The following is a 112928-nucleotide window of genomic DNA, read 5'->3' on the forward strand; positions in this document are numbered from 1 at the left end:
CCCATGATCCACATGTCGGCGCCGATGCCCGGGGAGCGGACCGCGTCCGACAGCGGGCTGTAGGCGAACCAGCCGAAGTCGGCCGCGCCCTGCGGGGTCAGGAAGCCCCCGACGGCGATGAGCGAGCCGAACAGGTACAGCCAGTAGGCGAACATGTTCAGCCGGGGGAACGCCACGTCCGGCGCGCCGATCTGCAGCGGCATGATCCAGTTCGCGAAGCCGGCGAACAACGGCGTCGCGAACATCAGCAGCATGATCGTGCCGTGCATCGTGAACGCCTGGTTGAACTGCTCGGTCGACATGATCTGCAGACCGGGCCGGGCGAGCTCGGCGCGCATGAACAGCGCCATCACGCCACCGATGACGAAGAACGCGAACGACGTCACCAGGTACAGCGTGCCGATCGTCTTGTGATCCGTGGTCGTCAGCCACTTCAGGTGCCTCATGCCCCGCCTGTGTCCGCGCCCCGCCCGGACGTCACACTTCCTTGAGGCGACGAGAATCACGGAACCGGGTGTGACGATCGGGAAGGTGCCGGACACGAACGGGACATGAGCAACGACGAGATCTTCGCCGCTGCCTATCGCGAGCACTACTGGGCGGTCAGCCGCTATGTCGCGCGGCGACTGGACGGGCGGGCCGGCGAGGTGGAGGAAGTGGTGGCGGAGGTGTTCACGGTCGCCTGGCGGCGCCGGGCCGACCTGCCCTCCTCCCCGCTGCCCTGGCTGTACGGCGTGGCACGCAACTGCCTGGCCAACGCGGTGCGCGGCCACGGACGCCGCCGCCGGCTCGTCGACCGGCTCGGCAACGACGACACCGCGCACGGACGGCACATCGCGGAAGGCCCCGATACCGAGACCCCCGGCGCCTGGGTGCACGAGGCCCTCGCCCGGCTCTCCGCGTCCGACCAGGAGGTGCTGCGTCTGACGGCGTGGGAGGAACTCGGCATCGAGGAGGTCGCGGTCGCCCTCGGCTGCGGCAAGCGGGCCGCCGCGATGCGGCTGCACCGGGCCCGCCGCCGCCTCAGAGCCGAGATCGACGGGATGCGGCTGTCGGATACAGCGGGCATGGCGGACACGGGACACGCACTGCGCGAGGGGGACCGGCGATGACCGACGTCCTCTCCACGCGGGCGCCCGCGCCGGGCGACGTCCCACGACCACAGCGCCCCACCGAGGCAGCGAACGCGCGTGCTCTGCCCGGGGCCGGGGCGGGTTGTGCCGCGTGCCTTCCGACCGGGGCCGCGGTCGGCTGTGCCGCATGCGCCGTGTCCTGGCCCGTCGCCGACCGCACCGGACGCGCCCAGTCTTGGCCCACGGCCGGGCGCGCCCAGTCCTGGGCCACGGCCTGGCGCGCCGCACGCGGCCTGGCCACGCCCCCGACCGGTGGCGGCCGTTCCCGTGCCCCGCGCTTTCTGACCGCCGCCCACATGACCGCACCTAAGGAACACGGCCATGGCTGACGAACTCGAACTGCTGCGTGGTGCCAACCCGGTGCCGTCCGACGGTCCCCACTTCGGCGACGGTCCCCTGGACCACGGTGCCGAGCGGCGGCTGGAGCGGCTGCTGCGGGAGCGGCCCTCCGGCCGTCTGCGGGACCGGCTGCTGCCGGGCGCCGGGCGTCCCCGGCTGGCCTGGGGGCTCGTCGCGACGGCGGTGGTCGCCGCCCTCGCGCTGACCCTCGTACTGAGCGGCCCGAACACCACACCGGCGGTCGCCGCACCCCGTCCGCTGGTGGTGCAGACCGGCTCCACGCCCCTGCCCCTGGACCGGCTGGCCGAGCGTGCCGAACAGGCCGCCGCCGACGGCTCGCCCCGCCTGCGCAAGGGCACGCACGTGCAGACCTGGAGCATGGGCATGTCGGACGGCAAGCCCCCGATCACCGTCCCCGAGGAGCGGATCGTGCGCTGGCGGGCCGACGGAAGCCACACGGAACTGGTCGTGGCGACCGACCCGAGGCACCCGGGCCGCCCGGTCCTCTCCGGCGCGGGCGGCGAGCCGCACCTCGTCGAGGACGGGCACGTCCTGAGCGACCAGACCTATCCGCCGAGCTGGAGCGACGCCCCGCCCCAGTCCCCGCCGCCGCGCGACCCCGACCGCCTGCGCGCCTACCTGACGGAGGTCCAGTACACGGACGCTCCGCTGACCACGCCCCAACTGCTGGACGCCGTCGAGGTGCTGCTCGACACCTGGACCCTGGGCGCCCGGGAGACCGCGACGCTCGCCCGCCTCCTGGCGGGCACGGAGGGGCTGCGGCCCGTCGGCCAGGTGACCGACCGTCTCGGGCGACGCGGACAGGCATACGTGTACGACGGCCCCGGCGCCCGCCGCATGCTGATCATGGACCCGGTCACCGGCGCCGTCCTCGGCCTGGAGAGCACCTTCAGCACCGCCGAGCCCGAGTACGGCGTCAAGAAGGGCGACGTGATGTCGTACAGCGCGTGGATGCGCTGATCACACCCCGGCCTACTCGTCCCAGGCCTGGACCAGGGTCTGTTCGGTGATCTTGCCGTCGCGCAGCGAGAGCATGGACTCGGACAGGACGCGCACGCCGTCCGCGTACTCGCAGCTCTCGCTGTACGCCGCCTCGTCGCCCTGGATGACGCACCGCTCCAGCTTGTGCGACATGTCGCGGCTGTAGACGTCCTCCAGCATCCGGCTGATCTCGTCCCGGCCGTGCAGGACCTTGGGGTGGCTGGGCTGGGTCGTGTGGTCGACGATGCGGAACTCCGCGTCGTCCGCGTAGAGCGAGAGCAGAAGATCCGGGCTCTGTCCCTCCACGCCCCGGCGCAGTGTCTCTCTGTCGAAGGCGGGGTCTGCCGCGGTTCCCATGATGACCTCCTTCGAAGGGCCGCGACCCGGTCGGGACCGGGCCGCGAGGGGCCTCTCCTGTCGAGCCTCCTCCCGTCCGGCGAGGTCGGCAAACGCAGGCAGGCAGAGCCGGGACGCTGGGCCTGACGGGTGAGCGGGCCCGCCCGCCCGTGTCCGCCGGGGACCCGCTCGCTTTGCGATCGGCATGATCTCAACACGACGTTTTGTCGCCGCCGTTGGTCTCGCCGCGGGTGTCACCGGCCTCGCCTCGCCGATGGCGAACGCGGCCGACGCGGAATCCCGGAGCCCGCTCAGCCCGGTGGCCACGCTGGACTCGCTGACCGTGAGCGACATACCCGCCGAGCACAAGGACGAGATCCCGCGGCCCTCCTCGCAGCTGGCCGGGCTCAACCGCCTCAACGACCTCAACCAGCTGAACCAGGTCGTCGGCCTGGTCTCCCCGGTCTTCGGCTTCGTTCCGAACGTCCGCCCCTGACGGCAGCGCGTGCGACGAGGGCCGCCCGGCTCGGGCGGCCCTCACGCATGCCCGCCGGCTCAGTCCGCCGTGGCCAGGAACTGGGTCGCCGCCAGCTCCGCGTAGAGCGGGTCGGCGGTCACGAGTTCGCGGTGCGTGCCGACCGCCCGGACCCGCCCGGCATCCATCACCACGATCCGGTCGGCCATCGTCACCGTGGACAGCCGGTGCGCCACCACCAGGACCGTCGTCGTCCGGGCCACGTCCGCGACGGTGTCGCGCAGCGCCGCCTCGTTCACCGCGTCCAGCTGCGAGGTCGCCTCGTCGAGCAGCAGCAGACGGGGGCGGCGCAGCAGGGCCCGGGCGATGGCGACCCGCTGACGCTCACCGCCCGACAGCTTGGTGCCACGGTGCCCGACGAGCGTGTCGAGGCCGGCCGGCAGCCGGGAGACCAGACCGTCGAGACGGGTCGTCTTCAACACCCGCGCGAGGGCGTCGTCGTCCGCCTCCGGATTGCCCAGCGTGAGATTGTCCCGCAGGGAGCCCGACAGGACCGGAGCGTCCTGCTCCACGTAGCCGATCGCGGCGCGCAGGCGCGGCAGTTCCCACTCCGCCACGTTCCGCCCGTCCAGCGCGATCTCGCCGGACTCGGGGTCGTAGAACCGCTCGATGAGGGAGAACACGGTCGTCTTGCCCGCGCCGGACGGGCCGACGAACGCCGTCATCCCCCGGGCCGGCACCTCGAACGTCACCCCGTGGTGCACGCGCGGCAGATCGTCGGCGTAGCGGAAGCGGACGTCGCGGAAGCTGACGGACGCGGGCGGCTCACCAGCGGACGGCAGCGGCGCGGAGCGCACCGGGGGCTCGGCGGGCAGGCTCAGCGCCTCCTGGATCCGGGCCAGGGCCGCGGACCCCGTCTGGTACTGCGCGACGGCGCCGATGACCTCCTGGAGCGGGGAGATCAGGAAGAAGACGTACAACAGGAACGCCACCAGCGTGGCCACGTCCACGGCGCCCGTCGCCACCCGCGCCCCGCCCACCGCGAGCACCGTCAGGAACGCGATCTGAATGGCCAGCCCCGCCGTGTTGCCCGCCACGGCCGACCACTTGGCGGCGCGCACGCTCTGCCGCCAGGACTCCTCGGCCGCCTCGTGCAGCGCCTGTTCCTCGCGGTGCTCGGCGCCGGAGGCCTTCACCGTGCGCAGCGCCCCCAGCACCCGCTCCAGCGCGGCGCCCATGACGCCCACGGCCTGCTGGGCCTGCTTGCTCGCCTTGTTGATGCGCGGCGCGATCGTCCCGATCACTGCCCCCGCGCACGCGATCACGGCCACCGTGACCCCGAGCAGCACCGGATCCACCAGCCCCATCATCACGATCGTCGCCACCAGGGTGAGGCCACCGGTGCCCAGACCGACCAGCGACTCGGTGGTGACCGTGCGCAGCAGGGTCGTGTCGGAGGTGATCCGGGCCATCAGGTCGCCGGGCTCGGTGCGGTCCACGGCCGGGATCCGCAGCCGCAGCAGATACGACGACAGGGCGCGCCGCGCGCCGAGCACGACCGACTCGGCGGTGCGCCGCAGCACGTACGAACCCAGCGCGCCCACCGCCGCGTTGGTCACGACCAGGCCCGACATCGCCAGCAGCGCGCCGGTGATCGCACGGTCGTGCGCCAGGTCGTCGATCAGGCCCCGCGCCACCAGCGGCAGCATCAGCCCGGTCGCCCCGGTGACCAGGGAGAGTACGGCACCGGCGAGCAGGGACCGGCGGTGCGGCCGGACGTATCCGAGGAGCAGCCGCCAGGCGGGCGTACCGGTCCGGGTCTCTGCGATGCTCACACGTCGCTCCTTCGGCGTCGGGCGGAGCTGTCAGGTTACGGGGCCCGTCGGGTGCGGTGCCCCGCGTTTTCGGGGAGCGCGTGAGCTGGTGATACGGCGCCTGCGGGTGGCCGATCCGCATCCCTTACCGATCAGTCGCGCGTAGGGTCGGAAGGGAAGGCATCCGGCCTACGAGCCGACGAAGGAGTCAGCATGGCGCAGGAAGTACGCGGTGTGATCGCACCGGGCAAGGACGAGCCGGTACGGATCGAGACCATCGTCGTGCCCGATCCCGGCCCGGGGGAGGCGGTCGTGCGCGTCCAGGCCTGCGGGGTGTGCCACACCGATCTGCACTACAAGCAGGGCGGCATCAGCGACGACTTCCCCTTCCTGCTCGGCCACGAGGCCGCGGGCGTGGTCGAGGCGGTCGGCGACGGCGTCACCGACGTCGAACCCGGTGACTTCGTGATCCTCAACTGGCGGGCCGTGTGCGGGAAGTGCCGGGCCTGTCTGCGCGGGCGGCCCTGGTACTGCTTCGACACCCACAACGCCCGGCAGAAGATGACCCTCACCGACGGCACCGAGTTGTCACCGGCCCTCGGCATCGGCGCCTTCGCCGAGAAGACGCTGGTCGCGGCCGGGCAGTGCACCAAGGTCGACCCGGCGGTCGCCCCGCAGGTGGCAGGGCTGCTCGGCTGCGGCGTCATGGCCGGCATCGGCGCCGCGATCAACACCGGAAACGTCGGGCGTGGCGACACGGTCGCCGTCATCGGCTGCGGAGGCGTCGGCGACGCCGCCATCGCCGGCTCGCACCTCGCCGGAGCGGCGAAGATCATCGCCGTCGACATCGACGACCGCAAGCTGGAGACCGCCCGGAGCATGGGCGCCACCCACACCGTCAACTCCCGCGAGACCGACCCGGTCGAGGCGATCCGCGAACTCACCGGCGGCTTCGGCGCCGACGTCGTCATCGAGGCCGTCGGCCGCCCGGAGACGTACAAGCAGGCCTTCTACGCCCGCGACCTCGCCGGCACGGTCGTCCTGGTCGGCGTGCCCACCCCCGAGATGAAACTCGAACTGCCGCTGCTGGACGTGTTCGGACGGGGCGGGGCGCTGAAATCGTCGTGGTACGGCGACTGCCTGCCCTCCCGCGACTTCCCCATGCTGATCGACCTGCACCTGCAAGGGCGCCTGGACCTCGGGGCGTTCGTCACCGAGACCATCCAACTCGACGAGGTGGAGAAGGCGTTCGAGCGGATGCACCACGGTGACGTGCTGCGCTCGGTGGTGGTGCTGTGATGGCCCCACGCGTCGAACACCTCGTCACCTCCGGGCAGTTCAGCCTCGACGGCGGCACCTGGGACGTCGACAACAACGTGTGGATCGTCGGCGACGACCACGAGGCGATCGTCATCGACGCCGCGCACGACGCCGACGCCATCGCCGAGGCCGTCGGAGACCGCCGGCTCACGGCCATCGTGTGCACCCACGCCCACAACGACCACATCGACGTCGCCCCCGCCCTCGCCGAGCGCACCGGGGCCACCATCTGGCTGCACCACGACGACCTGCCGCTGTGGAAGCAGACCCACCCGGACCGCGAGCCCGACGCCTGGCTGGTCGACGGCCAGGTGATCGAGGCCGGCGGCGCCGACCTGCGCGTCCTGCACACCCCGGGGCACGCGCCGGGCGCGGTGTGCCTGTACGACCCCGGGCTCGCCACCGTCTTCACCGGGGACACCCTCTTCCAGGGCGGCCCCGGCGCCACCGGCCGGTCCTTCTCGCACTTCCCGACGATCATCGACTCGATCCGCGACCGCCTCCTCACGCTGCCGCCCGGGACGAAGGTCCTCACCGGCCACGGAGACTCCACGACCATCGGCGCGGAGGCCCCGCATCTCCAGGAGTGGATCACCCGCGGCCACTGATCGCGTGTCGTCCGCAAAAGGCGACAGAAGATGTCCGGCTTACCCGTCACCCTGGAGGCGACAAGCAGCCACGGTCACGGGAGGTCGGACATGCCAGCTCCACTGAAGGGCAAGGTCGCACTGGTCGCCGGTGCGACCCGGGGCGCCGGACGAGGCATGGCGGTGGAACTCGGCGCGGCCGGTGCCACCGTCTACGTCACCGGACGCAGCACGCGCACCCGCCGCTCGGAGTACGACCGGCCCGAGACCATCGAGGACACCGCCGACCTGGTCACCGAGGCCGGCGGGCAGGGCGTCGCCGTACCCACCGACCACCTCGACCCGGCGCAGGTCCGCGCCCTCGTCGACCGGATCGCCGACGAGCAGGGCCGCCTCGACGTCCTGGTCAACGACATCTGGGGCGGCGAGAAGCTCTTCGAGTGGGAGAGCCCGCTCTGGGAGCACGACCTCGACAACGGCCTGCGCCTGCTCAGACTCGCCGTCGAGACGCACGCCATCACCAGCCACCACGCCCTGCCCCTGCTGCTGCGCAATCCCGGCGGCCTGGTCGTCGAGGTCACCGACGGCACCGCCGACTACAACAGCGACAACTACCGCGTGAACTTCTTCTACGACCTCGCGAAGACGTCCGTCCTGCGCATGGCCTTCGCCCTCGGTCACGAACTCGGCCCGCGCGGCGCCACCGCCGTCGCCCTCACCCCCGGCTGGCTGCGCTCGGAGATGATGCTCGACGGTTATGGGGTACGGGAGGACAACTGGCGCGACGCCCTGGAGCGCGTCCCCCACTTCGCCATCTCGGAGACCCCGCGCTACGTCGGCCGGGCCGTGGTCGCGCTCGCCGCCGACCCCGACGTGGCGCGCTGGAACGGCCGCTCCCTCTCCAGCGGCGGCCTGGCCCAGGAGTACGGCTTCACCGACCTCGACGGCAGCCGCCCGGACGCCTGGCGCTACCTGGTCGAGGTGCAGGACACGGGCAAGCCGGCCGACACGACCGGCTACCGCTGAGGGACCGCCGGGGCAGTACGGTCGGCGCATGACGGGCACCAGGCGCTTCGAGGGATACGGGGTTCTCATCACCGGAGGGGCACGCGGCATCGGCGCCGCCACCGCCCGCCGGTTCGCCCGGGAGGGAGCGCGGGTCCTGATCGCCGACCGCGACCCGGACCAGGCCGCTCGGACCGCGGCGGCGCTGCGGTCCGAGGGCCTGGCCGTCGAGGGGCGCGGGTGCGACGTGGCCGACCGGGGCGCGGTCGAGGCGGCCGTCGCCCACGCCGCCGACACGTTCGGTTCGCTCGACGTGCTGGTCAACAGCGCCGCCCAGTGCTCACCCGACGCACCCCGCTTCGAGGACGAACCGGACGAGTCGTGGGCGCGTGACCTCGACGTCACCCTGACCGGCGCGTACCGCTGCTGCCGTGCCGCCCTGCCGCACCTGGCGGCCTCCGGCCGCGGCGCCGTCGTCTCCATCGGCTCGGTCAACGCCCTCCAGGACTTCGGCAACCACGCCTACAGTGCCGCCAAGGCCGGCCTCGTGTCCTTGACCCGCACCCTCGCCGGGCACGCCGCGGCGCGCGGTGTCCGCGTCAACCTCGTGGCACCGGGCACCGTGCGCACCACGGCCTGGGCGGGCCGCGACGAGGACCTCGAAGCGGTACGGCCGCTCTACCCGCTGGGCCGGGTCGGCGAACCGGAGGACATCGCCGCGACCGTCGCCTTCCTCGCCTCGCCCGACGCCGCGTGGATCACCGGCACCACGCTGGTCGTCGACGGCGGTCTCACCGCGGTGAACACGGGCTTCCGCGACGCGCTGCGGGACTGACCCGCTCCTGCCGACCGCGTCGTGAAGTATGTCACCGTTTCGTCGCAGGCTGTCAGCCCGCACAACCGAACCCCCCGTGTGCCCGTCTAGCAGGCAGGGATCAGCAGACCATGCGACCACTTCCGCGAAAGGGCAGGACCAACCATGGGGGACGTACGCAGACGGGGTGCCGTCGTACTCGGGATCACCGCACTGGTGGCACCGCTCACGCTCGCGCTCGGCGCCACGCCGGCCGCGGCCGCGAGCTGCACCGCGAAGACCGGCCCGTACCAGAAGCAGGTGGAGAAGTTCCTCGGCCGCCCGGTCGACGGCAAGCAGTCCGCCGCCGACTGCAAGGCGATCCAGGCCTTCCAGACCAAGCACGGCATCTCCCCGAACGCGGGCTACGCCGGGCCCGTCACTTGGGGGGTGATGGACCTGATGCAGAAGCAGAAGGCCGTCGGGACGAACCCCAACAAGGACGGCAAGTGCCCGGTGAACAAGGGCCGGATCGCCTGCGTGAACCTGAGCCTCCAGCTGAGCTGGATCCAGGACGGCAAGAAGCTCGTCTACGGCCCCGTCCCGGTCCGCACCGGCCGCAACGGCTACGAGACACGCACCGGCCTGAAGAAGATCTACTGGCGCAACATCGACCACGTCTCGTCCATCTACGACGTGCCGATGCCCTACGCTCAGTTCTTCGACGGCGGCCAGGCCTTCCACTCGGTCGGCGTCAGCATGTGGAACCCGCCGGGCTCGCACGGCTGCGTCAACATGACCAAGACCGACGCGAAGAAGTACTGGTCGCTGCTGAAGAAGAACGACGACGTCTTCGTGTACGGCCGCAAGCCGGGCACCTGATCCTGGCACCCGGCTCGGACCTGCCCCTTACTGCGGCGCGTCCCCGAAGTCCGGGATCTCCAGCCGTACCCCGCCCTGCCGTGCGGACTCGTGCGCGATGATGCCCGGCAGGGTGTAGCGGGCGGCCACCCACGCGTTCACCGACGGCAGGGTGCGCGTGTTGACGGCGGTCACGAAGTCGTCCACCAGGAAGTGGTGGCTGCCCTCGTGGCCGTTGTGGAGGTTGTCGAACTCCCTGGGCAGCCGCGCACGGTCGTGCACGGGAGCCGATCCGGAGGTGAACGCGGCCCGCAGCTCGGGCGCGATGTGCTGGAGCGACGGGTCGTCGGGCGCCATGGTGGGCTTGGGCTCCAGCAGTTCGCTGATGTCCTTCACCCCCTGCTTGTCCTGCCAGAGGGCGACCGTGGCGAGCTGCTCCATGCTCGCCTCGGTGCCGAAGAAGCGGAAACGCGACTCCCGTATGTGCGACGGATAGCCGACCCGCCGGAACTCGTTCGTACGGAACGAGCCCCCGCCCGCGACCTCGAACAGCGCGGTGGCGTTGGAGAAGTCGTTGTCGAACTGGCTGACCTCCTTGTCGAAGACGCCGTCGCCCCGGTCGTCGACGACACCGATCGCCGACACGCTGACCGCGTGCGTCCGCCAGGCGCCCAGCACCCCGCCGACCGCGTGGGTCGGGTACAGCAGCGGGGGATAGCTGGCGGTGGCCTTCCAGTTCTCGCCGCCGCTGTACTGGTAGGCCTCGTAGAACCCGAGGTCCATGTCGTGGACGTAGTCGCCCTCGGCGTAGAACAGCCGCCCGAAGGCGCCCTCGGCGATCTGGTTGCGGGCGTGGACCGTCGCCGGGTTGTACTCGCTGGTCTCGCCCATCATGTACGTCAGCCCGGTGGCCTTGACCGTGTCGATGATCGCGGCGATCTCCTCCGTGCTGATCGCCATGGGGACCGCGGAGTACACGTGCTTGCCGGCGTTGAGGCCCTGGAGCACCAGCGGCCCGTGCGTCCAGCGCTGGGTGAAGATCGCGACGGCGTCGACGTCCTCCGATTCCAGCATGGCCTGGTACGACGGGAAGGTGCCCGTCAGCCCCTGGGCGGAGGCGAGTTGCTCGGCCCGCTCGGGCAGCAGGTCGGTGACGTAGACGGCGCTGACGCCGGGGTGGGCCTGGAACAGCGTGGCGAACTGGCCCGAGAACTGTCCGGCGCCGACGATGCCGATGGAGAACGTCATGTAAGGCGTGCCCTTCACTGGTCGGTGGTGATCACTGCGAGAGGATGAGGTTGATCTGCTCGTTGGTCTGGTCGAGGCTGCTGACCGGCTTGCCGTTGCCGTAGATGTCCTCCATCGCAGGCGACATCAGCGCCGTCATGTCCGCCGAGTAACTGGCGATCGGGTAGGAGAAGGTCCGGAAGTTCTTCTTGTCGGCCACGGGCTTCGTGAACGACGAGACGTCGATGCCCTTCTTCCGGTACGCGGCGACGGCGGCCTCGGTCCCGGCCTTCGTCGCGGGGAAGACGACGCCGTAACCGCCGACGATCTTCTGGCACTTGTCCGACGCCAGATACGCCACCCACTTCTTGGCGCCCGCCTTGTTCTTGGACGCCTTGGTGACGGAGTCGGCGAGGCCGTTCATCATGGTGGCGCGCTTGCCGGTCGGGCCGACCGGCGTCAGGGCCGTCTTGATGTCCCGGCCCTTGAAGCCCGCGTACGAGGAGATCATCCAGGCCCCGTCGAACGCGGTGGCGGCCTTGCCCGCCGCGACCTGCGTGTTCGCCTGGTTGGACTGGACGTTGTAGTCGGACAGCGGCGGCATGTAGCCCTTCTTCGCCAGGCCGAAGTACCACTTGATGACCGACTGGAAGGTCTTGCTGTCGTACTGGTACCTCGTGCCCCAGCGCGGCTTGTCCAGATAGCTCCATCCGGCGGAGGCCGCGAAGTTGCTCCACTGCGTCTGGCCGTCGCCGAATCCGCCGCCGTTGCTGGCCATGCCGTAGACCTTGACGTTGTTCTTGTCGAAGCCCGGCTCGTCGCCCCGCTTGCCGTTCCTGTCGATCGTGAGGTGGGCGATGGCCTTCTCGAAGGTGCCGCCGTCCTCCGGGTTCCACGCGAGGTTGTTCAGCTGCTCGGCGGTGAGACCCGCTTCCTTCGTCATCTTCGAGTTGTAGAACAGCGCGACGGTGTCCCAGTCCTTCGGGGCGCCGTAGCGGTGGCCGTCCTTCCCGATCCAGTTGGCGGCGAGGCCCGGCTGGTAGTCGGAGTTCTCGATGCCGAGGTCGTCGAGCGGTTCCAGGACCTTCAGGTCGGCGTACTGGCCGAAGTTCTGGATGTGGTCGGTGAACACGTCCGGCTGGGTGCCGGCGATGAACCCGGCGGTGAGCTTGGTCCAGTAGTCACTCCAGCCCAACTGGGTGATCTTGACGTTCAGTCCGGGGTTCTCCTTCTCGAACCCCTTGGCGCAGGCCTGGTAGGCGGGCAGCTGGTTGGCGTCCCACAGCCAGTACGTGACGGTGTGCGCGGAGGACCCGGCGGCACCGCCCTGTGCGCATCCGCTGACCAGGGACAGCGCCAGCGCTCCGGTCGCCGCGACGAGCGTACGCAGACGAATTCGCATCACAGTCCCCTTACTTGATCCCGGTGAAGCCGATGGAGCTGACGATGCGGCGCGCGAAGCAGGCGAACAGCACCAGCATCGGCAGCGCGGCGATCAGCGTCGCCGCCATGAGCCCCGACCAGTCGACGCCGGTCGCCGGGGTCTGCGCCCGGAAGATCGCCAGTGCCACGGTCAGCACCCGCGAGCTGTCGCTGTAGGAGACCATCAGCGGCCAGAAGTAGTCGTTCCAGGAGGTGATGTACGTCAGCACGCCCAGCGTGACGATCGGCGTGGACGCCATCGGCAGCACCACCCGGAAGAAGATCTTGATCTTCCCGGCGCCGTCGAGCAGCGCGGCTTCCTCGACCTCCTGCGGGATGTTCATGAAGAACTGCCGCAGGAAGAACACCGCGAACGGCGCCATGAACATGGTGGGCAGCGCGATGCCGAGGAGGGTGTCCACCAGGTGCAGTTGCTTGATGAGCACGAAGTTCGGCAGCAGGGTGAAGATGGTGGGCACCATCATCCCGGCCAGGAACAGGCCGAACACCTTGTCCCTCCCGCGCCAGCGCAGCCGTGAGAAGGCGTACGCGGCCATCGCGGAGAAGAAGAGCTGACATCCGGTGATCAGGGTGGAGACCAGCACCGAGTTGAGCAGATAGCGCCAGAAGTCGAGCCCGCCGCCGGCACCGCCCTGTTTGACGGCCTCCTCGGCCGACTGCATGCCCAGGGCGCGTTCGAAGCCGCTCGTGGTGAGGTCCACGGGCAGGGGGTTGGTCGGATCGGCGTTGAGCCCCGCGTTCGTGGACAGCGCGGTGCGCAGGATCCAGTAGAACGGCAGCAGGGTGATGAGGACGATCAGCCCCATCACGGTCCAGGCGGCGGCCCGCCCGAAGGGGAACCTGCGCCGGACCGGTCGCAGGGTCGTCGACGTCGTTGTCGTCACGGCAGCCATACCGGTGTCTCCTTTCCGTCAGCCGAGGTCGGTCCGGCCGGCTCGGGTGAGCCGGTACTGGAGGACGGTGATCGCGCTCAGCACGACCAGCAGGGCGACGGACATGGCCGAGGCGTAGCCGAACTGGAAGCGCCCGAAGGCCGAGCCGTAGATGTAGTACTGGAGCACGTTGGTCGCGTTCGCCGGACCGCCCGCGGTGGTCACGGCCACGGTGTCGAACACCTGGAACGACCCGATCACCGTCATGATCAGCACGACGGCGAGCACCGGCCGCAGCAGCGGCATGGTGATCCGCCAGAACATCCGCCACTCGCTCGCGCCGTCGACCCTGGCCGCCTCGTACATGTCGTTCGGGATCGCCTGGAGGCCGGCGAACAGCAGCAGCGCGGTGTAGCCGACGTGCCGCCACACGTTGATGAGCGCGATCGTCGGGATCGCCCAGGTCTCGTCGGCGAGGAACGGGATGCGGTCGGCGCCGAGGGCGCTGATGATCTCGTTGCCGATGCCGAGCTGGGTGTCGAGGATCCAGAGCCAGACCAGACCGGCGACGACGTTCGACATCAGGTACGGCGTGAGCACGATGCCGCGCAGCATCGCCGACTGGGTCAGCCGCTGGAGGAGGACGGCGATGGCGAGCGCGGCGACCGTCTGCACGCCGATGTTGATGACGACGTACTCGACGGTGACCGTCAACGAGTCCCAGAAGATGGGGTCGTTGACCATGCGGACGTAGTTGTCCAGGCCCACCCACTCCGCCGGTGTCAGCAGGTTGAAGCGGGTGAAGCTGAGATAGATGCCCCGGAGCGTCGGCCAGAGCAGGAAGACGACGAAGCCGAGCAGCGCCGGCGCGATGAAGAGCGCGGCCAGCCGTCCGTCACCCCGGTTCTCGCCCACGTCGGTCCGTCGGGTCCTGGGCTTGCTGTGGGCCTCCGCCGCGCCGCCCACGGGCAGACGCGACGGAGGGCTGCTGGAGGCGATGGTCATCGGGAGACTCCCTCGCTGCGGCGGCTCGTCCTCTGGCGGGACTTACTTTTGGTGCGAAACAATTGCTGCGTCAAGAGGGGTGCAAACATCTTTTCGCAGGGACCATCATCGACTTAGAGTGGTCATGTTGGTTTCAGTGCGAAAGAAAAGGGCGAGGGGAGTCGCACGGACATGACCGCAGGCATCGCCAGCTGGCCGCCGCTGAGCCCAGGGGAGCGCTCGGTGGCCATCGAGGTGCTCGTGCACGGCCCGCTGTCGCGCACCGAGCTCGCCCGCAGGCTGGGACTGTCGGCCGGCAGCCTCACCCGGCTGACCAAGCCGCTGATCGAGTCCGGCCTGCTGGTGGAGGTGGCCGAGGCGGGCGTGCCGGCGGAGGCGCGCCAGGGCCGCCCCTCGACGCCGCTGGACGTCGTCGCCGACTCCTGGTCCTTCCTCGGCTTCAAGATCACCGAGGACATGGTCTACGGCGTCGTCACCACGCTCAGAAGCGACATCGTCGCCCGCCACGACCGCCCGCTCACCACCCACGACCCCGCCGAAGTCGCCGACGTGCTCGGGGAGATGACCGCCGAGCTGATCCGCGACCACCCCCGGCTCGCCGGGATCGGTATCGGTGTCGGCGGTTTCGTCCAGGACCGCGCTGTCGTCGGGGAGTCGCCCTTCCTGCTGTGGCGGGACGTGCCCCTGGCCGAGCTCGTCGAGGAGCGCACCGGGCTGCCCGTGGTCGTGGAGAACGACGTCGCCGCCCTGGTCGAGTCCGAGACCTGGTTCGGTGCCGGACGCGGCCTGGACCGCTTCGTCGTCCTCACCATCGGCGCCGGGATCGGCTACGGCCTCGTCCTGGGCGGCAAGCGCGTGGCCTACGCCGAGGAGGACCGAGGCTTCGGCCGGCACTGGATCGTCGACCCCAACGGCCCGCTCACCCCGGACGGCCGGCGCGGCAGTGCCGTCTCGCTGCTGACCATCCCCAACATCCGCTACCAGGTTGTGGCCGCCACCGGCCGCGACCGGACCTACGAGGAGATCCTCGCGGCGGCCGCCGCCGGGGACCCGATGCCCGCCCGGGTCGTCGACGAGGCGGCCAGGGCGCTGGGCACGCTCGTCGCGCAGATCTCCAACTTCGTGATGCCGCAGAAGATCCTGCTCGCGGGGGAGGGGGTCGGGCTGATGGACGTGGCCGGCAAGACGGTCGAGGACACCGTCCGCGACAACCGGCATCCCCTGGCCGCCCCGGTCGAACTGGAGACGAAGGTGTCCGATTTTCACGACTGGGCGCGCGGCGCGGCCGTGCTGGCCATCAAGGTGCTGGTGCTGGGATCGGCCGAAGTGTGAACAGGCTCACGTTTACTGGGAGATGGACGTGATCAGTAACACTGTCCGGAATGACCGTTTACCTCACGATTACTCACATCGTCTTCACCTGCGGCGACGTATGCTTCACAGCATGTCCACCACTGTTGAATCCTCTTCCCAGCGCACGGCTGACGAGGTCAACGAGGAGATCCGGGCCCTGTGGCGCCGGTCGGGCGGGACACTGAGTGTCGAGCAGCGCGAGGAATACCAGCGGCTCGTCCTGGAGTGGGCCGCCGCGGCCCCGCAGTCCGCGCCCGCGGCCTGAGCGTCAGGCCGCTGACGCATCGGACCCTCGTCTTAGGGCACCCCTGATCCAATGGGTGCCCTTCTCGCACTTTCCTCGGCCGTCGTCTACGGCATCGTCGACTTCGCCGGCGGCCTGCTGTCCCGGCACGTCCATCACGCCGCCGTCACCTTCTTCGGCCAGCTCGGCGGACTGCTGCTCGCCTGCGCCGCCGCGCTCCTCATCCCCGCCGACGCCGTCCACACCGCCGACCTGCTGTGGGGCGCGCTGTCCGGCGTCGGCAGCGGCGTCGCCATGCGGTTCCTCAACCGGGGCCTGAGCCGCGGCGCGATGAGCGTCGTGGTGCCCGTGAGCGCCGTCACCGGTGTCGCGCTGTCCGTGCTGTGCGGGGTGCTCGTCCTCGGCGACCGCCCCGGGGTCCTGGCCTGGCTGGGCATCGCCGTCACGGTGCCCGCGCTGTGGTTCGTCTCCGGAGGCGGAGGCGGAGGCGGGGGCGGCGCGGGCAAGGGGACGGCGGACGGACTGCTCGCCAGCGCGGGCGTGGCCGTGCAGTACCTCGCCCTCGGCCAGGCGGCCTCCGCGAGCGGGCTGTGGCCCGTCGCCGCGGGCCGTGTCGCCGCGGTCCTCGTGCTTCTTCCGGACGCCGCCCGCCACGCCCGCCGGCTGAAGCTGCCGCCGGGTCGCTGCGTCCAAGCCCTCCTCATCGGGGCCGGCGCGGCCCTCGGCCTCGTGCTGTATCTGCTCGCCGCGCAGCGCCAGTTGCTCGCCGTCGCCGTCGTCCTCGCGTCCCTCTACCCCGCCCTGCCCGTCATCCTCGGCCTCGCCCTCCTGCACGAACGGATCAGCCGGCGCCAGGCGCTGGGGCTGCTGGGAGCGGGGGCGGCGACGGTCCTGCTCACGCTGGGGTGAGCAGGACCGTCGCCGGCGTCCGGCCGCACGCACGCGCATCAGCCCCAAGTAGCCGAGTAGTACTGCCGATACGCCTTGCGGTCCTGCTCCGCGCGGATCCACCGGGTCGCCACCAGGGCGACGAGGCTGCCCGCGATGACGAGCAGGCCGGGGCCGACGTTGCGCGGGTCGGTGAGACGGGTCAGCAGGCCCGACACGTCCTCGCCCGACACCGGCGCCGACGAGCCGGGCGAGGCGGCGCCCTGCGAGGCCGACGGCGCGGGGGAGGCGCCGGTGCCGGCACCGGCCTGCTTGGCCACGATCAGCTTGACGCCCAGCTCGGTCAGCGCCTTCGTCACCGGCTGGAAGAACGTCGTACCGCCCGCCGTGCAGTCCCCGCTGCCGCCCGACGTCACACCGAGCGCGACGCCGTCGGCGAACATCGGGCCGCCGCTGTCGCCGGGTTCGGCGCACACGTTCGTCTCGATGAGGCCGGTGACCGTGCCCTCGGGGTAGTTGACCGTCGCGTTCAGCGCGGTCACCTCCCCCTCGCGCAGCCCGCTCGTGCTGCCGCTGCGGAAGATCTTCTGCCCGACCTCGGCATCGGCCACGCCCGTGATCCGCACACCCTTGCCGTCACCGACCGCCACGACGTCCGCACCCTCGCCCGCGCGGCCGCTGTCGTACTTCACCAGGGAGTAGTCGTCACCGGGGAAGCTCCCCTTGAGTGACGAGCCGACCTGCTCCCGGCCCCGGTCGTCGGCGAACCAGATGGAACCGTCGGGCCCGCAGTGCCCGGCCGTGAGGATGTAGTCGGTCGTCCCGTCGGTCACGTTGAAGCCCGCCGAACAGCGCCCGGCCGTCGACAGGATCGGCTGCGCGCCGTTGATCCGCGTCGTGAACGTGCCCTCGGTGCGCTCCATGCGCACGAAGCCGCCGATGCCCTCCGCGACATCGGTCAGCCGCGACCAGTCGGAGGCGGAGACGGTGCTGTCGCCCCGGACCACCACCTCGTTGCTCTTGTAGTCCAGGGCCCAGGCGGTACCGGGCACCCGGGGCGCCGAACGCAGCGTCTTCGCGGCCGACTTGAGGTCGCTCATGCTGTGGCGCACCATCTTCGCCCGCGCACCGGCGCGCTCGACCTCGTCGGCCGCCTTCTCGTCCGTGACCGCGACGACCGGCCGGCCCGCGGAGTCGACCCAGCTGCCCGCCGTGCGGGAGGTGCCGAGCCGGGACACGAGATCGGTGCCCATGCTCGTGGCCGGCCGCGCGGAGTACGGGACGCCGATCGACGGGTCGGGGGGCTCGCTCGCCACGGCGCGTGTGACCATCGTTCCTCCGAGGAGGAGTCCGCCGACGGCCGCCAGCCGTGTCACTCGCCGGACGACCCGTCGTCGTGCGTGCCTCATGCATGGCTCCCGAACCCGAACATCACGATGTGAACACCGCGGGGCATTCCTTGAGTCGAGTGCCCTCTTCCCATACGGGGCGCAGCCGTGCCGTGTTCAGCGCACGCGTGATCTCTTCACCGCCGGCCGGCGGCGGGAACGATCGGACCCGGGTCCGCCGGGGCGGCGAGCAGGGCCCGGCTGCGCACGTCGCCCCAGACCGAGGCCGGGTCGACGTAGGGCCGCAGCAGGGCGGTGAGGGCGGGGTCCCCGCGACCGTTGAGCTCGTCGGAGGCGATCTTGCGGGCGATCCCGGCGAGGAAGTCCGCCACCTGCACACGCGTGTCCTCGCGCGCGACGACCAGCCGCAGCCCGGCCAGGCCGACCCCCGCCTGCCGGGCCGTCTCCTCGATCCAGGCGATGCGGTCCGGCGTCAGCATGTTCTGCCGGTCGTGCACCAGACGGACCGGCCGCCCGTCGCCGCTCCACAGCGCGGCCGTCCGGACGATCGCCGGAAGCAGCGGGTTGAGCACCGGGATCAGGGGCGGCCCGTCCAGGAACGCCGCCCGATAGGACACCGCGCGGGCCCGGGTCGCGGCCAGCCGCTCCAGGATCGCTGTCGCGTCCGAGCCCGGTCGGGCCCGCCGCAGGGCGTCGACCGCGCCGTAGAAGACCTCCACGGGAGCGCCCGGCTCGGCGTTGTTACGGACCCGCAGCAGCTGGTTGGCCGCCTCCAGGAACGCCCGCCAGCCGTCCTCCCCGAAAGCCCGGCGGCCCTCCCGGAACAGGGCGACGGCCGCGCTCGGGTCGCCCAGCAGCAGACCGACGGCCCGGTCCACCACGAAGAAGGACTTCTCCATCAGATGCACCCGCGCCCGCTCGTGGATCGGCCCGTCGGGCGCGAGCAGCCACTCCAGCACCGCGCGGTGTTTCTCCCGCAGCAGGTGGTTCGCCTTGTACTCCTCGGCCGGCGAGCGGATCCGGTCCCGGATCTCCCGCACGGCCGCCGCTGCCGTCGCCATGGACAGCGACGTGCTGGCGTGCGCGAACACGTCCGTGTTCCCGCCGGTGAGGTTCTCGCCGTCCGACCCCGACTCGTCGCAGGCGATCTCCAGGAAGGGGCCTTCGGCCCCTCCCCGCTCCCCGTCCTCACGATTCCCGCTCACTGCACAGCCCCCTATCGTGTGCCCATGACCAGGATCCCGCACGAGACGTCCGGTGAACCGAATCCCCTGCAGGCTCTCACTCTCGACCATCTCCGCCGCCGTACGAGCATGAAGTGGCGCACCTTTCCGGAGGACGTACTGCCGGTCTGGGTGGCCGAGATGGACGTACCGCTGGCCGAACCCGTCGTACACGCCGTCACCGACGCGCTCCGCCTCGGCGACACCGGCTACCCCGCCGGCACGGCGTACGCGGAGGCACTGGCCGCCTTCGCCGAGAAGCGGTGGAACTGGGACGGGCTCGCCGTGGAGCGCACCGCGGTCGTGCCGGACGTCATGCTGGGCGTCGTCGAGATGCTCAAGCTGGTCACCGGGGACGGGGACGCGGTGGTCGTGAACCCGCCGGTGTACCCGCCGTTCTACCAGTTCGTCGAGCACATGGACCGGCGCGTGGTCCAGGCCCCGCTCGGCGCGGACGGGCGCATCGACCTCGGCGTCCTGGAGGAGACCTTCCGCCAGGTGGTCGCGGGTGGAGCACGGGCCGCCTACCTGCTGTGCAGCCCCCACAACCCGACCGGCACGGTGCACACCGCCGAGGAGCTGTCCGCCGTCGCCGCACTCGCCGAGCGGTACGGCGTCCGCGTCGTCGCCGACGAGATCCACGCGCCGCTCGTGGTCGGCCGCACCGACTTCGTGCCGTACCTCAGCGTGCCCGGTGCCGAGCGCGGACTGTCGCTGATGTCCGCCTCGAAGGGGTGGAACCTGGCCGGGCTCAAGGCCGCCCTCGCCATCGCCGGGCCCGGGGCCGGCGCCGACCTGGCCCGGATGCCCGAGGAGGTCGGGCACGGCCCGAGCCACATCGGCGTCATCGCCCACACCGCCGCCCTGCGCGACGGCGTCACCTGGCTGGACGCCCTGCTGTCCGGCCTCGACGCCAACCGGCGGCTGCTCGCGGACCTGCTGGCCGAGCAGCTGCCCGAGATCCGCTACCGCCCCGGCGACGCCACCTACCTGGCCTGGCTCGACTGCCGTGCCCTCGGCCTCGGCGACGACCCGGCGGACACCTTCCTGCACCGCGGCCGGGTGGCCCTCAACTCCGGCCTCCCCTTCGGCACGGGCGGCGCCGGACACGTCCGCTTCAACCTGGCGACCTCGCCCGAGGTGATCGGGGAGGCGGTACGGAGAATGGCCGCCGCGCTGCACTGAGAGCCGGGGGCACGCCGCGCGGGACGCCTCGTAGACTGCCCGCCATGGACGACAGTGCGCCGGCCGACCTGGACGACCTGGGCGCGGGCAAGTACCTGCTGATCACCAGCTACCGCAGGAACGGTACGCCGGTCGCCACCCCGGTCTGGGTGGTGCGCGACGGTGACGCGCTCGGCGCCTGGACGCCGGCCGAATCCTGGAAGGTCAAGCGGATCCGCAACCGCGCCGACGTCCTGGTCGGCCCCTGCGACCTGCGCGGCAACCCCACCGGCGAGCAGCTGCCCGCGACGGCGGAGATCTGCGACGCGGCGACCACCGCCCGCTACCGGCAGCTGATCGCCCGCAAGTACGGCATCACCGGCCGGCTCACCCTGCTCGGCAGCCGGCTGCGCCGTGGCCTGGACGGCACGGTGGGCATCCGCCTCACTCTGACGCGCTGACCCCGGCTCGGGCGCCCGACTTCCCGCGCTGACCCGGCATCGGCGCGCGCGATTCCCGCCCCGCCTGCCCGGCCCACCCGCGGCGACGCCGTACGAGACGATGCCGTACGGGACTCCGGTTTCGCCGCACGCGCTCTGTCGTGTTGTCCCCGGTTCGCTGCACGCGCGCTGACGCGCTGCACGCGCGCTGACGCGCTGCACGCGCGCTGACGCGCTGCACGCGCGCTGACGCGCTGCACGCGCGCTGACGCGCTGCTCCCGGTTTCGCCGCACGCGCCCTGACCCGCCTTCCCCGGCTTCGGCACCCGCGCCCTGACCCGCCTTCCTCGACTTCCGCACCCCCGCCCTGTCGCGCTGACAGCCGCTTCGGCGCACTGCCGGGAAGCGCTTTCCGTGTCGGGGGAGTGGACGGCCCGCCTCCGGGACAGACCACCTGTCATGAGCCGAAATCCCGTCCTGCGCGCAGCCGTCGTCGGCACGGGCCACCGGGCCCAGCTGTTCACCCGGGGTCTCGCCGAACGCCCCGGCCACCTCGTGGCCGCGCTGTGCGATCCCAGCCCGACCCGGATGGCCTTCCACAACCGGCTGCTGGCCGGAGCCGGCGCTCCGGCGGCCACCGAGTGGGAGCCCGACCGCTTCACCGACCTGCTCGCCGAGGAGGGCATCGACGAGGTCGTCGTCACCACCGTCGACGCCGAGCACGACCGCTACATCGTCCCGGCCCTGAAGGCGGGCTGCCGCGTCGTCACCGAGAAGCCGATGACCGTCGACGCCGATCGCTGCGCCCGCATTCTCGACGCCGTCCGCGAGACCGGCAGCTCTCTGACCGTCGCCTTCAACTACCGCTTCAACCCCGTGCACGAGAAGGTCCGCGCCCTGCTCGCCGACGGGGCGATCGGCGAGACGCTCTCCGTCCACTTCGAGTGGCTGCTCGACGTACGGCACGGCGCCGACTACTTCCGCCGCTGGCACCGGGAGAAGCACAACAGCGGCGGCCTGATGGTGCACAAGTCCTCGCACCACTTCGACCTGGTGAACTGGTGGCTCGCCGACGAGCCCCGGGAGGTCTTCGGCTACGGGCGGCTCGGCTTCTACGGCCGTGAGGCGGGGGAGCGGCACGGACTGCGCCGGGAGTACGACCGCGCCCACGGCGCCGACGGGGCCGCCGACGACCCTTTCGCCCTGGACCTCGCGGCCAACGACACCCTGCGCGCCCTCTACCTGGACGCCGAGCGCGACGACGGCTATCTGCGCGACCGGAACGTCTTCGACGGGCCGATCACCATCGAGGACGACATGTCCGTCCTGGTGCGCTACGCGCGCGGCGCGACGATGACCTACCACCTGACCGCCTACTCCCCGTGGGAGGGCTACCGGGTGATGTTCAACGGCAGTGCGGGCCGGCTGGAGCTGGAGGTCGAGGAGAGCCGCTGGCAGCCGCCCCTGACCCGGATCACCTCGGCCGCGGGTGCCCTGCACGGGGACACGGCGGCGGAGCACGCGGGCGGCGCCCGCCTCACCCTGCGCCCGCTGTGGCAGCCCCCGGTGGACGTGCCGCTCGCGGTCGCCCACGAGGCGCACGGCGGCGGCGACCCGCGCATGCTCGACGCGCTGTTCGGCCCCGCCGAGCCCACCCGCCCGGCCGACACCGGGGCGGCGGCCCACCCGACGGCCACCGAACGCGACGGGGCACTCGCCCTGGCGGTCGGTCTCGCGGCCAACCGCAGCTTCGAGACGGGAGGACCCGTGCGCACCGGAGAACTGCTCCCCGGGATCCGGTGACCGGACCGTCCGTCAGCGCCAGGCCCGGTACGGCTCGTCCAGCAGCTGGAAGACCGGCTCGCCCCGTACCGGGTCCTTGGCCGTGGACAGCCGCACCCGGTCCCCGCTGTGGATGCCGATGGGCGGACCCATCACCCGGCCGCGCACGATGAACCCCTCGGACATCTCGATCAGGGACACGTTGCGCGCCGCGGGCGTGTTGCGGTGCACCACCGTCGAGTGACGCACCGTGCCCGTGCCCTCGCTGCGCTCCGTCCGCAGCTCGCTGCCGCGGCAGACCGGACACAGCACCCGGTGGTACATCGCGGTGCCGCACCAGGTGCAGCGCTGGTAGAGGATGGCCTCGGTGTCCGGGCCCTTCGGGTCGAGCAGACCCGTCGGGGAGCCGGCTGCCTGCTGAGTGACGGTTCCTGAGTGGTGGTACACGCTGGTCAACTCCCTGCACTCGGCCGGAATCCCGTGTGCGCGGTCACCCGCGCACACGTGTGCCCGGTTCGCCGTGCCACCGCGCACGCAGCACAGAGTATGGCACTCAGTGCCACTCGTAAAGGCACTCCGTTCCCTCAATGTGCGGAGGTCGTCAGCCGCGCCCCAGCGTCGACTCGATCTCCTGCACGACCCGCCACAACGGCGCGTCGCGCCGCGAGACGACGACCACCACGTCCTCGGGCTGCTCCCCGGCCGGGGGCACCGGCGTGCCGCCGAACGCGGACTGCACGTACGCCAGCGCGTGGTCCACCGCGGCGTTCGCCTCGCCCTGCCCGTCCGAACGCAGCCAGGAGCGCAGCGCGTTGTTGTGCGCCGCGACCACAGCCGCCGCGATCACATCGGCGTGCAGGGTCCCGTCCCGGCGGGCCGCGAAACGCCGGCGCAGATACTCGGCGAGGGCGCGCTCGTAGCGCCACACCACCGACAGTTCGTAGGCGCGCAGCCCCGGGACCTTCTTGGTGAGGCGGTAGCGCTGTACGGAGAACGTCGGGTTCTCGGCGTACATCCGCAGCACGAGCCGGGCCGCGTCGCAGACCCGCCGCACGGGTTCCTCGTCGCCGGTGCCCGCCGCCAGGAAGGCCTTCATGTCGGCCAGGCACCGCTCGTGGTCCGGGAAGACCACGTCCTCCTTGGAGGGGAAGTAGCGGAAGAAGGAACGCCGGCCGACCCCGGCCAGCGCCACGATGTCGTCGATGGTGGTCTGCTCGTAACCCCGTTCGAGGAACAGCTGGAAGGCTGCCGCCACCAGGGCGTCCCGCATGGGCGGCTTTCCGGTCCCGGCGTCGGCTTTCTCGGAGCTCATGAGCGGGAACGTAGCACCCGGAAGCGTACGCATGGCACTCAGTGCACTCATGGGGAGGAACCGAGTTCCCTCTGAACCCGTGGCGCGGCAGCCGCGTATCTAGCGGCAGGACGATCCCCGAAGACGGGCGCCCCCGAGCCCGGACGGAAGGAGAGCAGCGTGTCGACACCGTCCGAGCCCCGGCAGCCGCACGACGGCCCGGCCCTCGAACCCATCCGCGTCCTGCGGCCCCGCCGCACCGACGCACTCGCGGAACTGATGCGGGAGTACCGCGAGGAGCTCGGCTCCGCACGGGACGGCGACGAGCCCGGCGGCCATGCACCCGGCGGCCATGCAGCCGGCAGCTACGGCTCCAGCGGCTATGGGTCGTCCAGCGGCTTCAAACCCGGCCGCCACGCGCCCGGTGGCTACGAGTCCGTCGTACTGCCCCGGCGGCCGGCCGGCTCCGAGGACCGGACAGAAGAACTCCCGCCGCTCACCAGCGAGAAGGGGTACGGCCGTGCCGTGCCCGGATCAGGACTGCGCCGGGCAGCCGTCGCGGTGGCCGTCGTCGCCGCGGCGGTCCTGGGCTTCGGCGGTGCCGCCCTCCTGCTCCCCGGCGAGAACACCGACGACAAGGCGGCCCCCGCGCCCCGCCCCACCGCGTCCGCCCCTGCCGCTGCTCAGACCCCCACGCCCACCCCGCCCCCCGCCGCCGACCCCGACGGCCCCGGCACCCTCCGCGAGGGAGCCACCGGCCCCGAGGTGACCGAGCTCCAACAGCGCCTCCTGCGCATCCCGGACGTCTACCGGGACGGCGCCACCAACGGCCGCTACGACCCCACATTGACCGCGGCGGTCGCCCGATTCCAGCTCTGGTACGGCATCCGCGGCGACGAAACCGGCGTCTACGGCAACGACACCCGCCTCGCCCTGGAGTCCCGCACGGCGCCCGGCACCGGCTGACCGCCTCCTCGGGAGGGCACCCCGGATGGCAACCGCACCCACGGCATGGTGAGGTGATGGGTGGTGAGGAGACGATGGCCGCGCGGGTCGAGGGAGTGGTGTGGGCATGGCGGGCATGGACGCGTTCATCGGGCGGCTGGACCCCGACATGTGCGTCGTCACGGCCGTCGCGGGCGGTGAACGGGCAGGGTGTCTGGTCGGATTCGCCTCGCAGTGCTCGATCCGTCCCGTGCGGTTCGTCGTGTGGCTGTCCGAGGTGAACCACACCTTCCGGGTGGCCCGGGACGCCGACGTGCTCGCGGTGCACCTGCTCGCCCGTGAACAGCACGGCATCGCGGAGCGGTTCGGCGGCCGGACCGGCGACCGGACGGACAAGTTCGAGGGCATCCCGCTGCGGGAGGCCTACGGCGGGGCCGTCGTGCTGGCGGACGCGCCGGCCTGGTTCGTCGGCCGGATCGTGACGCGCGCGGGCGGCGGCGACCACATCGGCTTCGTCCTCGAGCCGGTCGAGTGGGGCGGGGACGAGACGTACGACGGGCCGTTGCTGCGCCTCTCCGGCGCCCACACCATCGAGCCCGGTCACCCGGTCGACTGAGCCGCGCCCCGCCTCCCGAAGCCGCTATGCCTCCAGAACCCTCGGCACCCGGACGTCCACGACACACACGTCGTCCCGCCGCTCGTCCGGCAGCATCCGCGCGAGCAACGGCCCCAGGGCCGCGGGCCCGTCCGCGTGCGAGGAGGCCACCGCCTCGGCGAGACGTTCCAGACCCCGGTCGATGCTCTCCGGGGGGTGCTCGACCAGACCGTCGGTGAAAAGGATGAGCCGGTCGCCCGGCTCGAGACGGCACTCCGCCTCCTCGAAGACCGGCGCCGTGGTCGCGCCGAGCAGCATGCCCTTGGGGCGGCTCAGATACCGCGCCTCGCCGTCCCGCAGGAGCAGGGGCGGGGGATGCCCCGCCTGGGCCCAGACCAGACGGCGCTGCCCGGGGTCGTAGCGGGCCAGCACCATGGTGGCCGTCGCGTGGGAATCGCGGGAGTGCAGCAGCAGCGTGTTCAGCCGGGTCAGCGCGCCGGTCAGCGAGGAACCCGTGATGACCATGCCCTTCGCGGTGAAGCGGAGCTGGGCCATCGTTGCGACGGCGTCGACGCCGTGCCCGGCGACGTCGCCGACCACCAGCAGCGCGTCCCGGTCGGGCAGTTCCACGGCGCTGAACCAGTCACCGCCGACGTGCACACCCGACTGCGCGGGCAGATACGCGACCTCGACGCGCAGCCCCGCCAGGTGGACGGGCCGGTTGGCCAGCGGCAGCAGCGCGTGCTGGAGCCGGGACGCCAGGGTCCGCTCGGCTTGGAGCACGTCGTGCTGCGTGAGGATCGCCTGCTCACTCTCGACCAGGGCCAGCTCCGCCCGCCGCCTGGCCGTCATGTCCTGGACGACACCGTGCACCTCGACGGGCGTGCCGTGCGTGTCGGCCACGGCCTCGGCCACGAGCCGCAGATGCCGGATGCCGCCGCTCGTCCTGATGCGGAAGGGCAGGTCGAACGCCCGCCCCCGCTGGACGAGGTCGCGGACGGCGCGGGTCAGCGCGGGCGCGTCCTCGGGCAGCGCGAGTTCCGGCATCCCGGCGAGCCGCACCGGGCCCTGCGCGGGGTCCCGGCCGAAGATGGAGAACACCTGGGTCGACCAGGAGGCCTCCTGCGTGGCCAGGTTCCAGTTCGCCCAGCCGAGGTTGCCCAGCCGCTGGAGATCCGCCAGCCGCTGCTCCTGCCGGTCGGAGGAGCCGTGCCGGATCCAGGTGACGACGAGCGCGTCGTCCAGCCGCGCCGCCCGCGCCGAGTACGTGGACAGCGCCGCGATGCCCGCCACGACCTCCTCGTGCGCGAACGGTTCACTCTCGAACGGCTCCCCGGTGGCCAGGGTGCGCAGGCAGCCCTGCCACAGCGGCTCCTCCGTCAGGGCGGGGCGGAACTCCAGCAGCCGCCGGCCGGCCAGCTCCTCACCGGGGCGCCCCAGCAGGTCGCCCGCCCGCGCGGTCGCCGCCTCGACCCGGAAGTCCTCGGTCTCGCCCGACGGGGCCCGCAGCGGGCTGAGCAGCATCGCCGCGATCGGCAGCGCGTCGAACAAGGTCTGGACCGCGTCCGTGGCGGCGTCGCCGGCCCGCTCGGGCGGTGCGTCGAAGGCGCGCAGCCGGCCGGCGCACAGCCCGGTGACGCCCCGCAGATGGGCGCGGTCGCGGGGCGTGAACGACCCGGCGCGGACGCGCAGCACGCCGATGCAGACCTCGGCCGAGCCCGCCGTGCGCACGGGCAGCCAGGCGCGCGACCGCCACCGCTCGGGCGGGTCACCGATCAGCAGTTCCCGCCGCTCATGCGTGGCGACGTCCTCCAGCCAGCACGGTTCGCCCGTCCGCAGCGCGTCCAGCGCCGCGATCCCGCTCAACGGCGGCACCCGGCTCCACTGGGTGGCCAGCTGGTCGTCGATGCCGGCGTGCCCGATCAGTTCGAGTCCGCCGTCGGGCCTGCGGGCGTAGATCATGACGGCGTCGGCCGCCATGTCGGGCGCGAGATGCTCCAGCAGGCACCGGGCCAGGTCGGGCGGTGTCGTCACCCGAACGAGGGCCTGCCCGAGGCGGGCCAGGGCGGCGGAGACGTCGTCCGGCGCGGATGTCTCCACCAGGGCGGCGGAGCCGGGGCCGGGGGCGTCGGAGCCGAGGGGCCCGGTCGCCTCGCCGGGACCGGGCGCTGTGGGTGCCAGAGAGCCGAGCGTGATCCAGCACTCCTCCAGCAGGGTGTGGCGCGCCGCCTTGGCCCGCTGGAGCAACCGCTCGTCCGCCGCGTCCGCGGAACACCCGGTCAGCGCCATCACGGCGCCCTTGGCCCGCTCGACGACAGCCGACGTCGCCGCCTGGTCACGCAGCCGGTCCAGTTCGGCGCGCTGCCGGGCGACGATCTTGGCCAGTTCGACCAGGTCCGGTGCGGCACCGGGCTCCGCCGGTGTCACGGGCTCGCTCGTCACGCGTTGAGCATCGCATACCCGGCCCTGTTCGAAGACTGCCTTGTGCGCACGGGCAGCTCCCGATTCCCGGAGGCCACGCCGGTCACATCAGTCCCCTGAGCGTTCAGGGGTCTTCGCGTGGATACAGCCACAGCCGCAGCAGCCGGCTGAGCCTCGGCATCACCAGATAGGTCAGCACCGGCAGCAGCACCAGCGGGAACACGGCGGCCCGCAGCGGCAGCGGCCAGCCGGTGGTGTGCGGCGTCACCAGCCACTGGATGAGCAGGGTGAAGGGATACGCGCCCAGGAACGTCGTGAGGACCATCTTCCACCGGGGCGGGGCCTGCACGGTGGTGCCGGGCAGGCTGAACCAGGTCTCCATCCCGGTCGTCGACTGGCGCTCGCTGCTGACCTCGGTGGCGATGTCCTCGATCCGCCGGTGCCAGTGTGCGCGCTCCTCGGACTCCAGCCAGGCGGCGAGCCGGTGCTGGTCGGACCAGCGCAGCACGGCGTGGTAGCGGTGGCCGTCCTCGGGCGTGAGCCAGGAGACGCCCTCGTTGCCCGGGAACTGTCTGGCGCAGCGGGTGATGCCGCGCGTCCACTCCTCGAACTGTTGCTCCCGGCCGGGACGCACCTGCCAGGTCAGAACCGTCGTCACCGGCTCGGCGCGCCGGATTTCGGTGGTGCTCATCCCTCTGCGGGTGCCACGCCTGACACGGGTCATGCCCCGGGGCTCACGGCTGGCGGTTGGCCTCCACCAGCGCCGTGGTGACCGCACGCACGCTGCGCGCGATGTGCTGCAACTGCATGACCTCGGCCGCGTACAGCTTGATCGTGTGCTCGATGACGCCCTCGTGCAGGCCGAGCCCCGGCAGGTCGGCGCGGGCGGTCTGGAGGGCGGTGCGGGCCACCCTGAGTTCCTGCTGGACCTGGATCTGGGCGTGCCGGGCGAGCAGGACGGGGTGGCGGACGAACACGGGGTAGCCGGCGTAGCGCGCGGGCACCAGCTCGCGCAGCCACTTGGCCGCCGAGCGCTCCCAGTCGTAGCTCCCGGGGGTCTTGACCTGGCAGGGCCAGTCCGGGCTGATGCGCGTGGTCGTCAGGGGCATGATCATCGCTTCCGGGTGTGCGGCGTCGTGAGGGTGGACGACGGGTCGTGTCGGCCCCGGCCTAGGGGATGACCGGGGCCGCCACGGACACCCGGGACGCCGAAGCGGGTAGGAGCCGGCCCCTCGGGTGCGGAACGGATCCGGAAGGGCCGGGTCGCGATCCGTGTGCAGTATTTATATATGCCATCCGGTTTTCAAGCCGCATGAAAACATTCATGCGCGCTTTGTTGTGGACCGCCGCTCAGTCCCGGAGGAAGAAGTGATGCTGGTCGGCGACCTGCTCGTACTCCTCGAGCCGGGCCTGCGTCCGCTCCGGGTCCGCGTCCGTCATTGCTTGGAGCAGCGCCGAGCACATCACGCCCGGGGCGGCGTAGGAGTCGAAGACCAGACGCGACCCGGTCCCGATGGCGAAGACGACGTCCGCCTCGTCCGCGAGCGGACCCAGCGCCAAGTCGGTGATCAGGGCGACCTTGAGCCCGGCGCCCCGTGCGACCCGGACGGCCGTCAGGGTCTCCTGGGCGTGCCGGGGCATGGAGAACGCCAGCACCCAGGTGCCGCCCGCCTCGCGTGACTGCAGCAGCGCGTCGTAGGCGACGCTGCCGCCCCGCGTCACGAGCCGTACGTCCGGGTGGATCCGGCGGGCGGCGTAGGCGAAGTACTCGGCCAGCGAGACGGAGATGCGCAGACCGAGGACCGTCAGCGGGGCCGAGGACGACAGTTTGCGGCCGATGTCGATGACCAGGTTCGGGTCGGCGAAGTCCCGCCGCAGGTTCTCCAGGTTCTCGATCTCGGCGTCGACCGCCGCCTGCAGCTCGTTGCCCCGGATCTCCTCGGCCGGTCCGCCGCCCGCGAGGGTGCCGAGCGCGATCGACTGGAGCTTCTCCCGCAGCGCCGGATAGCCGCTGAAGCCGACCGCCGACGCGAACCGCGTCACCGAGGGCTGGCTCACGCCGACCCGGTCCGCGAGATCCGTGATGGACAGGAACGCCGCCTCGGTGATGTTCTCGATCAGGTACTGGGCGATGCGCCGCTGGCCCGGGGACAGCCGGGGCCGGTCGAAGAGCGCTCTGAGCTGGGCGGACGGGGAGACCTCCGCTTCCGGGGCGGCCTTCCCCGAGGTGATCGCGGATGCCTGTGCGCGTGCCTGCTGCGGCGATGGCACCGGTTCGCCTCCTTCGTCTCCCAGGGACGTTCAACATAGCTCACGCACCGTGGTGACCAGGGCTTCTTCGCACAGCAATGAGGTACCCGGCAGGTGGGATAGCCGGGCGCCGGGCGGGAACCCGCCGCGGCAGAAGATCCCGACACGACGGACGAGGAGCCGATGTCATGACCGTCCCCGAGGAGAACCGGCCCAAGACGGAGACCACGGACGAGGTGCTGGAACAGCAGGACGAGAACCGGTCCCGGCCGACGGGCGCGAGCGGCCGCACGATGCGCGAGGCCCTGGAGGAGGCCGAGGTACGGCCCGACGACTACGACGAGCATTAGCGCTCCCCAGGCCACCGCAACCGCACCGACGACGCTTCCGGCAGGTGAGACGGCATGGGCGCACTGAGTGCGCTGGAGGAAACACTGGAAAACCGATGGGAGGCCCTGTGGGCCCGGGTCCTCGACAAGGAGCCGGTCGAGGTCCTCGACGCCCTGCGGCACGAGTGCGACGACAACGCCGTGGTGTGCCGGGCGGGCCGGGTCATGGTCCCCAACGCCTACGACGTGGAGCTGGCCGACGAGGTGCACGACCAACTGACGCGCCACGGCACCAACGTGGGACAGGCGCTCACCGACAGCCTGTCCCGCCACGCGGAACGCAAGGGCTACGAGTTCGCGGGCCCGCTCGCGGTACACGTCGCGAGGTGCCCGGACGTGCCCAACGGCCGCTACCGCGTGGCCAGTCGCGTGATGCAGCACGTGAGCACGGACGGCTTCTTCCACGCGACTCATTGACCCGCACACGACACACTGGTCGAGGGCTCAACGGCGATAGATCGTGATCGAGTGCCCGACATCGTCGACCGGGCGGCTGCCGCCGATCAACTCGGCCAGCCGCCCGGTCGCCTTCGCGGCCGCGGAGTCCGACACCGCCAGCACCCCCCGCACGTCGCCGACCGGCACCTCGCGAGGATCACCGGCCCGGATGCCGTAGAAGGACGGCACCCCGCTGCCCTTGTACACCAGCCACACCCGCTCACCGCGGTACCGCTCGCGCAGCCGCTCCGCCAGCCGCCCCAGATCCTGCCCCCAGTCCACGTTGGAGTCGTGCAGGAACTCCCGCGTCCTGCCCGGCCCGCCGAACGCCTCGTTCGAGTACGGCAGGTAATAGGGGTATGTACGCAGCGAACTGGCCGCGACGAACGCCACCAGCACCCCCACCCCGACCGAGATCCACCGCCACCTGGCCACCAGAACGCACCCGGCCGCCACCGCGAGGAACAGCGGCAGGAAGACGGCGTACCGGGTGCCGAAGTCCCGCGCCCCCTGCATGGCCGCCGCCAGCAGCACGAGAGACGGGGCCAGCACATACGGCGCGGCCGGCCGCAGGCGGCGCACGGCGAGCACGACGACCGCCCCGGCGGCCCACAGCGCGAGCATCCCGAGGGGCGTCTTCACCAGTAGCGCGGCCGGCAGGTAGTACCAGAGCGAGCCCGAGTACAGCCGGCCGAACAGAAAGCCCTGCCACGGACGGTTCTCCAGCCCGAACTGCACCCGCATCCCGTCCCGGTACGCCTCCGGGAACGGCAGGAGCTGAACCAGCAGCCCCCGCAGCCCGTGCACCACCGGGACATGCTGCTCCGGAGTCCAGCGCAGCCGCGGATCGACCATCAGATACGCGGCCCACACGACCGCGATCGCCGCCAGAGCCACCACGCCCGCCCCGGCGGCCGCACGCGCGAGGCGCCGGCCTCCCGCGGACGCGTGCCACACCGACACGGCGGCCAGGGCCATGAGCACCGGCAGGGCCGGGAGAGTGCTCATCTTCGTGGCCAGGGCCGCCCCCAGCGCCAGCCCCGCGAGCGGCACGTACAGCCGGGGCCGGCGGCGCGCCCGCCACAGCAGCCACGCCGCTGTCAGCACGAACCCGGCGGCCGGCACGTCGAGCGTGGCGAGGGAGCCGTGCGCGATGACGTCGGGGGAGAAGCAGTAGAGGGCGAGCGCGGCCAAAGCCCCGGCCGGCCCGGCCAGTTCACGGGCGAAGACGAAGACGACCAGCCCGAACAGCAGCGTCAGCGCGATCACGGGGAGGCGGGCCCACAGCATCAGCCGCCAGGGGTCGTTGCCCGTCTCGTAGAGCAGGTGCCGCCCCACCGCGCCCTGGTCACCGGTGAAGGAGGCGTCGACGCGCGGATCCGCGAGGGCCACCCCGGCGCCGATGAGGAGCTTGCCGAGCGGCGGGTGCTCGGGGTTGTGGCGCAGCCGGTGCTCGTGCGTGTACTCGGCGGCGGCGCCCACGTACACCGGTTCGTCGATCGTCGGGGTCTGCCGCACGGCGGTGCTGACCATGGCGAAGGCCATCACCGTGAGCAGCACGGACACCAGGAGCGGCAGCGCCCACCGTCTGCCGGACCGCGGGGCGGCCCCCGCCGGCGCCGGCGGGGGGAGCGACAGCGGCCGGGGGACGGCGGGAGCGGTCCGGAGGGCCCTCATGGACCCACTCTGCACCAGCCCCCGCCGCCCGGGGTGTCACCGCTTCACGAGTCGCACCGACAGACCGTCAGCGGTGTGAACGGGCACGGCCCGCAGCGTCGTCGAGTCCAGCTCGACGCGGTCGAACCGGCCGCGCAGCGCCGGAGCCGACAGGACCGGGACGGTGCTCCCCGCGACCGGCGGCCGCTCGGCGTCGAGCCGCAGCGACAGCACGCTGCCCCGGCCCAGCAGCACGCGCCGGCTCACCGAGAGCGCCGGGCCGTGGTTCTGGCGCAGCGTCAGCTCCAGTGCCGACTCGCCCTCCTGGACGTACGAGCCGCGCACCCGCAGGACCTTCTCCGCGCGCAGCGTGCCGCCCGTGACCCGGACGTCACCCTGTCCCAGGGCGTTCGGGGACGCGGCGACCAGCGTGCCGTCCTCGACGACGGTCCCGCCGTGGTACCGGTTGTGTCCGGTCAGGGTGAGCGTGCCCGTGCCGCGCTTGGCCAGGCCGCCGTCGCCCTCGATGTCGTTGCGCCAGCTGTCGGCCGCGTGGAAGCCACCGGCCGCCGCGTCCAGCGTCACCGTGACGTCGGTGTCGAAGGCGCCGTACCCGTCCGCCGCCGCGAACAGGTTCAGCCGGCCCCACTGCTCGAAGCCGTCCAGCAGGACGTACCCGGAGGGCAGCGCGGTCGTGCGCAGCACCTCGCGGCGCTGGGCCGCGTTCAGGTACGGCAGCCGCGTCTCCAGCAGGACCTCCGCGCCCTTCGGCACGGTGAGCGGGTCCTTGCGGCCGCGGCGGGGCAGGACGTACGTCAACCGGTGCCCGACCACCCGGGCGTTGGCCTCGCGGTCGGCGTAGGCGTCGTCGGCGTCCGAGTGGGCGTAGGCGTACAGCGTGTCCGCCGTCGTGCCGGTCTTCTCGGTGAAGTAGGCGAGGGCCTGGGCGCGTGCCGCCGCCTTGAGCTCCGCGTTCGCCGGGTCGGCCAGCGTCGCCGCGGTCAGGGCGGTCGCCATGATCCGGCCGCCGATGACGTCGACGGTGGAGTGCATGCCCGACATGATCCGGGTGTGGCTGAGCTCGAACGCCCGCGTCACCAGCTCCTGGAAACGCTCGGGCACCGCGTACGCGTAGGCCAGACCGGCCAGATGGAAGGCGTTGGTGTGGCCGCTCGGGAAACCGCCGTCCTCCTCGGGGTCCTCGGAGCGCTGGCGCAGCAACTGCGGGGCAACGACCACGTCCGAGTCGTACACCGGGTAGCCGAGCGCGTCCTTCTTCCCGGTGTCGACGACCTCGCTGTCCTCGTTCATCCGCCACGGACGCGGGTACTGGAAGGCGAACTTGGCCGGGTTGCCCGAGGCGAACGGTCCGCGCACCGTGTCGACCAGCTTGGCCACCTTGCCGAGCTCCGAGTCGTAGGAGCCCGCGCCGAGCGCGGATCCGGCCGGGGCGTCGGCGGGCAGGGTGTCGCTGATCTTCCCCGGGGGCGTGCCGTCCGGGGCGCTGGTGATCGACGTGACCGCCTTGGCGCCGGACGTGTACAGGCCGGCGAGGGGGCCCAGGCCATCGATCATGGCGTAGCTCTGGTGCCGACGGTCGTAGAGGAAGGCCTCCTTCGCCTGCGCCTCGGTGCGGGACGTCGTGATCCGGGCGCAGTAGCGCATGTTGGCCCGCAGCACCTCGCGGTCCAGGACGCGGCCGGTGTCCCAGGCGCCGCCCGTCTTCCACACCTTGGCCATGCCGCCCAGGATCCGGACGACGGCGTTGGTCTCCGGGGTCTGGTTCGCGACGACGTTCGACTTGTAGTCGTCGACGAACGCGGCGGGGCCCGTGGCGGCCTTCGCGTCGGCGGCGGCGAGCCACGTGGCGAAGGTGGGCGCGGCCAGCAGACCGGCCGAGGCGCCGAGGGAGGTCTTGAGGAAACCGCGCCGGTCGACGGACGCGGTGGTGGACTGCCCGGCTGGTGACGGCATGCTGTGCCTCTCCTGAGTTCTGCGAGGGGGTCTGCGCCGGCGTTCCGCGGCGCGCTCTCCGGCCGTACGGCCGGGCCTTGCAAAGATCCACGGCCGTGCGGCCGGGGGACGAGCGATCCACGACCGTGCGGCCGGGGACGAGCGAAGACCTACGGCCGCACGGCCGGAGATCAGTGAAGATCTACGGCCGTGCGGTGACCCTGCGGGGAGGGATCGGCCACGAGCCGGTGTCCGGAGCGTGAACGGCACCCGCCCGGCTCACCGCAGCGAACGGGCCAGCGCCACCGCGCCCTCGACCGGCGGCACGCGCAGCGGCTGCGGCCTGGCCGCGGGCAGGGATTCGGCGAGCGCGGAGGTGAACGCCTCGTACAGCGCGGGCTGCGCGAGGACCGTGCCGCCCGCCACCACCACGTCGTCCACCGGGACCCCTCGTGCGGCGAGCCGTACGACGAGTGCGGCGAGTGCCCGGCCGCCGTCGGCGATCACGGCCCGGGCGAGCGGTGAGCCCGCCTCGGCGGCGGCGAACACCGCGGGGGAGTGCCGGCCCCATTCGCCGGAGATGTCGGTGGCGGCCTCGAGCGCGGCGCCGAGCGCGGGCACCTCGGCCACGCCGAAGGCCGCGACCAGACCGGTCGCGAGTGCGTCGGGCTCCTCACCGCGGTCGTGCGCCGCCCAGACGGCCCGTGCGGCCTCGCGGACGAGTCCGGCCGCGCCGCCCTCGTCGCCGAGCACCGCGCCCCAGCCGCCGACCTGGACCGGACCGCCGTCGGGCAGCCGCCCCACCGCGACCGAACCGGTGCCGGCGACCAGTCCGACGCCCTTGTCCAGCCCGGCGGCGGGAACGAGCAGCTCGGCATCGCCCACGACCAGCACGGGCACCCCGAGCCGCTCCTGAAGCGCGGTCCGGATGGCTTCGCACTGGAGTGCCGTCTCGCAGGCGTGGCCGCCCACGGCGACGGCGGACGGGCGTGCGTCCGCCGGCAGGGCGTCGCGGACCAGCGCGGCCAGCCGGCCGGCCGCGGACCCGGGGTCGTGCGGACGCCAGCCCGCACTGCTGCACACACGGTCGACGACGCGTTCGCCGCCCGCGAGGGCACGCAGATGCGTCTTCGTTCCGCCCACGTCGATACCGACCACGTAAGGCGTGGAGTCCTGCACGGGTCCTCTTTCGTCGTTGCGCGGTCACGGCGACGGCAGGCGAACCGCGCGTCGGACCAAGGCAGTTGAAGAGGTAGGGAAGCCCCGGGACGGGCTTCTGCGGGCCACGGCAGGCGAGTACCGTGGAGTTCGTTAGGAAGTTAACTAACGAAGTAGGGTGCGCGTCAAGAGGCACGGAATCCCGGTGCCGCGCGACCTCTGCCGCCGCCCTGCACGGCCGCAGCACGACCTGGGGAGACCATGCGCCTGAGTGAGAGTGCCCGTGTGGTGTTCGACGTACTGGCCGGGACGGGCACGGCCACCCGCCCCCAGCTGGCGGCCGGTGCGGGCCTGTCCAAGCCGACCGTCTCCTCCGCCGTGGCCGAACTCGAAGCCGTCGAGCTCGCCGCCCACTCCGGCAGGGCCTCCGGCGGCACCGGCCGCAGCGCCGCGATCTACCGGCTCGGACCGGCCGCCGGCGCCGTGCTCGCCGTCGACCTGGGACCCGCCGTGACCCGGGTGCGCGGCTGCGCCCTGGACGGCACCCTGCTCGCCGAGGGCACCGGCTCCCGGCCGGAGGCCGCCGACACCGTCCGCAAGGTCCTCGACGCCCTGCCCGCCGGGGCCCCGCTGCGGGCCGTCGTGGTCGCCGTCGGTGACGTCCCCATACGGGACCGCGCCGGGGAGCGGCCCGCGACCGCCAAGGCCGGACCCGTCTTCGACGCCATGGCCGTCGCCCTGCCCGAGGGCGTCCCCGTCCACCTGGAGAACAACGTCAACTGCGCCGCCCTCGCCGAGCTCCACGAGGGCGCCGCCGTCGGCCGCGACACCTTCGGCTACCTGCGCATCGGCGTCGGCATCGGTCTCGCCGTCGTCATCGGCGGCCGGGTGCTGCGCGGTGCGAACGGGGCCGCCGGTGAGGTGGCCCGGCTGCCCTACCCCTGGGACGACGACCGCGCCCCGCGCCACGAGGGCCTGGAGCAGCGCATGGGCTCGCGCACCCTGCTGCGCCGTGCGGCCGAGGCCTGGCAGGACGGTGACGGGCCCCGCCCGCGCACCGCCGAGCGGCTCCTCGCCCTGGCCGGGCAGGGGCATGCCACGGCCGGCGCCGTGGTCGCCTCGCACGCCGCCGACGTGGGCCGGCTCGCCGCCGCCGTCGCCGCCGTACTGGACCCCGGACTGATCGTCCTGGGCGGCGGCACCGGAGCGGATCCGCAGCTCCTGCCCGGGGTACGGGCCGAGCTGGCCCGGCTGAGCTGGCCCACCGAGGTGGTCAGCAGCGTGGTGGGCGACACCGGCACCGTGGCGGGCGCCAGCAGGCTCGCGGTCGCCCATGGAATTCAAACCGTGACCGGAGCCGTGCGGGCGAAGCATTGACGGCTGCGCCATCGGTCTGCCAATGTCCGGACAAGCGCTTTCTAGTCGGCCGGGACGCCGACTCCGGGTAAGCCTCCCGCCCGTACGAGAAGTACGGCAGCCGCACGAGGGCGAGCTTGTGCGACGACGGCCGTCATGGCCGGGGACCACCCGTGAAGGCGACGCGGCCGGGCGAGGCCGCGCCCCCGGGAAGCGAAAACCTCCTGCAAACTGCACCTGTGCCGCCTCGGCTGGCGCCGTGCTTCTTCCGCTACGAGAAAAGGGATCGAAGATGATCACTGTGGGTGTGCGGCGCTCCCGCCGACTCGGCCGCGGCGGCATACGCCGCGTGGTTCCCCTGGCTGCCGTGGCCACGGCAGGTGCCCTGCTGCTCTCCGCCTGCGGGTCGGGAGAATCCGGCTCGGGCGGGACCTCCAAGTCGCTGACGTTCTGGATCTCCACGGTTCCGGGGCAGGACGCGGGCTGGAAGAAGATGGTGACGCAGTACAAGAAGGAAACCGGCGTCAAGGTCAACCTCGTCAACATCCCCTACGACGGCTACGACGCGAAGCTGCGCAACGCCGCGCAGGCGAACTCCCTGCCCGACGTGGCGGCCGTGCCGAAGCTCGACCCGATCTGGGCGAACAAGCTGATCGACCTCGGCCCCATCGCCGACAACAAGAACAACAAGATCAACAAGAACTTCGTCGCCAAGGACTCGTCCGGGAAGGTGCTGTCCATCCCCTCGGACATCACCGCGTCCGGTCTGTTCATCAACAAGTCGCTGTTCAAGAAGGCAGGCGTCTCCTTCCCGGCCTCGCCCGAGAAGACCTGGACCTGGACCGAATTCCTCAAGGCGGCGGACCAGGTCCGGGAGAAGACGGGCGCCAAGTACTCCCTCACCTTCGACCAGTCGCCGTCCCGGCTCCGTGCCATGGTGTACGAGCTCGGTGGGAAGTACGTCCACGCGGATTCCTCCGGAAAGTTCTCGGTGGACGCCGCGACCAGGAAGGCCGTGAAGCGCTTCGTCGCGATGAACGACGACAAGACCATGCCGAAGTCGGTGTGGACCAGCGGAGCCGACCCGTCGGCCATGTTCCAGAGCGGTGACGTGGTCGCCTACTGGTCCGGCGTGTGGCAGGTGCCCGCCTTCGCGGAGAGCATCAAGAAGTTCGAGTGGGCGAGCGTCCCGACTCCCGCCGAGCCGGTGCAGGCCAGCGACGTCAACAGCGGCGGCATGATGGTCGGGTTCAACAACAACGGAGCCGCGGCCACCGCCACGGAGAAGTTCATGTCCTGGCTGTACGAGCCGGCTCACTACCAGGCGCTGTGCGAGGCGTCCGGGTTCCTGCCCGTCGAGACCGGTCTGAGCCCGAAGTACCCCTTCAAGTCCGAGGCGGCGCAGGCGGCGTTCAAGCTGTACAACGAGTCGATCCCGCTGTACGCCCCGATCTCCGGCTACTTCAACACCGCGCAGACGAACTGGGTGCTGAAGGGCAAGAGCCTCACCGAGGACCCGACCAAGACGGAGCTCGGCAAGGCGATCAACGGCCAGCAGTCGGCCGACAAGGCGCTGGACAACATCGTGGCCGGCTACAACCAGCAGGTCGGCGGCTGAGCGCAGGCCGGCGGGCCCGGGCGGCGGGTCGAGACACCGCCGCCCGGCCCGGGGACCCACGCGACGCCGGGCTCATGGCCTGAGCCCACAGGAACCCATTCCACCAGCACGGAGTCAGGAAGATGACCAAACGCGCCCCGGACGTGTCCGCGAGCCCGCCCAGGAGACGCAGTAAGTACACCCTTGCGCCGCTCGTCCTCATCGCGGCCAACGTCGTGCTCTTCGCGCTGTTCTTCCTCTGGCCGGCCGTGATCGGGCTCGTCTACTCCTTCACGAACTACACCGGCGTGGGGGCGTTCCAGTTCATCGGACTGGACAACTACCAGCGCCTGTTCGAGGACTCCATCTTCTTCGACGCGCTGACCCGGACGCTGCTGTACACCGTCCTCTTCGTTCCGCTGAACTTCGTGTTCTCGCTGCTCATCGCCAACGTGCTGGTGAGCAAGCACGCCAAGGGCGTGTCGGTCGCCCGCGTCTTCTTCTTCATCCCGTGGCTGCTGTCGCCCATCGTCGTGGGTGTCCTGTGGCGGTGGCTGTTCGGTGAGAACTTCGGACTGGTCAACTACCTCATCGAGAAGGTCGGCGGAAGTGCCGTTCCGTGGCAGTCGAACGCGGACCTGTCGCTGCTGGTGGTGGTCGTCGCGGCATCCTGGGCCTGGACGGGCTTCTCGATGCTGCTGTTCATCGCGGCGATCAAGAACGTGCCGGTGTCGTACTACGAGGCGGCATCGCTCGACGGCGCCGGTCCGTGGCGCCAGTTCGTCAGCATCACACTGCCGAGCATCGCGCCCACGTCCTTCATCGTCATCCTGCTCAACACGATCCACGCGATGAAGGAATATCCGCTGTTCGCCTCCCTCAACAACGGCGGACCCGGGACGTCGAACAACCTGCTTGTCCAGTACATCTACCAGACCGGCTTCAAATCGGGCCAGATCGGCTACGCGAGTGCCGCGTCGTTCGTGCTCATGCTCATCCTGATGGCCGTCGCGATCATCCAGCTGGTCGTCAACCGGCGGGTGGAGAACCGATGACAACCACAGACATGCCACGCAAGGCCGACGCCGGGCCCGGACGGGCGGTTCCCAAGAAGCGGGCGCGCGGCGCGGCGAGCGGTGGGCTTCGGCGCGCGGTGCCCGCGACGACACTGCTGTGGGTCCTGGCGGTCATCTACGGGTTTCCGGTGCTGTGGTTCGTCCTCAGCTCCTTCAAACCGGCGGGAGACTTGTTCTCCTCCCTGACACTGTTTCCGGACGACCCCACCCTGTCGGGCTACAAGGCAGCGTGGGACGGCGCCAACTTCTCCCAGTACTTCATCAACACGGCCATCGTGTGTGTGATCTCAACGATCCTCACGGTGGGAGTCAGCTGCTGCACCGGCTACGCGCTGGCCAAGTACGACAACAAGTGGCTCAAGGTCTTCTTCGTCGGCATCCTGGCCACCACGATGCTGCCGTCCGAGGTCATGCTCGCCCCGCAGTTCCTGGTGGTCCGCGACCTCGGCCTCTACAACTCGCTCGCCGGCATCATCCTCCCGGCCGTGCTCACCGCGACCGGGTGCTTCATGTTCCGCCAGTTCTTCCTGACGGTCCCCGACGAGCTCATCGAGGCCGCCCGCATCGACGGGGCGCGTGAGCTGTCGATCTTCCTGCGGATCATGGTGCCGATCTCCCGGCCCATCATGCTGACCCTCGCCATCCTGTCCTTCCAGTGGCGGTGGAACGACTACATCTGGCCGCTGCTGATGCTCAACGACCCCAGCAAGTTCACCGTGCAGATCGGCATCCAGAGCCTCGTCGGCGCGCAGAACATCAACTGGTCGGTGGTGCTCGGCGGATCGGTCATCTCCATGATCCCCTTGATCGTCGTCTTCCTGGTGTTCCAGCGTTACGTCATGAACGCCGACATCAACGCCGGACTGAAGGACTGACCAACCCGTGTACCTCCCTCACCAGCGCGGCCCGTTGCACGACCTCCCCGACACCCCGGAGGCGTACGACGCCGTCCTCGCCGACGTCACCGAGCAGGCCCTGGCCCGCATGACGCCGGAGGGCAACCTCGAACACCCGGACTGTGTCGACGACATCGGCGACACGTCCCTCGGCGTCACCTCGCTGCTGGCCCTCGCCTGGCAGCGCACGAAGGACCCCCGCCTGCCGGAGGCGGTACGCCGCAGCCTCGCCTTCCACCTGGACGAGCGGGTCTACACCGAGGACAACCCGGGCTACCCCAACCTCCGGGTGCGCGACTCGGGCCTGCCGTACGCCCGTTACACCCTGGCGGCGGGAGCCCACCCCATCGGTGACTGGCCGAGCACCGTGTGGGCGCTGCTCCAGGCCGTCAACGTCCTGGACGCGGCGGAGGGCCTCGTCGACGACGCACAGCGCGCCCGGCTCCTCGAAGTGGCGCACGGCTACTGGCGCTGGCTCACGGAGGCGACCTTCTTCAACCCGCAGGAGGCCGGCAACCAGGCGATCGGCTGCATCGTCGGCGGCCTGATGCTGGCCCGGCACCTGCCGCCCGCCGAGGGCGACCCGGTGCGCCGGGAAGCCCTGCGGCTGTACGAGGACGAGATCCGCGCCCACCGCGTCCGCGACCGCGGTGCGCTCCTGCCGCCCGAGCACGGCGGCGCCTACGACAACAACTACGGACCGATCTCCCTGTCCTTCCTCGCCCAGGCCCACCGGGTCAGCGGCGAGGAGGTCTTCGCCGAGGACGGCGACGCACTCGCCCGCTACATCGACGCCCGCCTCACGAACGGCGGCTTCGACAACGGCGGCCCGCGCTACAGCGAGCAGCACTCCGCCTTCGAGTCGGTGCTGGGCCTGCGTTACTTCAGCGCCCGCATCGGCGCCGACCTGGGCCGCTACCGGGGCGACAGCCGCTGGGCGCGGCACGCCCGCAAGGCGGACGGCGGCGTCGACGGCCACTTCGCGTGGATGCTGGTCTGGCAGATCCAGGACACCACCCGCTGGCACCGCGCCGCGTCGCCGGCTCCGGTCCGGCACCAACTGCGCGCGGGCACGGTGTCGGTGGCCTTCGACGACCGCATGACCCCGTCGCTGGTCGAGGCGGCCGGCACGTACTACCTGCCGGCCGTGGTGAATCGCCAGCACGGCTTCGGGCCGGTGGCGGACGGCTTCCTGCTGTGCCGCCCGATGGGCGAGGTCCGCGTCCGGGACGTGAGCGGCGGCGGACTGGCGGCGAAGCTGGTCACCAAGCCGGTCGTCGGCCGCGACCACGTCCTGCGGCACGTGCGGTCCCTGTACGTCACGGACGGCACGAGCCTGTGGACCACGGTCGCGGTGGAACGGCTCCCGGGCACGCCGTACCTGCTCGCCGGCCTGCCGTACGCCGCCGACGACGGCGACCGGGTGCGCAGGACCGCCGAGCCCCGGGTGACGTCGGCGGGCACACTGCGGCTGACTCACCCGGGCCCGGACGACCCGCACCACTTCGACGCCCGCGCGGACACCACCCAGGAGCAGGCCGCCTTCGCCCTGGCCCTCGACCCGCGCGGCTACGGCAACCCCGACGAGGGCTGGCGCCACCTGGTCGCCTCGACCGCCCTGGAGGCCGGACCGGCCCCCGGCGCCCCCGAGGACCTGCACGTCTTCGCGGTCCGCTACGGCCCGGGCGACGATGAGTTCACACCGGCGTTCGAGCGCGCGGGCACGGCCCTCGTGGTCCGCACCGAGGCGTTCACGGCGGTGGTCGGCGAGGCGGCGGGCGACGCGAACGCCGAACCGGAGCTGACGCTGTCCCGTGGAACGGACGCCTGAGAGCGGTTCCTTCGGAAGGTCACCGGGCGGACGAGGCGGGCCCCCTACGCGCCGGGGGCGAGGTGCGCGACGTCCGGTGCCTGAGCGGCGAGTTCGCTGAGGGGCTCACCGCTGAGCCGGCACACCTTCCACTCCTCCAGGAGTTCCACCCCGAGCGACGTGTAGAAGTCGATCGCCGGTGTGTTCCAGGCCAGGACCCACCACTCGAAGCGGTCGTAGCCGCCCCGCCGGCAGGTCGCGGCGAGGGCGGCGAGGAGGGCCTTCCCGTGTCCCGCGCCGCGCGCCCCCAGCCGTACGTAGAGGTCTTCCAGGTGCATGCCGCGCGTGCCCGTCCAGGTAGAGAAGCGCGGGAACCACAGGGCGTAGCCCACGGTCTCACCCGTGCCGTCGTCCTCGGCGATCAGCGCGTGGGCGGCCGGGTGCTCACCGAACAGCGCCTCACGCAGTTGCTCGTCGGTGGCCCGGGCCTGCTCGGCGGCCCGTTCGTACGCGGCGAGTTCGCGGATCATGGACCGGATCTCGGGGACGTCGTTCACGGTGGCGGACCTGATCATGCGACCGATCATGCCTCATCGCCGGGCGGCCGTTGAATTCATGCCCGCACGCGCGGCAGTGCCGACTCCGGCACCACCAGGTCGGCCCGCTCCCGGGTCGTCGCGACCAGTTCGGCGTTGCGCTGGTCCGAGCGCAGCACCCACGCCACGGCCTCCTCGTGCCCCTTGCCGAACTCCTCGTGCCGGGCGATCAGCCGCCGCAGCCGCTCCGGCTCGGGAAGTTCGCAGAACCACACGTCGTCGAGCTCGGGGCGGACCCGGGCCCAGGCGCCGGTCTCCAGCAGGAGGTAGTTGCCCTCGGTCACGACGAGCCGGGCCGCCGGGGGCACCGGGATCGCCCCCGCGACCGGCTGCTCCAGGACGCGTTCGAAGTCGGGCGCGTACACCACGTCGTCCGTCTCCACCCGCAGCCGCCGCAACAGCGCCGCGTACCCCGCCGCGTCGAAGGTGTCCGGCGCGCCCTTGCGGTCGCGGCGGCCGAGTCGTTCCAGTTCGGCGTCGGCGAGATGGAAGCCGTCCATGGGGACGTGCGCCACCCACGGGTCGCCGGATCCGTTCAGTTCCCGCACCAGCCGCTCCGCGAGCGTCGACTTGCCCGCGCCGGGGCTGCCGGCGATACCGAGGATCGCGCGCCGGCCTTCCCGGGGCAGGACCCGGGCGCGGCGGACGAGGTCGTCGAAGGTCAGCGGCACACAGCAGAGTCTGTCATCCCTCGGAGTGTGGCGTGCGCCACTCACTGGACATCGCCGGCCGGGGAACCGGACCTGTATGACGCAGCTCGGTCTTCCCGAAGACATCCACGCCTGCCTCTTCGACCTCGACGGTGTCGTCACCAAGACGGCCGTCGTGCACGCGGCCGCCTGGAAGGAGATGTTCGACGCGTTCCTGCGCGAGCGCGACGGCGCGGACTTCCGGCCGTTCGACGCGTCCGACTACGACGAGTACGTCGACGGCCGGCCACGCGCCGACGGCGTGCGCACCTTCCTCGCCTCCCGCGGCATCGACCTGCCCGACGGCGACCCGGACGACCCACCCGGCGCGCAGACCGTGCACGGGCTCGGCAACCGCAAGAACGAGCTGGTCCTGGAGAAGATCCGCACCGAAGGCGTCGAGGCCTACGACGGCACCCTGCGCTACCTGGAGGCGGTCCGCGCCCACGGGCTGAGCACCGCGATCGTCTCCTCCAGCGCCAACTGCCGTGACGTGCTGCGCTCGATCGGCGCCGAGCACTTCTTCGACGTCCGCATCGACGGCGTGGTGGCCGCCGAGCGCGAGCTGCCCGGCAAACCGCACCCCGACACGTTCCTGGCCGCCGCCGAGGACCTCGGCATCGAACCGGCCGGAGCAGCCGTCTTCGAGGACGCCCTGGCCGGCATGGACGCGGGCCGCGCGGGCCGGTTCGGATACGTCGTCGGCGTCGACCGCGTCGGACAGACAGACGCGCTGTACGCACACGGCGCCGACGTCGTGGTGAAGGACCTCGCCGAACTCGGGGGCACGCAGTGATCACACAGCGGGCGTACACCGTCGAACCCTGGGCGGTGCGCGAGACGGAGCTCAACCTCGACCTGCTGGCCCAGAGCGAGTCCGTGTTCGCCCTGTCCAACGGCCACGTCGGCTGGCGCGGCAACCTCGACGAGGGCGAACCGCACGGCCTGCCCGGCTCCTACCTCAACGGCGTCCACGAACTGCACCCGCTGCCGTACGCCGAGGCCGGCTACGGCTATCCCGAGTCCGGCCAGACGTCCATCGACGTCACGAACGGCAAGGTGCTGCGCCTGCTGGTCGACGACGAGCCGTTCGACCTGCGCTACGGCCGCCTCGTCGCCCACGAGCGGACCCTGGACCTGCGGCGCGGCGTGCTGGAACGCGTCTGCGAGTGGACCTCCCCGGCCGGCTCGACGGTCCGGGTGCGCTCCACGCGGCTGGTGTCCCTGACCCAGCGGGCGATCGCCGCCGTGGCCTACGAGGTGGAGCCCGTCGACAGCCGTACCCGCGTGGTCGTCCAGTCGGAACTCGTCGCCAACGAGAGCCTGCCCGAGCCGGACGGCGACCCGCGCACCGCACGGGCGCTGAAGTCGCCGCTGGAACCGGAGGAGGACCTCGCCTCGGGCAGCAGGCTGCGCCTGGTCCACCGCACCCGGCGCAGCGGCCTGCGCGTGGCCGTGGCCGCCGACCACCTCGTCACCGGCCCGGAACGGACCACCACCAGCAGCGAGAGCAACGTGGACGTGGCCCGACTGACCATCACCTCCGTCCTGGAACCGGGGGAGCGGCTGCGGGTGGAGAAGCTCGTCGCGCACGGCTGGTCCAGCGCGCGCTCCCGGCCCGCGATGAGCGACCAGGTCGAGGCGGCCCTCGCGGCGGCCGCGCAGAGCGGCTGGTGGGGACTCCTGAAGGACCAGCGGGCCTACCTCGACCACTTCTGGGCGCGCGCCGACGTCGAGGTCGACGGCGACGAGGAGATCCAGCAGGCCGTCCGCTTCGCCCTCTTCCACGTCCTGCAGGCCGGCGCCCGCGCCGAACAGCGCGCGATCCCCGCCAAGGGACTCACCGGCTCCGGCTACGACGGCCACGCCTTCTGGGACACCGAGGCGTTCGTGCTGCCGGTGCTGACCTACACCGCGCCGGCCGCGGCCGCCGAGGCCCTGCGCTGGCGCCTGGACACCCTGCCCGCCGCCCGGGAGCGCGCGGCCCAGCTCGGCCTGCGCGGAGCCGCGTTCCCCTGGCGCACCATCGAGGGCTCGGAAGGCTCCGCGTACTGGCCGGCCGGCACCGCCGCCTTCCACGTCGGCGCCGACATCGCGGACGCCGTCGTGCGGTACGTGGCGGCCACCGGCGACGAGGAGTTCGAGCGCGAGGTCGGTGTGGAACTGCTGGTGGAGACCGCCCGCCTGTGGCGCTCCCTCGGTCACCACGACGACCGGGGCGTCTTCCACATCGACGGCGTCACCGGACCGGACGAGTACAGCGCGATCGCCGACGACAACACGTACACCAACCTCATGGCCCGGGCGAACCTGCTGGCCGCCGCCGACGCCTGCAAACGCCACCCCGACGAGGCGGCCCGGCTCGGCGCCGACGAGGAGGAGCGGGCCGCCTGGCGGGACGCCGCCGAGGCCGTGCACGTCCCCTACAACCAGGAACTCGGCGTGCACGAACAGCACGCCGGCTTCACCCGCTACCAGCGCTGGGACTTCGACCGCACCGGCCCGGACCAGTACCCGCTGATGCTGCACTTCCCGTACTTCGACCTGTACCGCAAGCAGGTCATCAAGCAGGCGGACCTGGTGCTGGCGATGTACACCTGCGGCGGCTTCTTCGAGGAGTACTTCGACGAGGAGCAGATCGCCCGCAACTTCGCCTACTACGAGCCGCTGACCGTACGGGACTCCTCCCTGTCGGCCTGCGTCCAGGCCGTCATGGCCGCCCGGACCGGCCACCTGGACCTGGCCTGCGCCTACACGGCCGAGGCCGCGCTGATGGACCTGGGGGACCTGGAGCACAACACCCGCGACGGACTGCACATCGCCTCGCTGGCCGGCACCTGGATGGCGCTGGTCGCCGGGTTCGGCGGTATGCGGTGCGCCGACGGCGGCCTGCGGTTCGCGCCGCGCCTGCCCGAGCGGTACAGCCGGCTGGCCTTCTCGGTGGGGTTCCTCGGCCGGTGCCTGCGGGTGGAGCTGACCGCCGGGCAGGCCACGTACACCCTGCGCTCGGGCCCGCCCCTGACGATCCGCCACCACGGCAGCGAGGTGACGGTGAGTGAGGACGCCCCCGTCACCCGCCCGGTTCCCCCCGCGCCCCGGCGTCCGGCCCCGCATCAGCCACCGCACCGCGCCCCGAACACCCGCTGACCTCCGGATCGCGTCATGCACTTGGCCGAATTCCGGTCTGCAGGTCTCCACCCCGCGGGTTAGCTTGGCCATGTTTTCCGATCATCGAACCTCCGCCTTCGGCCCGCTGGCCCTGGAGGTCGCAGCCGGCCTACGCGCGTAGGGGTAAGGGGTGGACGATGTCCGACGGAGCGAACGCCATTCTTGTTCGCAGACGAAGACGCACACAGACGGCCGCGTCGGCCACCGGCCGCAGGAGCCGCGTCGACGGACCGCTCGCCGCGGTGGCCGCCGTCTTCACCGTCGCGCAACTCGTCCTCGTCCGGCCCGTCCTCGGCCTCGGCTGGGACGAGATCGTGTACGTCAGCCAGGTCACCTCACACACCCCGGCGGCCTTCTTCAGTGCGCCGCGCTCCCGGGGCGTCTCCCTGCTCGTGGCGCCGATCGCGTCCTGGTCGTCGTCCACGCCGCTGCTGCGCGTCTACCTCGCCCTGCTGTCCGGCCTCGCCCTCTACCTGGCCCTGCGCGCCTGGCGGGGCCTGTTCCCGACCCGGGTCCTCGTCGTCGGCGGCGCCCTCTTCGCCTCCCTGTGGGTGACCCTCTTCTACGGTCCGCAGGCCATGCCCAACTACTGGGTCGCGATCGGCGCCCTGATCACCGTGGGCTGCTTCCTGCGGGCCCGGGCGGACCGTTCCGCCCGGGCGGCGCTGTGGGGCATCGCGGCGGGCGCCGCCCTCATGGCGTGGATGCGGCCCACCGACGCGGTCTGGGTGACCGTGCCGCTGCTCGTCCTCACCCTGGTCCGCCGCCACTGGCGGCTCCTTCTCGCGCTCGTGGCGGGCCTCGCGGCCGGCGCCGTCGAGTGGGTGATCGAGGCCTACCTCGGCCACGGCGGCCTCGGACAGCGGCTGTCGGACGCCTCCCGCATCCAGGGCGGGCTGGGCTGGCAGATCGCCGTCGACGACCAGTTGCGCAGCCTGGGCGGGCGGGCCCTGTGCAGGCCGTGCACCGTGCCGATGCCCAACCCCGTGGTCACCGTCTGGTGGTTCGCCCTGCCCGTCCTGGCGGGACTCGGCCTGCTCGTCGCGGCCCGGGCCCGGCGCCTGGGACGGACCCTGATCCCCCTGGCCTGCGCCGCCACGGCCGCACTGCCGTACCTGTTCATGATCGGCTACGCGGCACCCCGCTTCCTCCAGCCGGCCTACGCGCTGCTGGCGATCCCGGTCGCCGACGCCCTGTGGCACCTGGTCAGAACCCCTGGCCGGAAGTGGCGGCCGGTGGCCGCCACGCTGGTCGCGCTCGGACTGGCCGGGCATCTGGCGGTGCAGATCGCCGTCCTGGAAGGCGCCGTGTCCCGCAACACCGAGAGCCGCCGCGACTGGGACCGCACCGCCGAAGAGCTGCACCGCCTCGGCGTCCGTCCGCCCTGCCTGCTCACCGGCCACGAGGCCATCCCGATCGGGTACTACACCGGCTGCTCCTCGGGCGCGACCTCCGGCCACAACGAGAACACCACGGTGGCGGACATCCTGCGCACCGCGGACCGCCTGCCGGTCGCCCACATCACACCGGCCGGCGGCACCCCGCCCCGCTACGCCCGCACCTGGCCCGTCCACCGGATCTCGGACCTGGACGTGCGCGTCGCACCGCCGGCGCCGGGGAACAGCGGCCGCTGAGGCATCAACTCGCGTTTCCCGCCCACGTGGTCCAGGTAGGAGTCGGAAGACGAGGGTCACGACGAGGGGGGAACGCCATGACGGGGATCGACCACGAAGGCCGGCTGGGGGAGGAGTTCTTCACACCGGGCTCCTCGTCCTTCACCGAGTTCCTGGCGGCCCACCGCCCGGAACTGCTGGGCACCCGCCGGGTCCTCCCGGACGGCGTCCGCGCCGAGGGCGCCCCGCACGGCACGACCGTGCTGGCCCTCACCTTCGGCGACGGCGTGCTGATCGCGGGCGACCGGCGGGCGACGATGGGCAACCTGATCGCCCAGCGGGACCTGGAGAAGGTGCACCCCGCCGACGACCACACCGCCGTGGCCTTCGCCGGTTCCGTCGGGCTCGCCCTCGACCTGGTGAAGCTCTACCAGGTCGAGCTGACGCACTTCGAGAAGGTCGAGGGCATCCCCATGACCCTCGCCGCGAAGGCGACCCGGCTGGCCACGATGATCCGGGGCAATCTGGGCCAGGCCATGCAGGGCCTCGCCGTCGTCCCGCTGCTCGCCGGCTACGACCCCGCGGCTCCCGAGGGCGGGCGCGGCCGCATCTTCGGCTTCGACGTCGCCGGCGGCCGTTACGAGAAGTTCGGCTTCCACGCCGAGGGATCCGGATCGCCGTACGCCAGGGGCGCCTTGAAGAAGCTGTTCCGCCCCGGCATGACCCGGCGCGAGGCCGCCCTGGCCGCGCTCCAGGCGCTCTACGACGCGGCCGACGACGACTCCGCGACCGGCGGCCCGGACCTCACCCGCCGCATCTATCCCGTCGTGTCCGTCATCACCGAGGACGGCTTCGAGCGGCTGCCGGAGACGGAGACGGAGGAGCTCAGCCGCGAGATGGTCGAGCAGCGCCGCGGCCGGCCGGACGGACCGAACGCCGCCGTGTGATGCCCCCGGCCGCGGGGCGCCCGGCTCGACGGACCCTTCGGTCCCGCGGAGTTTTCGGTTCCATGGACAAGACCTGTCGCGGCCTTTACTGCACATGGATTGCAGGTACCGGAGGATGGCGCGAGGCTGTTCCCCGCAGCCGTCCGTCCGACAGAAAGACCATCCTCCCGATGACGGCCGCCCCTGAGTCCACTCCACCCCTCCCCGCCCCGGCTGCGGCCCAGCGCACGGCCCGGCACCGCGTCCGTACCTCCATGACGCGGCAGGAGTGGACCAGGGTCGGGGGGATGGCCGCCGTCATCGTCGCCCTGCACGTGATCGGCTGGGTCACCCTCGTCGCGATCGTCGCCCCCGAGCACCATGCCATCGGCACGCAGACCTTCGGCGTCGGCGTCGGCGTCACCGCGTACACGCTCGGCATGCGGCACGCCTTCGACGCCGACCACATCGCCGCCATCGACAACACCACCCGCAAGCTGATGGGCGAGGGGCAGCGGCCACTGTCGGTCGGCTTCTGGTTCTCCCTCGGCCACTCCAGCGTCGTCTTCGTCCTGGCCTTCCTGCTCACCCTCGGCGTGAAAACCCTGGCCGGACCGGTCCGCGACGGCGGCTCCTCGCTGCACGACGTCACCGGGCTGATCGGCACGACCGTCTCCGGGACGTTCCTCTACCTCATCGCGGCCGTCAACCTCGTCATCCTCGCCGGCATCTGGAAGGTCTTCCGCCGGATGCGCTCGGGCCACTACGACGAGGCCGCCCTGGAGGAACAGCTGAACAACCGCGGCTTCATGAACCGTCTCCTGGGCCGTGTCATGAAGTCGGTCTCCAAGCCCGGGCAGATGTACCCGTTGGGCCTCCTCTTCGGCCTCGGCTTCGACACCGCCACCGAGATCGCCCTGCTGGTGCTGGCCGGCTCCGGCGCCGCGTCCGGTCTGCCCTGGTACGCGATCCTGTGCCTGCCCGTCCTCTTCGCCGCCGGGATGTGCCTCCTCGACACCATCGACGGCTCGTTCATGAACATCGCCTACGGCTGGGCCTTCTCCAAGCCGGTCCGCAAGGTCTACTACAACCTCACGATCACCGGCCTGTCCGTCGCCGTGGCCCTGCTCATCGGGACCGTCGAACTCCTCGGTCTGCTCGTGACGCGGCTCGGCCTGCACGGCCCCTTCTGGAACTGGATCTCCGGCCTCGACCTCAACGTCCTGGGATACGTCGTCGTGGCGCTGTTCGTCGCCACGTGGGTCGTCGCGCTGCTGGTGTGGAGGCTCGGGCGCATCGAGGACAAGTGGACGGGTGGCCTGGCCCGGCCGGAGCGGGAAGGTTAGAGCCCGCGTAACGGGAAACGCGGAACGGGCACATGAGACAGACGAACGAGTCGACGCAGCGCGACAGGGAGGCAGAAGTGATGGGCACGGAACCGATGCGCCCCGAGCCGATGGCGGACGACGCGTACCAGCCCACCGGGAGCAACGAGGAGCAGGAGGACGCCGCGCCTCTGGACCTCCAGGACGCCGTCGACGAACGGACCTACGACGACACCCTCGACGAGGGCTACTCCCCGCCGGAGAAGCCGCTCGGCGTCACCAAGCGCGGCACGACCGCCGCCGAGCAGCACGAGGGCGAGACGCTCGACGACCGCCTCTCTCAGGAGGTCCCCGACGTGTCCGCCGAGCCCGTGGGGGACGGCGTGGGCGACACCCCCGACGGCGACGGCGAGCCGGTCGACCCCGAGGCGGGCACCGCCCGTGCGGGACGCCTGGTCGCCCCGGACGAGGGCGCCCACCCGGACACGACGAAGGAGACCGTCGCGACGGACATCGGCATCGACGGGGGTGCGGCCGGTGCGGAGGAGGCGGCGGTCCACGTGGTGGAGGACGACAGCGCCCTCCCGGAGGACGACGCCAGGGCGTGACCTCTGGCCGGGGGACTACGGCAGCAGCTTCTCCAGCGCGGCCGGGCCCTCCGCGGCCAGCTTGCGCCTGGCCCATTCCAGGGTGCGCGGGGTGAGGTCCTTGCCCGAGGCGAGGACGAGGTCCTCCGGCGACACGTCGGTGCCGGTGCGGGCGTGGAGCAGGCGGTCCGGGGTGGTGCGGTCCTCGGGCGGCCGGGACGCTTCGGGCTGTGAAGTCGACATGTTCTCTGCTCCTAGGGTCCGGATCGCTGGTGCGGCCCCGGTGCTGAAAAACGGGCCCAGGACCACCATTCAACGCGAGAGCCCACAGTGCATCCGGAGAGCCCGGCCCCCGACCCCGCAACCTCCGCGGCCGGCCGGCCGCGGAGCCTGCTGAGAGCCCTGCGCACCTCGGCGGACAGTCGGCCGCAGGGCTGCTGAGAGCCCTGCGGCAAGCGCGCCGGGCGCCGCCCGTCACCTCGCCAGGCAGCTTGCCGCAAGCGCGCAGGAAGCTTGCGGGAACCGGCCGCAAGCTCGCAGGAAGCCGACTGTTACCAGCAGGACCACCGGCCTCCCGGGCCCCGTTCACGCGCCTGCCGGGTCTCCCGCAGCTCCCGCTGGCGGCCTCCCGGCCTCCCGGCCTCTGGCTCCCTTGGCCTGCTGGGTCCCTGGACCCCCGCCCCTCCGTGGCAGGCCGGCCTCTGAGCCTCCCGGCCTGTGCCCGCCAACCCCACCTGTCCCGCCGGGCCCATCGGCCTCCGGCTCCCAGGCTCACAAGCCTGTCGGCTCCTTCGGCCCTCAGCCCTCCCGACCTCCGAGCCTGCCGGCCCCCTGCCCTGCCGGTCCCCGCCCACCTGCCCCGCCGCTCGCCGGCCCGCGCCCTGCCGGCCGGCCCGCTGGCCCCCGGTCAGCCAGTGGCCCGGAGCTGCCGGCCCGCCGGGCATCGAAACCTCCCGGCCCGGGAGCCCCCGAGCCCCCGCCGCCGTCAGGGCCCGCCCCGCGGACGGGGCGCGAGCACGAGCATCGTGACGTCGTCCCGCACATCCGGGCAGTGCCGGACGAGGTCGGTCAGCACCCGCTCCGCCAGCGCCGCCGGGTCATCGTCCGCGAGGCCCGGCAACCGCTCGGCGAGGGGATAGAAGACCCCGCCCGCGTCCCGGGCCTCGGTGACACCGTCGGACGCGAGGAACAGCCGGTCCCCGGGCCGCAGCCGCACCGAGACGACCTTCGCCGCAGTGGCCTCGGCCAGGCCCAGTCCCAGCGGCGTGCACGGCTCGACGTCCAGCTCGACGACCTGTCCGTCCCGCAGCAGCAACGGCCCGGGCTGCCCGCACGCCACGATCCGCACGACACGCGCGTCGGCGGAGAAGTCCATCAGCACAGCCGTCGCGAACAGCTCGGCATGCGGCTCGGCCGCGGAGTCCACCACCAGCCTCCGGTCGAGCCGGGCCGCCACCGCCTCCGGGTCCGGCTGGTCCAGCACCGCCTCCCGGAACGCCCCCAGCAGCGACGCGACCGTGGCCACCGCCGACAACCCGTGCCCCTGCACATCGCCCATGACCGCCCGGACGCCGTAGGGGCCCGCGCGTACGTCGAAGAAGTCGCCCCCGACCAGCGTCCCGCTCTGCGCGGCCCGGTACAGCCCCGCACACCGCACAGGCCCGACCCGTTCCGGCAGCGGCGGCACCACGGCTCGCTGCGCGGCCTCGGCGACGGCCCGCTCGGTGACCAGCTGCGCGTCACGCCTGCTGCGCACGTACGACAGCAGCACGCTCAGCACCGCGACGAAGCACACGGTCAGCAGATCGGTGCTGCCGGGGTCGTTCAGCCGGAACACCGGCACCGTCAGCACGACCACCGCCAGCGCGCCGAGCACCGCCGTCACGAGCGGACCGTGCGCCAGCACGGCCAGCGGCGGGATCGCACCCAGCAGGAATCCGATGTCGAGCGGTCCCGGACTGATCAGCTCAGCCGCGCAGACGACCGCCAGCAGTACGGACGGCAGCAACCGCGCCCAGACCGGCGGCGGCGCGCCCCGCAGCCAGCCCCGCCGGTCCAGGTCCCGGTCGCGGCCCCGGTCCCGGTCCAGTTCTTGGTCCCGGCCTCGGCCCCTGTCCCGGCGCGGCAGCCGGGCGTGCGCACCACTCACACCACCACGCTGCTACGCCCCACCCGGCACCGCACTCCGGGCCCGCGCCGAAAGGGCCTGCCGCCCCGCTAGAACGGCGTCAGCGTCAGCCGCAGGCCCGTCGGCGCCGTGTCCTGGATGTACGAGGCGAAGTCGGCCACGTCGTCGAAGGCGAAGCCGTACGCCTTGCCGTCCTGCGTGGCCGCGTGCATGGCCTTGGCGTAGTGGTTGGTGAGGCCGGCCCGGTAGAAGGACGCGGCGTCGGCCGTCGGCTGGGCCGCGGAGCTCACCAGCGTCGAGCGGTTGAACCCGGCGCCCAGGATCGCGGCGACCGGCCCCGTCGTCCCGTCGTTGGGCGCGGCGAGGGCACCGTCGCAGAACAGCACGTCCCGGGTGGACGGCTTGCCGAAGGAGACCCCGGCGGGCCCGGTGAACGACAGCCGCTCACCGCGCACCCGCCCGGTGAACGTACCGGCGTTGGTGGTCACCCTGAGGTCCTTGCCGGTGTACGTGCTCCACACCTCGTCGATGTAGGGCGCGAAATAGTCCGCGTCGAACAGACCGGCGTCCAGGCCGTGCCCGGGGGCGATGATCCGCGTGTCGTCCACGACGAGCCGCGCGAACTCCGGGACTTCCCGCACGGCGGCGAACGCGGCCGCCCGGCCTCCCTCGCGCAGCGTGCCCGTCGTCTGGTCCTTCGCGCCGGTCAGCCGGATGCTCAGCGGCACGCTGAACATGTCGACCATCGTGGTGTTGCAGAACATCCCCGACGCGTTGTACGTGAACTCGGCACAGTCGTGCAGCACCCCGTAGTTGGGGTCGGACGCCACCCAGCCGGCGGGGTACTGGAGCGCCGGCCGGCCCGCCCCGTCCGCGACGACCTTGAACTTGAGCTTCGCGCCCAGCGACACATAGATCCGGCCCGACATGTACGGCAGGGACAGCCGCGTCTCGCCGCCGCCGGCCAGGGAGATCGCGTAGTCGGTGAAGCCGTCGGGCCCGTTGTCCGACAGGGCCACCGGGGCCAGCGTGCCCTCCGGCGTCAGACGTACCTGCCGGCCGTCCGCGTTGCCGACGACGTAGACGTGGACGCTCGCGTTGCCGAAGGACCCGCTGTTGTTGACGAGTGTCAGCGGGAGGGGAGCCGCCGCCTTGGGCGCGGCCTTGTTTCCGGTCGTGCCGGTCGTGCTCCCGGTCGTCTCCGCGAGGGCGTGGGGAGCCAGTGCGGCGACGGCCGGAGCGGCGACCACCGCACCGCCGAGACCGGCGAGGAGCGTACGGCGGGTGAACGGGCGTCGGTGACGAGGAGTCATGTGGGGGGTCTCCTTGTGATGTGTTCCTGAGTGTCTTGAGAGCGCTCTCACGTCGATTCGTGTGACGGATGCTACGGAGGGGCCGTGCCCTCGCCAACCCGTCCGTCCCGCAGAAATCCCTTGCTGAAGCCGCCACTTGGGGACATCGTTGATCGCTTAACCGGCTCTTAGGGGTCACTTAAGGCACCTAGGAAAAGCGATGGACGGGGAATTCCGTGACCGATGTGGTCATCCGCGCGCTCGACGCGAGCGACGCCGAGCTCTTCGACACCCTGCCCGATCCGCTGGGCGCCCGTGAGGGCCACCGGCTGACCCGGCATCGTCCCGACTGGAAGCGGGTGGCCCTGCGCGACGGCAGGGTCGTGGCCCGCGGCGCCTGGTGGGGCGGCCCCGACGACACCGAGCCCGTCAACCTCAACTGGTTCGACGTGGCGGAAGGCGAGGAGGCAGCGGGCGCTGCCCTCCTGCGCTCCGCTCCCTGGCAGGTGGAACTGGAACTGAACCTGCCCGCGGGCTGGCGCGACGACCCGGCTCTGCGCAGCGCGGCCGAGACCCGTGTCGCCGCCGCACGGAAGGCCGGCTACGACCTTCTGGTGGAACGCCTGCTGTACCGGTGGACGCCCGACCGCGGTCTGCCCGAGCGGCCCGGCCGCCTGGTCTTCCGCGCCGAACCGGACGACGCCGTGTTCTTCGACGCGCTGCGCCGCATCCACTCCGTCACGCTGGACGCCCACGCGCTGAAAGCCGTCGAGCAGGGCGGACTCGACCAGGCGGCCCAGGAGGAACTCGACTTCTTCCACTGGTGCCCCTCACCCCGCGCGTGGTGGCAGGTCGCCTCCACACGGCAGGGCGAACCGGTCGGCATCCACATCCCGGCCCGCAACCCGTCGGGCCCGTGCATCGGCTTCATCGGGGTCCTGCCCGATCAGCGGGGCCGCGGCTACGCCTACGACCTGCTGGCCGAGTGCACCCACTTCCTGGCCGAGCGCGGCGCCGAGTTCATCGCGGCAGCGACGGACCAGGGCAACGTCCCCATGGCCGCGAACTTCACCAAGGCTGGTTTCCCGGTGGTCAGGGAACGACTCAACTTCGCACCGGCGTAGGAACCCGAACCTGCACCAGGACTAACGCGCGCCGTCGTTCAACAGGTCGTCGGCCGCCGTCAGGATCTCCGTGACCCGCAGGCCGAACGCCGCGTCGCACGCGTGCGGGCGGCCGGTCCGAGCCGCGGCGAGCAGGGCGTCCGCGGCCCGCGTCAACGCGGGGACCGCTCCGTCGGAGCTCTCCGGCAGGACCGCGACCCCGGCCTCCCCGAAGAGTTCCACGGCGGCACCGGACGCGGCGGGCGGCGCCGTCAGACTCAGGGTGAGCGTGCTGGACGCACCGCCGCTGTGGTCGAGGACGACATGGGCCGTGTCCCCGGGGCCGTACGCCGCCGCCGTCACGCGTCGTACGTCGCCGAGGACCGGCAGCAGAACGGACAGGGCGTGCGGCCCGACGTCCCACAGGGCGCCCTTCTCCCGCCGCCACGGCGTGGCGAACGGGCTCTCGCCGCTGAACACCGCCCCGAGCCACTGCGCACGCCCCGTGAACCAGCCCGGCACCGCCGCCTGTTCGGTGATCCACGCCGCCGGCTCGGGCTGGAAGCGGGTCGTGAAGAACACGACGGAGGCGACCCCCGCCTCCGCGACGGCCTCGACCACCGCCCGACCCTGCTCCACAGTCGCCGCCAGGGGCTTGTCGAGCAGCAGATGACACCCGGCCCGCGCCGCCCGCGCGGCGAGGCCGGCCTGCACCTCGGGAGGCAGTGCCACGGCGACCGCGTCCGCGTCGGCGAACAGCGCGTCCGCGTCGTCGTAGGCCCGGACGCCGTGCCGCTCCGCCAGCTCCTTCGCCGCCTCGGGGCGGCGTCCCCACACACCCGCGAAGTCGAGCTCGTCGTGCCCGCTGAGGGCGGGTGCGTGGGCCAGCTGCGCCCATGGGCCGGTGCCGAGCAGTCCTATGCGCATGCCGTCGCCTCTCCACGGTGCCGTGACGGCCGACGGCCGTTCCTCGGCCGCCCGCTCGCCGAAGAGCGTGTCACACGGAACCGGCCGCGGGGAGGCCAGGCCTCCTCGCATTTCAGTCGCCGGGAAGCGACTGTTCAGCCCAGATGGTCTTGCCGTTGGTCATCTGACGGGATCCCCAGCCCTGGGTGAGCTGAGCGACGAGCAGCAACCCGCGTCCTCCTTCGTCGAAGGTGTGGGCCCGGCGCAGATGGGGCGCGGTGCTGCTGCCGTCGGACACTTCGCAGATGAGGGTGCGGTCGTAGATCAGTCTGAGTTCGATGGGAGGCCGGCCGTACCGGATGGCGTTGGTGACCAGCTCGCTGACCACCAACTCCGTGACGAACACGGCATCGTCCAAGCCCCACTCCGACAGTTGCCGGCAGGCGGTCTTGCGCACATCCGCGACGGCGGCGGGGTCCGGCGACACCGGCCAGGTCGCCACGTGCGAGGCGTCGAGGGCTCGGGTGCGGGCCACGAGGAGCGCCACATCGTCGGACGGGCGATCCGCGATCAGGGTGCTCAACAGGGCGTCGCACACGGCCTCCAGATCCTGAGCCGGTCGCTCCAGCACCTCGCGCATGGCGGCGATCCCCTCGTCGACGTCCCGGCCGCGGACCTCGACGAGCCCGTCCGTGTAGAGGACGAGGAGGCTGCCCTCCGCCAGCTCCAGCTCCGTCGACTCGAAGGGCAGGCCGCCCAGGCCGAGGGGAGGGCCTGCCGGGACCTCGAGGAACTCGACCGTGCCGTCGGGCGCCACGAGGGCCGGCCCGGGGTGGCCCGCGCGGGCGATCGTGCAGCGGCGCGAGACGGGGTCGTAGACGGCGTAGAGACACGTAGCGCCGACGTCGCCGTCGAGCGGGGCCATGGTGTCGCCGCCGCCGGCGGCGTGGTTGACCAGGTCGTCGAGGTGGGTCAGCAACTCGTCGGGGGGAAGGTCGACATCGGCCAGCGTGCGTACGGCGGTGCGCAGCCGCCCCATGGTCGCCGAGGCCTGGATGCCGTGGCCCACGACGTCACCGACGACCAGGGCGACCCGGGCACCGGAGAGCGGAATGACGTCGAACCAGTCGCCGCCGACACCGGCCCGGGTGCTGGCGGGCTGGTATCGGGAGGCGACATCGAGAGCCGCCTGCTCGGGCAGACGCTGCGGCAGCAGGCTGCTCTGCAACGTGAGGGAGGTGTCGCGTTCGCGGGTGTACCGCCGGGCGTTGTCGATGCACACGGCGGCGCGAGCGGTGATCTCCTGGCCCAGCAGCAGGTCGTCCTGCTGGAAGCGCTGGGGTCGGCGATGGCGGGAGAACGTGGCCACGCCCAACGTGAGGCCACGCGCACGCATGGGCACCGCCAGCACCGAGTGGAACCCGAACCGCCGCATGCGTTCGGCCCGGTCCGGGGCCGTCCGGTCCAGATCCTCCAGGGCGGCGGGCGTGACGTGCTCGATGAGTGGCCGCCCGGCGGCCAGGCACTCCGCCGCGGTGGAGCCTTCGGGGTAGGGCGCCACGGTCCCGAACGGCACCACGGCTTCGGGGCAGCCCTCCAGCACCGACTGACAGGCGACCCGGCGGAGCATCACCGGACCGTGCGGAGAACCCTGCGGCGGATCCTCGCCCCCCTCGATCGCCGGCAGGAGATCGACCGTGACGAAGTCCGCGAACCGCGGGACGGCCACGTCGGCGAGTTCCTGGGCGGTACGGGGCAGATCCAGGGTGCTGCCGATCCGCACGCTGGCGTCGTTGACCAGAACCAGTCGCTGCCGTGCGAGGTGCTGCTCCGTCACGTCGTGTGCCGACAGCAGGACACCTTCGAGCCGGCCGTCGGAGCCCCGTACGGGGACGAGGGACACCGACCACACGCTCTCCCGTTCGTGGCCGGCGAGGTGCAGGGCGGCTCCGAGTTCCTGGAGGCACCCGGTCTCCAGCGCGGTGCGCATGCCCTGCTCGGCCCGTTCGCTCTCCGGGTCGAGGACGATCTCCGTGACCCGCAGGCCGCGCATCTCCTGCTCGGACAGCCCCAGCACACGTTCCATGTCCGCGTTCGCCCATCGCAACCGCAGTCCGGTGTCGTACAGGGCCATGGCATAGGGAGCCTGGGCGAAACTGCGCCGCACGAACGCATCGTCCTCAGGCGTCGGTGCCGGTCGGGCCACCGGTGCCACCAGCAGCCAGTCGCCCCCGTCGGCCGTCCGGTGATGGGCCAGCAGCCCGACGGTGAGGTGGTGGCCGTCCCGGTGCAGCAGCGTGGCCGTCCCGCTCCACCTGCGCAGGCCGGCCAGCGAGTCCACCACGTCGGCCGGAGCGGCGTCCGCGAGAAGCGCGGCCGCCTTCCGGCCGACCATCTCGGGGGCCCCGTACCCGAGCAGCCGCCGCGCCCCTTCGTTCCACGCGGTCACGACACCGAGGTCATCGACGACGACCCTGGCCGTCGCCGCACCGTCGAAACGCTCCTGCGACCCGGCGCCCGGGCCGTCGTCCGAGGCGGACGCGGATCCGGTCATGACGTCATCTGCCCTCAATCCCGCCCTGGCGGCCTTTCTGCCCAGGAGCGCCTGCGCCGGAGGTGCGTCGCACCTTCACTATTACGACACTAGACAACAAGAGTGACAGACAGGCGTGTATCGGTCCTCATGTCAGGACGGCGGCACCGATCCCGGACGGAGGGCGGCACCCATGGAGGGCAACGGCACGAGGTGGCCGGACCCGGCCGAATGGACCGGGAAGATCTACAGCGCGGGCTGGTGCGTGTCCGACGGCGGCACTCGCCAGGTGATCGAACCGGCCACGGGAGATGTGCTGGCCGAGGTCGGCGTCGCCTCCTCCGCGGACGTCGCCCGGGCCGGCGCACGGGCCGCCCGAGCCGCCGGAGACTGGGCCGCGGCAGCTCCTTCCGACCGCATCGACGTCCTGCTGCGCGCAGCCTCCGCGCTGCGTGAGCACAGCGCCGCATTCCGCGACTGGATCGTCCGGGAGTCGGCCGGCGTCCCCGCCAAGGGTGACTACGAGATCACCGCCGCCCTCGCCCAGCTGACGCACGCCGTGGGACTCGCGTCCCTGCCCAGGGGCGAGGTCCTGGCCCCGCAGGCCCCGGGCGGAACGAGTCTGGCGTGGCGGGTGCCCCTCGGCGTCATCGGCGTCATCAACCCATGGAACGCGCCGCTCCTGTTCGCCGTGCGCGCGCTGGCGCCCGCACTGGCGCTGGGCAACACCGTGCTGCTCAAGCCCGACCCCCTCACCCCGGTGTCCGGGGGCGTCCTCGTCGCGCGGCTCTTCGAGGATGCCGGACTGCCCGACGGGGTGCTGCACGTCCTGCCCGGCGGCGCGCAGACCGGGCAGGCGGTCGCGGCGGATCCTCATGTCGCCATGGTCGCCTTCACCGGCTCCGCCGAAGTCGGACGCCTCGTGGCCCGGGTGGCGGGCGAGGGGCTGAAGCGGGTCGCCCTGGAGCTCGGCGGCAAGAACTCGCTCGTGGTGCTCGAGGACGCCGATGTGGACGCGGCCGCCCTGGCCGGAGCCGTGAGCACCTTCGGATACCAGGGACAGGCGTGCGTCGCCGCCGGCCGCCACCTGGTCCATGCCGACCTGGTCGAGGCGTACACCGAGGCGCTGGTCGGACACGCGCGCACCCTGCGCGTCGGCGACCCTCGCGTGGCGGGCGTCAGCCTCGGCCCGATCATCAGCGAGCGGCTGGCCACCAGGATCGAGCACATCGTCGACGAGAGCGTGGCCGGCGGGGCGCGGGTACTCACGGGCGGCCGCCGCGACGGACTCTTCTACCCACCCACCGTCCTGGACCGCGTCGACCGGGCCATGCCCGCGTTCACCGAGGAGATCTTCGGTCCCGTCGCCCCCGTCATTCCCTTCCACAGCGAGGAAGAAGCCGTCGAGATCGCCAACGACACCGCCTACGGCCTGACGGCCGCCGTGCACTCGGGATCCGTACCCAGGGCGACCGCCGTCGCCGAGCGACTGCGCACCGGCATGGTCCACATCAACGACGTCTCCGCCAAGGACGCCGCGAACGCCCCCTTCGGGGGCATGGGCATCTCCGGCAACGGCTCCCGCATCGGCGGCACGGCCAGTCTGGAGGAGTTCACCCAGTGGCGCTGGATGACGGCGCCCGGGCCGGTGTGACCTCGCACGAACGGCGGCCCGGAACAAGAAGGGCAAGGCCCGAATGAAGAAAGGCAAGGAGTCCTCTCCTTGCCACTCTCAAGCTATAACACACAGGGGGTCTTGCGGCAAGGCCCCCCGTCTGCCGCAAACTGTCCGGCCTAGGCCCAGGACCTGCGGAAACGGGAGCATGACGTGACCCCCCTGACCACGAGCGCGTTCGACCTTCCCGACCGCCTCTCGCACAAAGCCGACCCGGCGCTGATCGCCGGGGACGAGCGGCACTTCGCCGCCGTCGCCGACTGCCTGGAGCAATCGATCGCCGAACTGTCCGAGCGTCTCGAAGCCGAACGCAAGGCCCCCGGCGGCAAGGGACGGCAGGCCATGGACCGGGACGCCGAGATCTACCGGCTGACCGCCCGCCTGCGCGCACTGCGCCGCTTCGGACTCGACCTGTGCCTCGGGCACATGGTCGCCACCGACGGCCCCGAGCCCGTGTACGTGGGACGGCTCGGCCTGACGGACCGTGAGGGGCGCCGCCTGCTGGTCGACTGGCGATCCCCCGCGGCCGAGCCGTTCTTCGGGGCCACCCACGCCAACCCGATGGGGCTCGCCAGCCGTCGACGCTACCGCTGGACCGGCGGCCGGGTCAGCGACTACTGGGACGAGGTGTTCACCGCCGACGCCTTCGACGGGCACGCCGCGCTCGACGACCAGTCCGCCTTCATCGCCAGCCTGGGCACCAACCGCTCGCCCCGGATGCGGGACGTGCTCGGCACCATCCAGGCCGACCAGGACGCCATCATCCGCGCCGGTTCGCGCGGCGCCCTCGTCGTCGACGGCGGGCCGGGCACCGGCAAGACCGTCGTCGCCCTGCACCGTTCCGCCTACCTCCTCTACTCCGACCCGCGCCTCGGGCAGCACCGCCGGGGCGGCGTGCTGTTCGTCGGCCCGCACCGGCCCTACCTGTCCTACGTGTCCGACGTCCTGCCCAGCCTCGGCGAGGAGGGCGTGCAGACCTGCATCCTGCGGGACCTCGTCGACGAGGGAGCGACGGCGGGGGAGGAGACCGACCCGGACGTGGCCCGGCTGAAGTCGTCCGCGGACATGGTGCGCGCGATCGAGAAGGCCGTCCGGTTCTACGAGGAACCGCCCACCGAGGCCATGACGGTCACGACCCACTGGTCCGACATCCACCTGAGCACCGCCGACTGGGCGGTGGCGTTCGAGGCGGCGGAACCCGGCACACCGCACAACGAGGCCCGCGACCAGGTCTGGGATGAGCTGCTCACCATCCTGGTGGACAAGCACGAGGGCGAGGTCTCCGAGACCCTGCTGCGCAAGTCCCTGGCACAGGACCGGGAGCTGCTCACGGCCTTCAACCGGGCCTGGCCGATCCTGGAGGCGACCGACCTCGTCGGCGACCTCTGGTCGGTACCGGCCTACCTGCGGATGTGCGCTCCCTGGCTCAGCCGCGACGAGGTGCGCACGCTGCAACGCGCGCAGCCCCAGGCCTGGACGGTGTCCGACCTGCCGCTGCTGGACGCGGCCCGGCAGCGGCTCGGCGACCCGGAGGCGTCCCGCCGCGCGCGCCGGAGGGAGGCCGCCGTCGCCGCCCAGCGCGAGCGCATGTCCGACGTCATCGACGACCTGCTTCAGGCCCACAGCTACGACGACGGCGAAGGCGTCCTGGTCATGCTGCACGGGCAGGACATGCGCAACTCCTTGGTGGACGAGAGCGCCCTGCCCACCGCCGACCCGGACCGGCTCGCCGGACCGTTCGTGCACATCGTCGTGGACGAGGCGCAGGAACTGACCGACGCGGAGTGGCAGATGCTGCTGCAGCGCTGCCCGTCCCGCAGCTTCACCATCGTCGGGGACCGGGCACAGGCCCGGCACGGCTTCACGGAGTCGTGGCGGGAACGGCTGGAGCGGGTCGGGTTCGACCGGGTCGACCTGGCCTCGCTGAGCATCAACTACCGGACGCCGGCGGAGATCATGGCGGAGGCCGAGCCGGTCATCCGGGCCGTGCTGCCGGACGCCAACGTACCGACGTCGATCCGCAGCGGCGGCGTTCCCGTCGCGTACGGGCCGGTCTCGGAGCTGAGCTCGGTCCTCGACACCTGGCTGGCCGCACATGCCGACGGGATCGCCTGTGTCATCGGCGATCCCGCCTTCCGCCCGGCGTCCTCCCGCGTGCGGTCGCTGACTCCGGAGCTGTCGAAGGGACTGGAGTTCGACCTGGTCGTCCTCGTCGCCCCGCAGGACTTCGGCACGGGCATCGAGGGAGCGGTCGACCACTATGTCGCGATGACCCGGGCGACCCAGCAGCTCGTCGTCCTCACGAGTTCCTGAGACGGGTTCCGGCCGGGACCCTCCCGCAGTTGGGGCCCCGGCCGGAGGTTCGAGGACGCCTCTCAGGCGGCGAGTTCCTTGCGGATGCGGTCCAGCATGAACGCCGACGACTCCCGGGCCCGTTCCTCCCAGGCGAAGACACAGGACGTGGCGACACCGTCGAAGCCCAGCTCGCGCAGCGTGCCGAAGAAGGCGTCCCAGTCCACTTCGCCCTGGCCGATGTCCAGGTGCTGGTGGATACGGGCCGGGGTGCCCGGGGGGTTGAGGATGTAGCGCAGGCCGGACGAGCCCTTGTGATTGAAGGAGTCCGCGATGTGCACGTGCTGGAGCTTGTCACCGGCGTAGCGCATCATCGCCGCGATGTCGGCGCCGACCTCGTCAGGCCCGGAGAGGTGGAAGGAGTGCGGGGCGCAGTAGAGGTAGTTCACCCACGGCTTGTTGATCGCGCGGACGAGATCGACGGCGGGGGTGTTCTCCTCGCAGAAGTCGTCCGGGTGCGCCTCCAGGTTCAGAGCGATGCCTTCGCGCTCGAACATCGGCAGCAGTTCCTCCAGCGAGCGCCAGAAGGCGGCCTCGCTCTCGGCGGCGCGCTCGGGCCGGCCGTTGAACTCCGAGTTCATCAGCGGGCATTCGAGCTCGACGGTGATCTCGATCATCCGCTTCCAGTAGCGTACGGCGGCCTGCCGCTCGGTCTCGTCCGGCGAGGACCACTTGTACAGCGGCAGCACCGAGGACAGGTGCACACCGTGCCGGCGCAGCGACTGCTTCAGCTCCGCCACCCGCGCGTCGTCAGCACGTGGGTGCAGGAAGAACGGCATGAAGTCCGCGCGCGGCGACAACTCGATGTACTCGTAGCCGAGTTCGGCCACCGTGCGCACCATGTCGTCGATCGGCAGGGAGCGGAACATATAGGGGTCGAGGGCGATCTTCACGCGGTCCCTCCGTAGAACGCGGGGCGGGGCTTCATGTCGGTGGTGACTCTCTCGCCGCCGGCCTCCAGGGACCGGACGGCCGCGTCGGTGATGACGGTGGCGGCGTAACCGTCCCAGGAGGACGGGCCGGTGGGCTCGGCGCCGGCGGCCACCGAGGCGACCCACTCGCGGAACTCGGTGTCGAAGGCCTCCGCGAACCGGTCCTTCCAGTCCTGGAGGACACCCGTGCCGTGCCGGGCGGCGGTGCGGACCCCGACGGCCGCCGGGTCGGGCAGCCGCACCAGGCCGTCCTCGCCGACGACCTCGCACTGGATGTCGTAGCCGTACTGGCAGTTGACGAAGACCTCCAGGTCGATCCGGACGCCCTCGGACGTCTCGAAGACCATGATCTGAGGGTCCTTGAGGTGCGCGAAGCGCTTGCTCGTGGCGCGCGGGGTGACCACCTGCGCGGAGACGATCTCGTCGTCGAGCAGCCAGCGCAGCACGTCGATCTCGTGCACGGCGGTGTCCTGGGCGGCCATGGCGGAGTGGTACGACTCCGGCACGGTCGGGTTGCGGTGGGCGCAGTGCACGATCAGCGGGGCCCCGAGCGAGCCGGTCGACAGGACCTCCTTCATCTGGCGGTAGCCGGCGTCGAAGCGGCGCATGAAGCCGACCTGCACCAGGCGGCGGCCGTGCGCCCGCTCGGCCTCCACGATCCGCAGACAGTCCACGGCGGTCGTGGCGAGGGGCTTCTCGCAGAACACCGGCTTGCCGGCCGCGATCGCGCCCAGGACGTGCTCGGCGTGGGTGGGCCCCCAGGAGGTGACGAGCACGGCGTCCACGTCGGGGGAGGCGATCAGCTCCGCGCCGGTGGGCAGCGCGATGGCACCCACCCGGGCCGCCACCTCGGAGGCGCGCCCGGCGTCGATGTCGGTCACGGCCGTGACGGCGGCCCCGGTGACGACCTCGGTGAGCCGCCGGATGTGGTCCTGGCCGATCATTCCGGCGCCGATGACGCCTACACGTACGGTCATGGTCGTTCCTTCGAGGGGAGGGTCAGGAGAAGCGGGTGCGCAGTTCGGCTTCGAGGGTTTCGAGGGTGCGGCCCTTGGTCTCGGGGACGTAGCGCTTGACGAAGGCGAGCGACAGCAAGCCCGCCACCACGAACAGGAAGAAGGTGTTGGAGATCCCGATCCCGGAGACCAGGGACGGGAAGACCAGCCCGATCACGAAGTTGGTCAGCCACAGCACCACGGCCGCGACGCCCATGCCGAAGCCGCGCATCCGCATCGGGAAGATCTCCGACAGCATCAGCCAGGTCACCGGCGAGATCGCGCCCTGCTGGAAGGCGAGGAACGTGACCGTCATGGCGAGCACCGCGAACGCCCGCGCGTCACCCGAGGGAAGCACCAGGGAGAAGACGCCGATCAGCAACAGGGCGGTGGTCGTACCGGCCTGACCGGTCATCAGCATCGGGCGGCGCGGTACCCGGCCCAGCAGCCAGATGCCGACGAAGGTGGCCAGCACCGAGATCACACCGTTGGCGATGTTCGCCGTCAGCGCGCTGTCGGCGGCGAAACCGGCGTCGGTGAGGATCTGCGTCCCGTAGTACATGATCGTGTTGACGCCGGTGATCTGCTGCACGATCGCGATGCCGAACCCGACGAACATCAGCTTGCGCACCCACGGCGTGCTCTTCATGTCCTGCCAGCCGCCGAGCTTGGCCTGCTCGTCCTTGACGGCGAGCGCGGACACCTCCTTCAGCTCGGCCTCGGCCCGGGCCTGGGACCGCACCTGCCTGAGGACGTCGAGGGCCTCCCCGAAGCGGCTCTGGGAGGCCAGCCAGCGCGGGCTCTCCGGCATCACCAGCATGCCGAACCAGAGCACCACCGCCGGCACCGTCGCGATGACCAGCATCCAGCGCCACACGCCACCGGACTCGCCGCCGACCTGGGCGATGATCGCGTTGAACGTGAAGGCCAGCAGCTGACCGCTGACGATCATCAGCTCGTTGCGGGTCACGAGGGCACCGCGCCGCTCGGCGGGCGACACCTCCGCGAGATACACCGGCACGGTCACCGACGCGCCGCCGACCGCGAGGCCGAGCACGAACCGCGCCACGATCATCACCTCGGTCGTCGGGGCGAGCGTGCAGCCGAGCGCGCCGACGAAGAACAGCACGGCCAGCAGCAGGATGTTGCGCCGCCTGCCGCGCGCGTCCGACAACCGGCCGCCGGTCACCGCGCCCAGCGCGGCACCCAGCAGCAGCGAGCTGGTGACCATGCCCTCGGTGACCGGGGTCAGACCGAGGTCCTCGGTCATGTAGGGCAGGGCGCCGTTGATGACGCCGGTGTCGTAGCCGAAGAGCAGACCACCGAACGTGGCGATGATCGTGATCAGCCTCAGCCGCCGCCTGACCGCCGGGGGAGCATCGTCCGCGACGGCGGTGGCGGGGGGCGGGACGGGGGCCGGTGTCGTGTCGTCCGTGACGTCCATGGGCCGTTCCTTACCTGTCGATGTTCGGGCGCCGGGTACCCGACAGTCCGCAGCCGGCCAGGTGTTCACGGGTGCTGACCGCGATCGGCAGCGGCACCCCGGGAGCACACGGGTACAGGTCCTGCTCGACGATCACGAACAACTCGGCGTCGAGCTTGGCGAGTTCGCCCACCACGTCGGCCGGCTTCGGCACCCCGGCCGGCGGTGACACGCACACTCCCCGCTTTACGGCCTCGCCGAAGGACAGGTCCTCGGCCGCGACCTGCGCCAGGATCTCCGGGTCCATCTGCTTGATGTGCACGTAGCCGACCCGCTCACCGAAACGGCGGATCAGATCGAGGTTGTCCCCGCCGCCGTAGGCGACGTGCCCCGTGTCCAGGCAGAGGTTGGTGTAACGGCTGTCGGACTCGTTGAGCAGCCGCTCGATCTCCGGCTGGGTCTGGATGTGGCTGTCGGCGTGCGGGTGGACGACCAGCCGTACGTCGTACTCCTCCAGCAGCAGCCGGCCCAGCCGGTCGGCGGCCCGGCCGAACCCGGCCCACTGCTCGGCGGTCAGCTCGGGCGACTCGGTGAACGCACCCGTCTTCTCGTCCCGGTACATCGGCGGGATGAAGACGAGGTGGTGTGCCCCGGCTGCGGCGGTCAGCTCGGCGACCTGCCGGACATGGGCGAGCATCTCGTCCCACGCCTCGGGCCGGTGCAGTGCGCCGAACGCGGTGCCGCCGGAGACCTTCAGCCCGCGGGCGTCCAGCTCGGCCTTCAGTCGCCGCGGGTCGGTGGGGAGGTAGCCGTACGGGCCGAGCTCCAGCCACTCGTACCCGGCCTGGACGAGCTCGTCGAGGAAGCGGGTGTACGACACCTGGTGCTCGTCGTCGGGGAACCACACGCCCCAGGAGTCGGGGGCGGAGCCGAGGCACAGGTTGCCGACGGTCGTACGCAGCGGGGCTGGCACCGTTGCCATGGTGAGAGTCCTTCGGGGAGCGGAAGGGGGCGTGACACTGATGCGCTCTACTAGCGCGCTCTAGTTCGAGTACGATGACCCCTGTCCAAATGTCATGTCAATAGGTTGTTGCCGGGAGATTGCCGAGTCCTGGTACGGGCCCCGTGCGGGGCACCCGTAAGGTGGTCGGCGTCGGAGGGTGGGTTCACACGTGGATGCATCGGGCAGGCAGCGGCCCACGATGGCGGACGTCGCCGAGAAGGCGGGTGTGTCCCGCGCGCTCGTCTCGATCATTTTCCGCAACCAGGCGGGGGCCAGCCAGGAGACCCGGGAACGGGTCCTGCGCGTCGCCGACGAGATCGGTTACCGGCCCGACAGTGCGGCCCGCCTGCTGGCCCGGGGCCGCAGCCGCACGCTCGGCGTGATGTTCACCGTGCACCAGACCTTCCACACGGACCTCATCACCGGCATCTACCCCGAGGCCGAGCGGCTCGGTTACGACGTCCTGCTCTCCGGTGCCACCCACGGCCGCAGCGAGGCGAAGGCGGTCGAGGCGCTGCTCAGCCACCGTTGCGAGGCGGTGATCCTGCTCGGCCCGGACGCCGACCCCGCCTACGTCGCCGGACTCGGACAGCGCACGGTCACCGTCTCGATCAGCCGCCGGGTGCCCCAGGCCCATGTCGACTTCGTGCACTCCGCCGAGGGCAAGGGCGTCCGGCAGGCCATGGACCACCTGGTGGAGCTCGGGCACCGCCGGATCGTGCACATCGACGGCGGGCGCGGCCCCGGGTCGGCGGAGCGGCGGCGTGCCTACCGCGCCGCGATGCGCCGCCACGGACTGCAGGACCGGGCGCGGGTGATCCCCGGCGAGCACACCGAGGAGTCCGGCATCGAGACCGGGCGGCTGCTGCTGGCCGAACGCGACGGCGGGCGGCCGCTGCCGACGGCGGTCCTCGCCGGCAACGACCGCTGCGCGATGGGGCTGCTGATGGCCCTCACCCGGGCGGGCATCGAGGTCCCGCGCGACCTGTCCGTCGTCGGCTACGACGACAGCCACCTCTCCCATCTGATGCCGATCGGTCTGACCACCGTCCGCCAGGACGCGGTCCTCATGGCCGAGCACGCGGTCCGCTTCGCCGTCGAACGGCTGGAGAACGGGGAACTGCCGCCGAGGGAGGCGGTGCTGGACCCCAAGCTGGTGGTGCGGGGAACGAGCGGGCCTGCCCCGGCGGACACCCCTTAGGTTCTGTCCGCCTAGCGCGTGCCCTTCTTGGCGAACTCGGCGACGCTGTCGACGTTGTCCTTCGTGACGAAGGCCGGCCCGGTGAGCACGGGAGCGGTGCTGCCGCCGCTGAAGTTGCCGTTCGTCCTGTAGAGCCACAGCCCGTCGACGGCGAGGTAGCCCTGGAGGTAGGGCTGCTGGTCGACGGCGAACTGGATGTCCCCGCCCTGGATGGCGGCGACGAGGTCCTTGTTGAGGTCGAAGGTGGCGATCTCGGCCTTGCTGCCCGCGTCCTTGACCGACTGCACGGCGGTCATGGCGATCGGGGCGCCCAGCGTGACCACCTGGTCGATGCTGGAGTCCTTCTGGAGCTTGGCCGTCAGGGTCGACTTCACGGAGGGCATGTCGGTGCCGTTGACGTACAGGTTCTCCGTCGTGCCCTTGAAGCCCTTCTTCAGGCCGGCGCAGCGCGCCTCCAGGGCGACCTGGCCCTGCTCCTGGATCACGCAGACGGCGTGCTTGGCGCCCTGCTGGTTGAGGCGCTCGCCGAAGGCCTGGCCGGCGATGTTCTCGTCCTGGCCGAAGTACTCGAGCATGCCGAGTTCCTTCCAGTTGTCCAGGCCGGAGTTGAAGCCGACGACGGGGATGCCGGCCGCCTTGGCCTTGGCCACGACCGCCTTCATGGCGTCGGGCTTGGCGGCGGTGAGCGCGATGCCGTCGACCTTCTGGTCGATGGCGTTCTGCACCAGGTTGGCCTGGTTTCCGGCGACCGGGTCGCTGGAGTAGACGAGCTTGATGTTGTCCTTCGCGGCCGCCGCCTGGGCGCCCTTGCGGATCAGGTCCCAGAAGGTGTCGCCGGGTGCCGCGTGCGTGACCATCGCGACGGTCATCCGCGGGGTGGTGGCCTTGCCCGCGGCGGCGTCGGTGCCGCCGGACTCGGACTTCTTCCCGCCGGAGCCGCTGGAGCAGCCGGCGGCGAGCAGGGCGCCCACGAGGACGGCGGTGGTCAGGGCGGCGGATCTGTGGTGTCTGCGCATGTCGGGTGCACCTCGGTGTGCTGGGGAGAGCGGGCCGTGCCCGGTCCGGGAGGCAACTAGAGCGCGTCACTAGCGCGCTCTAGTGGCAGGTACTATGCGGGCGCCTCCGGGCGATGTCAACAGCTTTGTCAGGACGTACCAACAAACGTGACGTTCCGGCGAACCGGACGTTCCGACCGGACGTTCCGACCGACCGGACGCTCCGGCACGGCGGGGCCGCCCGCACACACCGGCAGTGCACGGTGTGTGCGGGCGGCCCCGCGCTGTGGACGGTCCTTGACCGTCCGGTCGGTTCGGCTCAGCTCTCCGATCCGCTGATGTTGACCATCCAGGGAACGCCGAAGCGGTCGGTGCACATGCCGAACACGTCGCCCCACATCTGCTTCTCCAGCGGCACCGACACCGAGCCGCCCTCGGAGAGCTTCTCCCAGTAGCCGCGCAGCTCGGCGTCGTCGTCGCCGCTCAGGCTCACCGAGAAGGGCTGGCCCGGCGCGGACTCCATGCCCGGCGGGTTGTCGGCCCCCATCAGGGTGAAGCCGGTGGGGGTCTCCAGCATGCCGTGCATGATCTTGTCGGCGTTCGGGTCGTCCCCATGGCCGAAGTCGCCGTAGGTGTTGAGGGACAGGGTGCCTCCGAAGACCTCCTGGTAGAACTCCAACGCCTGCCGGGCGTCTCCGTTGAAGGACAGGTACGGGTTGAGACGCGAGACCATGGAAACCTCCGTGACGGGGCCGTTGTCATGGGACGGCGCTGCAGGCTCACGCCTCGTCGGACGACCCGTTGTTCCAGTCGTACGGGCCGCCGCCACGCCACTCGATCAGCTCGGTGTCGTCGACGGCCGTGTCGGTGGTGGGCAGGCCCTCGCGGTGCAGCAGGTCCAGCACGTCGAAGAGGCTGTAGGCGACGCCCATGCGCTCGCCGTGGATGGTCACCAGCCGTCCGCCGTCCGGCGCGGGCGGCTGCACGACCACAGGGGGTTGACCGTCCATAGCCCCACCATGCTCCCGAAACCGCCGGTTCGCAGCTCGACTGGCCCATAAGGGGTCCTGGTGCGGCGCCGGGCCCTGTGCGCCGGTGACAAGGCAGGATCCGGAAACTGAGTTCTCATCAGCACCCCCTGAGGGACCTCGCGCCGCAGCCCTAGCGTCCGTGGCATGGACATGAACCGTACGAGAAGAGGGAAGTGGCGCGGCGCCGCACTGGCGGTGCTGCTGACCGCAGGGACGCTCACGGCCGCCGCTCCGGGCGCCCGGGCCGACGGCGCGCGGACCGAGACGCCGGTCGCGTCGACGTCGCCGGTGACCGGGGTGACGGAGTCGGTGGTGCGGGTGAAGGTGCCGCTGCCGGAGTCGGCCGGGCCGCGTCCGGCCGCCTGCGACTGGCTGTCGTACCTGCGCTACCGCTCCGCCGACGGTCCGGCCGCCTCGGCCGACGCGGACCGGATCCTCGTCGCCCAGCCCGGCATCCTGGAAGGAGCCGGGGCGTTCGACAGCGTGGCCCGCAACACCGTGGCGCGCGCCGCCGAGCAGGGCCTGCACATCGAGTTCTGGGCGCTGGACCGGCGCTCCAACTGCCTGGAGGACCGTACCGGCATCGCCTCCGGCGACCAGCACACCGCCGTCGACTACTACTACCGCGGCAAGCAGGTCGACGGCCGGACCTTCGGCGGCTACGCCCGCAACGCGGAACTGGGGTGGATGGCGAAGCTCGGGATCGAGCAGACCGTACGCGACCAGTACGACCTGCTCACCGCCGAGTTGCCCTCCCAGGCGCAGCGCAAGCGGAAGGTGCTGTGCGGCGGGCACTCGCTGGGCGGCGTGATCACCGGGTACTTCGCCGCCGCCGACTTCGACGGTGACCGGGCGACCACGGCGGACGCCGGCTATAACCAGTGCGCCGGCTACTTCGCCCTCGACACGACCGTCTCCACCTCGCTCGCCGACCTCAGCGGCAGCCTGCCGGACGACACCAACCTGCCCGACATCGGCCTCGGTTACGGCGTGGTGCAGGCCGGGCTCGACACCGGGGTGCTGCCCCGCACCCTGTCCGCGCCGGTGCTGCTCAACCCCGAGACCATGACCCTGCTCGGCATCGCCGGGATGGGTGCCCTGAAGGACCCGGACGCCGAGGCCGACCTGCCCCGGTACCTGCCCTCCAACCTCAACATCGAGGCCACCCACCGCTTCCTGTTCTCCAAGGACACCGCCGCCTTCCTCACCGGCAAGCCCGCGGTGAAGGACTTCCGCCTCACCAACGGGGCGGTGCTCGGGGCACTGCTGGACGACAACTCCGTGCCGCTGGCGTTCCTCCAGACCAGCCTCGGCTTCTTCGACGGCGGGCCGATCGCCGACAAGAGCTTCCCCGTGGCCAACGGCGGTGACCAGCAGCCCGGGCTGTACGGCACCGCGTACAAGGCCATCCCGGACCGGCCGCAGGGACCGCTCTACACCTGGCGCAATTACGACCGCGTCGGAGACCCGGACGACCCCGGCCACCGGTCGGCCGACGGCACCCCCTTCACCGGCCCCGGCGAGGAGGTCACCGACGTGCGGCAACTGGCCCGCAGCCTGGCCGAGCAGCCGCTGGACTTCACCGAGCAGTACTTCCCGACCAAGCTGGTCACCGACATCCAGATGGCCGGCTCGCCCCAGGTCAAGAAGCTCGTCGTCCACCCCGGCGGGCTCACCGCCAACCCGGTGCTCACCGTCCTCGCCGGTGAGGGACTCCTGGCCGGCCGGGTCCCGGCCGAGCTCCACCCCGTGGTCGCCGACGGCTACCAGCACCTCGACGTCCTGACCGCCGCGCCCATCCAGAACAACGGCCGGCCCGAGATCGTCTCCACCAGTCTCGCCGGGTTCGCGCGGTCGCCGCGCTGACCCTCCGCTGTCGCACGCAAGGGGCCCGGGAGGAGATCCTCCCGGGCCCTTCGGCGTGCTGCCGGGGTCAGAGCCTGCCCGCGGCGAACGCAGCCGCTTCGTCCGCGTTGTCGCGGTAGCTCAGGTGCGCCCCGGTGTTGCCGCCGCCGCTCTCGCAGACCGGGTCACCCTTGGCGCAGATGTCCAGGGTGCGGCTCTGGTACGTGCCGGTGACGCTCTTGCCGATGGCGCGGATCGGGTTGCCGAACAGCAGCACCGCGGCGACCTTCGGTTCGACCGCCGCGGGCAGCGTGGCCACGATCGGGCTGCCGACCACCGCGCCCGCGCTGCTGATGCCGATCGAGTTGTCGACGACGTTCGCGCCCTGCGAATAGCCGACGAGAACGAACCGCTGATTCGGGCAGGCGGCGGCTTGGCTCTGCACGTGGTTCACCAGGTCCCTGTTGCCCTGCGCGGCAGACGTCAGGGAAAGATTGGCGGGGTAGTCCACGGCGTAGCTGGACAGGCTTTTGCCCGTCACTTTCTTCTTCAGTTCGGAAAACACCGGGTCGCCGACGATGAAGCCGAGCGTGCCCGGCTCGAAGGTGCCGCGCGCCGAGACGACCTCGACGTCCGAGCAGGCCGCGGCTGCTGCCGGGGCCGAGGTCGTGGCCGGGGGCGTGGCTGTGGCCGAGGGAGCCGAGAGAGTGGCCAGACCGGCCCCGCCGGCCAGCGAGAGCGCGGCGAGACACAAACGGATACGCATGGGGAATCCTCCGCGGGTGAGGCGCATGGAACGCCTGCGAAAAAGGACGGCCCGAACGTATTCGCTGTGTCTCCCGAAGTGTTATGGACGGGATTATGGAATCGCCGCGGTTTTTTATCACCGATTGAGTACGTCGCCGATTGTGCAGCGGTATTCAGTTCTGTGGTGTGCGCAATGACTCCGCACGCAACGCGAGAATCAGGTCGAGGCGGGTTTCCGGCTCGTGCAGGGCGTCGCCGAAGAGCTTCTCCAGCTGGCGCAGGCGGTAGCGGACCGTCTGCGGGTGGATGTGAAGCCGCGTGGCGACGTCCGGCACGTTGCTGCCGCTGAGCAGCCACGCCAGCAGCGTCTCGGCGAGCCTGTCGCGCTGCCCGGCCGAGACGGTGTCGAGCGGCGCGAGAACCCGCGCCTGGAGCCGTTCCAGCAGCGGCTCGTCGCCGTACAGCAGCAGCGTCGACAGATGGTCGGCGCAGCGCACCACGCCCTGGCGGGGCAGAACTCCGCGTCCCATCAGCCCGAGCGCCCGGGTGGCGAGCCGCAGCGACTGCGCGGCCTCGGTGACCGCGACCGTCGGGCCGATCGCGGCGGGCCGGCCGCGCAGCGCGAGCGTGAACGCCCGGCCGAAGCGGCCGGAGCCGTCCGGGTCGGGCACCAGCATGCGCGGCGGCCGGGACTCCATGTCCACCAGCGCGCCCACCGCGGCCAGCGGCCGGTCCTCCTCCCGCCGGTCCGGCGCCGCCGCGAGCGCCACGACCGCGACCGTCCGGGGCACCGGCCAGCGCGCGCCGTGCGCCAGGTCCTGCACGGCTTCGAGTGCCACCGGCCCGTCCTCCAGCAGCAGGTCGAGCAGCCGCCTGCGGCGCCGCTCCAGCTCGTCCGAGCTGCGCAGCTGCGCCTCCGCGTAACCGGCCGCTGCCGCCTGGGCGACCTCGTGCACGGTCCGGAACGCCAGCTCGCCGAGCGCCGCGACGACCGCGGAGTCCAGGCCGAGTTCCTCCGCCGTCCGGCCCATCAGCCGCCAGGCGTGCAGCCCCCCGACCCGCAGCGCGGACTGCAACGCGTCCAGGCTGCGGCCCTCCAGGGCCTCGCCGCGTCCCAGTTCGTAGTACGTCGCCGCGATCGCGCCCCCGTCGTCGCGCGGGTCGGCGATGTGGTCGACGAACAGGGTGAGCGCCTGCACCACCCCGGCCCGCAGGTTCCTGCCGTACGCCCCGTCGGCGGGCCGCGCGTACTCGGGAACCTGACGGCGGACCTCCTCCTCCACCTGGTCGGCGACGGCCGCCAGCTGGGCGCGCAGCAGCTCCGCCAGCTCGGGCGGCATCGGTGGCATACCGGGGCGGTCCGGCACGCCGTGCGGGGCGGGCACAGCCATCACGGACACTCCTTTCGACCGGAAGCGGCTCGCCCGCGGACTGTGACCGCTGGGACGAGAGGGAAGTCCTGTGTTGGACGGACGACCCCTGCGCTCCGTTCCGTGCCCCGACGGCACCCCCGTCACTCCGGCACGCCCAGCGTCTGGGCGAGCATCGGCCACGCGGCGGTGAACTCCCGCTTCCAGTAAGGCCAGTCGTGTCCTCCTCCCGAGTACAGGTGCGTGGTGGCCCGGATGCCGAGGCGGGCGAGCGTGCCGGCGAAGCCCTGCGCCGAGGGCCACAGGGCGCTCTCCAGGACCCCGGGCAGCGGATCGCCGCCGCTGCCGCCGCCCACTCCGCTGCCCTGCGAGACGTACAGGGCGGTGCCGCGCAGCCCTGTGGCGCGGGCCCGCGGGTTGAAGTCCCGCCAGGTCAGCAGGTTCAGCAGCGGATGACCCCACAGGGATGCGGCCGGCAGGTTCTCTCGGGCCACGATGGCGTCCATGATGGCGGGAACGCCGGGGGCGGTGGTGTCGAGGATGCCGCTGAACGAGGCCGCGGCCTTGAACGCCCCGGGGTGGCGGGCGGCGTGGGCCATCGCGCCGTAGCCACCCGTGGAGACCCCGGCGACCGCCCGTACCCCGGAGGCCCGGTAGTCCCGGGCGAGCAGCGCCGGCACTTCCTTGACCTGGAACGTCTCGTAATCGGGGCCGTCGCGCCAGACGCTGGGGATGCCGGTGGGGCCCGCGTCCGGCATCGCCACGATCAGGTCGCGGCCCTCGGTGAAGGCCTCGATGTCGGTCTCCCGGGTCCAGGACGTGTAGTCGTCATGGGCACCGTGCAGCAGGTAGAGCACGGGATACGTCCGCTCCGGCCGCGCACCGAAGTCCGACGGCAGGATCAGCCGGACCGGCGCGCTGCGGCCGAGCGCGGCGGAGGGCACGGACACGTCCAGCGTGCGCGGTCCGAGCCGGGTGGCGGCCGCGGCACGGGCCGTGCCGCCCGCGGCCCCGAACAAGGCGGCGAGGCCGGCGGCGGCCGTCGCTCTGGCTACAGTGCGCCGGGACACTCCGGCAACGGGCTTCGGCGGCAGGTCGGGCATGGCGGCTCCTCGGTCGGCGGTTCAGGGGGCCCGTTCGGCGAGCACCCGGCTCAGGTGGGCGGCGATCTCGTCGACGTGCGGCGGATCGAGCAGCGACAGATGGTGACCGGGCACCGGCACGACCTCCAGGCGCGGGCACACCTCGTCCCAGCCCAGCGCCTCGTCGTCGCGTTCGTACGCCGGGTCGCGCACCGTGTGGGGCGCGGGCTCGGTGGCGCGGTAGAGCACGACCGGCCCGTCGTGGCCGCCGGGACGGTGCGCCTCCCCGATGCCCATGTCCAGGTAGGAGGCGCGCTGGTGCTCCAGCGCCGCGGGCGGCACCTCGGCGGCCTCGCGCAGCGCCCGCAGCACGGTGTCGATGCGCTCCCGGTCGTCGTCCATGGCCACGAGCTCGTCGTACGGCAGCTCCAGGCGCACCCCGTAGGCGTCGGCGACGTGGTCGGCGAAGCCCTCGAAATGCGCCCGGATCCGGTCGGCGCGCGTCAGACCGGGCCGGGGGAGGGGGCGTACGGAATCGAGGAGCACGACCAGCGGCACGTCCCGTCCTGCGGCGGTCAGCTGCCGCGCGGTCTCCTGGGCGACGAACCCGCCGAAGGACCAACCGCCCAGCAGGCAGGGCCCGTCGGGGTAGGCGGCGGCGATCGCCTCGGCGTACCGCCGCGCCTTCTCCGGCACGGTCCGGGCCTCCTCGATCCGCTCCAGCCCGTACACCGGCCGGTCCGCGCCGAGCCGTTCCGCGAGCGTCCGGTAGACGGTGACCGGGCCGCCCGCGGCGTGCACGAGGAACAGCGGGGGCCGGGAACCGGTGGCACGCAGGGGGCGCAGCGGGGTGTTCTCGCGGGGGAGGGCGTGCCGGATCCGGGCGGCGGCGTCCTCGACCGTGGCGGCGGTGAACAGGTCGCGCAGGGGCAGTTCGACGCCGAACTCGCGCTCCACGGCCGTGCGGACGCGGACGGCCATCAGCGAGTCCAGGCCCAGATCGGCCAGGGCGGTGCCCGGGGTGACACGGGCGGGCGGGTGGCCGCTGACGGCGGCGATGTGGTGGGTCAGCCGGGCCAGGACGGACACTTCGGCGGGCGGTTCCTCCGGCTCCGTCTCCGGCACCGGCTCGGTGCGGGCCCGGCCGTCCGTCCACCAGTGCCGTACGTGCCGCCACCGGGGCACCGGCAGGTCGACGACCCGGCCGGGCGGCGCGGGCAGCCGCAGGCCCGCCACGTACAGGGCGCCCAGCTGCCCGGCGAACGCCTCCGCCCCGTCGCCGTCGCGGCGCAGGGTGGCCAGGGCGAGGGCATCGGGCACGGTGTCGGCGACGGGCCCGGTCAGCACCGGGTGCGGCGAGATCTCGACGAACGCGGTGTGGCCGTCGGCCGCGGCCGCTGCCAGCGCCCGGTCCAGGCGGACGGGCCGCCTGAGGTTGGCCGCCCAGTGGGCCGCGTCGAACACGCAGTCGCCGCGCGGGTCGTCGAGGACGGTCGAGTACACCGGGACACGCGGCCGCCGGCCCCGGACGCCGGACAGCGCCTCGGCGAGCTCCGGCAGCAGCGGGTCCACCTGGGGCGAGTGCCCGGCGCCGACGACCCGCATGGCCCGTGCCGCCCGGCCCTGCCCTTCCAGCCGGCGCACGAGCCCGGCCACTGCGGCCTCCTCACCCGTGACGACCTTCTGCCGGGGCGAGGAGTGCACGGCGACGTGCACCCCCGGGAAGTCCCGCTCCAGGGACTCCAGTTCGGTGTCGTCCAAGTCCACGACGGCCATCGCGCCCCCGCTCAGCCCGCTCAGCAATCGGGCCCGTACGGCGATGACACGCGCCCCGTCCGCCACGTCCAGCGCGCCCGCACACACCGCCGCCGCGACCTCGCCCATGGAGTGGCCGATCACGGCGGTGGGTTCGACCCCGTACGCACGCCACAGCTCGGCGAGGGCCAGCTGAAGGCCGAACAGCACGGGCTGGGCGACGTCCAGGCGGTCGAGACCGGCCCCGGAGGACAGGTGGTCGTACAGGGACAGGCCGCACTCGGGGGCGAGTTGCGGATCGAGTTTCTCCACGGCGGCGGCGAACGCGGGTTCCTCGGCCAGAAGTCTGCGCCCCATGCCCGGCCACTGGCTGCCGTAGCCGGAGAAGACCCACACCGGGCCGTGCCCCACCCGGTCGTGCTCCCCGGTCGCCACCCGTGCGTCCGGGCGTCCCGCCGCCAACGAGCCCAGGGCATCGGCGAGTTCGGCGCGATGCCGGGCGACCACGGCGGCACGTACCGGACCGCGGCCGGTGCGCCCGGCCAGGGTCCGGGCCACGTCCGCGGGGTGCGCGGTGCTCTCGCGCAGCCAGTCGGCGAGCCTGCCCGCCGTGTCGCGGACGCGCCCGGCGTCGAGGTCGGACAGCACATGCAGACGGGCGGTGGGCTCCTCGGCCGGCCGTACGGGGACCAGGCCGGGCGGCCCCTCCTCCAGCACCACATGCGCGTTGGTGCCGCCGAAGCCGAACCCGGAGACGCCCGCGAGGGCGGTGCCGCCGTAGCGCGGCCAGGGCTCCGGCTCGGTCACCACTCGCAGCCGCTCGTCGGCGAGGGACGTGCCCTGCGCGCAGTGCAGGGACGGCGGAATGCTGTCGTGGTGCAGGGCCAGCACGGTCTTCACCAGGCCCGCGATGCCCGCGGCGGACTCCAGATGCCCGAGGTTGCCCTTGACGGAGCCCAGCAGCAGCGGCTGGTCCGGGTCCCGGCCCGCGCCGAGCACCGCGCCCAGCGCGCCCGCCTCGATCGGGTCGCCCAGCGGGGTGCCGGTGCCGTGCGCCTCCACGTAGTCGACCTGCGCCGCGGCGAGCCCCGCCCGCGCGTACGCGCGCTCCAGCAGCGCCTGCTGGGCGGCCGGGTTGGGCGCCATCAGGCCGTTGGAGCGGCCGTCGGAGTTGACGGCGGTGGCCCGGATGACGGCCAGCACGCGGTCGCCGTCCCGCTCGGCGTCGGACAGCCGCTTCAGGATCACGGCCGCGCAGCCCTCGCCGCGCCCGATGCCGTCGGCCGCCGCCGAGAACGGCTTGCACCGCCCGTCCGGCGCGAGCGCGCCCGCCCTGCGGAAGGCGACGGTGACGGACGGCGACAGCAGCACGTTCACCCCGGCGGCGATCGCGAGGTCGCTCTCGCCCGTGCGCAGGCTGACGCAGGCGTGGTGCACGGCGACCAGCGAGGACGAGCAGGCCGTGTCGACGGCGAGGCTCGGGCCCCGCGTGTCCAGGACGTAGGAGAGCCGTCCGGCGGTGACGCTCAGGGCGCCCCCGGCCGGCGCCCAGGGATCGACGGCGGCCGGATCGGCGCCCGTGAGCTGCCCGTACTCGGGGGCCGACACCCCGACGAACACCCCGGTGGCCGTGCCCGCCAGGGACCCGGCCGGCACGGCGGCGTGGTCGAGCGACTCGTGGACGACCTCCAGCAGGATCCGCTGCTGGGGGTCCATCACCGCCGCCTCGCGCGGGGTGATGCGGAAGAAGTCCGCGTCGAACCCGGCGATGTCGTCGAGATAGCCGCCGTACGGATGCGCGTCGGCGGGCGGGAAGGCGGTGAAGTCGCGCCAGCGGTCCTCCGGGACGCGCCGGATCGCGTCGACGCCCTCGCTCAGCAGCCGCCAGTAGTCGCCCGGGCCGTGCACCCCGCCGGGCAGCCGGCAGCCGACCCCGACGACGGCGACCGGCTCGGCCGTCCCGCCCGCCAGTCCGGCGCGCGGGGCCGGTGCCGCCTCGGGCGCTCCCGGGCTTCCCGGGGCCTGCGTGCCGCACAGCCGTGCCACCAGGGCCTGACCGGTGGGCGTCTCCCACAGCAGCGTCGTCGGCAGCTCCCGGCCCGTTGCCCGGGACAGTTCACCGGCCAGGGCGACGGCGTCCCGCGAGGACATGCCGAGGTCGGCGAGCGGCCGGTCCATCGGAACGTTCTCGGGTGAGGCGCCGTACCAGAGCGCCACCCGTTCGGCGATCAGCCGGCGCAGCGCGCCCTCGTCGATTGGGCTCATCCCGCGGTACCCGCCGTCGCGGCAGGGGCCTGCCCGCCGTACGCGCCCTCCAGATACCGGGCCCGGGTCAGGGCCCGGGAGACCTTCCCGCTGGAGGTACGCGGCACCGTGCCCGGCGGCACCAGGACGACGTCGGCGAGCCGCAGGCCGTGCCGGGCGGAGACGGCGCCCCGCACGGCCCGCGCCATGGCCGGCACGTCGAGCTCGGCGAGCCGCACGGTCCGCGCGTGCTCCGCCACGATCACCACCCGCTCACCGGCGCCGCCCGGCACGGCGAACGCCGCGAGCCGGTCCCGGCGCACCGCCGGGTCCGCGTCCTGGGCCGTCGCCTCGACGTCCTGCGGATAGTGGTTGCGGCCGTCGACGATGATCAGATCCTTCAGCCGCCCCGTGACGACCAGTTGCCCCTCCAGCACCGTCCCCAGATCGCCGGTCCGCAGCCAACCGCCCGGAGCGGCCTCGGCGTCCGCGAACGTGGCGCCGAACACGTCCCCCGGACCCCGGTTCCAGTAGCCCCGGCCGACATTCGGCCCCTGCACCCAGATCTCGCCGACCTCGCCCTCCGACAGCAGGGCTCGCGTCACCGGGTCGGCGATACGGACCCGCTGGCCCGCCGGAGTGCCACAGCCCGCCAGCAGCACCGCCCGGGGATCGTCCGCCCGGGCCGGCAGGGCCTTCCCGGCGGCCAGGGCGTCACGGTCGAGCGCGAACCGGCCGATCGGCTCACCCGGCCGGGCCGCGCAGACGAACACGGTGGCCTCGGCCAGGCCGTACGACGGGCAGTGGGTCTCCGGTGCCAGGCCCTGAGCGGCGAACGCGGCGTGGAAACGGTCGGCCGTGCCCGGGCGGACCGGCTCACTGCCGTTGATCAGCGCCGTGACCCGGTCCAGCCGCAGCCCCTCCTTCTGGTCGTCGGAGACGCTCGCGGCGCAGTAGTCGTAGGCGAAGTTGGGCGCGGCGCTCACCGCGTTCGGGTGCGCGGTGAGCAGCCGCAGCCAGCGCACCGGCTCCTGTAGGAAGGCGGCCGGGTCCATCAGCACCGACAGCGCCCCTCGTGTCACCGGGGCCGCGACGCTGAGCACCAGCCCCATGTCGTGGTAGAGCGGCAGCCAGCCCACGCAGGTCACCGGGCGGGTGTCGGCACCGTAGGCGGCGAGTGCCTGGCGGGCGTTGGCGACGACGTTGCCGTGGCTGATCTCCACACCGGCCGGGGCCCGGGTCGAACCGGAGGTGTACTGGAGATAGGCGATCGCCCCGGCGTCCGGCGGGACGGGCCGCCAGTCCCCGGCGGCGTCGTCGGGCACCTGGTCCGCGACCACGATCCGCGGTCCGTCGGGGCCGAGGAAGTCACGCACCTCGTCCCGGCAGCGGCTCGTGGTCACGACGGCCGAGCACCGCGCGTCGGCCAGCACACCCGCGAGCCGGTCCGCGTGCCCGGGCAGGCCCGGCGGATACAGCGGCACGGCGACCAGCCCGGCGGCCAGGGCGGCGAGGAAGGCGGTCACGTACTCCGTGCCCTGCGGGCACAGCAGCGCGACCCGGTCTCCCGGGCCGGCCTGGTCGGCGAGCCGTGCGGCCAGCGCCCGCACTCGTACGTCCAGACGGCGCCAGGTCAGGGTGCGGTGGACGCCGCGCGAGTGCGGTGCCGGGTGCTCGACGAAGGTGAACGCCCTGCGGTCCGGAGTGTTTTCGGCCCAGTGCCGGACGTACTCCAGCAGCGTCGGGCACACGGGCGCGAGCGGGGGGCGGCGGCTGTCCATCAGGCGGGGCTCCTCACGGCGCGGATCGGCCTAGGGGTCGCAAAGGGGGAGATGGGGCGGCTAGAGGGGGAGAGGGGGCGGCTAGAGGGGGATGTTGCCGTGCCGGCGTTCCGGCATCGGCGCGCGTTTGCCGCGCAGGGCGCGCAGCGCGCGGCAGACCTGCTCCCGGGTCTCGCGCGGCGCGATGACGGCGTCGACATAGCCGCGCTCGGCGGCGAGATAGGGCGTGCCGTGGGTGCGCTCGTAGGTGCTGAGCAGGCGGGCGCGCAGCGCCTCGGGGTCGTCGGCCGCGGCGAGTTCCCGCCGGTGCAGCACGCCGACGGCCCCCTCGGCGCCCATGACGGCGATACGGGCGGTGGGCCAGGCGAGGTTCACGTCGGCGCCCAGGTGCTTGGAGCCCATCACCGCGTATCCGCCGCCGTACGCCTTGCGCACCACGACCGTGACCTTGGGGACGGTGGCCTCGGCGTAGGCGTACAGCAGTTTCGCCCCGCGCCGGATGATGCCGGCCTGCTCCTGCCGTACCCCGGACAGATACCCGGGTACGTCGGCGAAGGTCAGCAGCGGGATGCCGAACGCGTCGCAGAACCGCACGAACCGCGCCGCCTTCTCCGAGGCGTCGATGTCGAGGACCCCGGCGGCGTGCAGCGGCTGGTTGGCGACGACACCCACCGAGCGGCCCTCGATCCGGGCCAGGGCGCAGATGATGTTCGGTGCGAACAGCTCCTGCACCTGGAGGAGTTCGCCGTCGTCGACGACCGCGTGCAGGACCGCCCGCATGTCGTACGCCTCGCCCAGCCGGTCCGGGACGACCTCGTCGAGGCCGGCGCCGGGCGGCGGGTGCCCGGGGGCGTATTCCGGGGGCCGTTCCAGGTTGTTGGCCGGGAGGTACGACAGCAGGTCGCGCACGGTGTCGAGGGCGTCCTCCTCGTCGGCGGCCAGGAAGTGGGCGTTGCCGTTGACGGTGTTGCTGGTGCGGGCGCCGCCCAGCTCCTCGGCCGTGGTGCGTTCACCGGTGACCGTCTCGATGACGTCGGGGCCGGTGACGAACATGTGCGAGGCGCCGTCCACCATCACGGTGAAGTCGGTGATCGCCGGTGAGTACGCGGCGCCGCCCGCGCACGGCCCGAGGACGACCGAGATCTGCGGGATCACCCCGGACGCCTTGACGTTGCGGCGCACCAGCTCGGCGTAGAGGGCGAGCGAGGCGACACCCTCCTGGATACGGGCCCCGCCCGAGTCGTTGAGGCCGATCACCGGGCAGCCGGTCTTCAGGGCCAGCTCCATCAGCGCCACGGTCTTCTCGCCGAAGGCCTCGCCCATGCTGCCGCCGAACACCGTGGAGTCCTGGGCGAACACACACACCGGGCGGTCGTCGACCGTGCCGTACCCGGTGACCACGCCGTCGCCGTAGGGGCGGCGGGCGTCCTCCCCGGAGTGCCGGGCCCGGACGAACAGGCCGGTCTCCGTGAAGGAGTCCTTGTCCACGAGCCGTTCGATCCGCTCCCGGGCCGAGAACTCCCCGCGTCTGCGCGGTGCGTCCGGGGCCACCGCCTGCTCCCTGCGGCGTTCCAGGCCCGCGACGCGCTCCGCGGTGCTCCCGGGCATGTGCGCCGCCGTTTCCCCCCGACCGGATGCTGTCACCTCTGTGCTCACAACCACCTCCGAAGCGGTTCTCGAATATGGCAGCGAGGCGGGGGAGTGCCGGGCGGATCGCCGGTCTGTGTGGGGGAATTGAGTCCTCCGGTGCGGGCTTTCATCCCCGCGTGACAAGGGACCGCCGACCCGGCCGCACAGGGGCGTACGCGATTCAGCTGCCCGAGTGCTGAATGCGTTCTCCTTCTTCTATTGGACCTTGGGGCCGTTCGGTGTCCAGGCTGGAGTGCACCATCGCCAGACAGCCTCAGCGACAGCCGGAAGAGGTCACGAGCACATGCACACCCGCCGCATCGGTGATGTCGACGTCAGCGCGATCGGCCTGGGCGCGATGCCCATGTCCATCGAGGGACGACCCGACGAGGAACGCTCCCTCGCCACCATCCACGCCGCGCTCGACGCCGGCGTGACCCTGATCGACACCGCGGACGCCTACCACCGGGACGCCGACGAGGTCGGTCACAACGAGACCCTGATAGCCAAGGCCCTCGCCTCCCACGACCGTGGCGGCGACGTCCTGGTCGCCACCAAGGGCGGCCATCTGCGCCCCGGTGACGGCAGCTGGACGCTGGACGGCAGCCCCCGCCACCTCAAGGAGGCCTGCGAAGCGTCCCTGCGCAGGCTCGGCGTCGAGGCCATCGGGCTCTACCAGTTCCACCGCCCCGACCCGCGCGTCCCCTACGCCGAGTCCGTCGGCGCGATCCGGGACCTGCTGGACGAGGGCAAGATCCGCATGGCCGGCATCTCCAACGCGAACCCCGAGCAGATCCGGCAGGCCAATGACATCCTCGGTGGCCGTCTGGTCTCCGTGCAGAACCAGTTCTCCCCGGCCTTCCGCTCCAGCGAGCCGGAACTGGACCTGTGCGACGAACTCGGCATCGCGTTCCTGCCGTGGAGCCCCCTCGGCGGGATCTCCCGGGCCGGCGAACTCGGCTCGGGGCACGCGGCGTTCGCCCGGGTCGCCGAGGCTCACGGGGTGAGCCCGCAGCGGGTGTGCCTGGCGTGGATGCTCGCCAAGTCGCCCGTGGTGGTCCCCATCCCGGGGGCCAGCCGCCCCGAGACCATCCGCGACTCGCTCGCCGCGGCCGATCTCTCCCTGACGCCGGAGGAACTGGGGGAGCTGGACGCGGCCTGAGCGGACCCCGATCCGAGATCAGAGACGATCAATTTTTCGTCACATCCGCCCCTGGTGAGAAAAACGTGTGAATGTTTCCGCGTGGTTCGGGCATACGCAGCGAAAACAGAGAGAGGGGCGCTACGTGCTCGTACCGGACCGGAAGGTCGTCAGGGAGTTGCTGACGCGGTACGCGTCGCTGAGGATCGCTCAGGCGGAGAGGCACGTGCCGACGGCGGCACGCGAGCTTGAGGACGTCAGCTACACGCTGTGCGTGATGATGGGAACATCCGACATCACGGACGCCATCGCCAAGGCCGACGCCCTGCTGCTCACCAAGGAGCGGTCCGAGGAAGCGGACGCGGACGGGGAGAACGGGCTGACGCTGGTCGGCTGACATCTCGTGGGCCCCGGTCATGAACCGGGCAGCGCCCCGGCGGCCTGTGAACGGGCCGCCGGGGCGTTCGGCTTCCCGTTCGCCGTCCCGTTCGCCGTCCCGTTCGTCGTCCTGTTCGTCTTTCCGTGGAACGCCGTGCGATACGCGTACGGCGTCGTGCCCACCACCTTGCGGAACCGTTCCCGGAACGCCGTCGGCGAGCCGAACCCCGCCTGCCGCGCGATCCGTTCCACGGAGTGGTCGGTGTTCTCCAGCAGGTACTGGGCGCGCCGCACCCGCGCCCGCAGCAGCCACTGCAACGGCGTGGTCCCGGTCTGCTCGCGGAAGCGGCGGCTGAACGTCCGCTCGCTCATCCCGGCCCGCTCCGCCAGCGCGCTCAGCGTCACCTCGTGCGCGAGGTTGTCCTCGATCCACTCCAGCAGCGGCTCCAGCGCCGACCCCCGGGGTACCGGCGGGTGCTCGTGCACGATGAACTGGGCCTGCCCGCCCTCCCGTTCCAGCGGCATGACCGACATCCGGGCGATGTTCGCCGCGACGGCCGAGCCCAGGTCCCGCCGGATCATGTGCAGACACAGATCCAGCGCGGCGGCCGCACCGGCCGAGGTGAGGATCTGCCCGTTGTCGACGTACAGCACGTCCGGTTCCACCTCGACCCGGGGGAAACGGCGGGCCAGCTCGCCCGCGGCCACCCAGTGCGTGGTGGCGCGCAGCCCGTCCAGCAGCCCGGCCTCCGCCAGCACGAAGGCGCCCACGCACACGGACGCGATCCGGGTACCGGCCTCGGCGGCCTGCCGCAGGGCCTCCAGGACCCGGGCGGAGGGTGGCGGGGCCTCGGGGGAGCAGCCCGGCACGATGATCGTGTCGGCCTCCGCCAGCGCCTCAAGACCCCGGTCGATGCGCAGGGTGAAACCGCCGTCCGCACGCACCTCCGGAGTCTCGGCACACAACCGGACCCGGTAGGCCGGCCGCCCGTCCGGCATATGGGTCCAGGCGAACGTCTGCTGGGGGGCCGCCATGTCGAACGGCACCACTCGGTCGAGAACCAGGATCGCCACGGAGTGCATGACCGCCACCCTAGGTGCATTCCCGCCAGGCGCACGAACCGCCCGGGCGCCGGCCCACGGCACAAGGGCGCAGGTCACACGAGTTGGCGGGAATCCGTTGGAAGCTGTCGTTCCAGCCCATGGGCGATCATCCCCGGGCTCCCTAACGTGGGCTCGCCACCGTCGAACGCACCACGGAAAGAGTCCCGGTGACCAAGATCCTGCTGTCCCTGCACGTACTGGCCGCCATCGTCGCCATCGGTCCCGTGACCGTCGCGGCCAGCATGTTCCCGCCCGCGGCACGCCGCGCCGTCCCCGCGGGCGGCCACGCCCCGGACCCGTCGGCGGTGAGCGCGGTCGCGCTGCTGCACCGCATCTGCCGCGTCTATGCCGGTATCGGACTGAGCGTCCCGCTCCTCGGGTTCGCCACCGGTGCCGCGATGGGTGTCCTGGGCAGCGGATGGCTCGTGACGTCCATCGCACTGACGGCCGCCGCGGCGGGCATCCTGGTCGCCTTCGTCCTGCCCCGTCAGGAGGAACTCCTCGGTCAACTGAACGGCGAACAGGCCACCGAGCACCGAAGCACCGTTCAACTCGCCATGTTCACCGGCATCTTCAACCTCCTGTGGGCGACGGTCACCGTCCTGATGATCGTCCGGCCTGGCTCCACGACGGGAGCCTGAGCCCCGGCCGGCCGCATGTCACCGATGTCCGGTCTGCGTCAAGTCCACCCGGGTAATTCACACTCCGGGACACCTGTCCGCCTACACTCGGCTCTCTCGCCCCCGCTCGGGGCCGACGAGCAGAAAGGCGCGTTGACGGGTGTTCCAGGATTCCCCCATCTACGACCGACTCATCGCGGAGTGCGGCGATGTGCCCACACAGGTTCGCCGCGAGGCCGAACGCGTGAGCAGGGAACTGGAGCTGGTCATGCGGCCCGCACAGTCCCCCGGCTACGACCGCCCGCACTCCCCGGGCACCGGATGGCAGCGTACGGCCATGCTGCCCGGGCCGCGGCCGCAGTGAACCAGGACCGGTGGACGGCCGGCCCGGTTCTCAACAGGCCGTCCGATTCGCGCCGTTGACGCGCGACGGACCCTCGGGGACGGGGCGGGCCAGCCACTCGGCGATGGTGCGGGCGATCGGCTGGCCCGTCTCCACCTCGACGAACCCGAACTGTCCCGACTGGTTGCACTCCAGGAACCACCAGGTCCCGTCCGCGTCCTCGACGAAGTCGAAGGCGCCGTATGCCAGTTCGGCCTCCCGTAGATAGCTCAGGACGCCCGGCGTGATGCACGACGGCACGTCGGTGGGCCGCCACGGCTCGCCGGGCGCGGCGAACCGCACGTCCACCTCGTCGGGGTCCGCGTCCGGGGCCGCGGCCTTGCGGGCCGCCAGCATCCGGTCGCCCACCACGGTGAGACGGATGTCGGCCTGCTTGGAGATCCGCCGCTGGAACAGCGTCGGCCCGAACGCGACGGCGGAGAAGTCCGTGTCCGGCGCGACCCGGCTGGTCGGCACGGCCCGGGGCGGGTCCTGCGGATGCGCGCCCGACACCGGCTTGACCACCAGGTCCGGGTAGCGCTCGGAGAACTCGCGGGCGGCGCGCGGGAAGGTCGTGATCAGCGTCGCCGGCACGGGCAGGCCGCACCGCTGGGCGAGGCGCAGCTGCCAGGGCTTGTGCCGGGCCCGGCGGGCCGCGTCGGGGTGGTTCATCCAGCGCGCGTCCGAGCCCCGCAGCATCCCGTAGAGAGCCTGGGCGGCCTCCTCGGTCAGCCATGCGGACGGCTGGGCCGCCCGCACCGCCGGTGTGCCCGGCCGGCGGACCCATACCGATCGCAGCCCGCCGATGCTCACCAGCCGCCCCCCGGCGGACAGGTGGCCGCGGAAGCGACCGTGGACGTACTCCCCGGACAGCGAGACACCGCCGGTCAGATCGGCGGGGTCGACGCGGACCACCGGAATCCCGGCCGCGTTCAGGTGGACGACCACCATGTCCGCGGTCACGTCCTCCTCACAGGTGAGGATCAATACCGTCATCTTCGGCGGCCCGCGGTCAGTCGTCGAAGTGCGTCTTGGAGCCGGCGGTGGACGTCGTGGTGCCGACCTCCCTCAACAGAGCGAAGTCGGAGGCGGCCACCCGGCCGTCGTGGAGCACGTTCAACTGCTGTCCGGCGTCGTACACGTACGGAATGGCAGCTTCCAACTCCACTGCCGGGCGCGCGTAGTTGAGCGCGAACGGTTGCATCGTCTCTCCCTCGTCGGTGCTGCGCCGATCGAGCCGGATCCAGGGGCACGGCCACCCGGTCCGCCGACTCGTTTCGGCTCCCAGAGACTTATACGAATCGAACGGGTGGTTGGTTTCCTTACTTTCCGTAGTCATTGGGCCGGTTGGCGGTCCGGCCGGTCTGCCGACTCGCGCTCCCGCTCGCCGAGGGAGCCGCGGACGGTGCGCAGAGCGAGCAGCAGGACGCCGATGTCGTCCAGGTACACCGGATCGGGCAGCACGTCGACGGGCAGCACCACATAGAGAACCGCGCCCCAGAAGACCCAGCGCGGACCCGTGGGCAGCCCCGCGCGACGCAACTCGCGCCGGGTCCTGACCAGTCGCACGAGAATGCCGACGGCGAACACGAGAACGACGGCCGCGACAATCGCGGCCAGGGTGATCACCGTTGTGGTCGTATCCACGGGCTGCCCTCCTCCTGGCGTCCGCGACACGGGGTGTCCCTTCCTGGATTCCCGTTTCCGGCGGCTGTATTGCGGCCGGGGCCCGACATGTCGGCGCGTCGGCGGATTTTCCGTACCGCCGCACGTGCGGGTGGTCATCCCGGTGGCTCACCCGAGTGGCACGGTGTGACGGGGGCGCCTAGTAATGGTCGGCGTAACGTCGCTCGTCACACGACGGGGGCGCAGGAGCGGCCGCACTCTTCCCCAGGGAGGCGAGTATGACCACCTGCTCTTCATCACCCCGCTCGAACGAACCTGCCATACCGAACGAGCCGAACGGGTCCGCCCAGCCGTCCGCCGAGACCACCGTCGCCACCGGCACGTACCAGGTGGAGCAGACGAGCAGGCAGCCCGCCGCCGGTTCGCACGAGAGGTACGGTTCCTCCGACCGGCCGCCCGAGCCCGGCGCCCTCGGCGACCACCCGGGTACGAGCGCCCGCCCCGCCGCCCCGGACCGGCCTGCCGCCCCGGACTCTGACGAAGCGGACATGAGCTTCGCGTCGCCCTACGCGACCGGCTGGGACCAGCCGGACCGGGCGCACGCGCGCGCTGCCGCCCCCGGCTCCGGCCGGCCGGGCGAGGCGCAGGCCGCTGCCCCCGGCTCCGACCAGCCGGGCGAGGCGCAGGCGCCGGCCGCTGCCCCCGGCCTGGACCCGGCGGACCCGGCGCCCCGGCCCGCCGACCCCGGCTCGCGCCCCGCGACCGACTGGTCCGCCGCCCCGGCCCTGGGCGACGCGCCCCGTAGTCCGCTCCCTCCGGCTCCCACCCGGCGGTCGAGCCCTCCGCCGCGCCGGGCCAGGACCGGACGGACCCCGCGCAGGCACACCCCGCCCCGCCCGCACAGGACTGGCTGGATCCGGCCGAGGCACGGCCTGCCGCTCACGCCCCGGACCGTACGGACCAGGCACCGGCCGGGCCCGCCGCCCCCGGCCCGGACGAGGCCGTGCGGTCTCCCGAGCCCGAGCCGGGCGACCCCGCCGCGTCCGCCGCGTCCGGCCAGGACGAGACCGACCAGGCGGGCGCCCGGCCGTTCGTCATCCGCTCCCTCGACGACAACCCGGTGGAGCTCCGGCCCGGCACCGCGCAGGGCGTCGCGGTGCCGTACGGCGACGCCGTCAGCGACCTGGTGCACGCCGCCGTGGCGGACCGGCCCGTGGAGGAGGTCGTCGCCCTCATCACCTCGCCGGAGGAGTCGCCCGACCACGCGGAGGCGAAGGTCGACGCGCTCCGCCCGGCCGGAGTGGACCGGCCCGTGGAGGACGTCTCCCGGCTGATCGCCCTGCTGACGAAGCCGCCGCGCGACGCCGACTGCGCGGACGAGGCCATCCGGGCCGCGGCCGCCCACCGCCCGGTGGAGGAGGTGACCCGGTTCGTGACCCTCCCGCACAAGGAGCCGCAGATGCCCCACGTCCGCGAGGAGGCGCTCCGGGCAGCCGCCACCCGCCGGTCCGTCGGGGAGCTGGTCGAGCTGATCAACCGCCTGGGCCTCGAGCGTCCGGACCGCAACGGCCGCCTGCCGGCCGGGACATCGCGTCCGGACGACGCAACCGGGAAAGCCGAGAAGCCCGGCCGTCCCGGCAAGCGCCGTGCGGCACGCCCGACCTCGGCCCCTGAGACCCGCGTGACCCGTGAGACCCGCCGGACGCTCGACGACTCGCCTGCGGACCGCGTCCGTGCGACGGACCGGCTCGCCAGGTCCGCGTCGTGGTCGGGCTGGCTCGCCGCCCTGGCGCCGGCCCTGTGCGCGGTGGCCCACTTCCCGCTGCAACGCGGCGGAGCGTCCCTGCGCCTGCACGCGTTCGGCCTCGGACTGTCGGTGCCGTGCACGGTCCTGGCCCTGCTGCCGGCGCTGCGCCCCGTCGCGGTGGTGCTGGCCGGCGCGGTGATGGTGCCCACGGTGCTGGCCGCGGCCCAGGCGTACGGGAATTCCTTCCCCTGGGCGTCCCTGTCCCGGGCCGTGGACCTCGCCCTCGCCCCGCCGTGGCTCGCCGCCGCGTCCGCCGTCTGCGCGCCACTGCTGGCCCTCGTCGCGCTGGTCTTCCGTATGGTGGCGCCTCTAGCGGGCCGGCAGTGGGCGCCCGCAACCACGCCCGAGGCACGCCAGACGGCGGAGTGACGCCACGGCGTGTGGCCAACTGGCCCTAGACGCCCCGCACCGGACCGGATCCGCCCCCTGCGGAGCCGGTCCGGGCGTCGTTCGCCGTCCGGCCGTCGAGCAGTCCGGCCAGGACCCGGTCGGGCGTCAGCGGGAGTTCGCGCAAGCGGACGCCGGTGGCGTGGTGGACCGCGTTGCCGATCGCCGCGGCCGTCCCGACGATGCCGATCTCCCCGATCCCCTTGCTGCCCATGGGGTTGAGACGGGAGTCGTCCTCGTCCAGCCAGTGCGCCTCGATCTCGGCGACGTCGGCGTGCACCGGCACGTGGTACGACGCCAGATCCGACTCCGTGAAGTCACCGAACGCGTCGTCCATCGTGCTGCCTTCGGTCAGCGCCATACCGAGACCCATCGTCATGCCGCCGACGAACTGGGAGCGTGCCGTACGGGCGTTGAGGATGCGCCCTGCGGCGTACACCCCGAGCAGCCGGCCGACCCGGACCTCGCCCGTGACCGTGTCCACGGCGACCTCGGCGAAGTGTGCCCCGAAGGCGTGCCGCGCCCAGTCGCTCTCGGCGTCCGCCGTGCCCGTCGTGTCCGCGCGGGCGTCGAGGCCCTGCTCGGGCAGCGGCCCCGGGTGCTCCGCCAGCCGGCGCGCCAGCCGGACACCGGCCTCGTGGACCGCCCAGCCCCAGGAGGCGGTGCCGGAGGAGCCGCCGGCCAGCGGCGCCGGCGGGAGTTCGGTGCTGCCGACCTCGATCCGCACCCGCTCCAGCGGCACTCCGAGGGCGTCGGCACCGATCTGCGCGAGCACGGTCCGGGCGCCCGTACCGATGTCCGTGGCGTTGATCCGCAGCAGGAACGTTCCGTCGGGCAGTGCGCGGGCCGACGCCGTGGCGGGCGACGCCATGACGGGATACGTCGCCGCCGCCACGCCCGTGCCCAGCAGCAGGGACCCGTCCCGGCGGGAGCCCGGCCGGGGATCGCGCCCGCCCCATCCGAAGCGGCGGGCGCCCTCGCGCAGACACTCCACCAGATGCCTGCTGCTGAATGGCCTGCCGCTGTCGGGTTCGACGTCCGGTTCGTTGCGGACGCGCAGTTCGATCGGGTCCATGCCCAGCTCGGAGGCGAGTTCGTCCATGGCGGACTCCAGCGCGTACATGCCCGGTGCCTCGCCCGGCGCCCGCATCCACGACGGCGAGGGCACGTCCAGCGCCGCCACCCGGTGCTCCGTACGGCTGTGGGGCGACACGTACATCACCCGCGCCGGGACCGCCGCCTGCTCCACGAACTCCTTGATCCGGGAGGTGTGCGTCGTCACTTCATGCACGAGGGAGGTGAGGAGTCCGTCGGCGTCGGCGCCGAGCCGCAGCCGGTGCAGGGTGGGCGCACGATGCCCGACGACGGCGGGCAGGTACCGGCGGGGCAGTGCCACCGTGACCGCCCGGCCGGTCTGCCGTGCCGCCATCGCGGCGAGCACCACGTCCGGCCGTGGCGTGCCCTTGGAACCAAAGCCGCCGCCGACGTGCTCGGCGGTGACGACGACCCGCTCCTCGGGAACGCCGAACAGCCCGGCGAGCACGCCCCGCACGGCACCGGCGCCCTGACTGGAGGTGTGCACGGTGAGCCGTCCGTCGTCCCAGCGGGCGGTGCTGGCGTGCGGCTCCATGGGGTGGTTGTGCAACGGCGGCACCCGGTAGGCGACATCGACCCGGACGGCCGAGGACCCGAACGCCCCGTCGGCATCGCCCCGTTCGCGGACGGCCGGATAGTCGGCGTTGGCGTCGTCGGGGACGTACACACCAGGGTGCGATGCCGTGAGGGTCACATCATGTTCCTCGGCGGCGTAGTCCACACGGACCGCGTCGGCACCGGCCCGCGCCGCCTCCAGGGTCTCGGCCACCACCAAGGCCACGAACCAGCCGCGGTGCGGAACCCGGGGGTTCTGGAGCACGGCGAGCGTGGCGTCGTCCGGCTCGGCGAGCCGCGGCGCGTTCTCGTGGGTGAGGACGGCGAGCACCCCGGGCACGGCCAGGGCGGCCGCCGTGTCGACGCCGGTCACCCGGCCCCGGGCGACGGCCGCCGGCACGGGCCAGGCCTGGGCCAGGCCGGGGTAGTGGTACTCGGCGGCGTAGCGGGCGGTGCCGCCGACCTTCTCCCGTCCCTCCCGGCGCTCGGCGGGGGCTCCCAGGCTGCCGGTCATGAAGTCCTCCTCGCCGGCGCCGCGTCCGCGAGCCGGGACAGCACGTCCAGGGCGATCCCCCGGGCCAGCGGCACCTTGTAGGCGTTGTCGCGCAGCGGCTGCGCCGCGGACAGTTCCAGGTCGACGGCGTGCTCGAACGCGGCGGCGGTCGGAGCAGCGCCCAGCAGCGCCACCTCCGCCCGCCGGGCCCGCCACGGCCGGTGCGCCAGCGCCCCGAACGCGAGCCCCACCTGGCCGACCACACCGTCCGACACCCGCAGCACGGCCGCGACGGACGCGAGCGCGAAGGCGTACGAGGCGCGGTCGCGGGCCTTGCGGTACGCCGACGGCAGCCCGGCCGTCGCGGCGGGCAGCACCACGCCGGTGACGAGCTCGCCGGGCCGGATCTCGGTGTCCTGCTCCGGCCGGTCCCCGGGCAGCCGGTGGAAGTCCGCCGCCGCGACACTCCGGGCGCCCTCGGGACCGCACAGCTCGACACGCCCGTCCAGAGCGGCCAGCGCCACCGCCATGTCCGACGGATGAGTGGCGATGCAGTGCGCGGAGTGTCCGAGCACCGCGTGATCACGATGGACGCCGTCCCGCGCGCCGCAGCCGCTGCCCGGCTCCCGCTTGTTGCACGGCTTCGACAGGTCTTGGAAGTACGGGCACCGGGTCCGCTGGAGCAGGTTGCCGCCGGTCGTCGCCGCGTTGCGCAACTGCCCCGACGCCCCCGCGAGCACCGCCTGCGACAGCACCGGGTACCGGTCGCGCACCAGCGGATGGGCCGCGAGGTCGCTGTTGCGGACCGTCGCCCCGATCCGCAGCGCACCGTCCGGCAGCTCCTCCACCGCGTCCAGCGGCAGCCGGGTGACGTCGACGAGGGCGGCGGGCCGTTCGACGCCGAGCTTCATGAGATCGACGAGGTTGGTGCCGCCGCCGAGATAACGGGCGCCGGCGTGGGAGGCGTACGCGGAGGTCGCCTCCTCGACGCTCCCGGCGCGGACATAGGCGAACTCCTTCACGGGATCACGTCCTCCACGGCCTCGGCGATCCGCGGATACGCACCGCACCGGCACAGGTTGCCGCTCAGCCGCTCCCGGATCTCCGCCCGGTCCAGCGGCACCGGCCCGGCCGAGGGCGTCGCCGGGTCGGTGACGTGCGAGGGGTGACCGGCCGCCGCCTCGGCGAGCATGCCCACCGCGGAGCAGATCTGGCCCGGGGTGCAGTAGCCGCACTGGAAGGCGTCACGTTCCAGGAAGGCCCGTTGCAGCGGGTGCGGTCCCTCCCCGTCGCCGGAGAGGCCCTCGACGGTCGTGACCTCACAGCCGTCCAGGGCGACCGCGAAGAGCAGACAGCTGTTGACGCGCCGCCCGTCCACCAGGACGGTGCAGGCGCCGCACTGGCCGTGGTCGCAGCCCTTCTTGGCGCCCGTGAGATCCAGGTCCTCCCGCAGGAGGTCCAGCAGGACCCGCCGGTGGTCGACGGTGAGGGCGTGGGGTTTGCCGTTGACGCGGAGCGTCGTCTCCGAGTGGTGCTGGTCGTTGCCCATGGCGTGGAGGACCTTCCCGGACGGACCGTACTGCCGTAGGGAACCGCGTATCCACCAGACCACGACTGACACGTGCGCCCCGTCAGGACGGGCCTCTAGCCCTCGTCCCGGGACGGGGCCACGGGACGCTGGCCCTTGCCCTTGAAGCGTTCGAACGTACGGGTGAGCTGTTGCAGCGGAGACGCCAGGGGAGTGTCGGAGGGCCGTTGCCGTACGGGAGCTGCCCCGGCGGACTCCTGGTAGGCGGCCAGGGCCTCGTGGGCGCGTTCGGCGGCCTCCCGGTACAGGTCCCGTGACTTCGTCATGGCCTCCAGCGCCTCGGCGTACATGGCCACCAGCCCGCGCTGGCGCTCCAGCTCCTCCTGGAGGGTCAGCAGGTGCCAGTCCTCCCGCAGCGCGGTGAGGGCGTCCTCGGCTCCCTCGGGCAGCGGTCTCGGCAGCGCGGCGTACCGCGTCACCGCGTCGACGAGGTCGGTGGGCTCCGAGCCGTCCAGGAAGACCGCGCGGACGGAGAAGTCCTCGGCGACGTAGCCCTCCGGCGCCGGGGTGCCGGGCAGCACCGCGGCACCACCGCGCGGCACCTGGACCCCCAGGTCGCGCAGGGCCCAGTTGAGGCCCCGGTGCTGCTGGGGTGCGGCGCGGTGCTCCACCACACGGTGCCGCAGGCTCGGCGGGAGCCACCGCGCCACCGGCAACCGGCCCCGCTCGTCGGTGGTCATCGCCTCGTGGACGACCACGTGGATGTGCCACCCGCCGCGCACCGCGTTCCTGAACAGGCGGCGCGAGTCCTTGTCGTCTTGGGGGAGTGGATTGACTTTCCGCAGGGACAGCTCCGCGGCGCCGTCCCGGTCCCAGGCGAGGTCCGGCTCCTCCGGCCAGAACAGCGCGGCGGGCGACGGCCAGTCGTTGTTCCACGGCCGCTCGGCCTCCGCGACCAGGATCCACTCCTGCCCGCCGTCCGGCCCGGGCGTCACGCCGATCCGGGCCCGCACGGTCACCGTCTCCTCCACCCGCCAGCGGGCCTCGAAGACCCGCTCGGCCGGGGCCTCCTCGGTCCCGGCATCGGTCCGGGCCTCGGTGTCGGCCTCGGTCCCGGCTTCGGTTCCGGTTTCGGGCAACTCGAGGAAGTCGTCGATGGCCCGACTTCGCTTGCGCTGCTCCAGCGAGCGCCGGAGCACGTCTTCCGCGGCGCCTTCGGCATGGCGGCCGCGAGCCAGCCACACCGTGGCGGGAGTCATGGGGCGGACGGTGGGGGAAGTCGGCATGGGTCCAACTGTGAACGGGGGCAGGGGCTCCCGCCAGTATCGTCTCCGCAGGCCGACGGGCATAACCCGGGGTCACACACGGGGCAGCGCCCTGCCGCACCCGGCGGCGCCAGGGGGCAGCACCGGGTGCTCGGAGGCACGCGGCGCGCACGGGGTGTGCGCGCCGCGCGCACACCGGCGGATCACACTCGTGGCCCCACCGGCACCAGATCCCGACAATGGTCCGCACGAGCAGGGCCCGCCCACCATCCGCATCGGGGCGGGTCCTGCTCGCCGGCCGCCTCGCTCGCCCTCGCCACCGTCAGGGCGTCACGGCCGAAACCCCGGGCCCCGTCACCGGTTTCGTGCGAAGATCTTCTCGCCCTATCGGGCTCCACCCTGCCGCAGCGACGATTCCTCGGAGAGCCCATGCGCCGCGCCTCCCTCCTCTCCGCCGCTGTCCTCCTGCTCTGCACCGCCTGTTCCGGCGGTCCGGACAAGGACTCGGGGGAGAGCGCGAAGAAGACCGTGGATCACGGGGCGGCCGTGCGTGCCGCGATCGAGAGGACGAGCGCGGACAGCGCCCGCGTGGACGAGAAGATCGAACTACGATCCGCCGACAGCCCCACGACGTACGTGTTCACGATCGCCGGCGCCTTCGACCTGGCGGATGACAGGGGCCGGCTGACGGTGGAGCTCGAGGACAGCGGCATGGACCCCGTCGAGGAGGTCTTCGTCGGCGACACCGTCTATGTGCGGGGCTCGCGGGCGGTGGGCGGGAGCGAGTGGGCCTCGGCCGTCCGGAGCGAGGCCCTGACCCGCTATTTCCTGCGGGCGCCGCTGAACGACCCCGAGCACCTGCTCCGCCAGACGAAGGCGATGCGGCAGGTGTCGAACGAGGGCGAGGAGCAGGTGAACGGCGCCCCCGCGGTGCACTACCGGGGCACGATCGACCACGCCACCGCGACGCTCCGGATGACGGCGGAGACGCAAAAGGGGCTGGACGACCTGCGCGAGAAGCTGGGTGACGACATGCCCGTCTTCGCGGACGTGTGGGTCGACGGGAAGGGGCGCGCCGTCCAGGCCCGGCTGTCCTGCTTCGGCGGTGTGAAGGCCATGACGACGATGACGCTGTCGGACTTCGGGACGTCGGTGAAGGCCGAGGCACCGTCCGCCGAGCAGGTCGTCCCCGTGACAGCGGGCGAGGACGTCCTGCTGGCCTGAGCGCGCCGGGCCGTTGCGTCCCGTCGGCTTCAGCCGAGGTCGGTGGCGGGCTCGGTCGCGTAGCGGCTCATCGTGTCGATGTTGGCCTGCGGCGTCAGCGGCCGGCCGTCGGCGAGCGCCTCCTGGAGGTCCCGGAAGTACTGCACGTACAGGTCGGGGGTGAAGGTGCTGAGCATGACGGCGGGTTGGTCGGTCAGGTTGGCGAAGGTGTGCGGGGTACCGGGCGGGACCATCACGAGCGTGCCCGTGGTGGCGTCGTGGTCCCTGTCCCCAACGGTGAATCGTACGGTGCCGCCGAGGCCTGGATTCGGTTCAGGTCGCCGTGGATCAGGTCCGGCCGCCCGCCCCGGGACACCACGGCCGAGATCCGTTCCGGCCGTTCAGCGGCGGCCGGCAAGACCGCCGCCGCGGCTGTCTCGGCGCCGAACAGGCACACCGGGAGGTTCGCCGTGTCCGGCCGCTGTTTCAGCCAGTCGATGGCGGACACCAGCCGCCGGGCGAGGAACGGGATGTCGAAGCGGTGCCGGGCCGAGCGCGCGTCGTCCCGCTTCTCGCGTGCGGTGAGGACCCGCCGGCCTTGGTGTCTCGGGGCGAGCCCGCCCACCGGGGCGGGCTCGGCGGTGTGGACAGGGCGTGGGTCAGCTGGTGATCTCGATACGCCGCGGCCTGGCCTTCTCCGCCTTCGGGACGTTGACGGTGAGCACGCCGTCGGTGAGTTCGGCGGTGATGTGCTGTTCGTCGGTGTCCTGAGGCAGCGTCACCCGGTGGTCGAACCCGCCGGTGCGCCGGGTGTGGCTGCGGAGCACGCCGGTGCGTTCCCTCTCCTTGATCTCGCCGTGCACGGCGAGATCGCCGGCGTTCAGCTCGACGGTGATGTCGTCCTTCTTCACTCAGGGCAGCTCGATTTCGACGACGTAGGCGTCGTCGGTCTCCTCCAGGTCGGCCAGCGGCGCCCAGGTCTCACTGAGCAGGCCGCCACCGCCCGGAGCTGCGGACTGCCACAGCTGCCGCATCCGCTGATACAGGTCCTGGAACTCCCTGAAGGGAACAGGACGGCCGCGCCGTTAGCGGCCGCCGACCCTGCGGTGTAGCGTCGATATTCAGCAGTCGTGGTTCCGAAGTCCCGTCGCCCGTGATCACGATCATGGGCGTTCTCGCTGTTCAGCGCCTCTCCGGACCAGGGCGATCACCTCCCGGGCCCGCACAGTGCGAGCCGGGTTTCCGCGAAGGAGCAGGCCATGGCCAAGGGCACCGTGAAGTGGTTCAACAGCGAAAAGGGCTTCGGCTTCATCGAGCAGGAGGGCGGCGGACCCGACGTCTTCGCCCACTACTCCAACATTGCCGCTCAGGGCTTCCGTGAGCTGCACGAGGGGCAGAAGGTCGAGTTCGACGTCACGCAGGGCCAGAAGGGACCGCAGGCCGAGAACATCCGACCGGCGTAACCACAGCGCACCATCGGCGCTTGGGGGAGACACACTCCCGGTCACCAGTGCGCTGTCACCGAGGCCATGCCTGCACCGTCTGGAGGTGCTTGCCCGGTCAGGGAGAAGGTGTTAAATCAGGTGTTGGCACTCTCCGGTCGAGAGTGCCAACGGCTGGGTCGGGTGGCGGGCTCGTGCGGAGGCCGCAACGTCGCCTGGACAAGAAGTGGGGCGCCCCCACGATCACCAACGACGGTGTGTCCATCGCCAAGGAGATCGAACTCGAGGACCCGTACGAGGAGATCGGCGCCTAGCTGGTCAAGGAAGTCGCCAAGAAGACGGACGACGTCGCCGGTGACGGTACGACCACCGCGACCGTTCTCGCCCAGGCCCTGGTCAAGGAAGGCCTGCGCAACGTAGCCGCCGGCGCCAACCCGATGGCCCTCAAGCGCGGCATCGAACTCGCCGTCGAGCGGGTCAGCGGCGAACTGCTCGCGCAGGCCAAGGAGTTGGAGACCAAGGAGGAGATCGCCAACACCGCGGCGGTGTCGGCGGGCGGCGACCGGGTCATCGGAGACATGATCGCCGAGGCCATGGACAAGGTCGGCAAGGAAGGCGTCATCACCGTCGAGGAGCCCAACACCTTCGGTCTGGAGCTGGAGCTCACCGAGGGCATGCGCTTCGACAAGGGGTACATCTCGCCGTACTTCGTCACCGACCCCGAGCGCATGGAAGCGGTCCTGGAAGACCCGTACATCCTGCTCGTCGGCTCCAAGGTCACCGCCGTCAAGGACCTGCTGCCACTGCTGGAGCAGGTCATGAAGGAGAGCCGGCCGCTGCTGGTCATCGCCGAGGACGCCGAGGGCGAGGCCCTGGCGACCCTGGTCGTCAACAAGATCCGCGGCACCTTCAAGTCCGTCGCCGTCAAGGCCCCGGGCTTCGGCGACCGTCGCAAGGCCATGCTCGGTGACATGGCGGTCCTGACCGGCGCGACCGTGATCTCGGAAGAGGTGGGCCTGAAGCTGGAGAACGCCACGCTCGACGTGCTGGGCGGGCACGCAAGGTGGTCGTGACCAAGGACGACACGACCATCGTGGAGGGTGCCGGTGACGGCAGGGCGATCGAGGGCCGGGTGCACCAGATCCGCGCCGAGATCGAGCGCACGGACTCCGACTACGACCGCGAGAAGCTCCCCGAGCGCCTGGCGAAGATGGCCGGTGGTGTCGCGGTCATCAAGGTTGGCGCCGCCACGGAAGTGGAGCTGAAGGAGCGCAAGCACCGCATCGAGGACGCGGTCCGCAACGCCAAGGCGGCCGTCGAGGAGGGCATCGTGCCCGGCGGCGGGGTGGCGCTGCTGCATGCGGCCGAGACCGCGTTCGACAAGCTGGACGTGGAGGGCGAGGAGGCCACCGGCGTGGAGATGGTGCGCCGGGCGCTGAGCGCCCCGCTGCGTCAGATCGCCGCCAACGCCGGGCTGGAAGGCGGCGTGGTGGTGGAGAAGGTGCGCTCTCTGCCGCAGGGCCGCGGCTTGAACGCCGCGACCGGCGAGGTACGTCGACATGCTGGCCGAGGGCATCATCGACCCGGCGAAGGTGACCCGCTCCGCCCTGCTGCCTCCATCGCGGGCTTGTTCCTCACCACCGAGGCGGTCGTCGCCGACCAGCCGGAGGAGGAGAAGGAACCGGCGACCGTGGGAGCCGGCGCCGACTTCTGACAATGCCGGGCGCGGCCGCGCCCGGCATCATCGAGCCAGGACTGCCCAGGGGGAACGGCTTCGGCCGTTCCCCCTGGGCAGCAACGCGTGTTGTGGCAGGTGGCGGGATCATCGGCAGTCCTGGCCGCCGGACCGGCCTGACCGTCGGCCCTGGCTCGTCCGCCACCTGGCCGCGGCTGCAAGCTCGCGGACGCCGTCGGCCGACGACTGCAGCCCCGCGCGAACGCACCTGGACCTCTTGTTACTGCACCGGCGTCTGGTCCGCGACGACGCACTCGGCACGCCCCGGGCGCCCAGCGAGACAGCCAGACGATAGATCCACATAATTTTTCTCGCAATATGTGTTAACAGTAGCGCTGTCTTCTGATAATAATTCCGACATCGATACTGCGCCCCACACCCCAGGGACGAGTTCACCCCCGATGGGCCGCTGTTCCCCACGCATGGCGCGCGGCGCCGCCGTGGGAGCCCCTGCGCCGTTTCCCACCCCACCCGCACGAGAGGTCCCCGACCCATGCGATCGACCAGACATGCCCTCATCGCCGGCGCCGCCGCGACCGCCCTCCTCGCCACCGCCTGTTCCGGAGCCGGAGCCGGCGGATCCTCGGGCGGCGGCCAGAGCATCAACGTGCTGATGGTCGGCAACCCGCAGATGGAGGACATCGCGAAGCTGACGAAGGACAGCTTCACGAAGGAGACCGGCATCAAGGTCAACTTCACGGTGCTGCCCGAGAACGAGCTGCGCGACAAGGTCACCCAGGACATCGCCACCCAGGCCGGCCAGTACGACGTCGCCACCATCGGCGCCTACGAGGTGCCCATCTGGGAGAAGAACGGCTGGCTGCACGAGCTCGGCTCTTACGCCGACAAGGACAAGAGCTTCGACGAGGCCGACCTGCTCAAGCCGATGGTGCAGTCGCTGTCCGGATCGGACGGCAAGCTCTACGCCCTGCCGTTCTACGGCGAGTCGTCCTTCCTCATGTACCGCAAGGACGTCTTCGCCGAGAAGGGCCTGACGATGCCCGAGCACCCCACCTGGCAGCAGGTCGCCGACCTCGCGGCCAAGGCCGACGGCGCCGATCCGGGCATGAAGGGCATCTGCCTGCGCGGTCTGCCCGGCTGGGGCGAGCTCGGTGCGCCACTGACCAGCATGGTCAACACCTTCGGCGGCACCTGGTTCACCAAGGACTGGAAGCCCCAGGTCAACACTGGCGGCTTCAAGGAGGCCACGAAGTTCTACGTCGACCTGGTGCGCAAGCACGGCGAGGCGGGCGCACCGCAGGCCGGGTTCACCGAGTGCCTCAACGGGATGAGCCAGGGCAAGGTCGCCATGTGGTACGACGCCACCAGCGCGGCCGGTTCCCTGGAGGACCCGAGCAGCAGCAAGGCCGCGGGCAAGATCGGCTACGCCTACGCGCCCACGGTCAGGACCAAGAGCAGCGGCTGGCTGTGGGCCTGGGCGTGGGCGATGCCGAAGACCACCAAGAAGGCCGACGCCGCATCGAAGTTCATGCTCTGGGCGTCCAGCAAGAAGTACGAGAAGTTCGTCGGCGAGAAGCTGGGCTGGGCACGGGTGCCCGCCGGCAAGCGGGCCAGCACGTACGACATCCCCCAGTACAAGAAGGCCGCCGCCTCCTTCGGTGACATCACCCTGAAGTCCATCCAGCAGGCCGACCCGTCCGACCCCGGCACCCAGCCACGGCCCACCGTGGGCATCCAGTTCGTCGCCATCCCCGAGTTCCAGGACCTCGGCACCAAGGTGACACAGGAGATCTCCGCCGCCATCGCAGGCAAGACCAGCGTGGACAAGGCCCTCGACGACGGCCAGAAGCTCGCGGAGGACGTCGCCGAGAACCACCGCTGAGCCACACCGCCCCGGCCGGCCGCACCGTCGGCCGGGGCGCCGTCCCCGCACACGCACCGCCTCGGCGGAGGAAAGCCACGCCCATGACCACGCTCGCCCATCCCCCGAAGAAGACCATGCGTCCACCGGCCCACCGCGGCCCCAAGTCCCCAGCCGGCCGCAAGTGGCGCCGACGCTTCCCGCTGCTGCCGGCGCTGATCTTCACCATCGTCGTCACGCAGCTGCCGTTCGTGGCTACCCTGGTCATCTCGACGTTCCAGTGGAACATCCTTCGGCCGGACGACCGTCACTTCACCGGTCTGTCCAACTACACGTTCGTCTTCACCGACGAGCGGCTGCGTTCCGCGGTGGTCAACACCGTGGTGCTCACCGCGTCCGTCGTCATCCTCAGCGTGCTGCTCGGACTCGGCCTGGCCCTGCTGCTCGACCGCCGCTTCCTCGGCCGCGGTCTGGCGCGCACCCTGCTCATCGCCCCGTTCCTGGTGATGCCCGTCGCGGCCGCGCTGCTGTGGAAGCACGCCCTCTACAACCCCGACTACGGGCTCCTCAACGGCATCCTCAACGCCGTGTACCGCCTGTTCGGCGCGGACAACGGCCCCACCGTCGACTGGATCTCCACCTTCCCCATGCCGGCCCTGGTCATCGCGCTGGTGTGGCAGTGGACGCCGTTCATGATGCTCATCCTGCTGGCCGGCCTGCAGGCCCAGCCCGGTGACGTCCTGGAGGCCGCCCGCGTCGACGGGGCCTCCGCGCTGCAGACCTTCCGCCACATCACGCTTCCCCACCTGCGGCAGTACATCGAGCTGGGCATCGTGCTCGGCGCCATCTTCGTGGTGCAGACCTTCGACGCGGTCTTCACCATCACCCAGGGCGGCCCCGGCTCCCAGACCACCAACCTGCCCTACGAGATCTACCTGACCATGTTCCGCAAGTTCGAGTACGGCCAGGCCGCGGCCGCCGGCGTCGTCGTGGTGATCGGCTCGATCGTCATCGCCACGTTCGCCCTGCGGGTCGTCGCCTCCCTGTTCCGTGAGGAGGCGTCCCGATGAGCGCCCACGCAGCCACCCCCGCGACCTTCGTACAGCGGCTCCGCCGCCGTAGGCAGGACCTCGACCCCGGGCAGTCCCCGCGCCTGTCGCCGCTGTGGACCTTCGCCGCCTGGCTGGCCACCCTGGCCTTCTTCGCGCCGGTTGCCTGGATGGTGCTCACCGCCTTCCACCAGGAGGCCGACGCGGCGACCAACCCACCCAGCCTGCTGGCGCCGCTCACCCTGGACCAGTTCTCACTCCTTCTGGAGCGGGACATCACCCCGTACCTGCTCAACTCGGCCATGGCCAGCGTCTTCTCCACCCTGCTGGTCCTCGCCCTGGCGGTGCCGGCGGCCTACGCGCTGTCCATCAAGCCGGTCGAGAAGTGGACCGACGTGATGTTCTTCTTCCTGTCCACGAAGTTCCTGCCGCTCATCGCGGCGCTGCTGCCGATCTACATGATCGTCAAGGACATCGGCATGCTCGACAACATCTGGACGCTGGTCCTCCTCTACACCGCGATGAACCTGCCGATCGCCGTGTGGATGATGCGCTCGTTCCTCGCCGAGGTGCCCAAGGAGATCCTGGAGGCCGCCGAGGTCGACGGCGCCGGACTGCCCACCGTGCTGCTGCGCGTCGTGGCGCCGGTCGCCATGCCGGGACTCGCCGCCACCTCGCTGATCTGCTTCATCTTCAGCTGGAACGAGTTCATGTTCGCGGTCAACCTCACCGCCACCCAGGCGTCCACCGCACCGGTGTTCCTCGTCGGCTTCATCACCAACGAAGGCCTCTTCCTGGCCCGGCTGTGCGCGGCGGCCACGCTGGTCTCCCTGCCCGTGCTCATCGCCGGTTTCGCCGCCCAGGACAAGCTGGTGCGCGGCCTGTCGCTGGGAGCGGTCAAATGAGGGCCGCCGCCGACTGCGTGGCCCTTCTCGACGGCGTACCCGCCACCGCCGTCCAGGACGCCCTCGGTGCCGCCGACCCCTTCGCCACCGCCTGAACGCCCCGAGCCGAACGGAACCCTCCATCATGACCGAGCAGATCCGCCGCGTCCTCGTCCGCTCCCTCGACGACATCACCATCGAGCACGTGCCCGCCCCCGCCCCAGGGGAGGGCGAACTGCTGGTGCGCACCACGGTTGTCGGCGTCTGCGGCTCCGACACCCACGCCGCGGCCGGCCACCACCCCTTCATCGACCTGCCCTACCGCCCCGGCCACGAAGCGGTCGGCGTCGTGGCCGCCGCGGGGCGCGGAGCCGAGGAGTTCACCCCGGGCGACCGGGTGATCGTCGAACCCAACCTGTACTGCGGCCGGTGCGCCCAGTGCCGTTCCGGCCGCTACAACATCTGCGAGGAACTCAAGGTCTTCGGCTGCCAGACCCCCGGCGCCATGGCCGACGTGTTCACCATCCCCGCCGGCCGCGTCCACCGCGTCCCCGACGGCATGACGGACCTCCAGGCCGCCCTCGTCGAACCGTTGGCCACCCCCGTGCACGCCGTGGCCAAGGCCGGCGACCTCACCGGCCGCACGGTCGCCGTCCTCGGCGCCGGCCCCATCGGACTGTTCACCCTCATCGCCGGCCGGCACGCGGGCGCCGCCCGGATCGTCGTCACCGACCTGCTGGAAGGCAAGCGGAAACGCGCGCTGCGCCTCGGCGCCGACGCCGCCCTGCCCGCCGACGCCCCCGGCCTGGTCGACCGGGCCCACGCGGCGCTCGACGGCCCGGCCGACGTCGTCTTCGACTGCGTGACCCGCGAACAGTCCATGGCGCAGGCCACCGACCTGGTCGCCAAGGGCGGTCACATCGTCGTGGTGGGGGTGGGCGCCGCCGGCGCCACCCCGATCCGCCTGGACCTGATCCAGGACCGGGAGATCCGCGTCGAGGGCACCTTGATGTACACCGCCGACGACTACCGCACCGCCATGTCCCTCATCGCGTCGGGCGCCGTCCAGACCGCCGAGATCGTCACCGCCACCTACCCCCTGGACGACGCGGCCAAGGCGTTCACCGCCTCCGTCGACCCGGAGCAGGTCAAGGTGCTGGTCACCGTGGAAGGTCCGTAACCGTCCGTGTCGTACCTGATACTCGCCGCCGCGCGGGCGGCCCCGGGGCCGGGGACCGGACAGCCCCCGGCCCTCGCTGCCCCGTGTGCGAAACTGCGAGACCGGAGCCACCCGGAAGGAGGGGCGCAGTGACCGCCCGTACGCGACTGTCGCAGGCCGCCGTCGAGGAGCGCCGGCAGGCCGTCCTGCGCTACGTCGCCGACCACGGCGAGACCCGCATCGACGACCTCGCCCGGCACTTCGACGTCAGCTTGATGACGATGCACCGGGACCTGGACGACCTCGCCGGGCGCCACCTGCTGAGCAAGGAGCGCGGACGGGCCGTCGCCTTTCCCGCCCTCACCATGGAGACCGCCACCCGCTTCCGGGAGAACAGCGCCCTGGAGGCCAAGAACGCGCTGTGCGCGGCCGTCGCCGACCGGATCAGGCCGGGCAGCACCCTGCTCATGGACGACTCGACGACCCTGTTCCCCCTCGTGCCCAGGCTGGCCGAGCTGGACCAGCTGCACGTCGTCACCAACTCGGTCGGCCTCGCCCAGCGCCTCGGGTCCGCGCCGACCGTGCATGTCACCCTGCTGGGCGGCCACTACCGCGGCGACTTCAACTCGTGCACCGGTCCCGCGGTCACCCGCGCGCTGTCCCAACTCCACGCGGACCTCGCCTTGATGTCCGCCACCGCTGTCCTGGACGGCCGCCTCTTCCACCCCTTGAACGACTACGTCGAGGTCAAGCTGGCCATGCTCGCCGCCGCCGAGCAGGCACTGCTCCTGGTGGACCACTCGAAATTCGGCAAGACCGCCACCTACGCCTACGGCACCGCGGCCGACTACCACGCCGTCATCACCGACACCGGCACCCCCGAACCAGAACTCGCGGCCATCCGAGACCTCCACGTCCCCGTCGAGACCGTCGCATCCGAAGAGCAGCCCACCCCGTGATAGAGACCCTGTTCAAAACGCCCAGCGCCTACCGCCCCACGGACGCCGAGATGGCCGCACCCGTGCCACCGGTCGAAGCCGTCCTGTTCGACTTCAGCAACACCATCTTCCAGATGATCGACCTGGAGACGTGGCTGCGCCGGGTCGGCGCGGCTTCCGGCCGCCTCGCCCGACTCGACGAGCCGGGTGTGCTGGCAGAGACCTCGCAGCAGTTGCACACTGCCTTCCGGCTGCCCGCTGTCGTCGCCCTGCAGGAGGGCCGGGACCTCTCCTCCGAACGGCACCGCCGTGCCATGCGGGGATGGTGGGAACGAGTGGACTTCCTGCGCGGCGTGGAGGACACGGCCTACCGGGAGCTCATCGCGGCGGATGCCTGGATCCCCTACCCCGACACCGAAGCGGTGCTGCGCGCCCTGCGTGACCGCGGACTACGGATCGGCATCGTGAGCGACTTCGCCTGGGACCTGCGCACCCACCTCGCATACCACGGCCTGGGCACCCTGATCGACACGTGCGTCATCTCCTACGAACACGCCCGCGAAAAGCCCGACCCGCAGCTGTTCCTGAAGGCCTGCGCCGACCTCGGCGCCGACCCCCGCGCCACGCTCATGGTCGGCGACAACCCCGTACGCGACGGTGGCGCGACCGCCTGTGGCCTGCGCACCTACATCCTGCCCGCCGAACACCGCACGGGTGACCGCGGCCTGACGGACGTGCTCCGCCTCGTGGCCTGACGACGGCCGGGACAGACCGGTGGATGTGTTCACGCTGTGGATCCTGGCCACGGCCGGTGTCGTGTCGTGGGGCGCATCTGAGCGTTTGCTCGTTGAGTGAGCGTAACTCGATCCGTAGCCGGTAGGCGGCCGTGATGCCTGCATCCCTCGTCGACGGCCGATGCCCGGAGACCGGGCATTCTTGCGGGCGACCCGCAGGATCAACCGGACGTTGCTGCCCGTCGTCGATTCGGCCCGCCGCGAGGTGCGGCAGCTGGTCTTCACCCAGCAGGTGATGGCCGAAGTGATGCGGCTGTACTCGATGGCGTGGGCCGTTCCCCGGGTCGCCAGGAAGGACGATCATGTCGGCGAGGTGCCGGTGCCGGCCGGGACCACGCTGGTCATCTCCCCGTATCTCACCCACCGGCTCGCCGAGTTCTGGCCCGACCGCTGCGGTTCGATCCCCACCGGTTCGACAAGCCCGCCGTACGCGCGCGGCACTCCATGGCTTACCTGCCCTTCGGGGACGGCGCCCACCAGTGCGTGGGCCAGGCGTTCTTCACCATGGAGTCGGTGCTCGTCCTGGCCACCGTGCTGAGCCGCTATGACGTGCAGGTGCACGGCAATCCCCGCCCACGTCTGGGCCGTGGCCCTGGCCGCCGCGCGACCGCCTCGGCCTCACACTGACCCCGCGCAGCCGGTGAGAACCGCCCCTCTCCCGCACCGCCCCAGGAACCCGGTGACGACCGGGACCGCTGACGCCCCGTCGCGCCGGCTGGACGGCCTTCCCGTTCCGCCTGGACGGCTGCACGTTCGCCGAGTGTCGTCCTGCGGGTGAGGTCGTCATCCCGGTCGCCGGCCTGCGCCCGGCCTTGCGTGCTGCGCCGCTTCCTGTTCGATTCCGTCCGACTCTGATCACCTCTCGCTCACTTCCGGCACATTCCCCTGGAAAATGCCAAAGCCTTCACCTGGGCCGAGCACGTTCCGTAGTGTCGTGCTCACGTTCGCGGGAACGGCCGTGCAGGGGAGGGGGATTCGGCGTGCCCGGAATCGACGAGAGTCTGCTGGAGGCCATGCGGCTGCCCGGTGCGCGAGGGGCGGCGGTGGTCGACTGGATCAGTGGTCTCGCCCTGGGCGCGGTGGGTGACGCACCGGGCGGTGACCTGGAGGCGGCGGCCGCGGAGACCGCCGAACTCGCCCGTCTGGCCACGGAGAGCGGCGTGCTCGCCCCGGCCGGCGGCGACGCGGGCGGAGCGTCCGGCAAGGAACCACCCGTACAGGACCTGATCATCACGAACACCGACGCGTACCACCTGCTCAGGTTCGTCACCACGACCTTCGACAGCACCGTGTTCCTGCACTTATGGCTCGACCGCGGCGAGGGCAACCTCGCCCTGGCCCGCCTCCGGCTCGCCGAGATGGCGGACAGACTGGTGCTCGGATGATCACGCCGACCCGGACCGCACGCATGGACGAACCGGCCTCGGCCCTGCTCGGCACCCTCGCCGCCCAGGGCGCGAGCGGCGCCCTCTCCACCGAGGCGGGGATCGTCTACCTGGCCGCGGGACACGTCGTCCATGTCGAATCCGCCCTCACCCCCGACCTCGGCGATCTGCTCACCCACAGCGGCGCGCTCGCCCCGGACGGCTGGTGGGAGGCCATCGACGAGGCCGGCCGCGAGTGCCGCGTCGGCCGTCGGCTGGTGGACAACGGCCACCTCGCCGCGGGCGCGCTCGAACTGTGCCACTTGGGCGCCCTCTTCGACGCGGCGTACTTCGTCCTCGCCCACGACGGACCGGCCCTCCGCTTCCGCCCCGGAGCCGCGCACTGGCTCGGCGCGGTCCGTCCCGTGCCGGTGGACAGCGTCCTGCGCGAGTCGAGACGCCGCCGTGAACTGCTGCACCGCATATGGCCCGAGCCCGCCGTCGACCTCGCCCCGCTCGCCCGCGTCCCCGACGCCGGAACCGACCCGGCTGACCTGCCGGCCCGCCGCAGCCGCACCCTCGCCCAGGTCGACGGTGTCCGCACCGCCGCCCAGATCGCCACCGCCCTCGCCAGCCGCACCTTCCACACCCTCGTGGAACTCCGCCGCCTGGCCGCCGCCGGGCTGGTCGTGCCCAAAGTCCCCGTCCCTGCTCCAGCTTCTGCCCCCGCCCCCGCCCCCGCACCCGTGTCCGCCGAGCCGGGCCCCGCGCCTCGTCCCACGGCACCGGACGAGCCCGACACCGCACTGCTGCGACGGCTCCTGCACGCCTTGGAGGCACTGTGATCCGCGCGCGACGACAGCGTGCCGAAAGGAGACTGCTCATGGCCGTCGAGACCGACGTCCTCGACGAACTGCGTCGGCTCCGCACCCGCATACCCCGCCTGACCGGTTCGCTCGCGGCCACCGTCGACGGACTCGTCCTCGCCCACGACGTCCCGGACACCGAACCGGAGGGACTCGCGGCGCTCACCGCCGCCGCCCTCGGCGTCGCCCACCGTATGACCGACGCCGCGGCCCGCGGCGACTTCCGCGAACTGCTGGTGCGCGGCTCCGGAGGCTACGTCGCCACCTACGCGGCCGGGACGACCGCCGTCCTCACCCTCCTCGCCGAGGACCGCGTCAACGTCGGCCGCCTCCACCTGGAGGGCCGGCGCGCCGGCGCCCGGATCGCCGACCTGGTGGCCACGCACGTCGAGCCGGGCACCGGCCGCCACGCCGACCGGCCCGCGCCCGCCGAACACCTCGCGGCGGCGCCCCCGGTCACGGCCCGCCCCATCGGCACCCTCCCGGTACGCACGCCGCAGCGGCCCACCCACCAGCCGCGCCCGCAGACCGGCATCTGAGCCACCCGAGCCACCCGACCAACTGAGCCACCCGCCCCACTGAACCACCCGAACCACCGCAATCACCGACCCACCGAAGAAACACCGGACGAAAGGAACCGCTCGCATGGCCAACACGGAGACCGCGCTGAAGGAATGCCTGAGCTCCATCGACGGAGCGACGGCCGTGGCACTCGTCGACTACACCAGCGGCATGGCGCTCGGCACCCTCGGCGGCACCAAGGACTTCAACCTGGAAGTCGCCGCCGCCGGCAACACCGACGTCGTACGGGCCAAGCTGCGCACCATGGAACTCCTGGGCCTGAAGGAGGAGATCGAGGACATCCTGATCACCCTGAACTCCCAGTACCACCTCATCCGCCTGCTCAAGGGCCGCGGCGGCAGCGGACTGTTCCTCTACCTCGTGCTCGACGCGAGCCGAGCGAACCTGGCGATGGCCCGCCACCAGCTCCGCCGGATCGAAACCGACCTGGAGGTCTGAGCCGGCACCACCGGACGGGAGCCCTCCGCCGCGGACACGTCGTGGAGGGCCCCGGCATGCCGGGAGACGGGCCTACGGTGGGTCCCATGACGGCACCCCTGGACGTGCTCGTGGTGGGCGCGGGCCCGACCGGACTCGCACTCGCGACCCAGCTCCGCGCGTACGACACTCCGTTCCGGATCGTCGACCGTTCACTGGACCGTGCGCGGGAGTCACGCGCCCCCGCCATCCAGCCCCGCACCCTGGAAATGCTGGCCGGGTTCGGCGTGACGGACGAACTGGTCGACAGGGGGAACGCGGCGGTCCGGCTGCACCTGCACCTCCCCGGACGGGTGCTGCACCTGCCGGTGTTCGACGTCGGCTGCGACGACACGCCCTATCCCTTCCTGCTCTTCCTCCCGCAGTCGGAGACGGAGGCGGTCCTCACGGCCGGTCTCGCCGCACGGGACGTCACCGTCGAGCGGGGCACGGAGCTGGTGAGCGCCGAGGCGGACGGCGAGTTCGTCACCTGCCGCCTGCGCCACGGGGAGGACGGCGAGGAAACGGTGCGGGCCCGCTACGTCGTCGGCTGCGACGGCGCTCACAGCACCGTGCGCGACCAGGCGGGCATCGCGTTCGAGGGATACGCCTACCCGCAGACGTTCCTGCTGGCCGACCTGGAGGTCGACGGACTGGAGCCGGGCGCCGCGCACACCTTCATGACCGCCTCCGGCCTGCTGTTCTTCTTCCCGCTCGGCACCCCGGCCACCTGGCGGATGATCGCCACGCACCCGCCGGGAGCCCGGTCCGACGACGTGCCCCTGGCCCTCCTCCAGCAGATCGCCGACGACTGGACGACCGACCGGCTGACCCTGCGGGACCCGGTCTGGACGACGACCTTCCGCATCCACAACCGCGGCGCCGCCCACTACCGCAAGGACCCCTTCTTCCTCGCCGGAGACGCCGCGCACATCCACAGCCCGGCCGGGGGACAGGGCATGAACACCGGCATCCAGGACGCGCTCAACCTGGGCTGGAAACTCGCCCTCGTCTGCCGCGGCGCGGCGCCGGAGGGCCTGCTGGAGACGTACGAGGCGGAGCGGGCCCCGGTCGGCCACCGCGTACGGCGCCTCACCGACCGCGCCTTCACCGTCGGCACGAGCAGCCACCCGGCCCTACGGCTGGCCCGCACCCACCTCGCCCCGCTCTTCGCTCCGCTGCTCCTGCGGGTGACCGGCCCCCGCGCACGCCTCTTCCGCACGGTGTCCGAACTCGGCATCCACTACCGTCGCGGCCCCCTCTCCACCACCGGCCCGGCCCGGCCGGCGCGCGGCCCCCGGGCGGGAGACCGGCTCCCCGATGTCCCACGCGGCCTCCAGCAGCGGACCGCCGGCCCGGGCCACCACCTCCTGCTCACCGGCGCCTGGCCCGGGATGCCGCCGCTGCACGACCTGGTCGGCGTCCACCGCCTCGGCACGGAAAGTCCCTGGCCCGGCACCACCCACGCCCTGGTGCGACCCGACGGATACGTGGGTTATGTCGCCCGAGGCACCGACCTCACGGGCTTGCACACCTACCTCGACCGCTGGCTGCCCGGCTCGAAAACCTAGGCGGGAAGACCCTTCAGCCACTCGATCAGCAGCCGGTTGATCTCGACGGGACGCTCCTGCTGGAGGAAGTGCCCGCAGCCGTCGAGGATGTGAGAAGCCGTCAGTCCGGGCAACGTGGTCGGGTACGCCGCGATCGCGTCGGACAGCCAGGTCGTGGACGCGTCCAGACCGCCGCCGATGAACAGCGACGGCTGCGTGACGGGGGCGCCGGCGAAGTCCGCCAGGTCCTGCCAGTCCCGGTCCATGTTCCGGTAGCGGTTCAGGGCGCCGGTCATGCCCGTGCGTTCGAACTCCCCGGCGTAGAGGTCGAGATCGGCCTCGCTCAGCCAGTGCGGCAGCCGGCCGACGGGGAAGCGGTCGCGCAGCCGGCCTCCGCGCGCCACGAAATGCGGGTCGGCCTCCGGCATGGTGTCCGGGGACAGTGCCGCGTAGAAGCCCCCGAGCCAGCCGCGCACATCGGGCTCGATCTCCGCCTCGGCCCGGCCGGGCTCCTGGAAGTAGGAGACGTAGAACTCCTCCTCGCCGCCCATCCGCGCGAAGACCTCGCTGGGCCTGGGCCCGCCGGGCGGGGTGTACGGCACGCTCAGCAGCGCGACCGCGCGGAACATCTCCGGCCGGACCAGCGCGGACGTCGCGGCGATGGTCGCGCCCCAGTCGTGCCCCACGAGCACCGCGGACCGCTCGCCCAGCGCCTCCACGACGGCGACGTTGTCGGCCACCAGCTCGAGCATCCGGTAGGCGTCCACCTCCGCGGGCCGGGACGAGCGCCCGTAGCCGCGCACGTCGACGGCCACCGCGCGGTAGCCCGCGGCGGCCAGGGCCGGCAGCTGGTGACGCCAGGCGTACCAGGACTCGGGGAATCCGTGCAGGAGCAGGACCAGTGGCCCGTCACCCTGCTCGACGAGGTGAAGGCGGCCGGCCGGTGAAGGCACCAGGCGATGGGTGTGGTCGACGGCGGACGTCTGCGGCATGGATCCTCCCGCGTTCCGGAAAGGGGCGCTCGGTCCACCGATCATGCAGCGCCCGCCGCGACGCACACCAAGCCTGTTGCCGGTTCGGCAAACGGCTCAGCCGTGGTACGTGATGTACCCGTTGCCGTCCGGGTCGGAGCCGCTCTTGGTGTACGAGTGCACGTCGGCGCGGCTGCCGGACGGCTTGTACACGTAGATCGTGTCCTTGTCGTTGTTCCACATGAAGTTGCAGTTGTCGCGGTACACGACGTTGTTCGTGTCGGAGTCGGTCCCGTTGCCGCCGCGCAGCTTGACGTAGT

General features: G+C 72.0%; 106 protein-coding genes and 2 pseudogenes (1 of these 108 running past the window's edge). 55 read left to right on the forward strand and 53 right to left on the reverse strand.

Annotation, left to right across the window (positions count from 1 at the left end):
• A partial coding sequence (locus tag ABZ192_RS14600; protein WP_356924853.1) for a cbb3-type cytochrome c oxidase subunit I occupies positions 1–446 on the reverse strand: 446 nt, incomplete at its 3' end.
• A gap of 105 nt (positions 447–551) precedes the next feature.
• On the opposite strand from ABZ192_RS14600, the gene ABZ192_RS14605 reads away from it, so the two are divergent.
• A complete protein-coding gene (locus tag ABZ192_RS14605) occupies positions 552–1112 on the forward strand; it encodes a sigma-70 family RNA polymerase sigma factor (RefSeq protein WP_356924854.1) in 561 nt (186 codons plus the stop codon).
• Between the two features lie 342 nt (positions 1113–1454).
• Positions 1455–2453: a CU044_5270 family protein gene (locus ABZ192_RS14610; protein ID WP_356924855.1), complete on the forward strand. Its 999-nt coding sequence runs from the start codon at positions 1455–1457 to the stop codon at positions 2451–2453.
• Positions 2454–2465: 12 nt separating this feature from the next.
• Here the strand turns inward: ABZ192_RS14610 and ABZ192_RS14615 are convergent, their stop codons facing one another.
• Entirely contained in the window at positions 2466–2831 is a 366-nt protein-coding gene (locus ABZ192_RS14615; RefSeq protein WP_356924856.1) for a nuclear transport factor 2 family protein, read from the reverse strand.
• Between the two features lie 184 nt (positions 2832–3015).
• Between ABZ192_RS14615 and ABZ192_RS14620 the strand changes: the two genes are divergently transcribed.
• A complete protein-coding gene (locus tag ABZ192_RS14620; protein ID WP_356924857.1) occupies positions 3016–3306 on the forward strand; it encodes a hypothetical protein in 291 nt (96 codons plus the stop codon).
• A 59-nt stretch (positions 3307–3365) separates the two neighbouring features.
• Here ABZ192_RS14620 and ABZ192_RS14625 read toward each other — a convergent pair whose 3' ends face one another.
• Positions 3366–5120 (reverse strand): ABC transporter ATP-binding protein, encoded by a 1755-nt coding sequence (locus ABZ192_RS14625; protein ID WP_356924858.1) that lies wholly within the window; start codon positions 5118–5120, stop codon positions 3366–3368.
• A gap of 192 nt (positions 5121–5312) precedes the next feature.
• On the opposite strand from ABZ192_RS14625, the gene ABZ192_RS14630 reads away from it, so the two are divergent.
• From ABZ192_RS14630 to ABZ192_RS14650, 5 genes are all read left to right on the forward strand, one after another.
• A complete protein-coding gene (locus ABZ192_RS14630) occupies positions 5313–6398 on the forward strand; it encodes an S-(hydroxymethyl)mycothiol dehydrogenase (protein WP_356924859.1) in 1086 nt (361 codons plus the stop codon).
• The gene (locus tag ABZ192_RS14635; RefSeq protein WP_356924860.1) at positions 6398–7027 is read left to right on the forward strand and encodes an MBL fold metallo-hydrolase; all 630 of its coding nucleotides are present in this window, start codon (positions 6398–6400) and stop codon (positions 7025–7027) included. The genes ABZ192_RS14630 and ABZ192_RS14635 overlap by 1 nt, the downstream gene beginning before the upstream one ends.
• Before the next feature lie 90 nt (positions 7028–7117).
• Complete coding sequence (locus ABZ192_RS14640) at positions 7118–8032, forward strand: SDR family oxidoreductase (RefSeq protein ID WP_356924862.1); 915 nt, start codon at positions 7118–7120, stop codon at positions 8030–8032.
• A gap of 28 nt (positions 8033–8060) precedes the next feature.
• Positions 8061–8846 (forward strand): SDR family NAD(P)-dependent oxidoreductase, encoded by a 786-nt coding sequence (locus ABZ192_RS14645; RefSeq protein WP_356924863.1) that lies wholly within the window; start codon positions 8061–8063, stop codon positions 8844–8846.
• A gap of 144 nt (positions 8847–8990) precedes the next feature.
• Positions 8991–9686: a L,D-transpeptidase gene (locus tag ABZ192_RS14650; RefSeq protein WP_356924864.1), complete on the forward strand. Its 696-nt coding sequence runs from the start codon at positions 8991–8993 to the stop codon at positions 9684–9686.
• A gap of 27 nt (positions 9687–9713) precedes the next feature.
• Here ABZ192_RS14650 and ABZ192_RS14655 read toward each other — a convergent pair whose 3' ends face one another.
• Genes ABZ192_RS14655 through ABZ192_RS14670 form a run of 4 tightly spaced genes read right to left on the reverse strand, consistent with a single transcriptional unit; the run spans position 9714 to position 14212 of the window.
• On the reverse strand, positions 9714–10913 hold the full coding sequence (locus ABZ192_RS14655) for a Gfo/Idh/MocA family oxidoreductase (RefSeq protein WP_356924865.1): 1200 nt from the start codon (positions 10911–10913) through the stop codon (positions 9714–9716).
• 31 nt (positions 10914–10944) lie between these two features.
• Complete coding sequence (locus ABZ192_RS14660) at positions 10945–12294, reverse strand: sugar ABC transporter substrate-binding protein (protein WP_356924866.1); 1350 nt, start codon at positions 12292–12294, stop codon at positions 10945–10947.
• A gap of 10 nt (positions 12295–12304) precedes the next feature.
• Positions 12305–13228: a carbohydrate ABC transporter permease gene (locus tag ABZ192_RS14665; protein WP_354742750.1), complete on the reverse strand. Its 924-nt coding sequence runs from the start codon at positions 13226–13228 to the stop codon at positions 12305–12307.
• Between the two features lie 18 nt (positions 13229–13246).
• Positions 13247–14212 carry a sugar ABC transporter permease gene (locus tag ABZ192_RS14670; RefSeq protein WP_356924867.1) on the reverse strand — a complete coding sequence of 322 codons (966 nt, stop codon included), beginning with the start codon at positions 14210–14212 and terminating at the stop codon, positions 13247–13249.
• Positions 14213–14383: 171 nt separating this feature from the next.
• Here ABZ192_RS14670 and ABZ192_RS14675 point away from each other — a divergent pair, with 171 nt between their 5' ends.
• The 3 genes from ABZ192_RS14675 to ABZ192_RS14685 all read left to right on the forward strand — a co-directional run bounded on the left by ABZ192_RS14675 (position 14384) and on the right by ABZ192_RS14685 (position 16718).
• Positions 14384–15544 (forward strand): ROK family transcriptional regulator, encoded by a 1161-nt coding sequence (locus tag ABZ192_RS14675; RefSeq protein ID WP_356924868.1) that lies wholly within the window; start codon positions 14384–14386, stop codon positions 15542–15544.
• A 100-nt stretch (positions 15545–15644) separates the two neighbouring features.
• Positions 15645–15830, forward strand: coding sequence for a hypothetical protein (locus ABZ192_RS14680; protein ID WP_037667954.1), 186 nt, complete (start codon positions 15645–15647; stop codon positions 15828–15830).
• Between the two features lie 51 nt (positions 15831–15881).
• Positions 15882–16718, forward strand: a complete 837-nt coding sequence (locus ABZ192_RS14685; RefSeq protein ID WP_356924869.1) for an EamA family transporter — start codon at positions 15882–15884, stop codon at positions 16716–16718.
• A 38-nt stretch (positions 16719–16756) separates the two neighbouring features.
• Here ABZ192_RS14685 and ABZ192_RS14690 read toward each other — a convergent pair whose 3' ends face one another.
• Positions 16757–18106 (reverse strand): S1 family peptidase, encoded by a 1350-nt coding sequence (locus tag ABZ192_RS14690; protein WP_356924870.1) that lies wholly within the window; start codon positions 18104–18106, stop codon positions 16757–16759.
• Positions 18107–18222: 116 nt separating this feature from the next.
• On the reverse strand, positions 18223–19251 hold the full coding sequence (locus ABZ192_RS14695) for a hypothetical protein (RefSeq protein ID WP_356924871.1): 1029 nt from the start codon (positions 19249–19251) through the stop codon (positions 18223–18225).
• Positions 19252–19275: 24 nt separating this feature from the next.
• Here ABZ192_RS14695 and ABZ192_RS14700 point away from each other — a divergent pair, with 24 nt between their 5' ends.
• From ABZ192_RS14700 to ABZ192_RS14710, 3 genes are all read left to right on the forward strand, one after another.
• Positions 19276–20454, forward strand: coding sequence for an aminotransferase class I/II-fold pyridoxal phosphate-dependent enzyme (locus ABZ192_RS14700; RefSeq protein ID WP_356924872.1), 1179 nt, complete (start codon positions 19276–19278; stop codon positions 20452–20454).
• A gap of 44 nt (positions 20455–20498) precedes the next feature.
• Positions 20499–20894, forward strand: a complete 396-nt coding sequence (locus tag ABZ192_RS14705; RefSeq protein ID WP_356924873.1) for a PPOX class F420-dependent oxidoreductase — start codon at positions 20499–20501, stop codon at positions 20892–20894.
• Between the two features lie 438 nt (positions 20895–21332).
• Positions 21333–22676, forward strand: coding sequence for a Gfo/Idh/MocA family oxidoreductase (locus ABZ192_RS14710; protein WP_356924874.1), 1344 nt, complete (start codon positions 21333–21335; stop codon positions 22674–22676).
• A gap of 12 nt (positions 22677–22688) precedes the next feature.
• On the opposite strand, the gene ABZ192_RS14715 is transcribed toward ABZ192_RS14710, so the two are convergent.
• Together ABZ192_RS14715 and ABZ192_RS14720 are read right to left on the reverse strand one after the other, a co-directional pair.
• Positions 22689–23102: a zinc ribbon domain-containing protein gene (locus ABZ192_RS14715; RefSeq protein ID WP_356924875.1), complete on the reverse strand. Its 414-nt coding sequence runs from the start codon at positions 23100–23102 to the stop codon at positions 22689–22691.
• A gap of 154 nt (positions 23103–23256) precedes the next feature.
• Positions 23257–23967 carry a TetR family transcriptional regulator gene (locus ABZ192_RS14720; protein WP_356924876.1) on the reverse strand — a complete coding sequence of 237 codons (711 nt, stop codon included), beginning with the start codon at positions 23965–23967 and terminating at the stop codon, positions 23257–23259.
• A gap of 159 nt (positions 23968–24126) precedes the next feature.
• On the opposite strand from ABZ192_RS14720, the gene ABZ192_RS14725 reads away from it, so the two are divergent.
• Together ABZ192_RS14725 and ABZ192_RS14730 are read left to right on the forward strand one after the other, a co-directional pair.
• Complete coding sequence (locus tag ABZ192_RS14725; protein ID WP_356924877.1) at positions 24127–24912, forward strand: peptidoglycan-binding domain-containing protein; 786 nt, start codon at positions 24127–24129, stop codon at positions 24910–24912.
• Between the two features lie 106 nt (positions 24913–25018).
• Positions 25019–25507, forward strand: coding sequence for a flavin reductase family protein (locus tag ABZ192_RS14730; RefSeq protein WP_356924878.1), 489 nt, complete (start codon positions 25019–25021; stop codon positions 25505–25507).
• A gap of 24 nt (positions 25508–25531) precedes the next feature.
• On the opposite strand, the gene ABZ192_RS14735 is transcribed toward ABZ192_RS14730, so the two are convergent.
• The 4 genes from ABZ192_RS14735 to ABZ192_RS14750 all read right to left on the reverse strand — a co-directional run bounded on the left by ABZ192_RS14735 (position 25532) and on the right by ABZ192_RS14750 (position 30178).
• Positions 25532–27928, reverse strand: coding sequence for a SpoIIE family protein phosphatase (locus tag ABZ192_RS14735; protein ID WP_356924879.1), 2397 nt, complete (start codon positions 27926–27928; stop codon positions 25532–25534).
• 103 nt (positions 27929–28031) lie between these two features.
• A complete protein-coding gene (locus ABZ192_RS14740) occupies positions 28032–28598 on the reverse strand; it encodes an antibiotic biosynthesis monooxygenase (RefSeq protein ID WP_356924880.1) in 567 nt (188 codons plus the stop codon).
• Positions 28599–28641: 43 nt separating this feature from the next.
• Positions 28642–29016, reverse strand: a complete 375-nt coding sequence (locus ABZ192_RS14745) for a hypothetical protein (RefSeq protein ID WP_356924881.1) — start codon at positions 29014–29016, stop codon at positions 28642–28644.
• 241 nt (positions 29017–29257) lie between these two features.
• Entirely contained in the window at positions 29258–30178 is a 921-nt protein-coding gene (locus ABZ192_RS14750; protein WP_356924882.1) for a MurR/RpiR family transcriptional regulator, read from the reverse strand.
• A 167-nt stretch (positions 30179–30345) separates the two neighbouring features.
• Here ABZ192_RS14750 and ABZ192_RS14755 point away from each other — a divergent pair, with 167 nt between their 5' ends.
• The gene (locus tag ABZ192_RS14755) at positions 30346–30507 is read left to right on the forward strand and encodes a hypothetical protein (RefSeq protein WP_356924883.1); all 162 of its coding nucleotides are present in this window, start codon (positions 30346–30348) and stop codon (positions 30505–30507) included.
• A 54-nt stretch (positions 30508–30561) separates the two neighbouring features.
• Positions 30562–30963, forward strand: coding sequence for a DUF3662 domain-containing protein (locus tag ABZ192_RS14760; protein WP_356924884.1), 402 nt, complete (start codon positions 30562–30564; stop codon positions 30961–30963).
• A 27-nt stretch (positions 30964–30990) separates the two neighbouring features.
• On the opposite strand, the gene ABZ192_RS14765 is transcribed toward ABZ192_RS14760, so the two are convergent.
• The 3 genes from ABZ192_RS14765 to ABZ192_RS14775 form a co-directional block, all read right to left on the reverse strand.
• Positions 30991–32529 carry a phospholipid carrier-dependent glycosyltransferase gene (locus ABZ192_RS14765; protein WP_356925035.1) on the reverse strand — a complete coding sequence of 513 codons (1539 nt, stop codon included), beginning with the start codon at positions 32527–32529 and terminating at the stop codon, positions 30991–30993.
• Positions 32530–32697: 168 nt separating this feature from the next.
• Positions 32698–34614, reverse strand: a complete 1917-nt coding sequence (locus ABZ192_RS14770) for a phosphatase PAP2 family protein (protein ID WP_356924885.1) — start codon at positions 34612–34614, stop codon at positions 32698–32700.
• Positions 34615–34872: 258 nt separating this feature from the next.
• Positions 34873–35772: a BadF/BadG/BcrA/BcrD ATPase family protein gene (locus ABZ192_RS14775; RefSeq protein ID WP_356924886.1), complete on the reverse strand. Its 900-nt coding sequence runs from the start codon at positions 35770–35772 to the stop codon at positions 34873–34875.
• 240 nt (positions 35773–36012) lie between these two features.
• Between ABZ192_RS14775 and ABZ192_RS14780 the strand changes: the two genes are divergently transcribed.
• The 5 genes from ABZ192_RS14780 to ABZ192_RS14800 all read left to right on the forward strand — a co-directional run bounded on the left by ABZ192_RS14780 (position 36013) and on the right by ABZ192_RS14800 (position 42507).
• Entirely contained in the window at positions 36013–37128 is a 1116-nt protein-coding gene (locus ABZ192_RS14780) for an ROK family protein (protein WP_356924887.1), read from the forward strand.
• A 271-nt stretch (positions 37129–37399) separates the two neighbouring features.
• Positions 37400–38725 (forward strand): extracellular solute-binding protein, encoded by a 1326-nt coding sequence (locus ABZ192_RS14785; RefSeq protein WP_356924888.1) that lies wholly within the window; start codon positions 37400–37402, stop codon positions 38723–38725.
• 122 nt (positions 38726–38847) lie between these two features.
• The gene (locus ABZ192_RS14790; RefSeq protein ID WP_356924889.1) at positions 38848–39759 is read left to right on the forward strand and encodes a sugar ABC transporter permease; all 912 of its coding nucleotides are present in this window, start codon (positions 38848–38850) and stop codon (positions 39757–39759) included.
• Positions 39756–40655, forward strand: a complete 900-nt coding sequence (locus ABZ192_RS14795) for a carbohydrate ABC transporter permease (protein WP_356924890.1) — start codon at positions 39756–39758, stop codon at positions 40653–40655. The genes ABZ192_RS14790 and ABZ192_RS14795 overlap by 4 nt, the downstream gene beginning before the upstream one ends.
• 7 nt (positions 40656–40662) lie before the next feature.
• Entirely contained in the window at positions 40663–42507 is a 1845-nt protein-coding gene (locus ABZ192_RS14800; protein ID WP_356924891.1) for a hypothetical protein, read from the forward strand.
• Between the two features lie 44 nt (positions 42508–42551).
• Here the strand turns inward: ABZ192_RS14800 and ABZ192_RS14805 are convergent, their stop codons facing one another.
• Both ABZ192_RS14805 and ABZ192_RS14810 read right to left on the reverse strand, forming a co-directional pair.
• Entirely contained in the window at positions 42552–43061 is a 510-nt protein-coding gene (locus ABZ192_RS14805) for a GNAT family N-acetyltransferase (RefSeq protein WP_356924892.1), read from the reverse strand.
• 38 nt (positions 43062–43099) lie between these two features.
• Positions 43100–43753, reverse strand: coding sequence for a nucleoside/nucleotide kinase family protein (locus tag ABZ192_RS14810; RefSeq protein WP_356924893.1), 654 nt, complete (start codon positions 43751–43753; stop codon positions 43100–43102).
• 76 nt (positions 43754–43829) lie between these two features.
• Here ABZ192_RS14810 and ABZ192_RS14815 point away from each other — a divergent pair, with 76 nt between their 5' ends.
• The 6 genes from ABZ192_RS14815 (at position 43830) to ABZ192_RS14840 (ending at position 51411) form a co-directional block, all read left to right on the forward strand.
• Entirely contained in the window at positions 43830–44567 is a 738-nt protein-coding gene (locus ABZ192_RS14815; RefSeq protein WP_356924894.1) for a beta-phosphoglucomutase family hydrolase, read from the forward strand.
• Positions 44564–46918 (forward strand): glycosyl hydrolase family 65 protein, encoded by a 2355-nt coding sequence (locus ABZ192_RS14820; protein WP_356924895.1) that lies wholly within the window; start codon positions 44564–44566, stop codon positions 46916–46918. Before ABZ192_RS14815 ends, ABZ192_RS14820 begins: the two co-directional genes overlap by 4 nt.
• 158 nt (positions 46919–47076) lie before the next feature.
• Positions 47077–48573: a hypothetical protein gene (locus tag ABZ192_RS14825; RefSeq protein WP_356924896.1), complete on the forward strand. Its 1497-nt coding sequence runs from the start codon at positions 47077–47079 to the stop codon at positions 48571–48573.
• 77 nt (positions 48574–48650) lie between these two features.
• A complete protein-coding gene (gene prcB / locus ABZ192_RS14830; RefSeq protein WP_356924897.1) occupies positions 48651–49499 on the forward strand; it encodes a proteasome subunit beta in 849 nt (282 codons plus the stop codon).
• A 170-nt stretch (positions 49500–49669) separates the two neighbouring features.
• Positions 49670–50824, forward strand: a complete 1155-nt coding sequence (locus tag ABZ192_RS14835) for a HoxN/HupN/NixA family nickel/cobalt transporter (protein ID WP_356924898.1) — start codon at positions 49670–49672, stop codon at positions 50822–50824.
• Positions 50825–50919: 95 nt separating this feature from the next.
• Positions 50920–51411, forward strand: coding sequence for a DUF5709 domain-containing protein (locus ABZ192_RS14840; protein WP_356925036.1), 492 nt, complete (start codon positions 50920–50922; stop codon positions 51409–51411).
• A gap of 15 nt (positions 51412–51426) precedes the next feature.
• Here the strand turns inward: ABZ192_RS14840 and ABZ192_RS14845 are convergent, their stop codons facing one another.
• The 3 genes from ABZ192_RS14845 to ABZ192_RS14855 form a co-directional block, all read right to left on the reverse strand.
• Entirely contained in the window at positions 51427–51633 is a 207-nt protein-coding gene (locus ABZ192_RS14845; protein ID WP_356924899.1) for a hypothetical protein, read from the reverse strand.
• A gap of 742 nt (positions 51634–52375) precedes the next feature.
• Positions 52376–53479, reverse strand: coding sequence for a PP2C family protein-serine/threonine phosphatase (locus ABZ192_RS14850; protein ID WP_356925037.1), 1104 nt, complete (start codon positions 53477–53479; stop codon positions 52376–52378).
• 128 nt (positions 53480–53607) lie between these two features.
• Complete coding sequence (locus ABZ192_RS14855; RefSeq protein WP_356924900.1) at positions 53608–54831, reverse strand: beta-1,3-glucanase family protein; 1224 nt, start codon at positions 54829–54831, stop codon at positions 53608–53610.
• A 215-nt stretch (positions 54832–55046) separates the two neighbouring features.
• Here ABZ192_RS14855 and ABZ192_RS14860 point away from each other — a divergent pair, with 215 nt between their 5' ends.
• Complete coding sequence (locus ABZ192_RS14860; protein ID WP_356924901.1) at positions 55047–55934, forward strand: GNAT family N-acetyltransferase; 888 nt, start codon at positions 55047–55049, stop codon at positions 55932–55934.
• A 21-nt stretch (positions 55935–55955) separates the two neighbouring features.
• Here the strand turns inward: ABZ192_RS14860 and ABZ192_RS14865 are convergent, their stop codons facing one another.
• Both ABZ192_RS14865 and ABZ192_RS14870 read right to left on the reverse strand, forming a co-directional pair.
• A complete protein-coding gene (locus ABZ192_RS14865; protein WP_356924902.1) occupies positions 55956–56840 on the reverse strand; it encodes a Gfo/Idh/MocA family oxidoreductase in 885 nt (294 codons plus the stop codon).
• A gap of 112 nt (positions 56841–56952) precedes the next feature.
• On the reverse strand, positions 56953–59373 hold the full coding sequence (locus ABZ192_RS14870) for a SpoIIE family protein phosphatase (protein ID WP_356924903.1): 2421 nt from the start codon (positions 59371–59373) through the stop codon (positions 56953–56955).
• 172 nt (positions 59374–59545) lie between these two features.
• On the opposite strand from ABZ192_RS14870, the gene ABZ192_RS14875 reads away from it, so the two are divergent.
• Together ABZ192_RS14875 and helR are read left to right on the forward strand one after the other, a co-directional pair.
• Complete coding sequence (locus ABZ192_RS14875; RefSeq protein WP_356924904.1) at positions 59546–61006, forward strand: aldehyde dehydrogenase family protein; 1461 nt, start codon at positions 59546–59548, stop codon at positions 61004–61006.
• A 174-nt stretch (positions 61007–61180) separates the two neighbouring features.
• The gene (gene helR, locus ABZ192_RS14880; RefSeq protein WP_356924905.1) at positions 61181–63340 is read left to right on the forward strand and encodes an RNA polymerase recycling motor ATPase HelR; all 2160 of its coding nucleotides are present in this window, start codon (positions 61181–61183) and stop codon (positions 63338–63340) included.
• 62 nt (positions 63341–63402) lie between these two features.
• Here the strand turns inward: helR and ABZ192_RS14885 are convergent, their stop codons facing one another.
• Genes ABZ192_RS14885 through ABZ192_RS14900 form a run of 4 tightly spaced genes read right to left on the reverse strand, consistent with a single transcriptional unit; the run spans position 63403 to position 67711 of the window.
• The gene (locus tag ABZ192_RS14885) at positions 63403–64272 is read right to left on the reverse strand and encodes a sugar phosphate isomerase/epimerase (RefSeq protein ID WP_356924906.1); all 870 of its coding nucleotides are present in this window, start codon (positions 64270–64272) and stop codon (positions 63403–63405) included.
• Positions 64269–65288, reverse strand: coding sequence for a Gfo/Idh/MocA family oxidoreductase (locus ABZ192_RS14890; RefSeq protein WP_356924907.1), 1020 nt, complete (start codon positions 65286–65288; stop codon positions 64269–64271). Before ABZ192_RS14890 ends, ABZ192_RS14885 begins: the two co-directional genes overlap by 4 nt.
• A gap of 22 nt (positions 65289–65310) precedes the next feature.
• The gene (locus ABZ192_RS14895) at positions 65311–66750 is read right to left on the reverse strand and encodes a sugar porter family MFS transporter (protein WP_356924908.1); all 1440 of its coding nucleotides are present in this window, start codon (positions 66748–66750) and stop codon (positions 65311–65313) included.
• A 10-nt stretch (positions 66751–66760) separates the two neighbouring features.
• A complete protein-coding gene (locus ABZ192_RS14900; protein ID WP_356924909.1) occupies positions 66761–67711 on the reverse strand; it encodes a TIM barrel protein in 951 nt (316 codons plus the stop codon).
• Positions 67712–67931: 220 nt separating this feature from the next.
• Here ABZ192_RS14900 and ABZ192_RS14905 point away from each other — a divergent pair, with 220 nt between their 5' ends.
• Complete coding sequence (locus ABZ192_RS14905) at positions 67932–68933, forward strand: LacI family DNA-binding transcriptional regulator (protein ID WP_356925038.1); 1002 nt, start codon at positions 67932–67934, stop codon at positions 68931–68933.
• A gap of 11 nt (positions 68934–68944) precedes the next feature.
• Here ABZ192_RS14905 and ABZ192_RS14910 read toward each other — a convergent pair whose 3' ends face one another.
• The 3 genes from ABZ192_RS14910 to ABZ192_RS14920 form a co-directional block, all read right to left on the reverse strand.
• Positions 68945–69949, reverse strand: a complete 1005-nt coding sequence (locus ABZ192_RS14910; protein WP_356924910.1) for a substrate-binding domain-containing protein — start codon at positions 69947–69949, stop codon at positions 68945–68947.
• 298 nt (positions 69950–70247) lie between these two features.
• A complete protein-coding gene (locus tag ABZ192_RS14915; protein ID WP_356924911.1) occupies positions 70248–70661 on the reverse strand; it encodes a VOC family protein in 414 nt (137 codons plus the stop codon).
• A 46-nt stretch (positions 70662–70707) separates the two neighbouring features.
• Positions 70708–70938: a hypothetical protein gene (locus tag ABZ192_RS14920; protein WP_356924912.1), complete on the reverse strand. Its 231-nt coding sequence runs from the start codon at positions 70936–70938 to the stop codon at positions 70708–70710.
• Positions 70939–71103: 165 nt separating this feature from the next.
• Here ABZ192_RS14920 and ABZ192_RS14925 point away from each other — a divergent pair, with 165 nt between their 5' ends.
• Positions 71104–72825 carry a hypothetical protein gene (locus tag ABZ192_RS14925; protein ID WP_356924913.1) on the forward strand — a complete coding sequence of 574 codons (1722 nt, stop codon included), beginning with the start codon at positions 71104–71106 and terminating at the stop codon, positions 72823–72825.
• 67 nt (positions 72826–72892) lie between these two features.
• Here ABZ192_RS14925 and ABZ192_RS14930 read toward each other — a convergent pair whose 3' ends face one another.
• From ABZ192_RS14930 to ABZ192_RS14955, 6 genes are all read right to left on the reverse strand, one after another.
• The gene (locus ABZ192_RS14930; protein ID WP_356924914.1) at positions 72893–73570 is read right to left on the reverse strand and encodes a cutinase family protein; all 678 of its coding nucleotides are present in this window, start codon (positions 73568–73570) and stop codon (positions 72893–72895) included.
• Between the two features lie 154 nt (positions 73571–73724).
• Positions 73725–74942: a helix-turn-helix domain-containing protein gene (locus tag ABZ192_RS14935; protein ID WP_356924915.1), complete on the reverse strand. Its 1218-nt coding sequence runs from the start codon at positions 74940–74942 to the stop codon at positions 73725–73727.
• Positions 74943–75064: 122 nt separating this feature from the next.
• On the reverse strand, positions 75065–76024 hold the full coding sequence (locus ABZ192_RS14940; RefSeq protein WP_356924916.1) for an alpha/beta hydrolase family protein: 960 nt from the start codon (positions 76022–76024) through the stop codon (positions 75065–75067).
• A 21-nt stretch (positions 76025–76045) separates the two neighbouring features.
• Positions 76046–80023, reverse strand: coding sequence for a type I polyketide synthase (locus tag ABZ192_RS14945; protein WP_356924917.1), 3978 nt, complete (start codon positions 80021–80023; stop codon positions 76046–76048).
• On the reverse strand, positions 80020–81783 hold the full coding sequence (locus ABZ192_RS14950) for a fatty acyl-AMP ligase (protein WP_356924918.1): 1764 nt from the start codon (positions 81781–81783) through the stop codon (positions 80020–80022). The genes ABZ192_RS14945 and ABZ192_RS14950 overlap by 4 nt, the downstream gene beginning before the upstream one ends.
• A gap of 81 nt (positions 81784–81864) precedes the next feature.
• Complete coding sequence (locus tag ABZ192_RS14955; protein WP_356924919.1) at positions 81865–83391, reverse strand: acyl-CoA carboxylase subunit beta; 1527 nt, start codon at positions 83389–83391, stop codon at positions 81865–81867.
• Positions 83392–83716: 325 nt separating this feature from the next.
• Between ABZ192_RS14955 and ABZ192_RS14960 the strand changes: the two genes are divergently transcribed.
• Together ABZ192_RS14960 and ABZ192_RS14965 are read left to right on the forward strand one after the other, a co-directional pair.
• Positions 83717–84574: an aldo/keto reductase gene (locus ABZ192_RS14960; protein WP_356924920.1), complete on the forward strand. Its 858-nt coding sequence runs from the start codon at positions 83717–83719 to the stop codon at positions 84572–84574.
• 124 nt (positions 84575–84698) lie between these two features.
• Positions 84699–84950: a DUF5133 domain-containing protein gene (locus ABZ192_RS14965; protein ID WP_356924921.1), complete on the forward strand. Its 252-nt coding sequence runs from the start codon at positions 84699–84701 to the stop codon at positions 84948–84950.
• A 17-nt stretch (positions 84951–84967) separates the two neighbouring features.
• Here the strand turns inward: ABZ192_RS14965 and ABZ192_RS14970 are convergent, their stop codons facing one another.
• A complete protein-coding gene (locus tag ABZ192_RS14970) occupies positions 84968–86014 on the reverse strand; it encodes a helix-turn-helix domain-containing protein (RefSeq protein WP_356924922.1) in 1047 nt (348 codons plus the stop codon).
• Between the two features lie 188 nt (positions 86015–86202).
• Between ABZ192_RS14970 and ABZ192_RS14975 the strand changes: the two genes are divergently transcribed.
• Together ABZ192_RS14975 and ABZ192_RS14980 are read left to right on the forward strand one after the other, a co-directional pair.
• The gene (locus ABZ192_RS14975) at positions 86203–86676 is read left to right on the forward strand and encodes a hypothetical protein (protein WP_356924923.1); all 474 of its coding nucleotides are present in this window, start codon (positions 86203–86205) and stop codon (positions 86674–86676) included.
• Positions 86677–86815: 139 nt separating this feature from the next.
• On the forward strand, positions 86816–87019 hold the full coding sequence (locus ABZ192_RS14980) for a hypothetical protein (protein ID WP_086604202.1): 204 nt from the start codon (positions 86816–86818) through the stop codon (positions 87017–87019).
• A 30-nt stretch (positions 87020–87049) separates the two neighbouring features.
• On the opposite strand, the gene tgmB is transcribed toward ABZ192_RS14980, so the two are convergent.
• The 4 genes from tgmB to ABZ192_RS15000 all read right to left on the reverse strand — a co-directional run bounded on the left by tgmB (position 87050) and on the right by ABZ192_RS15000 (position 89606).
• A complete protein-coding gene (gene tgmB, locus ABZ192_RS14985) occupies positions 87050–88033 on the reverse strand; it encodes an ATP-grasp ribosomal peptide maturase (RefSeq protein ID WP_356924924.1) in 984 nt (327 codons plus the stop codon).
• A 16-nt stretch (positions 88034–88049) separates the two neighbouring features.
• A complete protein-coding gene (tgmA, locus tag ABZ192_RS14990) occupies positions 88050–88241 on the reverse strand; it encodes a putative ATP-grasp-modified RiPP (protein ID WP_037669517.1) in 192 nt (63 codons plus the stop codon).
• A 131-nt stretch (positions 88242–88372) separates the two neighbouring features.
• Entirely contained in the window at positions 88373–88684 is a 312-nt protein-coding gene (locus tag ABZ192_RS14995; protein WP_356924925.1) for a YkvA family protein, read from the reverse strand.
• Positions 88685–89228: 544 nt separating this feature from the next.
• Entirely contained in the window at positions 89229–89606 is a 378-nt protein-coding gene (locus tag ABZ192_RS15000) for a hypothetical protein (RefSeq protein WP_356924926.1), read from the reverse strand.
• Between the two features lie 60 nt (positions 89607–89666).
• Between ABZ192_RS15000 and ABZ192_RS15005 the strand changes: the two genes are divergently transcribed.
• The gene (locus ABZ192_RS15005) at positions 89667–90839 is read left to right on the forward strand and encodes a hypothetical protein (protein WP_356924927.1); all 1173 of its coding nucleotides are present in this window, start codon (positions 89667–89669) and stop codon (positions 90837–90839) included.
• Between the two features lie 25 nt (positions 90840–90864).
• Here ABZ192_RS15005 and ABZ192_RS15010 read toward each other — a convergent pair whose 3' ends face one another.
• The 4 genes from ABZ192_RS15010 to ABZ192_RS15025 all read right to left on the reverse strand — a co-directional run bounded on the left by ABZ192_RS15010 (position 90865) and on the right by ABZ192_RS15025 (position 95814).
• Complete coding sequence (locus ABZ192_RS15010) at positions 90865–93021, reverse strand: xanthine dehydrogenase family protein molybdopterin-binding subunit (RefSeq protein ID WP_356924928.1); 2157 nt, start codon at positions 93019–93021, stop codon at positions 90865–90867.
• The gene (locus ABZ192_RS15015) at positions 93018–94022 is read right to left on the reverse strand and encodes a xanthine dehydrogenase family protein subunit M (protein ID WP_356924929.1); all 1005 of its coding nucleotides are present in this window, start codon (positions 94020–94022) and stop codon (positions 93018–93020) included. The genes ABZ192_RS15010 and ABZ192_RS15015 overlap by 4 nt, the downstream gene beginning before the upstream one ends.
• The gene (locus tag ABZ192_RS15020; RefSeq protein WP_356924930.1) at positions 94019–94549 is read right to left on the reverse strand and encodes a 2Fe-2S iron-sulfur cluster-binding protein; all 531 of its coding nucleotides are present in this window, start codon (positions 94547–94549) and stop codon (positions 94019–94021) included. Before ABZ192_RS15020 ends, ABZ192_RS15015 begins: the two co-directional genes overlap by 4 nt.
• Positions 94550–94644: 95 nt before the next feature.
• Positions 94645–95814 (reverse strand): hypothetical protein, encoded by a 1170-nt coding sequence (locus ABZ192_RS15025; protein ID WP_356924931.1) that lies wholly within the window; start codon positions 95812–95814, stop codon positions 94645–94647.
• A gap of 408 nt (positions 95815–96222) precedes the next feature.
• On the opposite strand from ABZ192_RS15025, the gene ABZ192_RS15030 reads away from it, so the two are divergent.
• Complete coding sequence (locus ABZ192_RS15030; protein WP_356924932.1) at positions 96223–97017, forward strand: hypothetical protein; 795 nt, start codon at positions 96223–96225, stop codon at positions 97015–97017.
• Positions 97018–97046: 29 nt separating this feature from the next.
• Here the strand turns inward: ABZ192_RS15030 and ABZ192_RS15035 are convergent.
• The 4 genes and pseudogenes from ABZ192_RS15035 to ABZ192_RS15050 all read right to left on the reverse strand — a co-directional run.
• Positions 97047–97310, reverse strand: a pseudogene (locus ABZ192_RS15035) (cupin domain-containing protein); the annotation flags it as partial.
• The gene (locus ABZ192_RS15040; RefSeq protein WP_356924933.1) at positions 97250–97621 is read right to left on the reverse strand and encodes a hypothetical protein; all 372 of its coding nucleotides are present in this window, start codon (positions 97619–97621) and stop codon (positions 97250–97252) included. The pseudogene ABZ192_RS15035 and the gene ABZ192_RS15040, both read right to left, overlap by 61 nt.
• 34 nt (positions 97622–97655) lie before the next feature.
• Complete coding sequence (locus ABZ192_RS15045) at positions 97656–97907, reverse strand: Hsp20/alpha crystallin family protein (RefSeq protein ID WP_356924934.1); 252 nt, start codon at positions 97905–97907, stop codon at positions 97656–97658.
• Positions 97908–98030 carry a hypothetical protein gene (locus tag ABZ192_RS15050; protein ID WP_356924935.1) on the reverse strand — a complete coding sequence of 41 codons (123 nt, stop codon included), beginning with the start codon at positions 98028–98030 and terminating at the stop codon, positions 97908–97910. It abuts the gene before it with no gap.
• A 225-nt stretch (positions 98031–98255) separates the two neighbouring features.
• On the opposite strand from ABZ192_RS15050, the gene ABZ192_RS15055 reads away from it, so the two are divergent.
• The 15 genes and pseudogenes from ABZ192_RS15055 to ABZ192_RS15125 all read left to right on the forward strand — a co-directional run bounded on the left by ABZ192_RS15055 (position 98256) and on the right by ABZ192_RS15125 (position 111658).
• Complete coding sequence (locus ABZ192_RS15055; RefSeq protein ID WP_356924936.1) at positions 98256–98459, forward strand: cold-shock protein; 204 nt, start codon at positions 98256–98258, stop codon at positions 98457–98459.
• 293 nt (positions 98460–98752) lie between these two features.
• Entirely contained in the window at positions 98753–99511 is a 759-nt protein-coding gene (groEL, locus tag ABZ192_RS15060; protein WP_356925039.1) for a chaperonin GroEL, read from the forward strand.
• Entirely contained in the window at positions 99508–100152 is a 645-nt protein-coding gene (locus tag ABZ192_RS15065) for a TCP-1/cpn60 chaperonin family protein (RefSeq protein WP_356924937.1), read from the forward strand. Before groEL ends, ABZ192_RS15065 begins: the two co-directional genes overlap by 4 nt.
• A 514-nt stretch (positions 100153–100666) precedes the next feature.
• A complete protein-coding gene (locus ABZ192_RS15070) occupies positions 100667–102016 on the forward strand; it encodes a sugar ABC transporter substrate-binding protein (protein ID WP_356924938.1) in 1350 nt (449 codons plus the stop codon).
• A gap of 83 nt (positions 102017–102099) precedes the next feature.
• Positions 102100–103065: a sugar ABC transporter permease gene (locus ABZ192_RS15075; RefSeq protein WP_356924939.1), complete on the forward strand. Its 966-nt coding sequence runs from the start codon at positions 102100–102102 to the stop codon at positions 103063–103065.
• Positions 103062–103949: a carbohydrate ABC transporter permease gene (locus ABZ192_RS15080; protein ID WP_356924940.1), complete on the forward strand. Its 888-nt coding sequence runs from the start codon at positions 103062–103064 to the stop codon at positions 103947–103949. Before ABZ192_RS15075 ends, ABZ192_RS15080 begins: the two co-directional genes overlap by 4 nt.
• A 124-nt stretch (positions 103950–104073) precedes the next feature.
• Positions 104074–105108, forward strand: coding sequence for an alcohol dehydrogenase catalytic domain-containing protein (locus ABZ192_RS15085; RefSeq protein WP_356924941.1), 1035 nt, complete (start codon positions 104074–104076; stop codon positions 105106–105108).
• 128 nt (positions 105109–105236) lie between these two features.
• Complete coding sequence (locus tag ABZ192_RS15090) at positions 105237–106046, forward strand: DeoR/GlpR family DNA-binding transcription regulator (RefSeq protein WP_356924943.1); 810 nt, start codon at positions 105237–105239, stop codon at positions 106044–106046.
• Positions 106043–106780 carry an HAD-IA family hydrolase gene (locus tag ABZ192_RS15095; protein WP_356924944.1) on the forward strand — a complete coding sequence of 246 codons (738 nt, stop codon included), beginning with the start codon at positions 106043–106045 and terminating at the stop codon, positions 106778–106780. The genes ABZ192_RS15090 and ABZ192_RS15095 overlap by 4 nt, the downstream gene beginning before the upstream one ends.
• A 301-nt stretch (positions 106781–107081) precedes the next feature.
• Positions 107082–107446: pseudogene (locus ABZ192_RS15100) on the forward strand (cytochrome P450).
• A 353-nt stretch (positions 107447–107799) separates the two neighbouring features.
• Entirely contained in the window at positions 107800–108204 is a 405-nt protein-coding gene (locus tag ABZ192_RS15105; RefSeq protein ID WP_356924945.1) for a hypothetical protein, read from the forward strand.
• Entirely contained in the window at positions 108201–109028 is an 828-nt protein-coding gene (locus ABZ192_RS15110) for a hypothetical protein (RefSeq protein WP_356924946.1), read from the forward strand. The genes ABZ192_RS15105 and ABZ192_RS15110 overlap by 4 nt, the downstream gene beginning before the upstream one ends.
• Positions 109029–109066: 38 nt before the next feature.
• Positions 109067–109588 carry a roadblock/LC7 domain-containing protein gene (locus ABZ192_RS15115; RefSeq protein WP_356924947.1) on the forward strand — a complete coding sequence of 174 codons (522 nt, stop codon included), beginning with the start codon at positions 109067–109069 and terminating at the stop codon, positions 109586–109588.
• Between the two features lie 106 nt (positions 109589–109694).
• On the forward strand, positions 109695–110069 hold the full coding sequence (locus ABZ192_RS15120) for a hypothetical protein (protein ID WP_020276893.1): 375 nt from the start codon (positions 109695–109697) through the stop codon (positions 110067–110069).
• Between the two features lie 86 nt (positions 110070–110155).
• On the forward strand, positions 110156–111658 hold the full coding sequence (locus ABZ192_RS15125; protein ID WP_356924948.1) for an FAD-dependent monooxygenase: 1503 nt from the start codon (positions 110156–110158) through the stop codon (positions 111656–111658).
• On the opposite strand, the gene ABZ192_RS15130 is transcribed toward ABZ192_RS15125, so the two are convergent.
• Positions 111655–112629, reverse strand: coding sequence for an alpha/beta hydrolase (locus tag ABZ192_RS15130; protein WP_356924949.1), 975 nt, complete (start codon positions 112627–112629; stop codon positions 111655–111657). The genes ABZ192_RS15125 and ABZ192_RS15130 overlap by 4 nt on opposite strands.
• A gap of 96 nt (positions 112630–112725) precedes the next feature.
• Positions 112726–112928 carry the 3' portion of a lamin tail domain-containing protein gene (locus ABZ192_RS15135; protein ID WP_356924950.1) on the reverse strand. The gene runs 292 nt beyond the window's last position, so the window shows 203 of its 495 coding nt (coding positions 293–495); its start codon lies beyond the right edge, outside the window; it ends in the stop codon at positions 112726–112728.

It is taken from the genome of Streptomyces sp. NPDC006235, from assembly GCF_040613735.1.
Classification (GTDB): Bacteria; Actinomycetota; Actinomycetes; order Streptomycetales; family Streptomycetaceae; genus Streptomyces.

Coding starts and splice junctions, on each gene's coding strand:
- prcB (WP_356924897.1), top strand. CDS start 48,651: ATGACGGGGATCGACCACGAAGGCCGGCTGGGGGAGGAGTTCTTCACA.
- ABZ192_RS14655 (WP_356924865.1), bottom strand. CDS start 10,913: ATGACGTTCTCCATCGGCATCGTCGGCGCCGGACAGTTCTCGGGCCAG.
- ABZ192_RS14795 (WP_356924890.1), top strand. CDS start 39,756: ATGACAACCACAGACATGCCACGCAAGGCCGACGCCGGGCCCGGACGG.
- ABZ192_RS14915 (WP_356924911.1), bottom strand. CDS start 70,661: ATGGTCTCGCGTCTCAACCCGTACCTGTCCTTCAACGGAGACGCCCGG.
- ABZ192_RS14840 (WP_356925036.1), top strand. CDS start 50,920: ATGCGCCCCGAGCCGATGGCGGACGACGCGTACCAGCCCACCGGGAGC.
- ABZ192_RS15115 (WP_356924947.1), top strand. CDS start 109,067: ATGGCCGTCGAGACCGACGTCCTCGACGAACTGCGTCGGCTCCGCACC.
- ABZ192_RS14825 (WP_356924896.1), top strand. CDS start 47,077: ATGTCCGACGGAGCGAACGCCATTCTTGTTCGCAGACGAAGACGCACA.
- ABZ192_RS14935 (WP_356924915.1), bottom strand. CDS start 74,942: ATGGCTGTGCCCGCCCCGCACGGCGTGCCGGACCGCCCCGGTATGCCA.
- ABZ192_RS14680 (WP_037667954.1), top strand. CDS start 15,645: ATGCTTCACAGCATGTCCACCACTGTTGAATCCTCTTCCCAGCGCACG.
- ABZ192_RS14835 (WP_356924898.1), top strand. CDS start 49,670: ATGACGGCCGCCCCTGAGTCCACTCCACCCCTCCCCGCCCCGGCTGCG.
- ABZ192_RS14785 (WP_356924888.1), top strand. CDS start 37,400: ATGATCACTGTGGGTGTGCGGCGCTCCCGCCGACTCGGCCGCGGCGGC.
- ABZ192_RS14855 (WP_356924900.1), bottom strand. CDS start 54,831: ATGACTCCTCGTCACCGACGCCCGTTCACCCGCCGTACGCTCCTCGCC.
- ABZ192_RS15050 (WP_356924935.1), bottom strand. CDS start 98,030: ATGCGGCAGCTGTGGCAGTCCGCAGCTCCGGGCGGTGGCGGCCTGCTC.
- ABZ192_RS14945 (WP_356924917.1), bottom strand. CDS start 80,023: ATGAGCCCAATCGACGAGGGCGCGCTGCGCCGGCTGATCGCCGAACGG.
- ABZ192_RS14660 (WP_356924866.1), bottom strand. CDS start 12,294: ATGCGAATTCGTCTGCGTACGCTCGTCGCGGCGACCGGAGCGCTGGCG.
- ABZ192_RS14720 (WP_356924876.1), bottom strand. CDS start 23,967: ATGAGCTCCGAGAAAGCCGACGCCGGGACCGGAAAGCCGCCCATGCGG.
- ABZ192_RS14940 (WP_356924916.1), bottom strand. CDS start 76,024: ATGCCCGACCTGCCGCCGAAGCCCGTTGCCGGAGTGTCCCGGCGCACT.
- ABZ192_RS14745 (WP_356924881.1), bottom strand. CDS start 29,016: ATGCCCCTGACGACCACGCGCATCAGCCCGGACTGGCCCTGCCAGGTC.
- ABZ192_RS14815 (WP_356924894.1), top strand. CDS start 43,830: ATGACGCAGCTCGGTCTTCCCGAAGACATCCACGCCTGCCTCTTCGAC.
- ABZ192_RS14930 (WP_356924914.1), bottom strand. CDS start 73,570: ATGCGTATCCGTTTGTGTCTCGCCGCGCTCTCGCTGGCCGGCGGGGCC.
- ABZ192_RS14755 (WP_356924883.1), top strand. CDS start 30,346: ATGACCGTCCCCGAGGAGAACCGGCCCAAGACGGAGACCACGGACGAG.
- ABZ192_RS14780 (WP_356924887.1), top strand. CDS start 36,013: ATGCGCCTGAGTGAGAGTGCCCGTGTGGTGTTCGACGTACTGGCCGGG.
- ABZ192_RS14845 (WP_356924899.1), bottom strand. CDS start 51,633: ATGTCGACTTCACAGCCCGAAGCGTCCCGGCCGCCCGAGGACCGCACC.
- ABZ192_RS14710 (WP_356924874.1), top strand. CDS start 21,333: ATGAGCCGAAATCCCGTCCTGCGCGCAGCCGTCGTCGGCACGGGCCAC.
- ABZ192_RS14635 (WP_356924860.1), top strand. CDS start 6,398: ATGGCCCCACGCGTCGAACACCTCGTCACCTCCGGGCAGTTCAGCCTC.
- ABZ192_RS15070 (WP_356924938.1), top strand. CDS start 100,667: ATGCGATCGACCAGACATGCCCTCATCGCCGGCGCCGCCGCGACCGCC.
- ABZ192_RS14865 (WP_356924902.1), bottom strand. CDS start 56,840: ATGCGCATAGGACTGCTCGGCACCGGCCCATGGGCGCAGCTGGCCCAC.
- ABZ192_RS15130 (WP_356924949.1), bottom strand. CDS start 112,629: ATGCCGCAGACGTCCGCCGTCGACCACACCCATCGCCTGGTGCCTTCA.
- ABZ192_RS14675 (WP_356924868.1), top strand. CDS start 14,384: ATGACCGCAGGCATCGCCAGCTGGCCGCCGCTGAGCCCAGGGGAGCGC.
- ABZ192_RS15020 (WP_356924930.1), bottom strand. CDS start 94,549: ATGGGCAACGACCAGCACCACTCGGAGACGACGCTCCGCGTCAACGGC.
- ABZ192_RS14645 (WP_356924863.1), top strand. CDS start 8,061: ATGACGGGCACCAGGCGCTTCGAGGGATACGGGGTTCTCATCACCGGA.
- ABZ192_RS14770 (WP_356924885.1), bottom strand. CDS start 34,614: ATGCCGTCACCAGCCGGGCAGTCCACCACCGCGTCCGTCGACCGGCGC.
- ABZ192_RS14765 (WP_356925035.1), bottom strand. CDS start 32,529: ATGGCCTTCGCCATGGTCAGCACCGCCGTGCGGCAGACCCCGACGATC.
- ABZ192_RS14620 (WP_356924857.1), top strand. CDS start 3,016: ATGATCTCAACACGACGTTTTGTCGCCGCCGTTGGTCTCGCCGCGGGT.
- tgmA (WP_037669517.1), bottom strand. CDS start 88,241: ATGCAACCGTTCGCGCTCAACTACGCGCGCCCGGCAGTGGAGTTGGAA.
- ABZ192_RS14875 (WP_356924904.1), top strand. CDS start 59,546: ATGGAGGGCAACGGCACGAGGTGGCCGGACCCGGCCGAATGGACCGGG.
- tgmB (WP_356924924.1), bottom strand. CDS start 88,033: ATGACGGTATTGATCCTCACCTGTGAGGAGGACGTGACCGCGGACATG.
- ABZ192_RS14700 (WP_356924872.1), top strand. CDS start 19,276: ATGACCAGGATCCCGCACGAGACGTCCGGTGAACCGAATCCCCTGCAG.
- ABZ192_RS15110 (WP_356924946.1), top strand. CDS start 108,201: ATGATCACGCCGACCCGGACCGCACGCATGGACGAACCGGCCTCGGCC.
- ABZ192_RS14685 (WP_356924869.1), top strand. CDS start 15,882: ATGGGTGCCCTTCTCGCACTTTCCTCGGCCGTCGTCTACGGCATCGTC.
- ABZ192_RS15080 (WP_356924940.1), top strand. CDS start 103,062: ATGAGCGCCCACGCAGCCACCCCCGCGACCTTCGTACAGCGGCTCCGC.
- ABZ192_RS14610 (WP_356924855.1), top strand. CDS start 1,455: ATGGCTGACGAACTCGAACTGCTGCGTGGTGCCAACCCGGTGCCGTCC.
- ABZ192_RS14790 (WP_356924889.1), top strand. CDS start 38,848: ATGACCAAACGCGCCCCGGACGTGTCCGCGAGCCCGCCCAGGAGACGC.
- ABZ192_RS14805 (WP_356924892.1), bottom strand. CDS start 43,061: ATGATCAGGTCCGCCACCGTGAACGACGTCCCCGAGATCCGGTCCATG.
- ABZ192_RS14605 (WP_356924854.1), top strand. CDS start 552: ATGAGCAACGACGAGATCTTCGCCGCTGCCTATCGCGAGCACTACTGG.
- ABZ192_RS14690 (WP_356924870.1), bottom strand. CDS start 18,106: ATGAGGCACGCACGACGACGGGTCGTCCGGCGAGTGACACGGCTGGCG.
- ABZ192_RS14650 (WP_356924864.1), top strand. CDS start 8,991: ATGGGGGACGTACGCAGACGGGGTGCCGTCGTACTCGGGATCACCGCA.
- ABZ192_RS15055 (WP_356924936.1), top strand. CDS start 98,256: ATGGCCAAGGGCACCGTGAAGTGGTTCAACAGCGAAAAGGGCTTCGGC.
- ABZ192_RS14910 (WP_356924910.1), bottom strand. CDS start 69,949: ATGCGCAGACACCACAGATCCGCCGCCCTGACCACCGCCGTCCTCGTG.
- ABZ192_RS15025 (WP_356924931.1), bottom strand. CDS start 95,814: ATGCCGACTTCCCCCACCGTCCGCCCCATGACTCCCGCCACGGTGTGG.
- ABZ192_RS14760 (WP_356924884.1), top strand. CDS start 30,562: ATGGGCGCACTGAGTGCGCTGGAGGAAACACTGGAAAACCGATGGGAG.
- ABZ192_RS14870 (WP_356924903.1), bottom strand. CDS start 59,373: ATGACCGGATCCGCGTCCGCCTCGGACGACGGCCCGGGCGCCGGGTCG.
- ABZ192_RS15120 (WP_020276893.1), top strand. CDS start 109,695: ATGGCCAACACGGAGACCGCGCTGAAGGAATGCCTGAGCTCCATCGAC.
- ABZ192_RS15125 (WP_356924948.1), top strand. CDS start 110,156: ATGACGGCACCCCTGGACGTGCTCGTGGTGGGCGCGGGCCCGACCGGA.
- ABZ192_RS14900 (WP_356924909.1), bottom strand. CDS start 67,711: ATGGCAACGGTGCCAGCCCCGCTGCGTACGACCGTCGGCAACCTGTGC.
- ABZ192_RS14920 (WP_356924912.1), bottom strand. CDS start 70,938: ATGGACGGTCAACCCCCTGTGGTCGTGCAGCCGCCCGCGCCGGACGGC.
- ABZ192_RS14705 (WP_356924873.1), top strand. CDS start 20,499: ATGGACGACAGTGCGCCGGCCGACCTGGACGACCTGGGCGCGGGCAAG.
- ABZ192_RS15085 (WP_356924941.1), top strand. CDS start 104,074: ATGACCGAGCAGATCCGCCGCGTCCTCGTCCGCTCCCTCGACGACATC.
- ABZ192_RS14950 (WP_356924918.1), bottom strand. CDS start 81,783: ATGGACAGCCGCCGCCCCCCGCTCGCGCCCGTGTGCCCGACGCTGCTG.
- ABZ192_RS14925 (WP_356924913.1), top strand. CDS start 71,104: ATGGACATGAACCGTACGAGAAGAGGGAAGTGGCGCGGCGCCGCACTG.
- ABZ192_RS14905 (WP_356925038.1), top strand. CDS start 67,932: ATGGCGGACGTCGCCGAGAAGGCGGGTGTGTCCCGCGCGCTCGTCTCG.
- ABZ192_RS14955 (WP_356924919.1), bottom strand. CDS start 83,391: ATGCCCGGGAGCACCGCGGAGCGCGTCGCGGGCCTGGAACGCCGCAGG.
- ABZ192_RS14970 (WP_356924922.1), bottom strand. CDS start 86,014: ATGCACTCCGTGGCGATCCTGGTTCTCGACCGAGTGGTGCCGTTCGAC.
- ABZ192_RS14670 (WP_356924867.1), bottom strand. CDS start 14,212: ATGACCATCGCCTCCAGCAGCCCTCCGTCGCGTCTGCCCGTGGGCGGC.
- ABZ192_RS14615 (WP_356924856.1), bottom strand. CDS start 2,831: ATGGGAACCGCGGCAGACCCCGCCTTCGACAGAGAGACACTGCGCCGG.
- ABZ192_RS14665 (WP_354742750.1), bottom strand. CDS start 13,228: ATGGCTGCCGTGACGACAACGACGTCGACGACCCTGCGACCGGTCCGG.
- ABZ192_RS15075 (WP_356924939.1), top strand. CDS start 102,100: ATGACCACGCTCGCCCATCCCCCGAAGAAGACCATGCGTCCACCGGCC.
- ABZ192_RS14960 (WP_356924920.1), top strand. CDS start 83,717: ATGCACACCCGCCGCATCGGTGATGTCGACGTCAGCGCGATCGGCCTG.
- ABZ192_RS15010 (WP_356924928.1), bottom strand. CDS start 93,021: ATGACCGGCAGCCTGGGAGCCCCCGCCGAGCGCCGGGAGGGACGGGAG.
- ABZ192_RS14730 (WP_356924878.1), top strand. CDS start 25,019: ATGGCGGGCATGGACGCGTTCATCGGGCGGCTGGACCCCGACATGTGC.
- ABZ192_RS14640 (WP_356924862.1), top strand. CDS start 7,118: ATGCCAGCTCCACTGAAGGGCAAGGTCGCACTGGTCGCCGGTGCGACC.
- ABZ192_RS14740 (WP_356924880.1), bottom strand. CDS start 28,598: ATGAGCACCACCGAAATCCGGCGCGCCGAGCCGGTGACGACGGTTCTG.
- ABZ192_RS15030 (WP_356924932.1), top strand. CDS start 96,223: ATGCGCCGCGCCTCCCTCCTCTCCGCCGCTGTCCTCCTGCTCTGCACC.
- ABZ192_RS14890 (WP_356924907.1), bottom strand. CDS start 65,288: ATGACCGTACGTGTAGGCGTCATCGGCGCCGGAATGATCGGCCAGGAC.
- ABZ192_RS14895 (WP_356924908.1), bottom strand. CDS start 66,750: ATGGACGTCACGGACGACACGACACCGGCCCCCGTCCCGCCCCCCGCC.
- ABZ192_RS14630 (WP_356924859.1), top strand. CDS start 5,313: ATGGCGCAGGAAGTACGCGGTGTGATCGCACCGGGCAAGGACGAGCCG.